At 44.8% G+C, this 115,343-nt stretch carries 105 protein-coding genes (1 of these 105 running past the window's edge); 51 read left to right on the plus strand and 54 right to left on the minus strand.

The window, feature by feature from the left end; genetic code table 11:
* The 4 genes from JKP82_RS13980 to hslR form a co-directional block, all read right to left on the minus strand.
* The coding region (locus tag JKP82_RS13980) for an FG-GAP-like repeat-containing protein (RefSeq protein WP_218397505.1) at positions 1-5,418 on the minus strand (5,418 nt) is incomplete at its 3' end.
* Positions 5,419-6,014: 596 nt separating this feature from the next.
* Positions 6,015-7,577 carry a phosphoenolpyruvate carboxykinase gene (locus JKP82_RS13985; RefSeq protein ID WP_218397507.1) on the minus strand — a complete coding sequence of 521 codons (1,563 nt, stop codon included), beginning with the start codon at positions 7,575-7,577 and terminating at the stop codon, positions 6,015-6,017.
* Between the two features lie 287 nt (positions 7,578-7,864).
* Positions 7,865-8,764, minus strand: a complete 900-nt coding sequence (gene hslO, locus JKP82_RS13990) for an Hsp33 family molecular chaperone HslO (RefSeq protein WP_159534064.1) — start codon at positions 8,762-8,764, stop codon at positions 7,865-7,867.
* Positions 8,765-8,791: 27 nt separating this feature from the next.
* A complete protein-coding gene (gene hslR, locus JKP82_RS13995) occupies positions 8,792-9,187 on the minus strand; it encodes a ribosome-associated heat shock protein Hsp15 (RefSeq protein ID WP_013786664.1) in 396 nt (131 codons plus the stop codon).
* Between the two features lie 136 nt (positions 9,188-9,323).
* Between hslR and gspC the strand changes: the two genes are divergently transcribed.
* The 12 genes from gspC to JKP82_RS14055 are packed head-to-tail and all read left to right on the plus strand — an operon-like array spanning position 9,324 to position 20,687.
* Complete coding sequence (gene gspC, locus JKP82_RS14000) at positions 9,324-10,262, plus strand: type II secretion system protein GspC (RefSeq protein ID WP_218397508.1); 939 nt, start codon at positions 9,324-9,326, stop codon at positions 10,260-10,262.
* An 18-nt stretch (positions 10,263-10,280) separates the two neighbouring features.
* A complete protein-coding gene (gene gspD / locus JKP82_RS14005) occupies positions 10,281-12,323 on the plus strand; it encodes a type II secretion system secretin GspD (protein WP_218397510.1) in 2,043 nt (680 codons plus the stop codon).
* A 1-nt stretch (position 12,324) separates the two neighbouring features.
* Positions 12,325-13,890 (plus strand): type II secretion system ATPase GspE, encoded by a 1,566-nt coding sequence (gspE, locus tag JKP82_RS14010; protein ID WP_013786667.1) that lies wholly within the window; start codon positions 12,325-12,327, stop codon positions 13,888-13,890.
* A gap of 1 nt (position 13,891) precedes the next feature.
* A complete protein-coding gene (gspF, locus tag JKP82_RS14015; protein ID WP_126872108.1) occupies positions 13,892-15,118 on the plus strand; it encodes a type II secretion system inner membrane protein GspF in 1,227 nt (408 codons plus the stop codon).
* Positions 15,118-15,555 carry a type II secretion system major pseudopilin GspG gene (gspG, locus tag JKP82_RS14020; RefSeq protein WP_013786669.1) on the plus strand — a complete coding sequence of 146 codons (438 nt, stop codon included), beginning with the start codon at positions 15,118-15,120 and terminating at the stop codon, positions 15,553-15,555. Before gspF ends, gspG begins: the two co-directional genes overlap by 1 nt.
* An 8-nt stretch (positions 15,556-15,563) precedes the next feature.
* On the plus strand, positions 15,564-16,193 hold the full coding sequence (gspH, locus tag JKP82_RS14025; protein WP_013786670.1) for a type II secretion system minor pseudopilin GspH: 630 nt from the start codon (positions 15,564-15,566) through the stop codon (positions 16,191-16,193).
* Complete coding sequence (gene gspI, locus JKP82_RS14030) at positions 16,190-16,594, plus strand: type II secretion system minor pseudopilin GspI (RefSeq protein WP_309475339.1); 405 nt, start codon at positions 16,190-16,192, stop codon at positions 16,592-16,594. Before gspH ends, gspI begins: the two co-directional genes overlap by 4 nt.
* Positions 16,594-17,214, plus strand: coding sequence for a type II secretion system minor pseudopilin GspJ (gene gspJ / locus JKP82_RS14035; RefSeq protein ID WP_013786672.1), 621 nt, complete (start codon positions 16,594-16,596; stop codon positions 17,212-17,214). The genes gspI and gspJ overlap by 1 nt, the downstream gene beginning before the upstream one ends.
* Positions 17,214-18,257 (plus strand): type II secretion system minor pseudopilin GspK, encoded by a 1,044-nt coding sequence (gene gspK, locus JKP82_RS14040; protein WP_218397512.1) that lies wholly within the window; start codon positions 17,214-17,216, stop codon positions 18,255-18,257. Before gspJ ends, gspK begins: the two co-directional genes overlap by 1 nt.
* A complete protein-coding gene (gene gspL / locus JKP82_RS14045) occupies positions 18,257-19,456 on the plus strand; it encodes a type II secretion system protein GspL (protein ID WP_013786674.1) in 1,200 nt (399 codons plus the stop codon). The genes gspK and gspL overlap by 1 nt, the downstream gene beginning before the upstream one ends.
* A complete protein-coding gene (locus tag JKP82_RS14050; RefSeq protein ID WP_159534070.1) occupies positions 19,453-19,932 on the plus strand; it encodes a type II secretion system protein M in 480 nt (159 codons plus the stop codon). Before gspL ends, JKP82_RS14050 begins: the two co-directional genes overlap by 4 nt.
* Positions 19,929-20,687 (plus strand): type II secretion system protein N, encoded by a 759-nt coding sequence (locus tag JKP82_RS14055; RefSeq protein ID WP_013786676.1) that lies wholly within the window; start codon positions 19,929-19,931, stop codon positions 20,685-20,687. Before JKP82_RS14050 ends, JKP82_RS14055 begins: the two co-directional genes overlap by 4 nt.
* Positions 20,688-20,704: 17 nt before the next feature.
* Here JKP82_RS14055 and JKP82_RS14060 read toward each other — a convergent pair whose 3' ends face one another.
* From JKP82_RS14060 to yrfG, 4 genes are all read right to left on the minus strand, one after another.
* Complete coding sequence (locus JKP82_RS14060) at positions 20,705-21,796, minus strand: MBL fold metallo-hydrolase (protein ID WP_218397514.1); 1,092 nt, start codon at positions 21,794-21,796, stop codon at positions 20,705-20,707.
* Positions 21,797-21,865: 69 nt separating this feature from the next.
* The gene (locus JKP82_RS14065) at positions 21,866-23,254 is read right to left on the minus strand and encodes an NAD-dependent succinate-semialdehyde dehydrogenase (RefSeq protein WP_211070247.1); all 1,389 of its coding nucleotides are present in this window, start codon (positions 23,252-23,254) and stop codon (positions 21,866-21,868) included.
* A 257-nt stretch (positions 23,255-23,511) separates the two neighbouring features.
* A complete protein-coding gene (yjjX, locus tag JKP82_RS14070; protein ID WP_218397516.1) occupies positions 23,512-24,054 on the minus strand; it encodes an inosine/xanthosine triphosphatase in 543 nt (180 codons plus the stop codon).
* Entirely contained in the window at positions 24,044-24,751 is a 708-nt protein-coding gene (gene yrfG / locus JKP82_RS14075) for a GMP/IMP nucleotidase (RefSeq protein ID WP_218397518.1), read from the minus strand. The genes yjjX and yrfG overlap by 11 nt, the downstream gene beginning before the upstream one ends.
* A gap of 66 nt (positions 24,752-24,817) precedes the next feature.
* On the opposite strand from yrfG, the gene nudE reads away from it, so the two are divergent.
* The 3 genes from nudE (at position 24,818) to JKP82_RS14090 (ending at position 26,894) form a co-directional block, all read left to right on the plus strand.
* Positions 24,818-25,381, plus strand: a complete 564-nt coding sequence (gene nudE, locus JKP82_RS14080; RefSeq protein ID WP_218397520.1) for an ADP compounds hydrolase NudE — start codon at positions 24,818-24,820, stop codon at positions 25,379-25,381.
* A gap of 3 nt (positions 25,382-25,384) precedes the next feature.
* Positions 25,385-26,233, plus strand: a complete 849-nt coding sequence (cysQ, locus tag JKP82_RS14085) for a 3'(2'),5'-bisphosphate nucleotidase CysQ (protein ID WP_159534080.1) — start codon at positions 25,385-25,387, stop codon at positions 26,231-26,233.
* A gap of 76 nt (positions 26,234-26,309) precedes the next feature.
* The gene (locus JKP82_RS14090) at positions 26,310-26,894 is read left to right on the plus strand and encodes a YceI family protein (RefSeq protein ID WP_159534082.1); all 585 of its coding nucleotides are present in this window, start codon (positions 26,310-26,312) and stop codon (positions 26,892-26,894) included.
* 188 nt (positions 26,895-27,082) lie between these two features.
* Here the strand turns inward: JKP82_RS14090 and mdoH are convergent, their stop codons facing one another.
* Entirely contained in the window at positions 27,083-29,035 is a 1,953-nt protein-coding gene (mdoH, locus tag JKP82_RS14095) for a glucans biosynthesis glucosyltransferase MdoH (RefSeq protein WP_218397521.1), read from the minus strand.
* Positions 29,016-30,695 (minus strand): OpgD/OpgG family glucan biosynthesis protein, encoded by a 1,680-nt coding sequence (locus tag JKP82_RS14100; protein WP_218397522.1) that lies wholly within the window; start codon positions 30,693-30,695, stop codon positions 29,016-29,018. The genes mdoH and JKP82_RS14100 overlap by 20 nt, the downstream gene beginning before the upstream one ends.
* 610 nt (positions 30,696-31,305) lie before the next feature.
* Between JKP82_RS14100 and JKP82_RS14105 the strand changes: the two genes are divergently transcribed.
* Complete coding sequence (locus JKP82_RS14105; protein ID WP_159534088.1) at positions 31,306-31,866, plus strand: outer membrane beta-barrel protein; 561 nt, start codon at positions 31,306-31,308, stop codon at positions 31,864-31,866.
* 109 nt (positions 31,867-31,975) lie between these two features.
* On the opposite strand, the gene JKP82_RS14110 is transcribed toward JKP82_RS14105, so the two are convergent.
* The 4 genes from JKP82_RS14110 to JKP82_RS14125 all read right to left on the minus strand — a co-directional run bounded on the left by JKP82_RS14110 (position 31,976) and on the right by JKP82_RS14125 (position 35,799).
* Positions 31,976-32,218, minus strand: a complete 243-nt coding sequence (locus JKP82_RS14110) for a YheU family protein (protein WP_218397524.1) — start codon at positions 32,216-32,218, stop codon at positions 31,976-31,978.
* A gap of 82 nt (positions 32,219-32,300) precedes the next feature.
* Positions 32,301-33,329 (minus strand): hydrolase, encoded by a 1,029-nt coding sequence (locus JKP82_RS14115; protein ID WP_218397525.1) that lies wholly within the window; start codon positions 33,327-33,329, stop codon positions 32,301-32,303.
* Between the two features lie 18 nt (positions 33,330-33,347).
* The gene (locus JKP82_RS14120) at positions 33,348-33,875 is read right to left on the minus strand and encodes a TIGR02444 family protein (RefSeq protein ID WP_218397527.1); all 528 of its coding nucleotides are present in this window, start codon (positions 33,873-33,875) and stop codon (positions 33,348-33,350) included.
* Positions 33,862-35,799 carry an ATP-binding cassette domain-containing protein gene (locus tag JKP82_RS14125; RefSeq protein WP_159534094.1) on the minus strand — a complete coding sequence of 646 codons (1,938 nt, stop codon included), beginning with the start codon at positions 35,797-35,799 and terminating at the stop codon, positions 33,862-33,864. Before JKP82_RS14125 ends, JKP82_RS14120 begins: the two co-directional genes overlap by 14 nt.
* 117 nt (positions 35,800-35,916) lie before the next feature.
* On the opposite strand from JKP82_RS14125, the gene JKP82_RS14130 reads away from it, so the two are divergent.
* On the plus strand, positions 35,917-36,123 hold the full coding sequence (locus JKP82_RS14130) for a YheV family putative zinc ribbon protein (RefSeq protein ID WP_159534096.1): 207 nt from the start codon (positions 35,917-35,919) through the stop codon (positions 36,121-36,123).
* 341 nt (positions 36,124-36,464) lie between these two features.
* Positions 36,465-37,601: a DUF748 domain-containing protein gene (locus JKP82_RS14135; RefSeq protein WP_218397529.1), complete on the plus strand. Its 1,137-nt coding sequence runs from the start codon at positions 36,465-36,467 to the stop codon at positions 37,599-37,601.
* Positions 37,602-37,672: 71 nt separating this feature from the next.
* Here JKP82_RS14135 and JKP82_RS14140 read toward each other — a convergent pair whose 3' ends face one another.
* Both JKP82_RS14140 and JKP82_RS14145 read right to left on the minus strand, forming a co-directional pair.
* Positions 37,673-37,933, minus strand: a complete 261-nt coding sequence (locus tag JKP82_RS14140) for a SlyX family protein (RefSeq protein ID WP_159534099.1) — start codon at positions 37,931-37,933, stop codon at positions 37,673-37,675.
* Positions 37,934-37,941: 8 nt separating this feature from the next.
* Complete coding sequence (locus JKP82_RS14145) at positions 37,942-38,919, minus strand: WD40 repeat domain-containing protein (protein WP_220099962.1); 978 nt, start codon at positions 38,917-38,919, stop codon at positions 37,942-37,944.
* A 151-nt stretch (positions 38,920-39,070) separates the two neighbouring features.
* Between JKP82_RS14145 and fkpA the strand changes: the two genes are divergently transcribed.
* Complete coding sequence (fkpA, locus tag JKP82_RS14150) at positions 39,071-39,850, plus strand: FKBP-type peptidyl-prolyl cis-trans isomerase (protein ID WP_159534101.1); 780 nt, start codon at positions 39,071-39,073, stop codon at positions 39,848-39,850.
* A 250-nt stretch (positions 39,851-40,100) separates the two neighbouring features.
* Here fkpA and JKP82_RS14155 read toward each other — a convergent pair whose 3' ends face one another.
* On the minus strand, positions 40,101-40,388 hold the full coding sequence (locus JKP82_RS14155; protein ID WP_258544401.1) for a hypothetical protein: 288 nt from the start codon (positions 40,386-40,388) through the stop codon (positions 40,101-40,103).
* Between the two features lie 175 nt (positions 40,389-40,563).
* Here JKP82_RS14155 and greB point away from each other — a divergent pair, with 175 nt between their 5' ends.
* Together greB and JKP82_RS14165 are read left to right on the plus strand one after the other, a co-directional pair.
* Positions 40,564-41,049: a transcription elongation factor GreB gene (gene greB, locus JKP82_RS14160; protein WP_159534103.1), complete on the plus strand. Its 486-nt coding sequence runs from the start codon at positions 40,564-40,566 to the stop codon at positions 41,047-41,049.
* A gap of 162 nt (positions 41,050-41,211) precedes the next feature.
* Positions 41,212-43,584 carry a Tex family protein gene (locus JKP82_RS14165; protein ID WP_218397531.1) on the plus strand — a complete coding sequence of 791 codons (2,373 nt, stop codon included), beginning with the start codon at positions 41,212-41,214 and terminating at the stop codon, positions 43,582-43,584.
* A gap of 188 nt (positions 43,585-43,772) precedes the next feature.
* Here the strand turns inward: JKP82_RS14165 and JKP82_RS14170 are convergent, their stop codons facing one another.
* The 3 genes from JKP82_RS14170 to bioH all read right to left on the minus strand — a co-directional run bounded on the left by JKP82_RS14170 (position 43,773) and on the right by bioH (position 46,198).
* Positions 43,773-44,840 (minus strand): putative metalloprotease CJM1_0395 family protein, encoded by a 1,068-nt coding sequence (locus tag JKP82_RS14170; RefSeq protein ID WP_159534107.1) that lies wholly within the window; start codon positions 44,838-44,840, stop codon positions 43,773-43,775.
* Positions 44,841-44,857: 17 nt separating this feature from the next.
* A complete protein-coding gene (locus tag JKP82_RS14175) occupies positions 44,858-45,190 on the minus strand; it encodes a hypothetical protein (RefSeq protein ID WP_218397532.1) in 333 nt (110 codons plus the stop codon).
* Positions 45,191-45,388: 198 nt separating this feature from the next.
* Complete coding sequence (gene bioH, locus JKP82_RS14180; protein WP_159534111.1) at positions 45,389-46,198, minus strand: pimeloyl-ACP methyl ester esterase BioH; 810 nt, start codon at positions 46,196-46,198, stop codon at positions 45,389-45,391.
* Between the two features lie 161 nt (positions 46,199-46,359).
* Between bioH and JKP82_RS14185 the strand changes: the two genes are divergently transcribed.
* Complete coding sequence (locus tag JKP82_RS14185; RefSeq protein WP_218397534.1) at positions 46,360-47,079, plus strand: ComF family protein; 720 nt, start codon at positions 46,360-46,362, stop codon at positions 47,077-47,079.
* Positions 47,080-47,137: 58 nt separating this feature from the next.
* Here the strand turns inward: JKP82_RS14185 and JKP82_RS14190 are convergent, their stop codons facing one another.
* A complete protein-coding gene (locus JKP82_RS14190; protein WP_218397535.1) occupies positions 47,138-49,762 on the minus strand; it encodes a M14 family zinc carboxypeptidase in 2,625 nt (874 codons plus the stop codon).
* A gap of 113 nt (positions 49,763-49,875) precedes the next feature.
* On the opposite strand from JKP82_RS14190, the gene nfuA reads away from it, so the two are divergent.
* The 6 genes from nfuA to JKP82_RS14220 all read left to right on the plus strand — a co-directional run bounded on the left by nfuA (position 49,876) and on the right by JKP82_RS14220 (position 53,843).
* Positions 49,876-50,454 (plus strand): Fe-S biogenesis protein NfuA, encoded by a 579-nt coding sequence (nfuA, locus tag JKP82_RS14195; protein WP_126872128.1) that lies wholly within the window; start codon positions 49,876-49,878, stop codon positions 50,452-50,454.
* A 17-nt stretch (positions 50,455-50,471) separates the two neighbouring features.
* A complete protein-coding gene (locus JKP82_RS14200; protein WP_159534117.1) occupies positions 50,472-50,705 on the plus strand; it encodes a hypothetical protein in 234 nt (77 codons plus the stop codon).
* Positions 50,706-50,895: 190 nt separating this feature from the next.
* Positions 50,896-51,588 carry an aspartate/glutamate racemase family protein gene (locus JKP82_RS14205; protein ID WP_159534119.1) on the plus strand — a complete coding sequence of 231 codons (693 nt, stop codon included), beginning with the start codon at positions 50,896-50,898 and terminating at the stop codon, positions 51,586-51,588.
* Between the two features lie 37 nt (positions 51,589-51,625).
* On the plus strand, positions 51,626-52,009 hold the full coding sequence (locus JKP82_RS14210; protein WP_218397537.1) for a VOC family protein: 384 nt from the start codon (positions 51,626-51,628) through the stop codon (positions 52,007-52,009).
* A 133-nt stretch (positions 52,010-52,142) separates the two neighbouring features.
* Positions 52,143-52,790 carry a class I SAM-dependent methyltransferase gene (locus JKP82_RS14215; protein WP_159534123.1) on the plus strand — a complete coding sequence of 216 codons (648 nt, stop codon included), beginning with the start codon at positions 52,143-52,145 and terminating at the stop codon, positions 52,788-52,790.
* Positions 52,791-52,850: 60 nt separating this feature from the next.
* Positions 52,851-53,843 carry an AraC family transcriptional regulator gene (locus tag JKP82_RS14220; RefSeq protein WP_218397538.1) on the plus strand — a complete coding sequence of 331 codons (993 nt, stop codon included), beginning with the start codon at positions 52,851-52,853 and terminating at the stop codon, positions 53,841-53,843.
* A gap of 34 nt (positions 53,844-53,877) precedes the next feature.
* Here the strand turns inward: JKP82_RS14220 and JKP82_RS14225 are convergent, their stop codons facing one another.
* The gene (locus tag JKP82_RS14225; protein ID WP_258544403.1) at positions 53,878-55,146 is read right to left on the minus strand and encodes an MATE family efflux transporter; all 1,269 of its coding nucleotides are present in this window, start codon (positions 55,144-55,146) and stop codon (positions 53,878-53,880) included.
* A 179-nt stretch (positions 55,147-55,325) separates the two neighbouring features.
* On the opposite strand from JKP82_RS14225, the gene JKP82_RS14230 reads away from it, so the two are divergent.
* On the plus strand, positions 55,326-56,537 hold the full coding sequence (locus JKP82_RS14230) for a polysaccharide deacetylase family protein (RefSeq protein WP_218397542.1): 1,212 nt from the start codon (positions 55,326-55,328) through the stop codon (positions 56,535-56,537).
* Here the strand turns inward: JKP82_RS14230 and JKP82_RS14235 are convergent, their stop codons facing one another.
* From JKP82_RS14235 to JKP82_RS14260, 6 genes are read right to left on the minus strand one after another with little or no spacing between them, the layout of a single operon-like run.
* On the minus strand, positions 56,538-57,131 hold the full coding sequence (locus JKP82_RS14235; RefSeq protein ID WP_159534131.1) for a GNAT family N-acetyltransferase: 594 nt from the start codon (positions 57,129-57,131) through the stop codon (positions 56,538-56,540).
* A 15-nt stretch (positions 57,132-57,146) separates the two neighbouring features.
* On the minus strand, positions 57,147-57,815 hold the full coding sequence (locus JKP82_RS14240) for an SCO family protein (protein WP_159534133.1): 669 nt from the start codon (positions 57,813-57,815) through the stop codon (positions 57,147-57,149).
* The gene (gene cyoE, locus JKP82_RS14245; protein ID WP_201299287.1) at positions 57,812-58,762 is read right to left on the minus strand and encodes a heme o synthase; all 951 of its coding nucleotides are present in this window, start codon (positions 58,760-58,762) and stop codon (positions 57,812-57,814) included. Before cyoE ends, JKP82_RS14240 begins: the two co-directional genes overlap by 4 nt.
* Entirely contained in the window at positions 58,755-59,822 is a 1,068-nt protein-coding gene (locus JKP82_RS14250) for a COX15/CtaA family protein (protein ID WP_218397543.1), read from the minus strand. The genes cyoE and JKP82_RS14250 overlap by 8 nt, the downstream gene beginning before the upstream one ends.
* Positions 59,823-59,830: 8 nt before the next feature.
* On the minus strand, positions 59,831-60,376 hold the full coding sequence (locus JKP82_RS14255; protein ID WP_159534137.1) for a redox-active disulfide-containing membrane protein: 546 nt from the start codon (positions 60,374-60,376) through the stop codon (positions 59,831-59,833).
* Positions 60,369-61,076, minus strand: a complete 708-nt coding sequence (locus JKP82_RS14260) for an SURF1 family protein (protein WP_218397545.1) — start codon at positions 61,074-61,076, stop codon at positions 60,369-60,371. The genes JKP82_RS14255 and JKP82_RS14260 overlap by 8 nt, the downstream gene beginning before the upstream one ends.
* 33 nt (positions 61,077-61,109) lie before the next feature.
* Between JKP82_RS14260 and JKP82_RS14265 the strand changes: the two genes are divergently transcribed.
* Positions 61,110-61,319: a DUF2909 domain-containing protein gene (locus JKP82_RS14265; protein ID WP_159534141.1), complete on the plus strand. Its 210-nt coding sequence runs from the start codon at positions 61,110-61,112 to the stop codon at positions 61,317-61,319.
* 15 nt (positions 61,320-61,334) lie between these two features.
* On the opposite strand, the gene JKP82_RS14270 is transcribed toward JKP82_RS14265, so the two are convergent.
* The 6 genes from JKP82_RS14270 to JKP82_RS14295 form a co-directional block, all read right to left on the minus strand.
* Entirely contained in the window at positions 61,335-62,213 is an 879-nt protein-coding gene (locus JKP82_RS14270) for a cytochrome c oxidase subunit 3 (RefSeq protein WP_159534143.1), read from the minus strand.
* A gap of 25 nt (positions 62,214-62,238) precedes the next feature.
* The gene (locus JKP82_RS14275) at positions 62,239-62,826 is read right to left on the minus strand and encodes a cytochrome c oxidase assembly protein (protein WP_218397547.1); all 588 of its coding nucleotides are present in this window, start codon (positions 62,824-62,826) and stop codon (positions 62,239-62,241) included.
* Between the two features lie 33 nt (positions 62,827-62,859).
* Positions 62,860-64,473, minus strand: coding sequence for a cytochrome c oxidase subunit I (gene ctaD, locus JKP82_RS14280; protein ID WP_159534147.1), 1,614 nt, complete (start codon positions 64,471-64,473; stop codon positions 62,860-62,862).
* 9 nt (positions 64,474-64,482) lie between these two features.
* On the minus strand, positions 64,483-65,658 hold the full coding sequence (gene coxB, locus JKP82_RS14285) for a cytochrome c oxidase subunit II (RefSeq protein ID WP_013786737.1): 1,176 nt from the start codon (positions 65,656-65,658) through the stop codon (positions 64,483-64,485).
* A gap of 583 nt (positions 65,659-66,241) precedes the next feature.
* The gene (gene lexA / locus JKP82_RS14290; protein WP_057795164.1) at positions 66,242-66,868 is read right to left on the minus strand and encodes a transcriptional repressor LexA; all 627 of its coding nucleotides are present in this window, start codon (positions 66,866-66,868) and stop codon (positions 66,242-66,244) included.
* Positions 66,869-67,025: 157 nt separating this feature from the next.
* Positions 67,026-69,140 carry a TonB-dependent receptor gene (locus JKP82_RS14295; protein WP_159534149.1) on the minus strand — a complete coding sequence of 705 codons (2,115 nt, stop codon included), beginning with the start codon at positions 69,138-69,140 and terminating at the stop codon, positions 67,026-67,028.
* A gap of 282 nt (positions 69,141-69,422) precedes the next feature.
* Between JKP82_RS14295 and JKP82_RS14300 the strand changes: the two genes are divergently transcribed.
* Positions 69,423-69,905 carry a GNAT family N-acetyltransferase gene (locus JKP82_RS14300; RefSeq protein WP_232370709.1) on the plus strand — a complete coding sequence of 161 codons (483 nt, stop codon included), beginning with the start codon at positions 69,423-69,425 and terminating at the stop codon, positions 69,903-69,905.
* A 145-nt stretch (positions 69,906-70,050) separates the two neighbouring features.
* A complete protein-coding gene (gene plsB, locus JKP82_RS14305) occupies positions 70,051-72,498 on the plus strand; it encodes a glycerol-3-phosphate 1-O-acyltransferase PlsB (RefSeq protein ID WP_159534151.1) in 2,448 nt (815 codons plus the stop codon).
* 196 nt (positions 72,499-72,694) lie between these two features.
* Here plsB and ilvA read toward each other — a convergent pair whose 3' ends face one another.
* Genes ilvA through JKP82_RS14320 form a run of 3 tightly spaced genes read right to left on the minus strand, consistent with a single transcriptional unit; the run spans position 72,695 to position 77,050 of the window.
* Positions 72,695-74,236, minus strand: a complete 1,542-nt coding sequence (ilvA, locus tag JKP82_RS14310) for a threonine ammonia-lyase, biosynthetic (RefSeq protein ID WP_218397548.1) — start codon at positions 74,234-74,236, stop codon at positions 72,695-72,697.
* On the minus strand, positions 74,233-76,083 hold the full coding sequence (gene ilvD / locus JKP82_RS14315; RefSeq protein ID WP_159534155.1) for a dihydroxy-acid dehydratase: 1,851 nt from the start codon (positions 76,081-76,083) through the stop codon (positions 74,233-74,235). The genes ilvA and ilvD overlap by 4 nt, the downstream gene beginning before the upstream one ends.
* A gap of 34 nt (positions 76,084-76,117) precedes the next feature.
* Positions 76,118-77,050 carry a branched-chain amino acid transaminase gene (locus JKP82_RS14320; protein ID WP_159534157.1) on the minus strand — a complete coding sequence of 311 codons (933 nt, stop codon included), beginning with the start codon at positions 77,048-77,050 and terminating at the stop codon, positions 76,118-76,120.
* Positions 77,051-77,495: 445 nt separating this feature from the next.
* On the opposite strand from JKP82_RS14320, the gene JKP82_RS14325 reads away from it, so the two are divergent.
* Both JKP82_RS14325 and JKP82_RS14330 read left to right on the plus strand, forming a co-directional pair.
* On the plus strand, positions 77,496-78,110 hold the full coding sequence (locus JKP82_RS14325) for a trimeric intracellular cation channel family protein (protein WP_013786745.1): 615 nt from the start codon (positions 77,496-77,498) through the stop codon (positions 78,108-78,110).
* Between the two features lie 89 nt (positions 78,111-78,199).
* Complete coding sequence (locus JKP82_RS14330; protein ID WP_218397549.1) at positions 78,200-79,714, plus strand: YifB family Mg chelatase-like AAA ATPase; 1,515 nt, start codon at positions 78,200-78,202, stop codon at positions 79,712-79,714.
* 108 nt (positions 79,715-79,822) lie between these two features.
* On the opposite strand, the gene ilvY is transcribed toward JKP82_RS14330, so the two are convergent.
* A complete protein-coding gene (gene ilvY / locus JKP82_RS14335; RefSeq protein WP_159534163.1) occupies positions 79,823-80,689 on the minus strand; it encodes an HTH-type transcriptional activator IlvY in 867 nt (288 codons plus the stop codon).
* A gap of 154 nt (positions 80,690-80,843) precedes the next feature.
* On the opposite strand from ilvY, the gene ilvC reads away from it, so the two are divergent.
* Positions 80,844-82,322 (plus strand): ketol-acid reductoisomerase, encoded by a 1,479-nt coding sequence (gene ilvC / locus JKP82_RS14340; protein ID WP_013786748.1) that lies wholly within the window; start codon positions 80,844-80,846, stop codon positions 82,320-82,322.
* An 84-nt stretch (positions 82,323-82,406) separates the two neighbouring features.
* Here the strand turns inward: ilvC and JKP82_RS14345 are convergent, their stop codons facing one another.
* Complete coding sequence (locus JKP82_RS14345) at positions 82,407-83,654, minus strand: multidrug effflux MFS transporter (protein WP_218397550.1); 1,248 nt, start codon at positions 83,652-83,654, stop codon at positions 82,407-82,409.
* 195 nt (positions 83,655-83,849) lie between these two features.
* Positions 83,850-85,835 (minus strand): alpha/beta hydrolase family protein, encoded by a 1,986-nt coding sequence (locus JKP82_RS14350; RefSeq protein WP_218397551.1) that lies wholly within the window; start codon positions 85,833-85,835, stop codon positions 83,850-83,852.
* A 333-nt stretch (positions 85,836-86,168) separates the two neighbouring features.
* Between JKP82_RS14350 and JKP82_RS14355 the strand changes: the two genes are divergently transcribed.
* Entirely contained in the window at positions 86,169-87,983 is a 1,815-nt protein-coding gene (locus JKP82_RS14355; RefSeq protein WP_218397552.1) for an autotransporter assembly complex protein TamA, read from the plus strand.
* Entirely contained in the window at positions 87,980-91,834 is a 3,855-nt protein-coding gene (locus tag JKP82_RS14360) for a translocation/assembly module TamB domain-containing protein (protein ID WP_218397553.1), read from the plus strand. Before JKP82_RS14355 ends, JKP82_RS14360 begins: the two co-directional genes overlap by 4 nt.
* Before the next feature lie 139 nt (positions 91,835-91,973).
* Here the strand turns inward: JKP82_RS14360 and JKP82_RS14365 are convergent, their stop codons facing one another.
* Positions 91,974-92,570 carry a hypothetical protein gene (locus JKP82_RS14365; protein ID WP_159534172.1) on the minus strand — a complete coding sequence of 199 codons (597 nt, stop codon included), beginning with the start codon at positions 92,568-92,570 and terminating at the stop codon, positions 91,974-91,976.
* A complete protein-coding gene (locus tag JKP82_RS14370; RefSeq protein ID WP_129740708.1) occupies positions 92,563-93,060 on the minus strand; it encodes an RNA polymerase sigma factor in 498 nt (165 codons plus the stop codon). The genes JKP82_RS14365 and JKP82_RS14370 overlap by 8 nt, the downstream gene beginning before the upstream one ends.
* Positions 93,061-93,309: 249 nt before the next feature.
* Here JKP82_RS14370 and JKP82_RS14375 point away from each other — a divergent pair, with 249 nt between their 5' ends.
* Positions 93,310-93,585 (plus strand): hypothetical protein, encoded by a 276-nt coding sequence (locus JKP82_RS14375; RefSeq protein ID WP_159534174.1) that lies wholly within the window; start codon positions 93,310-93,312, stop codon positions 93,583-93,585.
* 3 nt (positions 93,586-93,588) lie between these two features.
* Here JKP82_RS14375 and JKP82_RS14380 read toward each other — a convergent pair whose 3' ends face one another.
* From JKP82_RS14380 to proB, 4 genes are read right to left on the minus strand one after another with little or no spacing between them, the layout of a single operon-like run.
* Positions 93,589-94,491: a DMT family transporter gene (locus JKP82_RS14380; RefSeq protein ID WP_218397554.1), complete on the minus strand. Its 903-nt coding sequence runs from the start codon at positions 94,489-94,491 to the stop codon at positions 93,589-93,591.
* Positions 94,488-95,528 (minus strand): D-2-hydroxyacid dehydrogenase, encoded by a 1,041-nt coding sequence (locus tag JKP82_RS14385; protein ID WP_218397555.1) that lies wholly within the window; start codon positions 95,526-95,528, stop codon positions 94,488-94,490. Before JKP82_RS14385 ends, JKP82_RS14380 begins: the two co-directional genes overlap by 4 nt.
* Positions 95,518-95,991: an acyl-CoA thioesterase gene (locus JKP82_RS14390; RefSeq protein WP_159534180.1), complete on the minus strand. Its 474-nt coding sequence runs from the start codon at positions 95,989-95,991 to the stop codon at positions 95,518-95,520. Before JKP82_RS14390 ends, JKP82_RS14385 begins: the two co-directional genes overlap by 11 nt.
* Positions 95,992-96,026: 35 nt before the next feature.
* The gene (gene proB / locus JKP82_RS14395; RefSeq protein ID WP_218397556.1) at positions 96,027-97,124 is read right to left on the minus strand and encodes a glutamate 5-kinase; all 1,098 of its coding nucleotides are present in this window, start codon (positions 97,122-97,124) and stop codon (positions 96,027-96,029) included.
* Between the two features lie 226 nt (positions 97,125-97,350).
* On the opposite strand from proB, the gene JKP82_RS14400 reads away from it, so the two are divergent.
* The 4 genes from JKP82_RS14400 (at position 97,351) to JKP82_RS14415 (ending at position 102,496) form a co-directional block, all read left to right on the plus strand.
* A complete protein-coding gene (locus JKP82_RS14400; RefSeq protein WP_373996605.1) occupies positions 97,351-99,774 on the plus strand; it encodes a M1 family metallopeptidase in 2,424 nt (807 codons plus the stop codon).
* Positions 99,764-100,327 carry a DUF6702 family protein gene (locus JKP82_RS14405; protein WP_201299289.1) on the plus strand — a complete coding sequence of 188 codons (564 nt, stop codon included), beginning with the start codon at positions 99,764-99,766 and terminating at the stop codon, positions 100,325-100,327. The genes JKP82_RS14400 and JKP82_RS14405 overlap by 11 nt, the downstream gene beginning before the upstream one ends.
* A 250-nt stretch (positions 100,328-100,577) precedes the next feature.
* Positions 100,578-100,850: a hypothetical protein gene (locus tag JKP82_RS14410; RefSeq protein WP_013786762.1), complete on the plus strand. Its 273-nt coding sequence runs from the start codon at positions 100,578-100,580 to the stop codon at positions 100,848-100,850.
* 299 nt (positions 100,851-101,149) lie between these two features.
* Complete coding sequence (locus tag JKP82_RS14415; protein WP_218397558.1) at positions 101,150-102,496, plus strand: ABC1 kinase family protein; 1,347 nt, start codon at positions 101,150-101,152, stop codon at positions 102,494-102,496.
* Positions 102,497-102,558: 62 nt separating this feature from the next.
* Here the strand turns inward: JKP82_RS14415 and JKP82_RS14420 are convergent, their stop codons facing one another.
* Both JKP82_RS14420 and JKP82_RS14425 read right to left on the minus strand, forming a co-directional pair.
* Positions 102,559-102,867: a DUF6482 family protein gene (locus JKP82_RS14420; protein WP_159534186.1), complete on the minus strand. Its 309-nt coding sequence runs from the start codon at positions 102,865-102,867 to the stop codon at positions 102,559-102,561.
* 88 nt (positions 102,868-102,955) lie between these two features.
* A complete protein-coding gene (locus tag JKP82_RS14425; protein WP_218397559.1) occupies positions 102,956-104,218 on the minus strand; it encodes a sterol desaturase family protein in 1,263 nt (420 codons plus the stop codon).
* A 319-nt stretch (positions 104,219-104,537) separates the two neighbouring features.
* Between JKP82_RS14425 and JKP82_RS14430 the strand changes: the two genes are divergently transcribed.
* From JKP82_RS14430 to JKP82_RS21035, 7 genes are all read left to right on the plus strand, one after another.
* Positions 104,538-105,398, plus strand: coding sequence for a DUF3014 domain-containing protein (locus JKP82_RS14430; RefSeq protein ID WP_013786766.1), 861 nt, complete (start codon positions 104,538-104,540; stop codon positions 105,396-105,398).
* Positions 105,385-105,954 carry a DUF1285 domain-containing protein gene (locus tag JKP82_RS14435; RefSeq protein ID WP_218397561.1) on the plus strand — a complete coding sequence of 190 codons (570 nt, stop codon included), beginning with the start codon at positions 105,385-105,387 and terminating at the stop codon, positions 105,952-105,954. The genes JKP82_RS14430 and JKP82_RS14435 overlap by 14 nt, the downstream gene beginning before the upstream one ends.
* A 220-nt stretch (positions 105,955-106,174) precedes the next feature.
* A complete protein-coding gene (locus JKP82_RS14440) occupies positions 106,175-107,482 on the plus strand; it encodes a metal-dependent hydrolase family protein (protein WP_218397563.1) in 1,308 nt (435 codons plus the stop codon).
* A gap of 54 nt (positions 107,483-107,536) precedes the next feature.
* Positions 107,537-108,127, plus strand: a complete 591-nt coding sequence (locus tag JKP82_RS14445; protein ID WP_218397565.1) for a YqaA family protein — start codon at positions 107,537-107,539, stop codon at positions 108,125-108,127.
* A 134-nt stretch (positions 108,128-108,261) separates the two neighbouring features.
* Entirely contained in the window at positions 108,262-108,723 is a 462-nt protein-coding gene (locus JKP82_RS14450; protein WP_159534196.1) for a hypothetical protein, read from the plus strand.
* Positions 108,724-108,776: 53 nt separating this feature from the next.
* A complete protein-coding gene (locus JKP82_RS14455; RefSeq protein WP_159534198.1) occupies positions 108,777-108,959 on the plus strand; it encodes a hypothetical protein in 183 nt (60 codons plus the stop codon).
* A 141-nt stretch (positions 108,960-109,100) separates the two neighbouring features.
* Complete coding sequence (locus tag JKP82_RS21035) at positions 109,101-109,913, plus strand: DUF1206 domain-containing protein (protein WP_218397567.1); 813 nt, start codon at positions 109,101-109,103, stop codon at positions 109,911-109,913.
* A gap of 25 nt (positions 109,914-109,938) precedes the next feature.
* On the opposite strand, the gene tusA is transcribed toward JKP82_RS21035, so the two are convergent.
* From tusA to rph, 3 genes are read right to left on the minus strand one after another with little or no spacing between them, the layout of a single operon-like run.
* Entirely contained in the window at positions 109,939-110,196 is a 258-nt protein-coding gene (gene tusA, locus JKP82_RS14465) for a sulfurtransferase TusA (protein ID WP_159534202.1), read from the minus strand.
* A 2-nt stretch (positions 110,197-110,198) separates the two neighbouring features.
* Positions 110,199-110,840, minus strand: a complete 642-nt coding sequence (gene pyrE / locus JKP82_RS14470) for an orotate phosphoribosyltransferase (protein WP_218397569.1) — start codon at positions 110,838-110,840, stop codon at positions 110,199-110,201.
* A 9-nt stretch (positions 110,841-110,849) separates the two neighbouring features.
* Positions 110,850-111,563 (minus strand): ribonuclease PH, encoded by a 714-nt coding sequence (rph, locus tag JKP82_RS14475; protein ID WP_013786776.1) that lies wholly within the window; start codon positions 111,561-111,563, stop codon positions 110,850-110,852.
* Between the two features lie 287 nt (positions 111,564-111,850).
* On the opposite strand from rph, the gene JKP82_RS14480 reads away from it, so the two are divergent.
* Positions 111,851-112,714 (plus strand): YicC/YloC family endoribonuclease, encoded by an 864-nt coding sequence (locus JKP82_RS14480; RefSeq protein ID WP_159534206.1) that lies wholly within the window; start codon positions 111,851-111,853, stop codon positions 112,712-112,714.
* 177 nt (positions 112,715-112,891) lie between these two features.
* Complete coding sequence (locus JKP82_RS14485) at positions 112,892-114,124, plus strand: tyrosine-type recombinase/integrase (protein ID WP_218397571.1); 1,233 nt, start codon at positions 112,892-112,894, stop codon at positions 114,122-114,124.
* Between the two features lie 31 nt (positions 114,125-114,155).
* Here JKP82_RS14485 and JKP82_RS14490 read toward each other — a convergent pair whose 3' ends face one another.
* The 3 genes from JKP82_RS14490 to JKP82_RS21085 form a co-directional block, all read right to left on the minus strand.
* On the minus strand, positions 114,156-114,596 hold the full coding sequence (locus JKP82_RS14490; protein WP_218397650.1) for a hypothetical protein: 441 nt from the start codon (positions 114,594-114,596) through the stop codon (positions 114,156-114,158).
* Entirely contained in the window at positions 114,578-115,150 is a 573-nt protein-coding gene (locus JKP82_RS14495) for a Panacea domain-containing protein (protein WP_218397573.1), read from the minus strand. The genes JKP82_RS14490 and JKP82_RS14495 overlap by 19 nt, the downstream gene beginning before the upstream one ends.
* 121 nt (positions 115,151-115,271) lie before the next feature.
* Positions 115,272-115,343: the end of a helix-turn-helix transcriptional regulator gene (locus JKP82_RS21085; protein WP_218397575.1), read on the minus strand. 102 nt of this gene lie beyond the right edge of the window; only the last 72 of its 174 coding nucleotides appear in the window; its start codon lies beyond the right edge, outside the window; its stop codon occupies positions 115,272-115,274.

The following is a 115,343-nucleotide window of genomic DNA, read 5'->3' on the forward strand; positions in this document are numbered from 1 at the left end:
AGAGCCATTAACTTTCCGGTCTCTGTATTTTAGGCGGTTTTGCTCATCGTACCCAAAGCTTTCAGTAAAGTCTGTTGCACTTGAAGACGCAAAAGCATGGTCTCTTGTTTCTAAATTTCCAAGGTCATCATATGAATAAATTAGACTATGATAGGGGTTTGCGTAATTTGTCCCTTTTTGAACGTTAAGTGTACTTAACCACCCTGTATCCGACTCGTATGATTTGTTTTCGGTAACCCCATTACCATACTTCACTTGGTTTACTTGCCCACGATGATTAACTTGGGTCACTTCTTGATAGACTTTTCCGTATTCACGATGGCCGGGCGTTGCATTAATAGTCTTAGATGGGAAACCCAACGCGGTATATGTTTGCTTAATTGTGAAGTTATTTGCTGGGTATTGAGTGTAATAAAGACGATTTAACTTATCGTAGCCAAACTCAGTTCTGAAGCTCTCTCCATCTATTAATACATCGTTTGCAGCAACTAGCCCCATACTTCTGTAAGTTGGCCTTTCCCTATGTGTAGGCGTGCCCGAGGCCGATGACTTGCCCTTAAAGTAGGCAACTTCATGTAATTTACCTTTTGCGAAAGCGCCTGAGTCGTACAGCCAATGAGTAAAACCGTCGCTGTCTTTTCGACTCTTTTTTCTGCCAGCTTTATCATATACAAAACTAGTGACTTGGTTGCTGCTATTCTTTTGCTCTACCAACTCGCCAAATGCATTGTAAGCGTAAGACCAGCTCCCTTTATCCAAATCAGTCATGGATATTTTTTGGCCCAAATCATTAAAACTGTTGGTTACTTGTCGATGACTATAAGTATTATTTGAATAAACATTTACCCACAACAAGTCGCCATTTGCTGAATGCCTATAATATAACTTAGAGGTCTGTACATCGCTCCCATTGCTACTAACATAACCTGACGTTACCGTTTCGATATGCCCTAAATAGCTTCGAATCTCTTTATGAATTAAGTTCTTTTCGTTAACTGTCTTTACGGTGTTCCCGCTATAGGTTCGAGTTACCGTCCCTCTTGGCTTAACTTCTTTTGCAACGCGCTTAAGCCTGTCGTATTCGTATGACGTGAAATAGGATGATTTTGCATTTAGCTTGGGCTCGTAGGTTTTTGAAGGGTTACCGTTGCTGTCATACTCTGTAACAGTAACGGTCCAGTCACCAGCTTTGAAAGCCTGAGTTCTAGACCCTACCTGCCGACCCCATTTATCAAAAAACGCCTGACTTTCAGGTTTTCCTGGGGACACGCTTATTATGCGATAGTAAGCTGTTGGAAATAAGCTGCTGTTGTAGCACTCAACCCCAGAGGTTGCGCAATAGGCTGGATATTGACGGCTGATAATGGTTGGATCATTAGCGCCTCCTGCCGTAATTCTAGTTTCTTTTTTACCACCAAAATTATCAAAATACACTTTCGATGTTGTACCATTTGGACTGGTAGAAGTAATCGATGATATTCTTCCTTTGCTTCCGCCGCCATTCCCGGAAACGGATGTTATGGTTTTATAGCCCAATGAATCCGTTGAGCTTATTGTGTATTGCCCCCTACCATCATAGGCTGTAGCCGAGCTTCTTGTTTGAGACAACGTACCACTTTTACCAGAAGCACCTACGGTTGACACCTTAGTTTTGTTACCGAATTTATCATATTCATTCGTCGTCACTAATTTATGACTATTATTGGTAGGACTCACAATCTCTTTTTTAATCATCAATGAGTCAGAATAATACTCAAACTTCGACGATCGATTAACCGTTTTATCGTTTGGCGCATGCTCTACAGCGCTTCCGTTGTGATAGAGAGTTTTGACAACCGATGAATCACTTAGGCGCCCAAATGTTTTGTACTTAACCGATGTACCGTACGTGTTTGTTACTTTCGTTGACCGATAATATTTACTTGGATTAGTCGGATGACGCTCGTAAATTTGAGAAGTTAGCTGATTTCCGTAGCTGTCGTAACTAAACTCAGAATCTACAACTGATTGTTTTGAGGATGACGAAAACGCGCTGTTCAAACTGTATGACGTCTCTTTTGAGCTTTTAATATAAGCAAACACCCCGCCGTTAGCGGTTAATTTAACGTCTGCTGTATTATTGGCCTCAGAGATCAGAATTGAGTTATCACCAATACCTAATGTTTGTACCGTAGATTTTGGCATTCCTGTAAACGGGTAACGTTGATGATATTGTGTTTCTGTGGTCATACAAGTCGCACTATCCGCTACTTGAACAGTCCCACCGTAATCGTAGTACCCATCTTCGTATTTGGGTATAGAAGGTTCAATAGTCTCAGTACCACAAGTTTGTAGATCTCGTGTTCTCAGGCGCTCAAAGCCCAACATTCCACGACCATTTTTATGAACTAGTAATCCACCATATTCGTATAGGACAGAGTTAGTATCTGACGTATTCGTTTGAGTAGAGACAGTTGAAACCACAGAAAAGCCTGATTGGGGAGCAAAGTAGTCTTTGTCGGGGTTACCATCTTTAGCCCATTCAGAAGAAGCATCATTAAAATAAATAGAAGGTTGAGTTATATAACCATATTTGACCGTAGTTTTAACACCGAAAGGGGACGTAAACTCTGTAATAACATTTTCAGGTCGTCCCGACATTCCAGCATAATGTACATACCAGTTGCCGTTACTTTGGAACAAGTCTAATTTACCATCACCATTAGCATCGCCAAATTGAATGGTTCTATTTTCATCAAAATTAAATAGTCCGCGATAGTCCGCTGTAATTTTAGTAGGGTCACCTGGATAGACGCGGGTGAATAATATTTTCCACTGGGTACCTGTTGAGTTAGGTACAAGAATATCGGTTTTTCCATCTTGAGATACATCAAGAAACATCGCGAGATGCTTATCATCCCTATCTATTCCAAATTTAGCGCCTGCGGTCGTTTTTAATTCGCGTAGCCCTAAGAATATATTTCCGTTAGATAACCTATAGTTCCAACTGGAAGCGGTTCTTATTACAATATCACTTAGACCATCGCCGTTTAAATCAGCAACGTGGTAATCTAATTCCGCACTTTCACTTAACACTTGTTTCTCTGTAAACGTTCCATCGCCGTTCGCTACGAATAACTTCCAGTAGTGACTAGATTCGTGTTGCCATACCCCCCCCTCATATTCACAATCACCCATTTCTTGATAATTAGCACCTTCACAATAACCACTGTTATGTTGCTCATGAAATATCAAATCAGAGCGCCCATCTCCATTAATGTCCATTGCAGAAGCATTTTTCATTGTTGCAGTGTGACGGTAAGCAATACGATTGAAACCTAAATCGCCTGCCTGAGAACTAATTGAAATTGCGGTTTTAGCTTCGCTAAAGGTACCGTCGCCTTGGTTTCGATAGTATTTTATTGCGTTGTTTTGACCAAAAACGATGTCGCCTAACGTATCGCCATCGATATCAAGGATTTGAGCCGCGCCTGCAAGCCCTATCGCTTTTCTGTTTGTATTATTGTAATTAACGGTTGCGTTATAGTTACAGTTTGGGGTTCTACTTCCATAACGGCATTGATTTTGTACCGCTTTAAATTCTCGGTCGTAGGAAACTACTATCCAATTGCTAGTGGCAGATTGAGCAACCAAGAGATCTAAGACACCATCTCCGTTATAGTCTAGCACTTGTGCGTATTCAGCTTTACCAGTGGAGCCTGCGTATAGGTGCGTTTCTGTATTGTAGCTTGGCCCTAACTTAGCTTTCCAGGAAGACCCCCTTACATACACAATATCTGAGTACCCATCACCATTAATATCGAAAACTCTCGCTTTACTATAGTTAGATGTATTAGTCACCTTTGTGCCAGATGAGCTAAAAGGCTTAAAAGCGCTATTTACAGTAGAAGATGTAATTTCAGCTTTTTTCTGCCACTTAAACGTTAATGGTTTAAGGCATGAACTGCCGACGCACTCAGTAATCTTTTCAAGATTATTCGCTTCATCCAAATAGGGCGAAGTATGATAACTAAATTTATAAGTTCTAAACTCAGATGAATCGGCAAAGATAACCACTTTATCTAGCAACTTGTCATTTGATACAGGGTTTGCAGTAATCCAGCCGACCGATGGTTTAGGATTAGTTTTATACCTGTAATCTATGCGGTTGTAAGGGTTCACGCCATGCGAAGCGTTGCCTGTGTATTGAATTTCCTCTAAATAATGTTGGCCTTTAGTAAAATTTTCTCCGTATCTAAAAAGTATATAGTTGCCTTTTACATCTTTGATAGCCTTTATCGCCCACATTCGGGCTCTATTTGCATTTGTGGCTAGCTGAACAAAACTATCAGTACCATTCTCAACAACTCCATCTCTATTTTTAAAGCTGGTTCTTAACTGAGTATTATTTAATTTGGAATTACCTGTAACGTGGTTAAGCAAACCGTAGTAGTGAATTTCACCCGACTTAGTTTCCACAGTAAACGCTTTTAAATAGCTACCCGCAGAATCGTAATGAGGAGTAATATAACTAAAAGAATCTGATTCTGTATGAAAACGGGCGTTTTTTGACCAATAAGAACCGTCACTTACCCCTCTATCCGATGTTAATTGTTTAATTTCAGATAAATCGGATGTACTAGTGCTCAGTGACTTGTTTGTTATGAGCCTTTGTCCATCCAAACACAGCCTATCTCCTTTACTAAACCGAACACCTGCAATAGCCCCATCTTGAGCAAAATTCTTTGGGCATCTGGTGATTGCTGATGCTCCAGATATATTCCACCCCTTACCTGCAATACCATCACCACCACTACTTGAATAAGAAATGCCTAAACTAGGTTGGACACCAGCCGTACCTTGAGGAATCTGAAATGGGACTTGGTATGTTGCTGCACCTAATTCGTTCACTCTGAACTCAGCCCCCGTTGTAGCAACATACTGATATGTAGAATTCGTTGTGGATGGAGTGGTCACCACGCCGGTATCCATCACCTCAACAGAAGCAGATGCAACGGTTTCAGAACAAGCCAGCGCACCGGAAGTATATGCTTGCACATCGCATCCGTTTCCTGTCATACAGGCCGAAACCTCTACCTTAAAGTGGCCTTCCTGATTAGTGGTTGCTATAACGCTATTATTCTGAGCGGCAACCGCTTGTGCCGTAGAACATTGCCATGCACCGAGCGACCCTGTTTGAGTATCGATGGTTCTGAAATAATATGCTTGTGTACTGTCTGTTGAGCCTACATTCACCGAAATGGACGTACCTTGCTGAAACGTACCGTAATCAAATGATTCTAGCTTAGGCAATGGCGTAAATGTTGTTATATCTCCAACTCTAATTGGTACCCATGTTGAGCTATAGATATTAGGAGACATTAACATTGCGCCCAACGCTAATATTAAACACATTTTCAACAGGTAGTTGCTACTCATCCCGAATTCCTGATAGTAAGTTTGGTTTTATTTAATTTTGATTATTAATTTATGATTTTAACAGCCACGATCTGAGGACGATTGTAATAGCAGCCACCACCATAAATTGTCAGTTTCAAGGTTGAGTTTGCGTGTATAGATGCTAACAACATACTTTGAGTTATTTCTGGGGCATTTTTGGGGAGAACATAGACACTCGAATTAGAGCAAGAAGCGGGATTGGCGACCGAGCTTTCATTTGTTTTAACGTACAAATCACCTGAGGTAGTAGTCCAGCTCTCAAGAAATTTTATGGTCGTTTCATTTGTGAGCTGATTACCTTGCACAGATAAAGAAAATACAACGCACCAAATAAAGAGGAGCTTTTTTAAAAACATTTTGTTCTTCCCTGAATAAAATGTGAATATATCAGCACATTTTATCAACATCAAATTTTTGTTTTAGTCAATATCATTTACACTCATTTACGACCAAACGAAAAAAGCCCGCGGCTAAGCGCGGGCAAAACATCAATCACGTTGAGTGTGATGAAGGTTGGGAAGGGAAGGGTTGCCTCCCCTAACATCTAACTGCGCCCTAAAAAAACGCAGCAAGAATTAGTAGCCAGGGCCCGCCTTAACAATGGCGTCACTAACATCGTATTTCTCAAAATTCTGCTTAAAGCTATTGACTAGGTTCTGTGCGTATTCTTCGTATTTTCCTGCATCATTCCAGGTTTGCTTAGGCACTAATAAATTATCGTCAACGCCCGATACTGCAACAGGCACATCAAGGTTTAAGCCTTCAATATGTTGGGTTTCAACATTGGCTAAATCACCCGATACAATGGCATCGATAATGGCGCGGGTAGTAGGAATGTCGAAACGCTGACCTGTACCATAAGGCCCACCAGTCCAACCGGTATTCACCAAGTACACTTTGGCATTGAACGCTTTAACACGTTTAATTAATAACTCGGCATACACGCCTGCTGGGCGTGGGAAAAAGGGTGCCCCAAAACAGGTAGAGAAGGTCGATTCAATATCAGAGGTTGAACCAATCTCTGTTGAGCCCACTTTTGCCGTGTAGCCACTTAAGAAATGATAGGCCGCCGCTTCTTCACTTAGTACTGATACAGGCGGTAACACACCACTTACATCACAGGTTAAAAATACGACAGAGCGAGGCTCGCCGCCACGGTTTGCTTCAACCCGCTTTTCAATGTGGCTTAATGGATAAGCCGCCCGTGAATTTTGGGTTAGCGACGTATCTTTGTAATCTGGGGTGCGAGTATCGTCTAGCACAACGTTTTCTAAAATAGTGCCAAACTTAATGGCGTCCCAAATAACCGGTTCGTTCTTTTGCGAAAGGTCGATACATTTTGCGTAGCAGCCGCCCTCAATATTAAACACACTGCCTTCGCCCCAACCGTGTTCATCATCGCCAATTAAAAAGCGTTTAGGATCGGCAGATAACGTGGTTTTACCTGTACCCGATAAACCAAAGAACAAAGTGACATCGCCTTGCTCGCCTACGTTGGCAGAGCAGTGCATGGGTAATATGTCTTTCGCAGGAAGTAAGAAATTCTGAACCGAGAACATGGCTTTTTTCATTTCACCGGCGTATCTCATGCCGGCAATAAGCACACGTTTTTTAGCAAAATTAATCACTACCACGCCATCACTGTGGGTGCCGTCACGCTCTGGGTCACACACAAACCCAGGAACATTTAATACTTGCCACGGGCTTTCGTTATTGACGTTCCATTTGTCTGGCACGATAAAAAGATTACGCGCAAAAACGTGCTGCCACGCAGTTTGCGTTCTTACTTCTAAAGGGAGTGCATGCGCAGGATCTGAGCCCACTTGAAGGTGTGATAGAAAATGCTCTTGAGTAGTTAGGTAGGCCTCTACTTTGTTCCACAAGGCATCGAATTTAGTAGCATCAAATGGCTTATTAACCTTGCCCCAATCGATTTCATTCTCAGTGGAAGGCTCTTTTACGATGAACCTATCATTTGGTGAGCGACCAGTTCTTTCGCCGGTTTCAACGACCAAAGCCCCGTTAGTATCTAACACACCCTCGCCCCGCTTAATCGCGCGTTCGATTAATTCGGCGCTAGGCAAATCAACCAATGGAGAGATTTTTAAATCCGTTTTTAAAGACGCTGCCACACTCATAACCGTAACCCTTAATGTAATCTTTCAATAGCACTTTCAAAAAGTATCATTTAACTGAGTCTAAAGTAAATAAGGGCATAGCGTTATTTCTATAAAGAATACTGATTATTAATCTGGATCAACTTTCGAAAAAAGCGTAATAAAATTACATTTTTTATTTTGAGGAGGGATACAAAACGGGATACGTGTTTTTTTATCAACTTCCCCTTACAACATATGCTGTAAAGGGAAAGTGAATTAAGAGGTTTTCTTTTTTGTTTTCTTATTTTAGGGGCGGGAGTGTACCCTTATTGATTAGTATCAGGTGAGGGTGCATTACCATTGTGAATCGCCTCAATATCAATGCTATCGAAACGATATTCTGCATGGCAGTACTGACAATTCATTTTAATGTCGCCATCTTCTTTCACTATCGATAAAAGCTCAGCTTTATCGATATTACGAAGTGCTTCTGCGCTACGTTCTTTAGAACACGTACACGCAAAACTAACCGCTTTCGCAGGGTATACTTCCACTTCTTCTTGGTGATACAAACGATAAAGAATGTCTTCAACCGACAACGAGAACATTTCTTTTTCCGTTAACGTTTCGGTTAACGTAGCAATATGATCAAACCCTGTTGCTTGGGTGATGTCAGTGGCGCTGGCATCTGTTGGTAATACTTGAAGCAGCATACCCGCCGCTCTGGCATTGTTTTCATCTTGCAAGTCAGTCATTAAGTGCACGCGAGTGGCTAACTGTTCAGACTGAGCGAAGTATTCTTCTAAACACTCAGCTAATGTTGGCTTATCTAATGCCACAATACCTTGATAACGCTCGCCTTCATCAGGAGTGATGGTCATCACCAACACCGCTTCGGTAAGTAACTCATCAAATGCTTCTGGCAGCGTTTCTAGGCTTTCATCCCAGCGGGCAACGCCACGAAATGTTTGTTCATGGGTGGCATTAATAACCGCGTAACTTACCGGCCCTTTACTTTGAATTTGTAGGGCAATTTCGCCTTTAAATTTAAGCGTAGCCGTAAGTAAAGACGTTGCCGCTGCCAATTGCCCCAACAAACGCTGAATTTGTACGGGGTATTCGTAGCTGTGCACAATTTGCTTTAGGCTTTCATCTAAACGAACTAATTCGCCGCGAACGTTCGCTTGGGTAAATAAAAATCGATGTAATTTATCAAAATCACTCATAAACTTGTCCTGTTAGGCAGCGTACTTCTACTGCTGCTTAAATTTAATAATTTGTCTGCGCTGTTTTTTATCTGGCCGATGTTCTGGCTTAGGACTATGAAAAGCGTTCAATTTTCGTGCAACTTGGTTTTCTTCACGTTTTGTTACACTTGTTTCAGTTTCTTCATATAAGTCTTGAGCAAGTGCTGCGCTAAGTCGTTTATCACTGAGTCCTCGAACAATAACGTCACGGTTATCCCAACCTGAGGGAACTTTTATCACTGCACCAAGCTCTACATTCTTGCCGGGCTTAGTGCGCTGTCCGTTGTAGTGAACTTTTCCTGACTGAACCATGTCTCTGGCAATGGCGCGGGTTTTGAAAAACCTTGCAGCCCATAGCCACTTGTCTAGCCTCACATTTTGTGATGTATTGTTCGTTTCCATAAGACCTTTGTAATAATTTCGTAACGGTGCGGCTTTAGTGTTGTGAGCCCCACCTCGACTAGGCTATGATGGGTCGGACAAAGCGCGGTTAACCAAATTTTCACTTTTATAATAAGCAGTACCATCAAGTGGCGACATGACATTCGATAAACTCAATCCACAGTCTCTGGTTGTTTTTGTAAACCAGAACCAAAAACAACTTCACACGTTAATTGTGGTGCTGCTGAGCCTATATTTAATAGCCTTTGCCGCTAAGCTACTATGGCGAATTATACCTGAACCTCAATTATCTGCGACTCCCGCAGTGAGTTTTGCGCCTATACCTTCTACGGCTTCAGGGCAAAGTGGGGTCAACATACGCAAAATACAACAATTAAATTTATTTGGTAACGCGGCAGCCGCGCCTGCAAAGGTAGAAGAAGCGCCAGTTACCGATGCGCCTGAAACGCGTCTTAACCTTACGCTTACCGGTGTGGTGGCAAGTTCGGATGAAGACTCTAGCACCGCGATTATTGAAAATCGCAATAGCCAAGCCGTGTATGGCTTAGGTGAAAAAATTGAAGGTACTAACGCCACCCTAAAACAAGTATTCCGCGACAGGGTTATCATTAAAAATGGGGTTAGAAACGAAACCTTGATGTTAGATGGCATTGATTACGACGAAGCGAATAAGCGTCGCCAACAACAAGCTAAACGTCGTCCACAGCCAGTGCATGATGAACGAGACGAACCCAATACAAGGCAGTTAAGTGAAGAAGCCATTGAAGCAACTGCTTCATTGCGAGAGCGTCCAGCAAGCTTTACCGACTTCATTTCTATTTCGCCAAAAACCGAAGAAGGTCAGCTTGTCGGTTATCAAGTTAGCCCAGGTAAAGAACCCGCATTATTTAAATCGGCGGGGCTTCAAGCCGGCGATGTGATTGCACAAATTAACGGATTGGATCTGACAGACATGCAGCAATCCCAAGAAGCACTATCTGAACTTCGCAATGCTCAGAATATTGAACTTACAATCATTCGTGATGGCAGTTTTGTCACGCTGTATCTCGATTTGCCTGAGCCATCAGCAGAATAAGAATTAAAGGAAGACAGAATGAAAAGGCGCACTAGCCACAAATTGTTATCTCGCCTAAGCACAGCGCTGTGTACGGCCCTTCTTTGTTTCTCGGTAACAGCCGCTGAATATATGCCTAATTTTAAAGACACTGATATTAGTGAGTTCATTAATATTGTGGGTAAAAACTTAGAGCGCACCATTATTGTCGACCCAAATGTTCGCGGTAAAATTAGTGTTCGAAGCTACGATATGCTGACTGAAGATCAGTATTATCAGTTCTTTTTAAACGTGCTTCAGGTTTACGACTTTGCTGTAGTTGAAATGCCTAGCGGTATTTTAAAAGTAGTGCGCTCAAAAGATGCTAAAACATCAAATATTCCCGTAGTAGAAGGTTCAGCGAAAGACGGTGATGAAATGATCACCCGTGTAGTACCTGTTTATAACGTACCGGTAAGAGAATTAGCCCCTATTTTACGTCAGCTTAACGACCAAGCAGGCGGTGGTAACGTAGTAAGCCACGACCCTTCAAATGTAATGATGATTACTGGCCGTGCGGCCGTAGTAAACCGCTTGGTTGAAATTATTGAGCGTGTAGACCGTGCAGGTGACGAAGAAGTTGAAATTGTGAAGCTACGTTTCGCTTCAGCATCTGAAATGGTGCGTATTATCGACAGCATTAATAAATCTCAAGGTAAAACGAATACCGGTGCAAAATCTGACCCTCGCGTAGTTGCCGACGACCGCACTAACTCAGTGATTGTGAGCGGTGATATTAAAGCCCGCCAACGTTTAATTAACCTTATTGAGCGCATGGATCAGGAATTAGAAACCAGCGGTAACACTCGCGTCCTGTTTCTTAACTACGCCAAAGCCGACGACCTAGTTAAAGTGCTTCAAGGGGTTTCTGCCAGTATTCAAGCCGAAGAGAAAAGTGGCAGCACCAATAGCCGTGGCTCGTCAAATCGTGACGTGAGTATTGATGCTCATGAAGATTCAAACGCGTTAGTCATTACCGCTGAGCCTGACATGATGCGCTCGCTGGAAGAAGTGGTACGTCAGCTCGATATTCGCCGCGCACAGGTTCAAGTTGAAGCCATTATTGTTGAAGTATTTGAAAGCGACGGTACTACTTTGGGTGTTCAGTGGGTATCTGAAAGTGGCGGTGGTACACAGTTTAGCAACGGTGTAATTCCTGTAGGTTCATTGGCTGTAGCGGTTAAAGAAGCAGAAGATACTACCGATACCGAAGCCTATGTGACTGATGAAGGTGCTGTTGTTGAAGTCACCACTACCGATGAAGGTGATTACACTTCTCTTGCTAGCTTGTTAGGCAGCGCCAATGGCTTAATCGCCGGTATTATTGATAATGGCTGGGGCGCAGTTGTGCAAGCGGTTAGCACCGATACTAACTCAAACGTATTGGCCACGCCGCACCTTACGACCATGGACAACGAAGAAGCTTATTTCATTGTAGGTCAGGAAATTCCTATTATCACAGGTACTACAACAGGGTCTAATAACTCGAATCCATTCCAGACGGTTGAGCGCCAAGAAGTAGGTATTAAACTTAAAGTTACGCCTCAAATAAATGAAGGCGATGCAGTACAACTGCTGATTGAACAAGAAGTATCTAGCGTGAGCGGCGCTACGTCAGTAGATATCTCTATCAATAAACGCGAAATTAAAACTACGGTTATCGTGGATGATGGCGGCACGATTGTATTGGGCGGCTTGATAGATGAAGACGTTCAAGAAAGCGTATCTAAAGTGCCTTTATTAGGCGACATTCCTATTCTTGGTAACTTGTTTAAGTCGACGTCTACCAGTAAACGTAAACGTAACCTGATGGTGTTTTTAAAGCCAACTATCGTTCGTGATGGCGCAACCATGAACTCTATTAGTCATCGTAAGTACAATTATATTCGAGCCTTACAGCTAAAACGTCAGCAAGATGGTATTTCTTTAATGCCTAATGCCGAAACGCCAAGTATGCCTAATTGGGATGATGAACTTTCTTTGCCGCCTTCATTTGAAGAATACCTGACTGAGAAAGACAACCTTGATGAAGGTAACGAGTAATATGGCAGGTCAAGACGAGCAACTCACCCTTGCGGTAGAGGCACAGGAAGAAGCGCTCGAAGCAATGGTTGATGAAGAAGGCTTACCAGAAGCCGTGGCTGGCCCTCGCCAGCTTTCGTTCAGCTTTGCTAAGCGTAATCAGGTATTGCTTGAAACCAATGTCACTCCTGCTGTGCTGTATTTTACGGAAAACACCCCTTTTGAAGTGTTTGCCGAAGTACGCCGCTTTTACGGCGAGCCTTTTGTACCTAAAACTATTGCTGCTGATGAGTTCGAAAGCTTTCTAACCAGTGCATTCCAGCGTGATAGTTCTGCAGCAAAGCAGTTAATGGAAGACTTAGGTAACGAGAGCGATTTGTTTGCCCTTGCGGAAGATTTACCTGATACCGAAGATTTATTAGATAACGAAGACGACGCCCCTATCATCAAGCTGATTAATGCCATGTTAGGTGAAGCGATTAAAGAAGGCGCGTCGGATATTCACATTGAAACCTTTGAAAACCAGTTAGTGGTTCGGTTTCGTGTAGATGGTGTATTACGAGAGATTTTACGCCCCAATCGTAAGCTCTCTTCCATGCTGGTTTCTCGTATTAAGGTAATGGCGAAACTTGATATTGCTGAAAAACGGGTACCGCAAGATGGCCGTATTACCCTACGCATTGCAGGCCGCGCAGTAGATGTACGTGTGTCTACTATGCCGTCTAGCCATGGTGAGCGTGTGGTGCTGCGTTTATTAGATAAAAACAACGCACGGTTAAACCTAAAAGACTTAGGCATGACCCAGCAAAACCGCGACCATTTTTCTTCATTAATTAGAAAGCCTCACGGTATTATTTTGGTTACCGGCCCCACAGGCTCTGGTAAAAGTACCACCTTGTATGCAGGCCTTAGCGAAATTAACTCTCGCGACCGCAATATTTTAACCGTAGAAGATCCTATTGAATTTGACTTACCCGGTATTGGTCAAACACAGGTAAATCCCCGTGTAGATATGACCTTCGCCCGCGGCCTACGAGCAATTTTGCGACAAGATCCCGATGTGGTGATGGTAGGTGAAATTCGAGACGTTGAAACGGCACAAATTGCGGTTCAAGCCAGTTTAACCGGCCACTTAGTATTATCGACCCTTCACACCAATACCGCCGCTGGCGCTATTACCCGTTTAGAAGATATGGGTATTGAACCCTTTTTGCTTTCTTCAAGCTTACTGGCGGTATTATCGCAGCGCTTAGTGCGCACACTGTGTAAAGAGTGTAAAACCCCTCACACGCCCGATCCTCAAGAGTGTGAAGCCCTTAATATTGATGCCGATAGCAACTTTACCATTTACCAACCTCACGGCTGCGCTGCCTGTAACCAAACCGGTTACAGAGGTCGTACGGGTATTCACGAGTTATTGCTGGTGAATGAGAAAGTGCGCGAAATGATGCATGAAGGCGTGGGTGAACAGGCCATTGAAAAATATATCAGGCACTCTACCCCCAGTATTCGGGATGACGGGTGTCGTAAGGTACTTGCAGGTGTTACCTCTTTAGAAGAAGTCCTGCGTGTAACCAAGGAGGATTAGTATGGCCGCCTTCGCTTATAAAGCGGTAAATAACCGTGGCCGTAACGCAAATGGTGTACTGGAAGGCGATAATGCTCGCCAAGTACGCCAGCAATTGCGTGAAAAGGGCCTCATTCCTTTAGAAGTAGAACAAGTTACCGAGCGCGGAAAAAGTGACGGTAAAAGTGGTGGTTTCTCGTTTTTTAAACCGAGAATTTCAGCCTCAGATCTGGCCCTGTTAACCCGTCAAATGGCCACCTTGGTAGAATCTGCCTTACCGGTAGAAGAAGCCTTACTGGCGGTTGCCGAGCAGTGTGAAAAGCCCCGTCAAAAGAACATGATGATGGCTGTTCGAAGCAAAGTGGTTGAAGGTCATGGTTTAGCCGATGCCTTGTCTGAATTTCCTAGTGTATTTGACGACTTATACCGCGCCATGGTGGCGGCAGGTGAAAAATCCGGTCACTTAGATACGGTACTTAATCGCCTTGCCGACTACACCGAACGACGCCAGCAAACTCGCAGTCAAATTACCCAAGCACTTATTTACCCATCGCTCATGCTGTTTTTCGCTTTCGGCATTGTGATGTTATTGCTGACGGTGGTTGTGCCTAAAATCGTCGGTCAATTCGACCATATGGGGCAAGACCTTCCAGGTATTACCCAAGTACTTATTTCGGTGAGTACTTGGCTACAAAATTACGGCCTTATCTTGCTGGTAGTAGTGGCTATTCTGGCGGTAATTGTTCAGCGTGTGCTTCAGCAGAAAAAGATGAAGCTAAGGTTTCACAAAGTTATTTTGAAACTTCCGCTTATTGGTAAAGTGTCCCGCGGGCTTAATACCGCTCGCTTTGCACGTACCTTAAGTATATTAAGTGCCAGCGCCGTGCCTTTACTTGAATCTATGCGCATTTCTGGCGATGTACTTGAAAACCAGCATATAAAGAATCAGGTAGCCGATGCTGCCATTAATGTAAAAGAAGGGAGCAGCTTGCGCGCTGCGCTCGACAATACAAAAATTTTCCCGCCAATGATGATGCACATGATTGCATCGGGTGAAAAGTCTGGCGAATTACAGCAAATGCTTGGTCGCGCCGCCGATAACCAAGATAGGGAATTTGAAGCCCTTGTTGGTGTCTCACTAAAAGTATTTGAACCTCTACTTATCGTGTCGATGGCTGGCATAGTGCTGTTTATCGTAATGGCAATTTTGCAGCCTATTTTGGCCTTAAACAATATGGTGAATATCTGATGAAAACCTTAAAACGTAGTTCTGGATTTAGTTTGATTGAAGTAATGGTGGTGCTACTTATCATCGGCATTATGGCATCGATGGTAGCGCCGCAAATTTTGGGTAACCAAGAAGTGGCACAACTTAAAAAAGCCGCCGTTGATATTCAGCAAATGGAAAGCGCGCTTGAAATGTATAAGCTTCGAAACAATAAGTTCCCAACGACTGAGCAAGGGCTAGAAGCGTTAGTAACCGCTCCAACCCTTGATCCCATTCCAAGAAACTACCCAGAAGGCGGTTTCATCAAGCGTTTGCCAGAAGACCCTTGGGGCAATCCTTATGCGCTAATTAGCCCAGGAGAATTAGGCGTAGTAGACATTTTTTCAAATGGCCCAGACGGTGAACCAGGTACCGATGACGATATTGGTAACTGGAACATTAACGAATACTTAAACTAAGTTATTTTATGCTTGGCCGCTTTCATCCTCACAACAAGCACACTGGCTTCACGCTATTAGAAGTGATGCTGGTACTGTTGCTTATGGGGTTAGCGGCTGGGTACGTGATGTTCAATGCCTTTGGCGCCAGTAAAGCAGACTTGCTAAAAAGCCAAGCCCAACGACTACAAGTACTGGTCGATATGGCAAGCGATTATGCTGTGCTAAACCAGCAGCAACTTGGCATTCGTATAGAGCAAAAAGACAACGAATACTACTTCGTTTTTTTAGATGAAAATGATGAGTGGCAACGTATTGAGGGCGAGAAATATTATGAACCTCACACATTACCTGAAGACTTCTCATTTACGCTAAATTTAGACGACTTGCCTTGGACCAAAGAAGACCAACTTTTTGACCGAGGCATATTCGACGAAACCTTAAGCGTGTCTGAAGATGGTGTTGAAATAGGCAGCGAAGAAGAAAAGAAACTGCCACCGCCGCAAATATTAATCATGTCTAGCGGCGATATTACCCCCTTCAGCCTTAGTTTTGCCTATGAAGGCGACTTTAACGACGAACCCGTTTATTTTGCGCTAAACAATGAAGAGTTTCCGCCACTAGAATTGGCTGGCCCCTTTGAGAGCCCAGATCAGTGAAAAGCCCTTTTTCGCATTCGCCCAACAATCAAAAAGGCATGACACTGCTTGAAGTCATGGTGGCACTGCTTATTTTTGCCTTAACCGGTACGGCTATTTTAAAGGCCGCAGGGGATCACTTAAATAACGTAGGGCAAATTGAAGCGGTAACCTTTGCCAGCTATGTTGCCAGTAACCGGCTAAACCAGTTACAGCTTGATGATACTTGGCCACCTAAGAACAATTTAAAAGGCAGCATGGAAATGGCTGATCGTACTTGGTATTGGCAGCAAAAAGTAACCAAAACCAACGACGATGAACTTCGCTCGGTAAGTATCAGCGTAGGCTTAGATTCAGATTATTCTGGCAGTGTCACGTCAGTAACTACCTTTGTGGCCAAGCCCACCAGCGCAGGCACTTAATGAAGCAGCGCGGATTTACTCTCATTGAAATTCTGATTGCCATGGCTATTTTTACGCTCATTGGTTTGGCATCTACAGGCCTGCTAACCACGGTAATTGATAGCAACGACTTATCTAGCGAGCGCTTTGAGAAGTTACAACAACTGCAACGTGCCATGGTCATCATAGAGCGTGATATTCAACAAGCGGTGCCACGGCCAGTTCGCGCTGAAGGGGAAACCCAAACCGTAGTAATGGCTGGCGGCGAGGTAGATGATAGTGACGGCGATGGTATTGGCTTTGTGCGCGGCGGTTGGCACAACCCTCAACTCATGTTGCCCCGAAGCACCCTACAATACGTGGCATATCGCCTTGATGAAGACCGACTAGAACGCCTTTATAGCAACTACGTCGATAATGTTATTGGCTATGAACCTAAGACTCGTACCCTGCTTGAAAATATAGAAAGTTTTACCGTTGAATTCATTAGCGCTGAAAGTAGTACTGATGACAGCGACGATCTAAGTTGGAGTGAAAGTTACCAAGGTGAAGCGTTACCCACTGCGGTGGCGATTGAGTTTGTGAGTAAAGATTTTGGTTTAGTACGTCGTGAGTTTGCCTTAACAGGAGGTTCGGCGTAATGGGCATTCTTATTAAAACGGCTATCAAAGCGCCTACAAAAACACCCCGTTCGCTGCCTTCTCGCCAACAAGGCGTGGCGCTTATGATTGTGCTAATGATTGTGGCGCTGGTGTCTGTATTGGCCACTGAAATGGGTACCCGCTTGCAGTTGCAAGTTCAGCGCACCATGAATATTAAAGACAGTAATCAAGCGTACTGGTATGCCTTGGGAGCCGAGGCCTTTGCAAGAAAGTCACTTCAAACCTTGATGGAAGAGACCGGTGATAAAATTTCGCTAGACCAGCCTTGGGCACAGGAATTTATGTACCCATTAGACAATGGCGGTTTACAAGCGAACCTTACCGACCTTCAAGCATGCTTTAACTTAAACGCTATTCTACAAGGCAGCGCTAGCGCAAACGTGAATAGTGGTGATGGCGCTACCGAAGCGATGGATGCCTTTCACACTATGCTTTTGGCGCTTGAAATAGACGATCTAAACAGCTTTACCGCTGATACCGTGCGGGACAGTTTGGCCGACTGGGTAGATGAAGATGACAACATGCGCCCCTATGGCGCAGAAGATAGCGAATATGAGTCGAGAGAGTTTCCTTACTTAGCAGCAAACGGATTACTGGCATCGACAAGCGAATTGCGTATTATTAACGGTGTCTCTGCGGTTTGGTTGAATGAAATTCTCCCTCTGGTTTGCGTAATTCCCGACAACGACGCCTTAGCCATTAATGTGAATACCATTGATGAAGAACATGCTGCGCTATTAGCCGGCTTAACGGGGTTAGATTTACAACAAGCCACTAGCTTGCTGGGTAACCGCCCACAAGATGGCTGGGAAGACGTAAGCGAATTTCTGGCCGAGCCGAGTGTTGAAGCATTAAGTTTATCTGATAGCCGAAAAGAATGGTTTACGGTAACCACTGAGTATTTTATTTTGCACACTAAGACCCGTTACAATAAAGCAACGTTTCAACTTTCTACCGTATTTAACGCAAGTAGTGACGCGGGCGTAAAAATAATAAAGCGCGAGTTTGGAGGCGTAAAATAATGGAACAACTCCTGATTAGGTTAGGTGCCACCGAGGCCGACCCAATTAGCTGGCTAGTATGGTCTACAGCCGAAGAAGAAATTATCGCTTCTGGTGAACTTCCCAATGCCGACGCCCTTTCTACCTTAGCGGAACGTGCTGGGCAGCGTGCGGTAATCGCATTGGCACCTAGCAGCGAAATATTACTTAAATGGGTAGCGTTACCGCCAAGAGCGGGCAGAAAGGTACTTTCTGCTTTGCCCTTCATGCTTGAAGATGAATTAGCCACTGATATTAGCGAACAGTTTTTTGCTATTGGTCCTAAGGTAGGCGATAGCCAAGCCGTTGCCGTGGTAAGTCATGCAAAACTTCAAATGTGGCAGCAATGGTTAGCTGATGCAGGCTTGTTCTGTAACCATCTAATTCCTGATGTACTCGCCGTACCGGTAACTGAAAACGGTTGGTCTGTACTTACTCTAGGCGAGCAAATGTTGGTACGCCAAGATACCTTTCAAGGTATACAGGGCGAGCAAGCGTGGTTGTTACCCACCCTAGGCCATTTCACCAGCCAACAAGAAGCCCCGGTTGTCATTACCAACTATGCGGGTATTGATTTAAGTGGTGTGCCGAATATTACGGTAAATGACGCCCCTCTTGAGCTACCTATGCATGTGCTAGCCAAAGAGGCGTTGTCGAGCAGTTTCAACTTGCTTCAGGGCGAGTATAAAGTAAAGCGTACTCGCAACAATGCGTGGGCACAATGGCGTGTCGCGGCTGTATTAGCGGTACTGGTGTTATGTACCAGCCTGGTTGATAAAACCGTTACCCTGTACCAGCTGAAATCTGATAACGCGGCGCTCTCCAGTGAAATAGATCAAGCGGTAAAATCTGGGTTTCCCAATATTGGCGTTTATCGTAACGTGAAGCTTAAGCTGCAATATGAGCTTGATAAATTATCAAAAAGTGGCGGCGATGCCTCTATGTTAGTGATGCTAGATCAGCTTTCAGAAGCCTTTGCTAGCACACAAGTAAAACCACAAACTTTACGGTTTGATGCCACCCGCACCGAAATTCGTATTCAAGCGCAAGGTAAAAGCTTTGAGGCATTAGAGCAATTTCGCCGACAGGCGGAAGGTGCTGGATTTACCGTAGAGCAAGGGGCTATCAATAACCGTGATGACAATGTGATTGGCACGGTATCAATTAGGAGTGTGTTGTGAACGCACTAGTCAGCAAATTTAAAGCGCTTACCGAGCGCGAGCAAATACTGGTAATGATCTCTGCTGTGGTAGTGGTTATTGGTTTATTTTATTTTTTGGTATGGTCGCCCCTTAATGCAGCTTTGCATCAGCAAAAACAATTGCTAGATAACCAACAAAGCTTGCTGGTATGGGTAAAAGACAGTGCCGTTCGCGCCCAACAGCTAAGAAAAAGCAGCAACCGCGCTACGCCTTTTCGAGGTTCATTACCTCAAGCCGTTAACCGCACTACGTCAAGTCACAGCATCGCTATTTCGCGTATGCAACCGCAAGATGATGAGTTACAAGTTTGGATAGACCAAGCCCCTTTTAATAATGTGCTGGAATGGTTAAAAACCCTTGAAGGCATGGGCATTGTCATCATTCAGGCCGATATTGCTGAAGCTGATGATCCAGGTTACATCAAAGTTCGCCGTTTACAGTTAGGAAAAGCATGAAGTCTAAGTTTGGTTGGCTAGTGGGTGGCATTGTTGCCTTTCTAATTTTTGCAATTGCTTACATGCCTGCTATTCAGGTGATTGGCAGAGTAGACTTGCCAAAAAATGTATCGATTAGTGGTGTCAGTGGCACATTATGGACGGGTAAGGCGCAAACCATCGTGGTGAATGGACTCCCTATTAATAACGTTAATTGGGAGCTTAGCCCCCTTGCTTTGCTGATTGGAAAGGTCAGTGCGCATGTAAAAGCCGGGAACATTCGCGATGTAAACGACATTGCTTTTGAAGGGCCATTTAAAACCAGTTTGTTTAATACAAACAAAGTAGAAACCACAAACTTTTCGGTTTACCTACCCGTCGACCGCGTGTTGGCGCAAGTGAATTTGCCTCTGCCAGTGAATGCCAGCGGGCGATTTAAAGTGAAGCTCGACGAACTTACTTTTGGCCCTCAGTGTGTGGCGCTACAAGGCACCGGTGATTGGTTGAATGCCGCAGTTGCAGGTACACAAGGCCCTATCGACTTTGGCACTTATTCTGCCAAACTTCGCTGTGTGGGTGATGACATTGGTATTGTGGTCAGCGAGCCAAACCTACTTGGCCTTTCTATTGATGCTGTAGTTAGCCCAGACATGAAAAAAGTTAAAGTAGACGGGAAATTTAAGCCAGATGATAGCCTTCCTCAAGAGGTACATCAGGCGTCTAAATTCTTCGGACAACCCGACGCGAATGGTTATATCGCCATTAAATTACAATAGGCGCAATGCTATATAAGTTAGCGGCCTTCTTCACGAGTAAGGTCGCTAACCAATGGAATATTCATTAGGTCTTGCGCGGCAAACACCCGTCCGGGGGCAATAACCGCAATAGCCTCAGTAAGCCCATCTAGCCCTGCTTCGCTGCGCTTCATTATATGAGAAAGCACAATACGTTTTGCTTTTGACTCTTTTGCAATTTCAATAATTTGCTCAGGCGTCATATGCAAATTGGTTGCAGCGCTACCCGCCCCCTTTTCAATATCTTCAATAGCATTATGCAACACAAGCACATCAGCATGCTTAGCAAAGTTGGCTAATGTTCCATCCGCATTGTTGGTGTCGCCTGAAAATACAGCAACACATTTATCAATAGTAACTTTCCACGCCAACGCCGGGATTGGGCCATGGTGCACCGATATAGCCTCTATGCTGATATCATCACTAATGGATGTGGAAAAAGTGGTATCTGCAACCGTGTGTGCAGACACCTTATAATCATCTTCACCTTCTTGGGTATAAGAAGACAGGTATTTAAATGCCCCTTCTTTACCTATCAGCGCATCAAGATACGCTTGAGTACTTGGCATAAGGTCGTTACCGGCAGGGCCATACACGGTTAAATCTGTATCTCGACGTGTGAAATAGCTTCCCTTGATAAAACTAGGTAGGTCGGCGGCATGATCAGTATGCAAATGAGATAATAAGATGATGTCTACATCGGTAAAATCAGCACCCGACGCGCCAAATTGAACGCTACTGCCACTCCCTGCATCTACCAGCACTTTGGCCTTTTCGTCTTTCCAAAGAAGGTAGGATGCAGAAGCTCGACCATCGTCGAGTTCTGGGCCACCAGATCCAAGCACTTGTAATGACACCCCTCGGCATACGGTGGTGGCGCTTTTATCCGTTGATGCATGCTGCGGCAACGAATGCTGAGCGGAATCACCCGCTCTTGCTATTGGATTGGCTGTCGGTTTATCCGAAGGCGCTGCACAAACAAAAAAGGCTGAGGTAAGTAACCCCAGCCCAATACTTAGTTTTGTACCTACATTAGAACCGTGCGGCTTCGCAATACGGGCTGAACTAGATTTCATGGATGTGACTAACATACTACTTACTCCTATTCAGCGCCTTGTTGCAGATTAGCCCAACACCGTGGGCTAACCGCATTGGTACGCTTAGCTGTTTTGTTGCTCTGCAATCATGATGGTTTTGATATTTACGAATTCTCGCATACCGTAACCACCATGCTCACGACCGTAACCACTGTCTTTAACACCGCCAAATGGCAAGTTAGGCTGAGCTAACGAATAACCGTTAATGTTTACCATACCCGTATCGAACTCGTTTTTAGCAAGGGCGATAGCATTGTCTGTATCAGTACTAAAGATACCACCACCAAGGCCGTAACGTGAATCATTTGCTACTGTCATGGCTTCCTTATCGTCGCGAACACGAATTAGTGAAGCCACGGGACCAAACAATTCATCGTCGTACGCCGGCATGCCTGGTGAGACATTTTCTAATACAGTGATAGGGTAAAAATAACCACTACTATCTGGTACTTCGCCGCCTAACGATAGCGTTGCACCCGCTTCAAGTGACGCTTTAACTTGGTCATGTAATTCATCACGTAAATCTTCACGTGCCATAGGACCAAGATCGGTATTTTCGTCGGCAGGGTCGCCTACTTTAAGTTTTTTGCACTGGGCAACAAACTTATCTCTGAATTCGTCATAAATACTATCGACGATAACAAAGCGCTTAGCTGCTACACAGGTTTCACCGTTATTGATAACACGGCCCATAATGCAGGTTTCAACCGCTTGGTCGATATCGGCATCTGCAAGTACGATGAAAGCATCGTTACTACCTAGCTCCATCACCGTCTTTTTAGACAAACTTGCAGCTTCTTTAGCAACTTGCTTGCCCACTTCATCACTGCCTGTAAACGTTACGCCGCGAACGTGCTTATGCTTAATTAAGTCACTCGCCGTACCGCCATCAATCAATAACGACTGATAGACGTTTTTGGGGAAGCCTGCATCTTCATACATTTGCTGGATAGCCACGGCCATTCCAAATACATTTTTAGCATGCTTAAGTACGGTAGTATTACCCGCCATAATGTTTGAAACACTGTAGCGAATAACCTGATAAAGGGGGAAATTCCAAGGCTGAATACCTAAGATCACGCCAATAGGCTGGTAACTGATGATGGCACGACCGCCTTCAAAAATGCGGTGTTCATCTTCTAGAATTTCGGCACCATGTTCTGCCGTATAACGACAGATATTTGCACATAGCTGCACTTCTTGCTTACCTTGCTCGGTTACCTTACCCATTTCTCGGGTCATCAGGCTGGTTAAGTCGTCAATGCGCTCTTCCATTAAATCAGCAAGGTTATTAAATAATTGGGCACGGGCATCGAAAGAAGTTCTGCGCCAGTTTAAGTAGGCTTCTTGCGAGCGGGTTACCGCTTGCTCTGCATCATCCGCTGACATCAAATGATAATGATCTAACTTCTCACCCGTTGCAGGGTTATATGTGTTGATTGTCTCGCTCATTGTCACACTCCTTAATCCGTTTGTGATGGGAAGTAGTGCAACTACAGCGCCAGATTAGCCAGGCTAATATTTCCAACGAAAGATCAACAAGATAGACTAATGATTAGACGTTATGAGCGATATTCGAGAAAAGCCCGATAAGAAATTATTACGGAAATTTGTCCCCATTTCGGTAGGGCTTACAGAGTGATTTTAAGTAAAACACAGCTATTTACCTTGCCATTTTCAATGGCAGTTAGCAGCGTGTATTTTGTATATCAATCGGTATACAAATCGGGAAAATGAAACTTTGCCATGGCTAGCGTAAGCGCGACTTCATAAACACTTTGTCTAGAAGCGTGGTTAAGAGTAAGCAAGCCAATCGCGCCCCCTTTTTGCTTCACATTAGTAGTATTGAATAACTTATCCATTACTGGGCCTAGTTCTTCGCCCCGTTGTAATGCTTGATACACACTAACCGGTAACGGCAAGTTGGCACTTCGGCCTATCGACATACGCCCGCCGTTATAAATAGCCACGTAAGCAAAGGTAGCAGGGCCGTCTTCGAACACATCAACACCACCTTCAATAGCCACATACCATGAATCGTTGGTGTCGTCTTGGTGCATATCAATAAGTGCTTTTACACGGTTCACCGCGCCTAGCCGAGTTTCCTCTTCGCTCATTGGCTGCTCAGATACCCCACTAGGCACGCCAACTTCGTACACATCGAAATCTTGCTCTAAGGTAATGGATAACGTGATGTGCGCCGCATTTACCTTGACGGGGTTTTTAGACCCTACAAATAATTTACTCAGCATGTTTACCTCCTTCGTCGCTAGAGACAGGGTTTGCCAAGATTTCCTCAATCATTAGGCGATAGTCGGTAACAGCAGGAAATTCGGAAATATTACGATGAGGCAACGTGTGATCTGGATTATCAACCGCAAGAAGGTGCTGTATGCCAAACTCTTTTGCCGCATCTAAAATTCGTATGGTGTCGTCTACAAACAAGGTTCGCGCTGGATTAAAGTTTAAGCGTGCACGCAGCTTCTGCCACAGCAACTGCGACTCCTTCGTGACACCAAACTCGTGCGTGGAAATCAATTTATCGATATGCGCGTCTAACTGTGTACGCTCTATTTTTAACGATAAACTACCAGGGTGGGCGTTAGTGACTAACACCACCTCGCGACCAGATTGATGCAACGCCTTCAAGAAGGGAACGGTATCGGGGCGAATTTCGATAAGATGCGCCAGTTCACGCTTAATTGGCATAATATCGATATCCAGTGTTTCTGCCCAATAATCGAGACAATACCACTGAATTTGGCCGTGCACCTTTTCATAATGCGAGGCCATCATGTCTCGACATTCTTGTTCTGGAATGCCTTTGATTTCAGCCAAACGTATTGGCAAATGGTCTAGCCAAAACCGGTTGTCGTAGTGCAAATCCAGTAGGGTGCCGTCCATATCCAACAACACCGTATCAATTTCATTCCAGGGCAGAAAGGGCAAGCGATTTTCCTTATAATGAAGTAAGCTAGTTACAGTAGGTATGATAACAAAGTTGTAGCAAGAGACATGCGAAAAATTGACCCGAACAAGCCATTACCGCAAATTCACAATCGGGAAATTGTTGCCCAAAGTAAGCTTTTTCGCGTAGAGCGCCTAGACTTAGAGTTTTCTAATGGCGCAACGCGGGAGTTTGAACGGATGGCAGGAGGCAATCGTGGCGCCGTCATGATTGTTCCCATGATTGATAAAGATACCATGGTATTGATTCGCGAATATGCCGCAGGTACTCACACCTATCAACTTGGCTTTCCAAAAGGCCTTATCGACCCTGGCGAATCCGCCCTTGAAGCCGCCGATAGAGAATTAAAAGAAGAAGCAGGTTTTGGTGCGAACGACCTGATTGAATTACACAAAGTTAGCATGGCACCTACCTTTTTTAATGCCAACATGACCATTGTAATAGCAAGAGATTTATACCCTGAACAACTAGAGGGTGATGAACCTGAGCCATTGGAAGTCATTCACTGGCCCCTTGCTGAGGCAGACGCGTTACTGGCTCGTGAAGATTTTATTGAAGCTCGCTGTATCGCTGCGCTGTTGCTTGCTCAAAAATGGTTGAAGGACCAATAGATTATGCCCGATGAACACCCCCACAGCGAACTATTAGAGCTCGCAAAAACCGTTGCCGTTGAAGCCGGCGAAGCTGTGCTTAAAGTTTATGATAAAGGCGATTTTGACGCTTACCAAAAAGAAGACGATTCTCCGGTTACTAGCGCCGACTACCTTGCCAACGATATTATTGTTAAACGCTTAAGCGACGCCACCCCCAACATTCCTATTCTGTCTGAAGAAAATAAGCATGCCAGCTTGGAAGAGCGAAAAGATTGGCCGCGTTATTGGCTTATCGATCCTATCGACGGCACCCAAGAGTTTATCGCCAGAAGTGGTGACTTTGCGGTGAACATTGCGCTTATTGAAAATAATCAGCCTAAGATTGGTGTTATTTTCTGGCCCCCTGGCCAATCGCTCTATTTTGCAGAAAAGGGTAAAGGGGCATTTAAATCGTCACCCGACGGGGAAGAGAAGATTGCCGTCCGTAAGCTTGATGATCCTAAAAACAGCGTGGTTATGATTGCGATTAGTCGTAGGCAAAGCCGCGAGAAAGTATTAGGTCGTATGTGTGCAAAGCGGGTTTATCAAACCCTACCATTGGGAAGCTGCTCACTGAAAGCCTGCTTTATTGCAGAAGGTAAAGCCGATGTATTTATGCGAATTGGCGTAACGGGTGAGTGGGATACAGGTGCATCACAGTGCATTGTATCTGAAGCCGGGGGCAGTATTGCTGCCGCGAACTTCGAACCACTTACTTATAACCAGCGTCATTCGCTAGAGAACCCAGATTTTGTGGTAATGGGCGATCAAAGAGTGCCATGGAAAGATGTTGTCCAGTATAATGACTTTGTAAACCCTCATCGTAATTAGTGCGTTAGGTTATTTGGTCTATGCCATCTTCGAGTAATCTCGAGTGGACATTATTATTATTTAAAGGAGTAATATTATGGTGACGACACGTATTCGTAAGGTAACAACTGCCTTGCTTGCATTCGGTCTTGCGTTTCCTGCACTTGCTGACTGGAAGATAGATGGCGACACCAGTGCTTTGCATTTCCTTTCTACTAAGAATTCACAGATTACCGAAGTGCATAAATTCGATAGTTTTGAAGGCAGTTTATCGAATGCCGGAAAACTGCGTGTTACGGTTAATTTGGCGTCGGTAAATACGTCAATTGATATCCGTAATACACGTATGCAAGACATGCTATTCAATGTAACTGAATTTGCTGAAGCCACCTTTGACGCAACCCTACCTGAGTCAATGCTAAATTTAGCCGATGGCGAAGTGGTTAGCGGTAGAGTCGACGGTATTTTAACGCTGCATGGTATGGCAGTACCTACAAGCTTCTCAGTGATGGCGAGTAAAGTAGACACCGATACTTTAACGGTTTCAACAATAGCGCCTACGCTAATTAAAGCAGCGTCTTTCGGGTTAGCGGCAGGTGTTGAAGCACTTCAAAAAATTGCAGGGCTTAAAAGTATTACGACCACGGTTCCGGTTTCTTTCTCCGTAACTTTCACGCAGTAAATATACGCTCTATAAAAAAAGCCGGGGCTTTACCTGTGAAGTAAAGCGACCCGGCTTTTTTGTGTCTAGTAGTTTATTTTCAGCGTGTTAGCGCTATATAGCCGCGTAGTGCTGGGGAGCTAGCGGCGGGGTAAGAACACCTCGTCTTTAGCTGTTACTACTAGGTATGCGCTAACACAAACAAGGCTCTACGCGTTATTGACCAATGCTGGGCGCATAGGCAGCGGCTTTTCACTTAATACCTGTTCAGGCATGGTTACCCACAAGCTTTCAGGCAGTGCAGGCTCTTCTGCCTTGTACTGAGACAACGCGAAGTAATTCATAGCCACCCGCAAACGCTTAAGGGCGGTACATTCATTCACTTCTTGGTCAATAACAAACACGCCCCATTTACGCATTTTTATACCTAAATTATCACTGCTAGTAATACGAATAACCGGCGCGGCGAGCACCATTCCAATTAAAACCGGTAGCAACCACATAAATAAAGAGGGTGTGAAGTGGAAGGTCGTTACGCCCCATATTACCGCCAAGCAACTCATAAGCTGCGTATGTTTAAAGGCAACGCTCCATGGCACTTTTTTACCTTCACGCTCTTGTGCTTCCCATTTAACCGAGTGCCCAACAAACACACTTATTACGAAGAAACTATGATAAAACATCATGAGCGGCGCAATAAGAATCGCCATGGTAATTTCTGCCACTGCGCTTTTCAGTAACGACATGGCGCCACCAAACTCTTCCCTGCGCTTAATTAGCGCAAGCACGATACCCAGCATTTTTGGCAAGAAGAGTAGCGCAGCAGTTCCCCACATGGTAACCATCATCATATCTTGACGGGCTACCTGCCAGCTTGGGAATAACTGGTATTCAGATACAAAGAAGTCTGGCACTGATGTGGCGCGAATAAGGGCATCGGCTGTACCTAACGCTAGCATGCAAAATAAGACCAGCGATGAAATATACGCAAACGCGCCAAATAAAAAGTGAAGACGGTTAGCCGCTTTCAGGCCTTTCACGTTCAGCAAACCTAAATGCTGGATGTTACCTTGCACCCAACGACGGTCACGAATAGCGTAATCAACAACGTTGCTAGGGACTTCTTCATAGCTGCCCGTGGTATCTGTCAGTAAATAGGCCTGCCAGCCTGCACGGCGAAGCAGCGCGGCTTCAACAAAGTCATGACTTAGAATTTCACCACCAAACGGTGCGCTGCCTTCCAATTTAGGTAAACCGCAGTGCTGCATAAAGGGCGCAATGCGAATAATCGCGTTGTGGCCCCAATAGTTGGCGCTGTCTGTTTGCCAAAACGACAAACCAGTTGCCAGCATAGGGCTGTAAAGGTGCGCCGCAAATTGTACAAATCGGCCGAAGAAGGTATTTTGACGTACCGGCATAGGGATAGTTTGTACTAATGCGGTATCTGGGTTTTGTTCGAGACGGCGGGCTAAATCTAACATGCGCTCGCCCGTCATTATGCTGTCGGCATCTAGCACAATCATAGATTCGTAGTTCGCACCCCAGCGTTCACAAAATTCTTTTAAGTTACCCACTTTGCGATGAAGGTTCTTTTCCCGGCGACGATAAAACACTTGTGAGGCGAAGCTGCCTAAACGTTTCGTCATACGCTGCCATGCGCGAAGCTCGGCATCCGCCTTGGTTTGATCGCGGGTGTCACTTAACATGTAGAAGTCGAAATGATCAGCGTGTGGCGTATTCATTAACTCGCGGACACACGCTTCAAAGCCCACCATAATTCGGCGTGTATCTTCATTATATACTGGCATTACCACCGCATGACGCTCGGTTAATTGAGTGGCTTCATCAGGCTTACTTTGCTTTTTACGCAAGCTTAAAGGGTCAATATTAAAGAGTTGGAGTACAAACCCGATAATACCGGTCCAAAATGCCATACAGAGCCAAGCGAACAATATTAGACCTAAACCAAGCTGAGCTATTTCAAGCTTTGTTAACCCATTTGGAAGAAAAATTTCATAAAGGCTCCAACCGGCCAAAGCCGTACTCGGAAGCACTAACATTGCCATTATAAATACGCGCATGTGCTCTCCTGTCGTGATGAATCGGTCACGCTTTGTTGAGGATTTAGGGGAAATGGAAGCATTACTTGGGTTGATAGACATAATTCCAAACCTCACTGATACGTTTGCCATCTAGCTCGATATAAGCACGCATATCTACCGTGCTTTTGTCTTTGGGCATAAGAAGAAAAGTGGCGCGCCATTCTTTACCTTCATTAACGGGGTAAAGGCGCTGCTGAGAAATTGCACCATTGCTACCTTGCACAATAAGCTTGGTAGTGTCTGGGTTGAAGCTTGTAGCCGTATTTTCATTAGCTGACATTTCGGTCGAATCCATATCAGGTGAAGCGAAGTCAACAATAAAGCGGCGCTGAGTCTGCTTCGCTTCATCTTTTACTTTCTCACCAGGTAACGACGGTTTGCCTTGGCGTGTGCGAATAACAGTGGCCAACTCGCTAACAAATGCGTTTCGCTCTACCGTTTTTAAGGTGTACGCAAAATAGCGAGATTCACCACTAAGTAACGGTGCTTCAGGCACCCAGTAGGCTACAATATTGTCGTGCGTTTCTGAGTTAGTCGGTATTTCTACCACCTCTAACCGGCCTTTCTCGAACCCCTCAGTAGGGGTTACCCAAAGACCTGGGCGAATATGATAGTTTGCTTCAGCATCCAAGTAGCTTCCCCACTCACCATCGCGCTGCAACATGCCAAAGCCTTTCGGTGCACTGTCACTCAACGAGGTAATTTGTAGCCTTGCCGGGTTAGTCAGCGGACGCCAAATCTCTTCATCGGCATGCGTCACCATTAACACGCCATCGCTGTCATGTACTTCAGGACGGTAGTCATCTGGACGCTTTTCACTGTTTTCGCCATAAAGAAACATACTGGTAAAAGGGGCGACACCTAGTTTTTCTACATCTTCGCGGGCAAACAACCAGCTTTGCACATCAACCTTTGTATCAATGCCGGGCTCAATAACAAACTTGTACGCTCCAGCCACTGACGGACTTTCCAGTCGTGCGTAAATCGTAATAGGCTGGCCTTCTTTAGGCTCAATAAGCCAAAATTCAGTAAAGTGAGGAAATTCTTCCCCTTTCGTGAGGGCAGTATCAATGGCAAGCCCGCGAGCAGAAATACCATACACTTGATTCTTACCCACTAAACGAAAATAAGACGCCCCTAAAAATACGGCAAACTCATCTTTGTATACTTCATTTTTCAATGGGTAATGAACGCGAAAGCCTGCAAACCCCGTTTTATCGTTAGTCAGCCCTGCTAACGGCGCTGCTTTGTCGTCATAGCGAAACATGTCGCTAGTGAAGGGAATGCGCTGAGCGCTATTGGATTCATCAATCGTGTGAACTGTCACAGGCAATTGATAGAGAAAGCCGGGGTGAAAAAACTGTACTTCGTAGTCGTTTTTGCCGTCCCACAAGCTTTTCTCAGGATTAAAGCGAATAGCGCGATAAGTTTGATAATCAATTGATTTTAACCCTTCATCGAGACCATGATCGTTTTGCTCATAACCTTGCTCAGCAGACGCTTTTGCGGCATCGATAACAGATTGAAGAATAGGGGATGCATCACGAGGTTCGTTGCTATTACTCACCTCTTCAGCATTAATCACTGGTGCGACTAATAATGACAACACACAGGCCATCACAACCGCAACGCGAGAGTAAAGTGACATGAGGCCTCGCTTGGTTACTTTACTGACACTCGTCACGCCATCAAAGCGGTCTTGTTTATACTCTTGCTGCATGTCGTTATCTCCATGAATTAGGGCTATGCCAGAACGCGTTCAAAAAAGTCACCTGCTAACTCCATAGATGAATGCCCAAAGGTGCTTATTTTGATAGGAACCTCGCTGCCCCATAAAAGGAAGAAGAACTGGGTAGCGAATTAACCGCGCTTGAACTCATAAGAGCAATTGCAAAGAATGATCCAACTTATTGAAAAGGGGTTGAAAAACCATCAATCGCCTTATTTTCAAACATTTACAAAAGTTATTTTTGAATTGGAGGGCCATCTTCCACTGTGTAAAAACGTACCAGCCATTAGACGAAAGGATATAGTGTTGTTTTTTAGATACACATTTAGCGGATTTTGTTGTTCAGATAATCAACGCTGTTTGATAAACCTGTTTCGGTAAGAGAATGCACTCGCAGCTAAAAACCACTATCTTTCTGTTAGTTATAGAAAAATCGTCTGTTAAACCATCAACCCATAACGTAATTGGCAAACCCTTTGCAAAACAAACTTCAGATTTAACAATGGAATTCGCGATATTTGTTTGCATATTACGATGCACAGGTTCGCAAAATTTGAAACGCAGGTATTTTTTCTTTCTGCGATAAATAGGAGTTTTTTCAATGCGTAAAGCAATCACTTTACTGACAGCACTTACCACTACCGCAGCCTCTGTTGCTTCTTTTGCAACGTTAGCTGAGTCTCCAGACTGGCGTTATGTAGAAGGTGGCTATAGCAAGATGGATTTTGACGATAACGAATCGTTCGAACCCGATGGTTTCGTACTAAGCAGCAAATATCTATTAAACAGCAACATTTACTTAAACGGTGAATACAGCAACTTTGAAGAAGGCAGCTTCGATTTCGATATGCTAACCCTAGGTGCTGGTTACAGAATGCCACTTAACGCCACTACCGATGCATATTTCGGCGCCAACTTTGAGCGCATCGATGGCGATTTCGATGATGAGACGGGCTACAGTGTGAATGCTGGTGTTCGTTCTATGGTGACTGAGCAAGTTGAGCTTCTAGGTGAAGTAGGCTACTACGACGTTGAAGATGGCGATGCCACGTTCAAAGTAGGCGCGAACTATTATATCACCCCTCAATGGGCCGTGGGTGCCAACTACAAGCTTATGGATGACTTAGACATCATGCAGGTAACTGCACGCTACAGTTTCTAAACCTTTCTCGTTTTGGGATGCTCTCCTGATGAAAGGTAGCCGGGTCACTCGCCCGGCTTTTTTTATTCTTCAATTTACGTATAAGCTCTGTTTTAAGCTGCACGTATACCTACTCTTCTTCAGCAGACTCACTTTGGGATGTCACATCGCCTTTTGGTCTGATATCCACGCTCTCGTGAAGCTCTGAATACACTAGCACGGCCTCACCACTTTTAAGCGCATCTAATACTTGTGTCACTTTGGTTTCCATAGTGACGTCTTCAGCGCCGTATTCTGTGCCTTCTCGCAGCACAAATGCTTCCACTAAACTGTGTAGGATTTCGGTATCAACCGCGTCGATTGGAATTATCATCTCTGCCTCCAGAAAAAAGTGAGCTCACGCTAACGATTAAGCATGAGATAAAGCCAGCTAACGTGCAAACAAGATAGGAAATTTACACGTAGGGCGTGGTGGGGTTAATGGGCAGTACATCGCTAACGTACCTTTTTACCCTTTCATGCAGCCACACTTTAGGGCTAAACACCGAACCTTGCATAAAGCCAACATGGCCACCACGCTCACTGAGTTCAAGGGTAACATTGCGTGCTAACTCTTCTTCTTTAGGCACCACTAAATGGTTCATAAAGGGGTCGTCAATACTGTGCAATACAAGCGTAGGGCAATGAATAGCGCTCAAGAAGTGGTACGCACTGCATTTCTCGTAATAGTCGTTCGCGTCTTCGAAACCATGCAAGGGTGCAGTGACTTTCTCGTCAAATTGCGCAAAGCTGGTAATGCCATCAACATCATCGCCTGTTAACTGAATAAGTTTACGATAATCGATAAACGACATCTTCTTTCGTAGCGTGGTTTTTATGCTCGATAAAAGGTATTTCTGATACACCCGCGAGAAACCGTGGTTAATTGATTTGGCACACTCCGACAACTTCAATGGTGACGATATAGCAATAGCCGCATTCAGCCATTTTTGCGCGGGGTTCTCACCAAGCAGCTTTAACAGCATGTTACCACCAAGCGAAAAGCCCACAGCAACTTTAGGGAGTTGGGGGAATTTTTGGTTTAGCCAATCAAGAAAAAAGCTCGGATCGCCAGTCTCGCCAGAATGGTAGCCTCTTGGCTTTAGGTTCGGAACACCGCTACAGCCACGATAGTGCATCATCACCACTTGCCAGCCATTCACGGATAAATTGGCCATCATATCGTTGGCGTAATGTGAGCGAATGCTGCCTTCAAGCCCATGGAACATCACGATAATACCCGAGGGCTCTGCCGGCTTTGGCCCCCACGCAACGTCGACAAAATCGTCATCAGGCAGCGTTAAGCGTTCCATTCTGTATTTTAGCGGTAAGCGTTTTTGGATGAAGCGCGGCCATATGGTTTGAACATGACGGTTCTTTGCCCAGCTTGGCACCCGAAAACTGCTTTTTATAATCTTTCCATGCGATAACGCAATTTTGCTCATGATGTTTTCTTATTTTTTCTACGACAAATGCTTTAGTAACTGGCTGATTAACTCGCGGGCTTCTTGTTTTTCTCTTAGCCCATACGCATTAATAAGTGCAGCGATAGAAGCATTGAACACACCCGACTGACCAGAGGCGCCTGAAGGTAAAGACGCTAAGCCAAGGCTGTTTACCGTTTCTACAATAATAGCTTGTTGCGTTTTTTCTAATGCTAACTCGTCATCTTTTAGCTGATTGTATCTCGCTAAAGCTTTCTGGTAGTTTGCATCTTGCTTGTCTTTTGGCTTCGCTTGCTTTCGCTCAAGCCGATGTTGCTTAAGGACGTGTTCTGATGCTTCAACGGCGCTGATAACCGCGTTTAACTGAGGCAAATTAATAATGAAGCCGTGCTCAATACACCAACATATCAGCAAAAGTATGTTTACGTTCACACCATGGCGGTCTTGCAACAAAATGGCAAGTGGCGCTACATCGCCTGTACCATAGCGACTGCCTGCGTACTGCCAAAAATCCTCTGCATTTACAATAGCATTATTGTGCTTCATAACTTGCGCGCTGCGCCTCCATTTGCTCCTGAGCATCAAGCCACTGCATCTCTTCTTCTTCAAGCTGCTGAGTGAGCTTTGCCTGTTTATCTAACAATTGCATAAGTTCGGCTTTTTTATCATCGTTATATAAACTTGTGTCTGATAATGATGCTTCAAGGGTTTTCAGCTCGCCTGAACATTTGTCCATGGCCTTTTCGTGCTTCTCTAAGGCTTTTTTCAGTGGAGCAACTTGCTTTCTAAACTCTGCTTCTCGGCGCTTTTCTTCTTTACGATCGATTTTACGCTCGCTAACAGCGCTTGCGTCTTCATTTAACGCTTTCGCATCGCTGTTCGCTTTTGCTTTTTCGGCGGCTTGTTGCTTTAAAATCCAGTCGCGGTAGTCGTCTAAGTCGCCAGTGAACGCCGCCACTTCGCCGCTATCTACTAGGTAAAAGTCTTCGCATACCGATGAGAGTAAAAATCTATCGTGCGATACCAACACCATGGCACCTTCAAAGCCTTGCAGCGCAATATTCAACGCATGACGCATTTCTAAATCAAGGTGGTTGGTGGGCTCATCGAGTAATAACAAGTTTGGTTTTTGGTACACAATAAGTGCGAGCACTAACCGGGCTTTTTCGCCACCAGACATAGGCGCAACAGCTGAAAGCGCTTCATCGCCGTTAAAGCCAAAGCCACCTAAATAATCTCTCAATTGTTGTTCGGTAGCTTTTTCGTCTAGGCGCTGTAAGTGCAAAATAGGCGTGGCGTTAGGATCGAGGGTTTCTAATTGATGCTGAGCAAAGTAACCAATTTTAAGGCCTTTGGCGGTATCGAAAATACCTTGCTTCGGGGCATGTACACCAGCTAACAACTTGATAAGAGTAGATTTACCTTGTCCGTTTCGCCCCAGTAAACCAATACGACTTCCTGGCACCAAGTTAAGCTTCACTTGCTGTAATACAATATGGTCATCATAACCTAACTGTACGTGTTCCATTTGCACAAGGGGATTAGGCAGTGCAGCAGGCGGTACGAACTCAAAACTAAATGGGCTAGCCGCATGAGCAGGTAACAGAGTTTCCATTTTTTCAAGTTGCTTAATACGGCTTTGTGCTTGCTTAGCTTTACTCGCTTTAGCTTTAAAGCGGGTAATAAAAGAGGTTAAATGCGCCACTTTTTGCTGCTGCTTTTCAAACTCTATATTTTGCAAACGAAGTCGCTCGGCACGCTGCCTTTCAAAGGCAGAATAGTTACCGGTATAGGTAATCAGCTGTTGCTGCTCAACACTGATAATTTGCGCTACGGTATTATCGATAAACGCCTTATCGTGAGAAATCAATAACAGCGTACCTTCGTAGCGCTGCAACCACTTTTCTAACCAAATGACGGCATCTAGATCTAAGTGGTTCGTGGGCTCATCAAGCAACAATAAGTCAGAGGGGCATAGTAGTGCTTGCGCCAAATTTAGGCGCATACGCCAACCACCAGAGAAATCGGTAACCGGTGCGGTAAGCTGAACGTTGGTAAAGCCCAGCCCTGATAGAATAGTCGCGGCTCTTGCTTCTACATCGTACGCGCCGGCTTGCTCTAGTTGGCCATGAATTTTACCAATCAATACGCCGTCTTCATCTTGTTCTGCTTGCTGAAGCTGTGCTTGTAAACGGCGAAGATTTTTATCACCATCAATAACGTACTCTATTGCACGTCTGTCGGTGGCAGGAGTTTCTTGTGCAACACTCACTATACGCCAATCAGCAGGCACCACACAGTCGCCTGCATCTACAGACATTTCGTTACGCAGTAAGGAAAACAAGGTCGATTTGCCACAGCCATTGCTCCCTATAAGGGCGACTTTATGGCCTGGAAATACCTGCGCTGATGCATTTTCTAGCAGCACTTTTCTGCCACGCATTAGCGATACGTTGGTAAGCTTTATCATTCATAACCTTCGCGGGAACAATTTAGGTCGCGTATAATAGCAAATTCCTATCAAAATCTGATCAGGAAATGGCTTTTCGCGGTATAATACTGAGTAAATTACGTTAAGAGAGCTGCAATGCAAAAATCGATTAAACGCCGCTTTGTTGCAGGCGCTACCTGCCCAAAATGCCAAGAGTTAGACACTATTTCGCTATATTACGAAAATAACGTAGAAAAGCTAGAGTGCGTGGCCTGTGGCTATAATGAAGCGCAAACCGAAGAACAAGTGAATGCGGCCACCCGTGAAAATGAAAACGTGATTGGCATTTTCAAACCTCACTAGTTCGCGGTTACCCCCCTCACCTTTGTGTAACTCACATCTTCGCAATTAGCGCTAGTACACATAATACTCAACCTTGCATTCCTCGTAGGGTGCTACTCATGAGTTAATTCACATAAGATTTTAGTCATGTGCATTGCCTCTTTCTAATAAGAAGTAACTATTACGCATTCTGTGAAGATACCGCCCACATTCGACGTATCTTTACATAATGTAACGTCAGAAAGCTTTTGATAGCATACTCTTATCCAACTGATAGTACTGAATTATTTAACCTCGCCCCATTTACAGACAGCTAACTTCCGGCGGCATAATTCTTGAAGTACTCTTTTAAAGGAGTATTTATGAAGACCGCAAATCGTTACCTATTTATTTCACTCGCCATCGTACTTGGGTTGCTAACTATCATTCGCATGAGCATGCCTTATACGGCCCAATGGTATATCAATAAAACTCTCAGTCAGCCGGGTGAATACAGCGGCCGAGTAGGTGACGTAGATTTAATGCTTTGGCGCGGTGCTTATAGTTTAGAGCACGTGTTGTTGTACAAGTCTAACGGACAAGTAGACAAGCCTCTGTTTCGCGCCGATAAGGTTGAGTTCACATTAAACTGGAGCCAACTTATAAAAGGGGCCGCAAGCGGTACGGTGAATCTTACTCATCCTGAAATTAACTTTGTCGACGGTGCCACCAGCGATAACAGTCAAGCCGGTAAAAACGAAGATTGGCTTAACATTGCTAATCAACTGTTTCCATTACGTATTGATAAGCTTAGTGTGACCGATGGCAAAATTGGTTTTTATAACCCAGAGACCTCGCCTGTTATTGATATTTCGCTACACGACATTCAAGGTGAAGTAACAAATTTGGTGAATAGCGATGCGTTATCTGACAATCGGGTGGCTAATGCCACCCTGAGCGCACAAACTGCCCAACAAGGTACACTGAACCTAGAAGCCAAGCTTAACCCTGCCACACATAAACCTACTTTCGATCTCAATATTCAAGCCGACAATGTGGCTTTAGTTAACTTTAAAAATCTGCTGGATACCTATGCACCATTCGACCTAGAGGCAGGTTCACTTACCCTTGCTGCCGAAGTTGCTGCCGATGATGGCAAAGTAAAAGGCTACATAAAACCAATACTGCACCATGTGGAAGTATTTTCATGGAAGGGTGATATTGAGCAAGATGGTGATGGATTACTTGAAGGCACCGTAGAGCTATTATCCGCTTTTATTACTGAGCTATTTGAGAACCAAAGTGAAGATCAAGTCGCTACTCGCATTCCTATTGAGGGGGATTTAAGTAGCCCAGATACCGATGTACTTCGTGCGCTGGGCGCCATTATTAAAAACGCTTTTATTAAAGCCATTAGCGGCGACATTGAAGAGTCGGTAGAGTTAGAAACTTTAGCTGAACCCGCACTGCCTGATTCAACCAAAACCATTGACACAGACAGCCAAAGCACTAAACCTTGATACGATAAGCTGGTCGTTGTATCTGTATCGGCCAGGGCTTCGTAAGCTCAGTCTGCAATGCGGGGGTATCATTAATAATGGGGAGGCGGTGTTTCTTCCGAGTCTTTGGCCATATTAGAAGGCTCAATTGATTTAACCTTGTCGATAACGTGGCGTAACTTGTAGGTAAGCTCATCAAGTTGTTGCTGCTGTGAAGACAGCGCTTCATTTAAGGCTTCAATGGTATGCTCTTGAAACGCTATTTTCGTTTGGAGCTCTTCAATACTGTGGTTCGTACTATCGAGTTCTACCCGAAATGCGACACTGTCAGTACTGCTATTTTTATCTGTCATAATCTACTCTATTTACTGCGTTGCCATACTTCGGCAAGACCACTGCTGCTTTCTGTCACAATATTACCATCGGACATAAACCCAACGCCATAAACAACTGCAGTTGGCGGTGAAACAGTATCTCGTGATGCTACTTGCCAAGCATCCACTTCCTTACCACTTTTCAAATCCCACAAATACACTTGGCGTGACGGCGAGCCTGTCAGTAAATACTTACCATCATCAGAAAACACAGCATCAGTGAAGATTTTTTGCCTAGCAATAAAGCTCAGACCGCTAATGGCCTCGCCAGTTTGCACGTTCCACACTTGTGATTTACTTTGGCTATCGGCAGTAAAAGCAAAACGACCTTTGTCATCTAATGCCACTTTGGTCACCCGGGAAGGATGCGTGAAGGTATGGATTATTTGCCCTGTGTCGGTGCTCCATAAATAAGCGATATAGTCGTTGCCACCGGTTAAGGCAAACTTGCCATTCGGGGAGATATCAATCGAGTTCACTTTTTCTTGATGCCCTAAAAACTCTAACCTGCGCTGAGTTTTAGGCTCAAAAAACATGACCTTACCATTAGAACGAGCCACCAAGATGCCATTGCCATTATTCGAAATGGCCACATCACGAATAGACGCTTCGTCAATACGCCAAAAGCCAATCGGGTCGCCGGTTTCAATGCTCCACAGTGCAAACGCTTCTCTGTCAGCGGTGACTACATGAGTATTGTCGGCTGATATATGTAACGAAACGACTAAATTATTACCTTCCCCTTGATGACTCCATTGATACAAAGGAGTGTCTTCGCCTATTCGCCATACATTGATGCCATTATTGATGCCTGATACAACGGAAATAGTACCATCGGGCGACACATCGGCTGCGTAAGCCCCTTCCTCAACATGTCGCCATTGTTTAATTGGCGTGGTCTCAGGGAAGCTACATCCTATAGATCCACTTATTAATAAGGTGAGTAACAATAATCTGGGGAACATTTGAGCCCTAAACATAATCAAATAGGTTTCGCTTTGTGAATGCTAGGTTTAACATAGCATGGATCACGCATCTTTCACTATCGTGCAGACTGCCCTGGATGCAGCAGTTTAAACATAGACGCATGATGATAAAAATTTATGGAGACGTTTTATGCAGAAGTCGCTTGTTGCCTTATCTACTATTGCTGCCCTAGGCCTTTTTGCCTGTCAGCCAAACACCTCTGATGAGGCCGCTACTACCGGCACTGACATCGCTGAAACCGCCGATGTTTCGACAGAATCAATGACAGACGTACAAAAGCAAGCGTACGCTATGGGTGCAAGTATGGGCTTGTTCGTGAGCAACCGTGCACAACAGCAAGAGCAACTAGGCTTTCCGCTAGATGAAGCGGCGTTGAAAGAAGGCTTTGAAGATGGCCTTAACGACACATTGAAATTTACCCCACAAGAAATTCAGCAAATTGCTCAGCAAGGCGAAGAAGTACTTCGTGCTAAGCAACAAGAAATGGCGCAAAAAGCCGCACAAGACAATGTTGAAGCAGGCGCGGCATATTTAGAAGAAAACGCGAAGAAAGATAGCGTAACCACAACCGAATCTGGTCTTCAATATGAAGTGTTAGAAGAAGGTGATGGCGCAAGCCCCGCGGCTGAAGACATCGTTAAAGTTCACTACCGTGGCACTTTGCTAGACGGTACTGAGTTCGATTCTTCATACAAGCGTGGTGAGCCAGCTCAATTCCCACTTAACCAAGTTATTCCTGGCTGGACCGAAGGCGTTCAACTTATGCAAGAAGGTGCGAAGTACCGCTTCCACATCCCTTCTGAATTAGCTTATGGCGAGCGTGCTACTGGTTCAATTACACCAAATTCAACGCTAATCTTCGATGTTGAATTGCTTGAAATCGTTAAAGAAGAAGCTGCTGCTGAGTAATATCACGCCGCGCTTCAAAGTGTAGTGGCTACGCTTTAGCATTGGCCACTACTTGTATAAGCCGATACTTATTTAAGTGTCGGCTTTTTTAATGCGTTAAGTGATGGTTGTACCAAAAAGAGCGGATAAGAGTGAAGGCTGCACGATAGTCACCGCTATTAATACAGCAAATGCCCACCTTACGCAGAAGGTGTATTAGACGGCTAGTCATTCGATTACTCGCTTTTTGTGCACCTTATCGACAACCTATTTAAGTATGACGAGGTGGCGCACGACGACGTTCACGCTGCACTTTAAATACCGCAAAGTGATTTAACAGATATTGACCAAACTTATACATTAATAAACCAATCACGAGATATCCTGCTGTTATCAGGCTATCCATACGTACTACAATATCCAGTAAGCCATACAGCACCATTAACGCGCCAGTTAAAAAAAGCATAAAACCAGCAATAGTGCCGCCCATTGAACCGTTAGTTGCAGCACGGCGCCTGTCTGCAGGCTTATTTCCCGCCTTCGGTGCGTTATCTTCCATTCGATTTTCCCGCTCATTAGCTGGTTGCTATTTATACTGCGACAACAACTTTAAGGTTTATGTTCAATATTTGCACAAAGTGGTTTAAATGGTAGATTTCAACGCATTTGTTTATTGCGTTCTATTAATTCACCCACATACACTAGCCATAAGATTTCAATTTAACTAAATAATTGTGAAAACACCACTGATAACACGAAAAGGATATTTGAAGCTAAAACAGGAGCTTGACCATTTGTGGCGGGAAGAAAGGCCCGAAATCACACGAAAGGTGACGTGGGCTGCTAGCTTGGGCGATCGTAGTGAAAATGCAGATTACCAATATAATAAGAAAAAATTACGTGAAATCGACAGGCGAGTACGTTACTTACGTAAGTGTTTGGAAAACCTTAAAGTCGTGGATTATAGTTCCCAGCAGGAAAATAAAGTTTATTTTGGTGCTTGGGTAGAAATCGAAAACGAACAAGGGCAGGTGCTAGAACTTCGCCTTGTGGGTTACGATGAAATATTTGGCCGTCGAGATTACATTTCTATCGACTCTCCTATGGCGCGAGCCCTAGTGGGGAAAGAAGAAGATGATGACGTTACGGTAAAAACAGAAACCGACATAAAAGAATGGTGGATAAACCGCATTTGGTACGATCCAACCGATAAACTGTAATAAGGTTAAAACAGTTTCCATGAATACTGACCTTACAATCAGGCTTCTTCTGACCCGTCGCGGTGGTATAATTGCTGCCAGTTATTCCAACTAAAATGAAAGCGGTGTAAAAAGGCTAATGCTAGCCACTACATCCTTATTTGCTATTGCCTAGAGCGTATTATGATTATTAACAAAATTGCCGAAGAACTTGCCGTACAAACTTCTCAAGTCAGTGCTGCGGTTAAGCTTCTTGATGAAGGTTCAACGGTGCCGTTTATTGCACGTTACCGTAAAGAAGTGACTCAAGGGCTAGACGACACTCAGTTACGTACGCTTCAGCAACGTCTTACCTACCTTCGAGAACTAGAAGACAGACGCCAAGTCATCTTGAAATCTATTGATGAGCAGGGAAAACTGTCTGATGAGTTAAAGCGCAACATTACCGGCGCTGACAGTAAGACCACATTGGAAGACTTATACTTACCCTTTAAGCCCCGTCGACGCACCAAAGGTCAGATAGCCATTGAGGCAGGCCTTGAAGGCTTAGCAGATACTTTATTTGCCAACCCTGACCAGTCTATCGATGAGTTAGCCGCTAAATACTTTAATGCCGAAAAAGGGGTTTCAGATACTAAAGCCGCGCTTGAAGGCGCTCGCTTTATTTTAATGGAACGGTTTGCTGAAGATGCGGCACTGCTTGGTAAAATTCGTAACTACCTTGTTGAAAACGCACATATTAAAAGCACAGTAGCAAACGGTAAAGCGCAAGAAGCGGTTAAGTACAAAGACTATTTTGAACACAGCGAAAAGTACAAAAATGCCCCCTCACATCGCGCCCTTGCTATGTTTCGTGGTCGTAACGAAGGCATGTTGAATATTCAACTTGATGCCGACCCACAGCAAGATGATGCCAGTGCGCCTTCTCACTGTGAACACCTTATTGCTAGCCACTACAATATTATGCACCGCCAACGTCCTGCCGATGATTTCTTAGCGCAAGTAGTGCAGTGGACGTGGAAAATTAAAATCGCGTTACACATGGAAACCGAGCTATTCAGTGGTCTTCGCGAGCGCGCTGAAGAAGAAGCGATTGAGGTCTTTGCTAAGAACCTCAACGATTTGCTAATGGCTGCGCCTGCTGGCGCTAAGACCACGATGGGCCTTGATCCTGGTCTTCGTACTGGCGTGAAAGTCGCTATCGTAGATAAAACAGGCAAAGTCGTCGCTAAGAATACCATCTTCCCCCATGCACCGCAGAACCAGTGGGATAAGTCACTGCGTACCCTCACTACCGTGTGTAAGCAGTATAAAGTTGAGCTTATCAGTATAGGTAATGGTACAGGTTCCCGTGAAACCGATAAGCTTGTAGGGGAAATGCTTAAAAATAACCCAGAGCTAGGTGCACAAAAAATCATGGTAAGCGAAGCCGGCGCATCGGTTTACTCTGCATCAGAATTAGCTTCAAACGAACTACCTGATTTGGACGTGTCTATACGTGGTGCAGTTTCCATTGCTCGTCGTTTACAAGACCCCCTTGCCGAGCTTGTAAAAATTGAACCTAAAGCCATTGGTGTAGGCCAATATCAACATGATGTTAGCCAAAGCCAGTTAGGTAAATCTCTCGACCGCGTAATTGAAGACTGTGTAAATGCGGTGGGTGTAGATTTAAATACAGCATCACCCGCGCTGCTAAGCTATGTGTCTGGATTGAATAAAACCCTTGCAAACAACATTGTGCAATTTAGAGATACCAATGGCGCCTTCGGCGACAGAAAAGCGCTAATGAAAGTTGAGCGCCTAGGGCCGAAAGCCTTCGAACAAGCGGCGGGATTCCTACGCATCGTAAATGGTAGCAACCCACTAGATGCGTCTGCGGTTCACCCCGAAGCTTATCCTGTGGTTGATAAAATTGTGGATACGGCCGCGGTTGCCGTTAACGATCTTATCGGTAACACAGAGCTATTGAAAACCTTATCGCCAGATACATTTACCAGTGACGCTTTCGGCTTACCCACGGTAAAAGATATTTTAAGCGAGCTTGATAAACCGGGCCGCGATCCTCGACCTGAATTTAAAACTGCCACCTTCAAAGAAGGGGTGGAGACCATTAAAGATCTTACCCCAGGTATGATTTTAGAAGGCGTTGTGAGTAATGTTGCGAACTTTGGTGCCTTTGTTGATGTAGGTGTCCACCAAGATGGCTTGGTGCATATTTCAGCGCTAACCAACAAGTTCATCTCAGATCCACGGGATGTAGTGAAAGCCGGGGACATTGTTAAAGTTAAGGTGCTTGAGGTAGACGTAGCACGTAAGCGTATATCGTTTACTATGCGGTTAGAGGATACCCCGACCTCGTCGAATCAAGCAGGCAAAAGCAATAACAGCAATGGCGCTGCTAACGCAAAGTCTACTGCTAATTCCCGCGCTAACAATGGGTCACGTGGACACTCTCACGCAGATAAGCCAAACAAGCGTGGCGGCGGACAAAACCAGCAGCAAAACAGTGCGATGGGTAATGCCTTTGCCGATGCCTTCGCCAAAGCCAAGAAATAACGCCTAACGCCATTGTTTACACGCGCGATTATAATTTTAAAGCCAGCATACATGCTGGCTTTTTGTATTTGCCCAGTAGAGTTTTGTATTTATGAGAGTAGTACGGTTAAGAACACGTGTTATTGGCAATGAGCGGTAAACGAGGCTAGATAAGCGCTATTACTATTAAGCGCTAGGCACTACAAACCCTAGGCGCTAGCGGAAAAACCTTCACGTACTGGTGTATAGGCTTGTGTGTAGAAATTCTGAATGCGACCAATGCGGGCTGAGTTAGCTTGGCTTTGTTGAACATTGTCGCCATTTGGCAGAGCTTCGTTGCCAAATGCTAGTGAGCGCGTATCAAACCCACCACCAATCTCATTTGAAGCTTCACTAGTACCTTGCGCTCCTTGGCTTACAGCATCTTGCTCAACCGTTTGCGCTTGTAAAACAGCTTCGTCTAGTGCCCTTGTAGGGCGTTCAACACCCGCATTATCGGTAATTTCATCAATATCAGGGGGCGTGATATCTGATGCGCTAGGCGATACCGATGATGTTGTAGCGTTGTCTTCAGCGATTTCGCTGCGAGCTTCAAACGATTTTTGAGTAGCTTCTGCTGCCACTTTTAAATCTTGCGCAGAAGGCTCCGCAGGGGCGAGTGCAGCAGCACGTACTTGCTGCATTTTACGAAGGGTTTCTTCAGGGCTATTTAGCTCAGAGATATCAATAGAGACTTCGCCATCGGTTACATAACGTTTGTTATCCGGCCCAGTGGTATATTCATATTGGGGAGATCCAGCGTATTGTCCACCCGCCGCGGCGTGTGCCTGCTCGTGAGTACGGACTTCTTGATCACGCGCCTCTAAGTTACTTATCTCTTGCTGTTCTTCTTCCGTCTGCTGCTCAGGCTGTGCGGATTGCTGTCCTGAAGCTTGCTGGTTTGATTCCTGTTGGCTTGATTCCTGTTGGTCTTGGGCATTTTGTTTACCCGCGCTTTCATCAGAGCCATTGTCTTTTTGTTCGCCAAACACGCTTTCAAACGCGCTTTGCAGCTCAGTTTGGACTTGGGGGCGATCGTAGGTAACAGGCGCAGGCGTTTGTCCCGGATTTCGAGCTTTGTCACTGTCCGAACCTAGGCCCTTTTGCGACGCCCCTTTCTCTGCATCCCCCGATTGAGGAATGGTTTCACGTAATGCGTTGTCTCGTCTCGCTGACTCGGTATTAACGTTTGCAGTAGGGTACGCTATGGCCGTAAGGATAGGGGTAACAATGTTCACATTACACTCCTACATTACTACGCTAACGTATCGATTATTGTGCCTATCGTGTCATTCGCCACATCAAGCACCTTGGCGGAAGCCTGGGCGTTGATACTGTTGATTTTCAATGACAACAGATTTGTGGTGACATCATCCTGCGTAGAGGGAAGTATGTTGCGTACATTCTGTAAGCTTTGGGTGGCAGCATTGGCTAAAACGGCTTGCGGATCGCGCTCTGCGTTCGTGGTTTGCTGGGCAATATTAGACGCAGCCTGCGTAATACCATTACTGGCATTCTGCAAACCGAATTGTCCGGACAAAATCGCCGAATTTATATTATTACTATTTATACCTGATATACCAGACATACACTACCTCTACACTCTCATGAGCAATTATTAACCAAATTGCACTAAATGAAAAGGTCTGTACCGCTCATACGCCTTAACTGGCTGTGAAAACGAGCAATATTTCTTCTTTGCGCCTAGCATTTCGCTGGCTAAAAGCTGCGGCGTATACACTCGCGGCCGTTTACATCACCTTAACGCGACTTAAAAGCATCGGATTTACGATGCTTTTTGTTGATACACGCTCGATGCAAAGCTAAACAAAATATCGGCACTTTGTTGAGGGTGAGAAATAAACGGCGCATGAGCTGCATGGGGCAACACCACCGTATCGGCTTGAGGATGCAACTCGCAAATACGATCTATACCACTGGTAGGCACTAGGCTGTCTAAGCGGCCATAAAGTCTAAGGGTTGGCACCGTTATCCGGCCAATGTCTTGGCGTAAATCTTCTGTGGAAAGAATTCTCAAGCCTTGTTTCAGCGCTTGCTGATCTGGTTCGGGGAATTCACTGATATGCCCACGAATAGCTTTTATATCTTGTCGTGCCGTATCACTTCCCATTGCTTGAATCGCTAAAAAGCGCTCTAGTGTCCTGTTGTAGTTACTCTCTAACTGATTTTCGAACATGGCAAGTAAATCACCTGCAATGCCTGGCCAGCAGGGGCCAGCGATGAAACGTGGTGTAGAGGCTATCGTCACTAAGCCTTTCAGATCTAAGCCACCAATTAAAGCTAATCGTTGCGCCACCAAACCACCTAAAGACCAACCCACAACAATACTTTCTGGCGGAATATAAGGCGCTATCATTCGTGCTAAAGACTCAGCGTTATAAGGGGAAGGCACATGCTGAGCGTTTTCGCCGAAACCGGGAAGATCAATAGTGGTAACCCGAAAACTATTGGTTAAATAGGGAATAAACGAAGTAAAAGCCCCACTATTCATACCCCAACCATGAAGGAAAACCAGATCGTTTCCTGTACCTTGAGTTCGGGTGACAAGCTGTGTGTTTGTATGCAAATCTTTCACTGTATACATCCTTTGGCTGTTGCATGAAGAAGCAAACCTAATAGGCTGCCATATATGCATGATTACCCATTATCTCAAAAAATGCTTAAAGACACGTTATCTTACTGTAGCTACAAGCGAGAAAAAGCGACTCAACTTAAGAATTCAAAAATTCACGTACTATGAATCTTTCATGCTTACTATGTTATCAGGCAAGTCCTGCGCCAGTATGTCATTGGTGTGAACATGACATATTTTTTTTCTCGGCCAACGTTCACGGTAATAACTTACTGTCATTTGGACCAGTCGGTCAGCACGTTAAGCATAGTGCCTATCAGCAGCTGTCGGTATTGGCTTTACATACTTATCCAATAACCACCTTAATTCATAGCTTTAAGTTTCAACACTCACTCACTTCAGGGAAGGTTTTAGCCAAGTGGTTTGTCGGTAAACAGCAACACTTGGCGCACCACACACCGCACTTAACCCACACTGCTCCCCAACTTCTCTTACCAGTGCCATTAAGCCCTTGGCGGCTAGCAACGCGACATTATAACCAAGCCGCAGTGTTAGCTAAATCCATTGGAAGTGCACTGAATATTCCCATTTGCACCAATTGGGCGATTCGACAAGGTATGTCTGCGCAACATCAACTAGGAAAAGCACAAAGGCTACAACATGCTAAGCAGGTGTTTTCATTAACTCATCAGTGTATTGATAGGTTAGTCGATTCTACCCCTACTCTTAAGCGTATCGCTATAGTAGATGATGTTATTACTACTGGTGTTACGGTAAACGCGCTAGCAAGCTTATTGAGAGCTCGCTACCCACAACTGAATATTCTGGTATGGGCAATGACCTTTACACCGCCCCCGAAAAGTTCACTGCTAGTTGCGGGGTAATCGAAACGACTACCGCCACGTATTCTTGCTACATAAGAATTGGCTAAATAAAAATTAGTTACTTAAGAAAACCAGACTGATAAATGGCATTACTTAACATTTTGTTTGTGCCATACCAGTACCCTCGAAATTGCGTATTGTCGGTAAACCCAATCACAACACCTTTACCTTGCTGTGTGGTGATCACAGCAGGGGTTTCGGCAATTAGTTTCACTAGTTTTTCATCACTGAATCCAGCCAATAATGGCGCTGAGGTATATCGAGCTGGCGTAGTAAATGGCGTGTAATAATTGTTCACCACCATATTGCTGGTTTTGAACATAGACAGTGTAGTGTCGGTATAACCGTAAAATAGTGGATGGGTGATATCTATTTCAGCTTCATAAACCGCGCCAGCCACCAACTTTCTTGCATATAACGCCGATTTATCGCCAAACGTCAGTTTATCTTCATCAAATTGACTGTCTATTTCTTCTCTATCTACTATATCGACGTTTAACCATTCATTGGCTGCAAAATAACGAAGGGCTGATTTTTGTCCAATCAACACACCGCCATTTTTAACCCAATTGAACAGGGCATCTTTAGTGTCATTCGACAGCGTATACTGCCCGCTAGCAAACACAATGTGGGTATAACCTGACTGTAGCGCATTGCCCAGTTTTTGTTGCTCCACAATACTGGCAGGTAGGCCTACCCGCGTATCAAAATAGTGCCACATTTCGCCCACTTCATATTCGCTTACCCCCTCGCCCCCAACTAATAGCACTTTTGGCCCTAAAATAGGTTTGATTGAGCGACTTCCAATATCACTGCCCGTTGGCGTTAGTCCACTCGCGAGGGCGTAAACAGGAATACGTAACGCGCGAGCTTGCTCGGTTAGCAGACTGAGTAAATTTTCAGGCTGAACTAATCCTGTAGGAATGACAATGCTACCCGAGGTAAAGGTATGGCGCTGATTATTGACAAGCTTAGCTTCAAACGCATTTTCGCTACTTCTTACGCTTACCCCAGCCTCTAATAACGACTGAAGCAAGGCTGGCGCGTAGTAATCGTTCCATGAAAACGCGTACGCATAGGCACTGGCAGGTAACGACTCGCTAAGCACTGGCATCGCTAACTTTGCATTGGCAGCCGTTTTTACGTTTCGGGTATCCCGTTTTTCAACCACCGAGAAGGGCAAGTTAAATGCCATCGCCATGTTCCACGATGACACATCGTAGAAGGTGTTATTTTCAAACGAGGTTTGGGTTGAAAATATGGACGTGATAAGTCGGTACTGGGCCTGCGCGACAGGAATATAAATGGCGCGATTAGCATTAAAGGTTTGCTTGCCAACGTCTGAGTCTTTGCTGACAACCTCGAACTTAATATTGTGTTGTTTAAGTAGCGACAACATCGCATTAAACCTGCCGCTATCACTCGACTCACCCACAATGTAGCCGCTAATATCACCGTCTTTTGCTAATGCTTGCGTGTCTTTAACAAAAGCCGATTGATAATCTAAAATAGCCGGCTTGTTGGCAAGCGCACCTTCAAAGGTACTTAATGAGGTCGTAATTTGATTTGCGATAGTGGTAGAAAATGCCAATGGTCCATTGATAGATTCTTGTAAATGTCCGCGAGAACTCGCTTGTTCAAACAAAATACCGATGCTGCCATGTAAATCAGGGTAGGTACTGCCCTTACCGGCGTAAAAGTCGTCAAATGCCTCTTCCGAGAAATACAGCTTTCCTTTCTTATCAAAGGCTTTGGCATGATACGCCGCCAACGCTTCGGTTAAGGTTACGTTTTCATCCGGCGTAATAGGGTTTTTACGCGAGCGTACACCTGGCTGAAAAAAGTAGGTGCTATCGGTACCCATTTCATGAAAGTCAGTAAGAATATGCGGGCGCCAGCGATGAAATTGCTTTATACGTGCTTGAGACTCTGGGTGAGCCAACAATAACCAGTCTCTATTTAAGTCAAACCAATAGTGGTTCGTGCGTCCTGATGGCCAGCCTTCATCATGCTCACGGGTGTTACTATCCGCGACAAGTTGCTTTCCTTTGTGCATATTGGCCCATTGCGCGAAACGAGATAACCCATCGGGGTTGAAAGATGGGTCTAACAGCACAATATTGTTGTTCAGTAACGCATCGATTCGCGCACCTTGCCCAGCGGCTAAGTAATAAGCTAGGGCTAATGCAGCGTTTGAGCCTGAAGGCTCATTACCGTGAATGCCGTAACCCATATAGAAAATGAGTGGCGCACCGGCTTTTACTTTTTCACCTGAATTCATGGCATCGATATGCGCGGTTCGCATACTTTCTATATTAGGGCGGTTCGATGGCGCAGTAATGGTAAGTAGCAATAGCTCACGATTTTCATGGGTTCTGCCGGTGACTTCTAATGAAATGCGGTCGGAATGGTCAGCGAGTACACGCATGTAGTGGGTTAGTTGATCGTGACGTACGTGCCACTGGCCAATGTTCGCACCCAGTACTGATTCTGGCGTAGGGATATCTGGGTTATATGTTACATCAGTTGGTAAGTAGGCCTGAACCGGCTTTCCCCCCTTATCGAGGGCAACTATATTGGCATTTACCGAAGCAGATACGCACACGGCGGTTAACACGATAAATGGCGTAAACCATTTTGGGAAAATCGAGATTGTGGCGGTGCGAACCAAAGCTGCGAGCATAGTGATATCCGTCTTGTCGTTATGCGGTTACATCGAAACTAGTCAATACTTGACTGTTTTAGTCAGGTAAATTTGTTATCATAAACCAAATTTTAAATTAATAGGACTTACTGATGATTACTATATCAGAAGAAGCCCAGGCTCACTTCGTAAAACTGTTGGATAAACAAGAGACTGGCACAAATATTCGTGTATTCGTCGTAAATCCGGGCACATCGAGCGCCGAGTGTGGCGTGTCCTATTGCCCGCCAGATGCCGTTGAAGAAACGGATACTCGCCTAGAGTTCAATGGCTTCAATGCAGTGGTAGATGAAGAAAGTGTTCCATTTTTACATGAAGCAGAAATTGATTATGTCACTGATCAAATGGGTTCGCAGCTTACGCTTAAAGCCCCTAATGCTAAAGCACGCAAAGTAGCTGATGATGCGCCTTTGGCTGAACGCATAAAGTACATGATTGAAGCTGAAATCAACCCTCAACTTGCTAGCCATGGCGGCCAAGTAATGTTGGCTGAACTTACCGAAGATGGCTTCGCTATTCTTCAGTTCGGCGGCGGCTGTAATGGCTGCTCTATGGTTGATGTAACTTTGAAAGACGGCATTGAAAAGCAAATGCTTGAGCAATTTGCAGGGGAACTAAACGGTGTTCGTGATGCTACTGAACATGAAGCCGGTGAGCATTCTTACTACTAAGATGTTGTATCTCAACTATGTTTGATGTGCACAAAAGCTGGCGACGATTTAAATTAGGCCTTGCCTTGTTCGTTGCTGGCGTTGTGCAGCTTTTCACGTTAAGTCATCTAAGCACCTTCCTTTACTATTATTCTCTTACCACCTTGCTTGTGGGCTTTGTCATTGCCATGTCTGGCTATGTAGGCATCTTCATGCAGCGTTTCGCGTTTCTAAAAGATAAGAAAATACCGCCTAGTTTCAAAGACGATTAGTCGCTTACCTCCTGCTTTTGTCCCATACGTTTCCTAACATACTTTTGTTAATTCTCACGTTCAATGACCTTGTCCTAGGCTGCGGATTGCACGTAGTCTAGTATTTATAATCTTACATTGGTTGTTCTTAACGTCATGTTTGTGACGGTTTTTAATACGTTTTTTGTCGTGCTTATTAGAGGAGGCTGAGATGAAAACCATTGGGCTTATTGGTGGTATGAGTTGGGAATCGACGGTTAGCTATTACCAAGCGATTAACCGGTTGGTGAATAGCCAACTCGGGGGGCTCCACAGTGCAAAAATATGCCTATACTCGGTTGATTTTGCCGAGATAGAAGCTTTCCAGCGCAGCGGTGAGTGGGATAAAGCCGCCGATGCGTTGAAGCACGCCGCACAGTCATTAGAAGATGCCGGCGCAGACTTTCTCCTTATATGTACCAACACCATGCATAAGGTCGCTGCCCAGGTGGCCAGCGCTGTAGCCATTCCTTTATTGCATATTGCCGATGCCACCGGCGTGGCTCTGTGTGAAAACACGGTCAAAAAAGTGGGCTTGTTAGGCACCCTATTCACCATGGAACAGGCATTTTACAGCGAACGTTTAGCGCAACAGTTTGATTTAGATGTAGTCGTACCAGACAGTGAAGACAGATTAGTCGTGCATAAAATTATTTATGAGGAATTATGCAAAGGGGTTATTTGTGAAAAATCCCGTGACGCGTATATTGATATTATCAACAAATTAAAGGCGCAAGGTGCACAGGCCGTTATTTTAGGGTGCACGGAAATTGCCTTGTTGGTAAAGCAGTCAGACACTGATATGCCTCTTTACGACACAACAGCACTTCACGCTGCTGAGGCTGTAAAAATGGCGCTAGAATAGTCAGATAACTATATTTTGCCTACAAAAAGGAAATGCTATGTTTAGTCATGTAATGATTGGCGCGAACGACATCGAAGCATCGAAGAAGTTTTACGATGCCTCTCTTGCTGTATTTGGATACGATGAAGGCGTATACGATGAACACGGTCGTGTTTTCTACTTCACCCCAAAAGGTGTGTTAGCCCTTACCAAACCAATTAACGGCGAAGCCGCTACCCACGGGAACGGTTCAACGATTGGCCTTGCTGCGGCAAACCCAGCGCTTGTTGATGAATGGCATAAAGTAGGCGCAGCCAATGGCGGCGTGCCGGTTGAAGATCCTCCCGGCATTCGTGGTACAGAAGAGCGCCAGTTGTACCTTGCGTATTTGCGCGACCCTTCTGGCAACAAACTGTGTGCGACTCACTTCGTTAAGAAATAACCTTGAGCGGATACACAGCCTTGAGCGGATACACAGCCTTGAGCTTTTAAACAGCCTTGAGCTTGTATAAACATCTACGTTTAGCTCGTCAGTGCTACACTGGCGAGCGATAAGTCAGAATAGGTAAGCGACCATGACACCAGCAGAAACCGGCCTTGCTTACGATCAAATTACCCAGCGTTGGACACGGCCAGAGTTTAATCGTAGCAATGGTATTGCTCAGCATAAGGTCGCGTTATCATTTCTAGACGTATTTACGTCAGAACAAGGCTCATCCAGAACAGATCAACCTCGCATCGGCCTTGATGTAGGATGTGGCTGTACGGGTAGGTTTATTGAACTGCTGCATGACAACGAGTTTGTAGTAGAGGGGATTGATATCTCAAATGAGATGCTGGCGTTAGCCAGAGGAAGACACCCTAACAACACGTTTTATTTTGGTGATATTTGCACCTTCGACCTGCCCCATCAGTACCGCTTCATTAGTGCTTGGGACTGCCTGTGGCACGTACCACTACACAGCCAAGCGGCTCTAGTTACCAAACTTTGCAATGCACTACAGCCAGGTGGCATATTTATATTTAGCTGTGGCGGTGTGGATGAACCGGGTGAACATACCAACACCACCATGGGGCCTGAAGTCTATTACGCTTCACTAGGTATCAACGGTTATATACGTCATATTGTCGAAGCCGACTGCATTATTCGGCATATTGAATACGAGCAGCTACCCGAATTTCATACCTACTTTGTCGTGCAAAAGGCAATACCGCAAAAATAGTCGGGTATGTTTTGATTCAACTTTGTATTGTTTGCTTAACCTCAATAACGCTAGTAACGAATGAACCCTTTATATCGCCGTCTTGATAAGGTCGCCGACGCCATTTTAAAGTCGCCCGACCGTGCCAATAATCTTACTCAACTCGCCTCTCTCGCGTGTACCTCTGAGTACCATCTTCATCGCGCATTTAACGCAAAGTTTGGTATTAATATTGGCGCCTACGCTAGGCAGCTTCGACTGCACGAAAGTGCCTATAAATTAGCATTTCGGCCTCAAAAACGCATATTGGAAATTGCGATAGAAGCAGGGTTTGGGTCACATGAAAGCTATGCCAAAGCCTTTAAAAAGCATTACAACCAGTCGCCTTCAGGCTTTAGAAAGACACCCAATGTTGAAGCGCTACATAAAGGTGCACAAATTAGCTCGCTAGTAATATCTAACGAAAAAGGATCTTCGGTACTTATGAACACCTCACATGACAACTCAAATAGCGCGTCTGAAAATGTCACCTCTGAAAATCATCAACTTGATGTGTCAGTTATTCAGTTTCCAGCCTTAGACATTGCGATGATGATGCACATTGGCCCGCCTAGCCACATTATGAGCACGGTAAGTGCGTTTATTGCGTGGCGCAGAGAAAAAAAACTACCGCCCTCCACCAGCCGCACTTTCAACTTACTGTATGATGACCCTGACAACACGCCACATGAGTCTTACCGGTTTGGTGTGGCGTGCCAAATTACTGCGCCTATTAACCAGCCCGCAAAAACAAGCAAGGCTATAGAAGCATGCCAGTCTAAGGATACGATCACTCCCAACGTCACCACCACTGCCATACCGGAAGGATACTGCGCTAAGGTCCGCCATATTGGCACCGATGCCGAATTAGGGGCGGTGGTGCACGCTTTATATCACCAATGGTTGCCTGATACACAATTTGAACTGAGAGACTCCCCGATTTTTTTAGAGCGTATTCGCTTTTTCCCCGATGTAGCCGCCCATGAAGCCGTGACCGATGTATTTCTGCCAATCGAAGTGACTAAAGTGACGTAGCTGCTTAGCGTGGTTGGGTTTTGCATGGCTTAGATTAGCTGTCACACAATGCATTGCGCTTGCTTAGCCGTTCGAAGCTCCATCCAAGCGTAATGCCACGGGCGAGTAAGAACGCCAGCAATGCATACCACAAGCTGACATTACCGAGAGACTGAGTAAAAAACCATACTGGGAAATATACCGCGAAGGCGCTAATAATCATTGTGTCGCGCATAGAAGATGACTTAGTAAGGCCAACAAATACACCGTCGTACAAAAAGCACCAATGTGCCAGTAGTGGCAGAATAACCATAAGTGGAAGGTAGGTTACCGCTGCATTCACAATATTTTGATGCTCAGTGAGCAAGCTTATTATGCCGTGCCCGCCAAAGAAGAAGATAGCACTATAGCCTATTGCAAAAAGCGATGACCAAAACAACCCTTGGTATGTTCTGCGCTTTATTTCCGCGGAATTCTTTGCCCCCTTAGCTTCACCCACCAACGCTTCTACTGCATAGGCGACACCGTCTAATCCTAGCGCTATTAATACGAAAAACTGCAGTAGAATAGCATTCACTGCCGCCGGCATTTCACCGAATCGCACGCCTTGTATCGTCAAAAAGGCTAAGCAAGCTTGCAAGGCTAAGTTGCGTAGCAGCATGTCAGTATTGAGTTTCATTAACACTTTACGCGCTGCACGGTTAAACCAACTTGCTTCTGGTGCAATACCTCTCACTTGTTTCAACGCTACGTACATCGCCATAAATGCCATGGCGTATTCAGCAATAATACTGGCTAAGGCAACCCCAGCCACCGACATAGACAGCCCATAAACGAAGGTAATATCCAATCCTGCATTTACAAGGTTACCCACTATTTGAATAATCATCACCGTGCGGGTTTTTTGTTGCCCAACTAAATAGCCGATAAGGGCTAAGTTCAGCATAGCCGCTGGTGCGCCCCATACCCTAACCTGATAATACTCAGTTAAGTGTACTGCTACTGCATCTGAAGGGCTTGCCAATGCTAACCCTGCTGTGAGTACAGGCTCTTGAAGTATTAGTAAGCACAGCCCCAAAATTGAAGCGACAGCAAGGGTTTGCCAAAGTACTTTGGCAGAGGCAAGCGTGGCATCTTCATGCCCTTTTGCCTGTGCGCTTAAGCCCGTTGATGACATGCGCAGAAATCCACACACCCAGTAAATTTGGGTAAGAATTAGTGCGCCAACTGCCGCACCGGCTAACATGGCGGGCGCCGACATATGCCCCAAAACCGCCGTATCCACCAAACCCAGTAAAGGAGTGGTAATATTGGCCAGAATCATGGGCAGCGCTAAAGTGAGTAAGCGTGTATGATCGTGCCATAACGACTCAGGTTGGCGTAGAGATTGCTTATCTTCTTGCACTCGCTTTTTCATTAATTATCGTCTCTGCATTAGTAGAACAGCATGCTGACACGCAGTAAAAAGCACTGCTATTAAATCAACTTCAACTCGGAGAAAACATGAAGTTTATCATGCCTTTCAATGTCATTTCGTGGATTAAATGTGACGCTATATTGGCGCAAATGAAAGGCAACCGACCACACGGGTTAGCACTTTTCTTTTTTGTCTGTTTTTCTGGCTATAGTCTGGCTGCTACTGATAACACTACGCAGCCAACCCGTGAAATTCTTACTCAAAATGGTGTTATTTTGCTTTACCATCATGTGTCTAACCACACGCCGAAAAGCACCAGTATATCGCCTGATATGTTCAAGCAACATATGGCATATTTAAAGCAACATCACACAGTTTTACCTTTAGCAAAAGTGGTCAACGCTATTTTAGATAACACACCGCTGCCTTCCAATACCGTGGTAGTGACCTTCGACGATGGCTATGAAAACATCCTCACAAATGCCCACCCCATTATGGTTGATATGGGCTTCCCGTACACAATATTTATTAATCCAGGGGAAATTGGTACCAATAGAAGCCAACTCACTTGGGAACAAGTTAAGGCGATGCACAACGATGGCGTTACCTTCGCTAACCATACGCTTGATCATTTGCATATGCTGGATGGCAGAGTTTCAAGCAGTGAGGCTGATAGCGACACTAACGACGAAGCTTGGCTTGAAAAGGTATGGCAGAATGTAGCTGAAGCCGAGGCTATTATTGATAGCAAAATTGGCGAATCACTTAAATATTTGGCCTACCCTTTTGGTGAGTTCAACCAAAAGCTAGCAGATAAACTCGCGCAAGAGGGCTACATTGCGTTCGGACAACACTCAGGCGCTATAGGTCCACACAGTCATTTTCAAGCATTACCTCGCTTTCCTGCAGCTGGCCCTTATGCCAACTTAAGTACACTAAAAACCAAACTAAACAGTATTGCTATGCCGGTATTATCGACCAGCTTTGAAGGTGAGTATATCCCTGAGGTAAATCGAAATACGGTGCAAGGCGCTAGTGACGAATCGAGACTCCCCCCTATTACGCTAACGATTAAGGGCGATGATGTACGTTTAAGCCAAGTAAATTGCTTCTTTTCAGGCTCACCAGTTGAAACTAGGGTTGAAGGCAATGCGATTACCTTCAGTATTACTCAAGCACTTCCTGTAGGCCGTTCGCGAGTAAATTGTACCGCTCCGAGCAACTCTCAATCGGGAAGATATTATTGGTATTCTCAGCCATTTTTTGTGGCAGATAAAAACGGAAATTACCCAGATTAGTTAAGCTGAAAGTGCATGAACAAAACGCACAAAGGTGCCGTTCACTGATTGCTCTTTAAAATTAACGCTTTGATAAAACCGGATGGCAGCAATATTACTAATTTGTACGTCTAGTACCAATGCCTGCTTTTTAAGTGCTATCGCGTAACTACGCATATGGGCAATCATGGCGCTGCCAATGCCGCCTCGCCGAGCAATGCTATCTACCGCTACATGGCCCAACATAAGCTCTGTCGCACTTGGGGGAGTTAAACCGACAGCAACAGCTTGGTTGCGCATTAGCACTGCCATTGCTTCATCAAGATTGTAGAAGCTAGTCACGCTGTCTAACGACGCTCGGTCAAACACTGGCCCCAACTTGGTGTGCCACGCCGTAATGACGCCTACAACAACATTATCGACTACCGCAACCCAGTGATTATTGCAGCCATATTGCCCGTCCTTACCTTTCCATGCATGGGTCAAAAATTCGAGAGTATGCCTTGTATCCCCATTACCAAATACACAAACCAATAGGTCTTCTGCAGCACTTAATAATAAGGGAACCGCTTGGCGAGCATCAGACACGAGACCTTGTCGGATTTTTATATCCATGCCTCCCATACCTACCTATAGTGCCGAGTTTGAACTGAATGATGAAGTAATCGCTGGCATGTCATTACGTATTTGCTGTGCGTCACTAATCGACAACTTGCCAGGCTCACGTTTTGGCTTAAAACGCCCTATCACCTGTACTTCAGGATTAATAAGCACTACCGATGCACTATGATCGACAAGATAATTAGGATTATCTGTACTTTCAGCAATTGCATACATCATGCCCAAGTTGCGAGCGAAGGGAAATAAGGCTTTATGCGCACCGGTCGCAGCAATAAAGTTTGGGTTAAAGTAGCTGATGTATTCGTCGAGCCGTGCTAATGAGTCACGGTTAGGATCGATAGAAATAAACACCACTTTAATAGGAAATTCAGACTCAATAGCCTGCAGTTGCGGGTAAATGCTGTTCAGTTCGGCCATTGTAGTAGGGCATATGTCTGGGCAAAACGTATAACCAAGAAACAACAAGCTCCACTGATTTTCTAGCGAAGCTTGGTTAAATTCATTGCCTTTGCTGTCGGTCAGCGAAAAAGGCGCAATGGCGCGAGGCTCAGGATAAGCCTGAAAATACTTGGGTTTACCGCCATTAGACTGACCCGTTGGTGACAAATAAATTGCCCCTAACACACCCGCCAATAACGCTACTAATGCAACAACGCCTACAAAAATCCGTCGGTTCATAAACTCAGTGGTACGTAGTGATCGAACAACAATACTACAAACAATACCATGAGATGAACAATTGAGAACTTAAAAGTTTTCATCGCGGTTTGGCTAGTGGCCGCAAATTTCAGTTTTATCGCGTAATACATAAACCCAATATTTAGAAGCGAAGAGCCAATAAGGTAAATTAAATCACTCATGCCCACCAAATAAGGCAACAGGCAAACCAAGCTCAGTAACACGGTATAAAGTAACACCGAGGTTTTAGTGAATTCTACCCCATGGGTCACCGGCAGCATGGGCACTTTCGCTTTCGCATAATCTTTTTCGCGATGAATAGCCAACGCCCAAAAATGCGGGGGAGTCCACGTAAATACAATGAGTACTAACAACAACGCATGAGCATGAATTTCCCCAGTGACAGCGGTCCAGCCAAGAAGCGGTGGAGCAGCACCTGCAATACCACCAATTACAATATTTTGCGGCGTGGCTCGTTTTAAAAACATGGTATACACCACGGCATAGCCCACCAAGCTAGCAAGGGTAAGCCAAGCGGTAAGCATGTTCACCCATAAGCTCAATACAACAAAACCCATTACGCCAAGCCCTGCTGCAAACCAAGATGCTTTTGCGATACTTACTTTTCCTTTAGCCACAGGCCGATTGAAAGTACGTGCCATTTGGCTGTCAATTTTGTGGTCGACCACATGATTAATCACCGCGGCTGATGCCGATAACATGCCAATACCCAGCAATCCGCACACCAACGCTGTAGCGTTTACCCAGCTAGGCGAGGCTAAACACATCCCCACTAACGCCGTGAGCAAAAGTAGCATCACCACGTTTGGTTTTGTCATTTCGTAATAGTCACGCCAGCTGATCTTGGCTTGCGAGTTGTTCTTCACTTGCGAGCTTAGCGAGTGCTTACCTGCAACTGCAGTATTTAACGGGATAGTTTTAGCCATGATGACCTCCAGTAGAGTAGGAGAAAGAAGAGGTTGAAGGAGCAACTGACCATGTCAGCCATATCACTGTGAGTAATAGCATGGCGGCAATTGCATTATGTGATACCGCGATAAACAAAGGTAAACTAAACAAAACGTTACTTAGACCCAGCGCCACTTGCACGCATAGTACTCCAAGCATTAAGACACACCCTTTTTTCACCGCCGGTGATAATTTACTGTTTCGTAACCACATAACAGCCAATACGGTAAGGTAAAGAAAGGTGATTGCAGCGCCGAACCGATGCACAATATGCATAGTGGCTCGCTCACCGTAATCGTGTGCCCCAAATTCATAGTTTTGTGCCTCGGGCACACTGTATGCGCCTTGAAAATCTAACCGCTGCTGCCACCCGGGCTCGCAAATTGGCATATCGGTACAGGCGAGGGCGGCGTAGTTGGCCGATGTCCAGCCGCCTAACGCTATTTGCCCCACTAAAATGGCCATACCTAACAATGCCATCATCGTCAGCTTGTTGGTTTTACCAAGATTAAGGCTGTCGTCTGTTAACGGTTGTGCCGAATTGGATTCCCGTTGTAGCAAGTTAACTGAGCTGTGTTTTCTAAGGCGTAAATAAAGCAAAAATAAGCAACTTAGTACGGTGAACCCCCCTAGCAAATGCCCCATAACCACCACAGGCAATAAATTAAGAGTGACTGTCCACATGCCAAGCGCCGCTTGAAAAATCACAAGGCCAAGCAGCAACAAAGGCAGCTTAACTGGCGTGCCTTTATGGCGCTGCCTTACCGCGATAATGGCAATCGCCAAAATGCATAGCCCTAGCGCCCCTGCAAAATAGCGATGAATCATTTCGTTCCATGCTTTATGCGCCTCCACGGGGCGGTCTGGAAACGCCGTATTCGCCGTGGCTACCTTTTCGTCACTTAGCGGCACGGTAAGGTTGCCATAGCAACCCGGCCAGTCAGGGCAACCAAGGCCAGCATCAGTAAGGCGTGTGTAAGCCCCTAAAATGATGACTACTGCGGCAAGAAACAGGCTAAACAGCACCAGTTTTTTCATAGCATCTCCTACCCAATACGAGACAATTTCAGAAGCTTTTTAATATCAGCCAGCATACTTCGGCTTTCCATCACCGCGGTACTTCTGTCACTGTCTATTTGGTAATACAACATGGCATTATTTAAGGTATCAACGATATATACGCTTTGCTGTTTAAGGTTGGTGATAGGCACACCGCTGACGCTCAGGGTATGCACATTGGCGTACTCAGATAACTGTTCTAGCGCTGTTACATCACTTTTTTCAGTGAACAAAACTAATGCTTGCGCCCTGTCAGACTCTTTGCCTAGCGCCAGCCACACTTGGTTAATGCTAAACAATGCATTTTCACAAGTGACATCACAGCTTTCGGGCAAGACATACAACAAGCGCCATTTCGGCTCCGTACCTTCTAAAAGCGATGAAACATCAATGGTAGGCTGCAACAATGCACCTTTATTGGTAGCACCTTGGTTGAACCAATCATTCTCTAACGCAAGCTTGGCTAAAATCACTGGTAGCACGAACACGGCAACCATGATAATTAAGGTTTTTTTCGAGGCCGGATTACTCATATTGACGTCCTTTTTTCATAATTGCGAAACCGCCAATCAAGGCGGCTGCGATTGCAAGACCAAACCATTGAATGGCATAACCCAAATGCTTTTCAGGCGGCATGGAAACTCGATTATAACGCCTGACAAAAAGGTCATTTTTTGCGGTAAGTACTACTACATAAGGTAATAAGTTAAGCGATAACAATTCACTGGCGGTACTGGTAGAAACTTGCTGAATACGAGCCGGAAAGCTTAATGCTGATGAAAGCGTTTCTTTTACTAACGGATTATGAGTGGGCTGACTCACCACCCCTTCAAATTGTTGTGCGTGGTGGCTAATTTTTACTGCCGGTAGCGAACGCATTAAGTCTGGTGCAGGCAACCAGCCATAATTAACTAATATCCACCCTGCATTGGTTTGTACTGGCACTAGAACGTCATAGCCTACCCGTTGTTCGTGTATTTGATTATCGAGCAATAACACCTTGTCGCCGTTTGGCGTACCTTCAAAGTAAACGGCGCGATCTTCGGGCGCTTTCATTGAAAGGGCATCAATAAGCGACAAGCTTTCTTTCCCCTGTTTTTCGGTTATGCTAGCTATGCGTTGTTGCTTTTGTGCCATTCGGTCTAGTTGCCAGAACCCCAAGCCACACATCGCCATTACACATAGACTAGTAATGACGATTGCGATTAATTTGGATGCTGTAACCTGATTCATTTGGCCAACCTGCACACTACTATTGAGGTTTATATGTTGATAAAAATAATCTTGGTTGCATTGGTAATTTTCATGATCGTTAACCTATTTATGGCCATGCGTGTCATGATGAAAAACGATCCCAAAGACGGTCCAATGAGTAAATATATCGGTCGCAGGGTGCTCACATCTGCCATCATAGTGATTTTAATTTTAGTGGCGATTGGCACCGGTTTAATTACGCCAAACCCTCGACCTTACTAGGGTTTGGCAACGTTTTTATAAAACGTAAACAAAGATATAAAGCATTACCCACACCACATCAACGAAGTGCCAGTACCAACTTCCGGCTTGAAAAGCAAAGTGGTTATGCGGTGTAAAATGCCCTTTTAGTACCCTAAAAAACATGACAATAAGAATGATGGTGCCAAGGGTAACGTGCATACCGTGAAAGCCCGTCAGCATGAAAAAGGTATTGCCGTAAATGCCTGACTGTAGCGTTAGCCCTAGGTCACGATAGGCGTGAACATACTCTTCCACCTGTAAGAATAAAAACCCAATTCCCAGCAAGATAGTGACGCCTAACATTAGGGTCAGTTGTTTGCGTTTGTTCTGCTCTAAACCAACATGAGCAAAATGCAATGTGACCGACGATATAAGCAAAATAACCGTATTAATGGTGGGTAAACCAACCGCACTCATTTCTTGTGTAGTGATGCCCCCTGGGGTAGATACTAACGGCCACATGGCTTCAAATGTGGGCCATAACACTTCGTTAGTCATTGCATTATTTGATGCACCGCCTAACCAAGGCACTGAAATGAATCGGGCATAATAGAGTGCCCCAAAGAAAGCGGCAAAGAACATGACTTCAGAGAAGATAAACCAACTCATTCCCTGTCGGTAAGAGCGTCCTAATTGGTCGCTATATAGCCCTGACATAGACTCATCAATTTGGTTTTTAAACCATCCGACCAGCATCACCATCAATACGACAAACCCAGCGAGAAGTGTATAGCCTCCATAGCCTGATTCACCTTTAGTGGCTTCAATCACAAAGTTGCCCGCGCCAACGGCAATTAAAAATAGCGCCACCGCGCCTACAATAGGCCATGGGCTTTGTGCCGGTACATAATATTTCTGATATTCTTGCTGCATTACTCTCTCCTTATCCCAACACCTGTTATTTACCACTTTCAGGTTGAGGGACCATGTAGGGATTCGGTTTTGTTTTCATGTCACTCGCTCGTGCGGTCACATCAAAAAGGGTGTATTGCACAGTAAAATAACTAATATCTTCGGGAAGCTGTGGGTCGACATAAAACTGCATGGGCATATAAGCCTCGGCCCCAGCATTTAAAGGTTGTTGATTAAAACAAAAGCATTCCGTTTTATTCAAATATAGCGCTGCCATACCCGGCGACACCGATGGAATAGCTTGCGCCATCATATTGCTCGACGCTGGATTTCTTACGTAAAACGACACCGTATTAAGCTCCCCAGGGTGCACTTTCATACGACTAGTTTGCGCGCGAAATTCCCACGGCATACCAGTGTTAGTGCGGGTAATAAACTCCACTGTTATCTCACGGCTTTCGTCTATTTCGATGGACTCATACACCGCTGCGGTATTCTCAGTTTTACCGTTAATACCAGTAACGTCACAAAATACGTCGTAAAGTGGCACCAGGGCGAACCCAAAACCAAACATGCCAAACACAATAACGACGAGTTTTATCACCATTTTGTTGTTTGCATTTGCTTGTGTCATGGGTAGCTCCTTTTCTTACTTGCCCTATTTTCTCTATTTAACAACGGGCGGCGTTTCAAAGGTGTGATAGGGCGCAGGAGAAGGAATTTCCCATTCTAGTCCCTCGGCACCTTCCCACACTTGGGCAGATACTGGCTCACCCTGCTTCTTACAGGCCTTAATTAACAATGCTAAGAAGATTAGTTGCGACAGCCCAAAGGCAAAGCCGCCAAGGCTTATCCACTTATTAAAGTCGGCAAACTGTAAGGCGTAGTCAGGAATACGACGTGGCATACCAGCCAGCCCCACAAAGTGCATCGGGAAGAACAACACATTTACCGACACTAGTGAGCACCAGAAATGCCATTTTGCTAGCGCCGTGTCGTACATTTTCCCTGTCCACTTGGGTAACCAATAATACACCGCAGCCATAATCGAGAAGATGGCACCGGTGACCAGAACGTAATGGAAATGTGCGACCACGAAATAGGTATCGTGGTATTGGAAGTCCACCGGCACGATGGCCAGCATTAATCCTGACAGGCCGCCAATGGTAAACAATACGATAAACGCAATGGCAAACATCATGGGCATTTCAAAGGTTAGAGAGCCCCGCCACATAGTCGCCACCCAGTTAAAGACCTTCACGCCTGTAGGCACCGATATAAGCATAGTGGCAAACATGAAGAACATTTCCATATACACCGGCATGCCGGTGGTAAACATATGGTGAGCCCATACCACAAAGGACAACAGCGCAATAGAGCCGGTGGCATACACCATTGATGCGTAGCCAAACAGCTTCTTACGGGAAAACGTAGGGACAATTTGAGAGATAATACCGAAGGCCGGCAATATCATGATGTACACCTCAGGGTGCCCAAAGAACCAAAAGATATGCTGGAACATAACGGGGTCACCACCACCTGCTGCATCAAAGAAGCTGGTGCCAAAGAACTTATCCGTCAGTACCATGGTGACCGCCCCCGCTAACACAGGCATAACAGCAATAAGCAAGAAAGCAGTAATAAGCCAAGTCCACACGAATAAAGGCATTTTCATCCACGTCATACCGGGGGCACGCATGTTGAATATGGTCACAATGACGTTAATAGCCCCCATAATGGATGAGATACCCATGATATGTACCGAGAACACAAACAATGCGGTTGAGTCACCACTGTAGGTGGTAGAAAGCGGTGCATAGAAGGTCCAACCAAATGCCGGGCCGCCGCCCTCTAAAAATAGCGAGCTAAGCAAAATAAGAAAGGCGCCAGGTAATATCCAAAAACTCCAGTTATTCATTCGCGGCAGCGCCATGTCTGGTGCACCTATCATCATAGGAATTAGCCAGTTTGCAAGCCCCGTAAAGGCTGGCATTACCGCACCAAATACCATGATAAGGCCGTGCACAGTCGTCATTTGATTAAAGAAGTTTGGCTCAACAATTTGTAATCCAGGCTGAAATAGCTCAGCACGGATCACCATTGCCATGGCGCCACCAATCAAAAACATGATAAAGGCGAACCATAAATACAACGTGCCTATATCTTTGTGGTTAGTGGTAAACAACCATCGGGTTATTCCTTTTGGAATATGGCTATGATGGTCATGATCTTCGTGATGCGCCGAGGTATCCGGCGCAATGACATCAGTTGCTTTACTCATTACGCACTCCTAGTTCCCATTAACGACGGCGTTAACATCTTTAGCCTGCACCATATCACCCGTGTTATTGCCCCACGCATTTCGTTCGTAGGTCACCACAGCCGCAATGTCTTTCAGGCTTAACATTTTTCCGAACGCCTGCATGGCCGTACCGGTTTTACCGTTCAACACAATATCAATATGTGCAGTTTGGTCTTCAAGTACCATCTCACTGCCTTTAAGCGCAGGGAAAACTCCGGGTAACCCTTCGCCGTTAGGCATATGGCAAGCCGCACAAGTGGCGTTGTAAACCCGCTTACCTTCATCCATAAGTTCGTCCATCGACATATTCATCGACAGTAGACGTTGCTCTTCTTCTTTCGCTTGGCGAGCTGCTTCTTCTTGTTCATTCATCCAAGCATCAAATTCGGCAGGCTCTTTAGCAATGACCACAACCGGCATAAAGCCATGATCTTTTCCGCAAAGCTCGGCACACTGTCCACGATAAATACCTGGCTCGTTCACCTTTGCCCACGACTCATTAATAAACCCAGGATTAGCATCTTTTTTCACTGCAAAGTCCGGTACCCACCACGAGTGAATAACGTCATCAGAGGTGATAAGAAAGCGCACTTTTTGCCCTGTGGGGATCACCAACGGACGGTCGACTTCCAACAGATAGTTCGCGCCTTTTTCGAATTTGTTTTCAATTTGCTCTCGTTGCGTCGCCATTAACGAATAAAACTCAACGTCTCTGTCCATATACCGGTAATGCCACTTCCACTGAGATCCAGTAACGACAACGGTAAGATCAGGTTCACTGGTATCTTCCATCGCAATAAGGGTTTTAGCAGCAGGAATAGCCATAAGAATAAGAATGATGAATGGCACTACTGTCCATGCAATTTCCACTTTTACATTTTCATGGAAGTGAGCGGGCTTAGCGCCTCTGGATTTACGGTGCAAGTACATTGAGGCAAACATAACCCCAAAAACCGCAACAGCGATTGCGATACAGATAAAGAACATCAACATATGGAGGTCGTATACTTGACCACTTATGTCTGTTGCGCCTCGGCGCAAATTTATGGAAGAGCCTTCGCCCGTTGCTGCATCAGCAAACAGTAGTGGCGAGGTAAGCAAAAGTGGAAGCCCGTAAAGCCACTTTGTCGCTTGTGTCGCCGCTTGTGTCGTTACTCGTTTCACTCAACACCTCCGTTATAACAGAAGCATTAACGCATTAGATGCGCTGCGCTTCTGGCAACTGATACTCGAAATCCAACTTTTAACTTAACTGCCTAGCTTTAGTTGTAAAACAAAGTTACAGCTATTGTTATTATTTTGTTAAATACAGTATAAGAATTGCTCAATAAAACGCACAAGTCTAGTCTTTTCTAAGAAAAAACAATTGCAGCGTTTAATTTTTAATCAACGCGGTATGACAGAGAAGTGAATGACGTCACAGCGCATGGACGTTACACGGGTATTTAGCGAGCCCGTTTGAAACGCTCATTTTGAACGAGATGGGCGAATAGAAGTTGGCAATAAGTTTCTTATAATCAAAAGGTAGTTACGCACTTATGATTGTTTTTCAAACAAAACAGATGACTAAAATAGCGCTAGTTAGCACTAAAAAAGGTGACATAAATAGGAGAAAATATGCGGGAGCGGTATCTGGTGGCTTTTGAGGGATTTCTTAGACTTAAATACGATTATTGTGTAAGCAAGGTATGGTAAACATACAAAAAAGCGGCCTATAAGCCGCTTTCTTTACTAAATAGCTAAAAGGTTACATCCAATCAGCATTTCGAATAACACCAACGGCAATCCCTTCAATGGAAAAAGGCTCTGACGCTAAGTCGACTTTAATCGGTGAAAACTCGTCATTTTCGGCATGAAGCAATACTTCGCGGCCACGCTTTTCAAGGCGTTTAACAGTAACGTCCTCATCGACACGTGCTACTACCACCTGCCCATTATGGACATCCGTCGTGCGGTGCACGGCTAACAAGTCACCATCAAGTATACCAATGTCTTTCATACTCATACCGCTTACACGAAGTAAGAAGTCGGCGTGAGGCTGAAACAGGGCAGGGTCGACCTTATAATGAGACTCTATATGCTCTTGCGCTAGAATAGGCTCGCCCGCAGCCACTCGGCCAATAAGAGGAAGGCCTTCTTCTTCAGGGGCTTCATCTTCAAGAGGAATATTAAGTTTAATACCACGAGAAGTGCCTGGAAGGATTTCGATGACGCCTTTACGGGCCAACGCTTTTAAATGTTCTTCAGCGGCATTCGCAGAACGAAAACCTAAATGACGGGCAATTTCTGCACGGGTAGGCGGCATGCCAGTTTCGAGCATCGTTGTTTTTATAAGCTCGAGAACTTCTGTTTGTCTTGCTGTGAGTGGGCGCATAAAAGACCTGTCTGTCTATACAGTTCCTGTAAGTATATACACCTAAAAGGAAATGACAAGCACTAAGCGTTGCAAAGCATGTTTTTTACTCAGGCCAAATTACAACAAAAAAGCGACCATTAAAGGCCGCTTTATCTATCACTACTATTCAGCGTGACTAAAATTTATATTGCAAACTCACGCGCGCATTAAGCGGCTCGCCGGTGGCAATATTGTTGTCGTTATGTGCTGATGGGAAATAGTCTTCGTCGAATACGTTTTCCACATTTAGCTGAATTTTAATGTCTTCGCTGTAATCGTAATACACTGCAGCGTCTACGCGAACAAAATCAGGTAGTTCGACGGTATTGTTTAAAGACGCGTACTGCTCAGATTGATAAATCACGCCTAATGCAACACGCCATTTATCGTTTACTTCATATTGGTTCCATAACGTCAGCATGTGTTCTGGTAGCTGTGCTAAATCACGGTTCGCCAATGCGCCATCTACAATGCGGCCCATTTCTTCGCCATCAAGGTTGCTATACCCAGCATTTATTACCCAACGCTCTGAAAGCTTGCCCACCACCTGCACTTCAAAACCTTTGGTTTCGGTGCCGGTTAAAATAGACGCTTCTGGATTGTTAGGATCTTGCGCTGTGCCATTTTCACGTTCAACTTCAAATGCCGCTGCTGTTACGCTAAGTGAGTCAGAGAAATTCCACTTTACGCCAATTTCTTTATTTTCAAATTCTTCAGCTTCCAGCGCTTGGCTTGTAAGCGACAGAGAAAGGAATTGGTCACCTGAACGAGGTAAAAACGATTTGCTGTAACTGGCATAAATCGAAACAGATTCCGCTGGCTTGTAAATTAGGCCTGCACGGGGTGACACTTGTGAATCAGAACTAGATAGGAAACCGCTGTTACCATCGTCAGCACCGTTAGCCACTTCAATAGTGTCTACCACATCGATATCAAAATTATCGTAGCGAAGACCGGCCACCACAATCCAATGCTCGTTAAGCTTAATTTCATCTTGCACGAAGGCTGAGGTAAAGGTGACGTCTGATGCACGATTTCTTACCGGATCTGTCAGCGTCATTGACGGAATAACCAGGGGGTCGCTAAACACGAAGGATACTTGGTCGTCTTGACTGTCTGCAAAAAACGCATCACGACGAGCATTTTCTGTATCTTGGCTGCCGTACTCCATTCCTGTTAGTAAGGTATGGTTAATATCACCTGTTGCAAACTGCCCAATAAGGTTTAATTGAACCAGCGCATTTTCACGAGTGGTGGTATCACGATACCCATCTAACGTAACCGTGCCTGCATCAGCGTCAAAGTTAACGGGGTACAAGTTTTGGTAAGCTTTATCATAATCAGCAAACTGAACGGTACCGTTCAAGTTCCAATTTTGCGATAGTGCATGATCAACACGAACACGGGCAATATGCGCTTCAAGGGTAGTATTGTTGAAGTCTGGATCACCAAAGTAGGTGTCGTCAAAGCCTTCAAGCGGTGCACCATCTAATGAGGGTATACCTCTATCGACTAAACGATCATCATTTACGTATTCGTAAGATGCAACCACCGTGGTGTCGTCGTTAGCCATCCATGTATAAGTTGGGTTAATGGCGTAACGTTCACCATCTTTAAAATCACGATGATTATCAATACTGTCAAACACACCGTTAAAACGAAAAGCATTATTAGCATCTATGGCTTTATTGGTATCAACACTAATAGAACCAGCGCCAAAGGTATCAATACCTGCTGACAGTGTGGTGAAATCTTCTGCGCTACTGGCCACTTTAGTCACACGGTTAACTACGCCACCGCCTCCACCACGGCCGAATAGTAAGGCGTTCGCGCCTCGTAATATTTCTACACGCTCTAGGTTATACAATGGGCGAAAGTACTGAACGTCGTCACGAAGACCATCAACAAAAAAGTCGGCGGTGGTGTTCTGACCACGAATAGTCACCTGATCGCGATGGTCTTCACCTAGGCCAATGCTCACACCTGGGGTGTATTGCATAACATCGGCAATACTAAACAATGCTTGCTCTGAAATTTGTTCTGCGCTTACAACAGATACTGACTGGGGCACGTTAACCAATAATGTAGGGGTTTTAACCGCTGTGGCGACTTGTTGACCAAAGAATGCGCCGCGTACGGTAATACGTTCAACGCTTTCATCTGACTCAGCCATATCGTCTTGTGCGAATGCAGATGTGCCATAAAGAGCTAAAAGAACAGCAGTAGAAATAGTTGCTTTACCAAGTTTCAAGCAAGTCTCCTCAAGTGATAATTCAAACAGTATTGAAAATGATAGATATTCTTATTTAGAGCGGATTCTAGTCAGATTTATTGGCAATTAAAAGGTGTATTAATAAAAATTAAACTTTTGTTATAAATGAATGCGTCAGCTTGACGAGACAGTCTATTGAAACAATCCTCACGAATGGAATCAGTACCCTTAATGGTATTTACGTCAAGATGACAAGTTTGCCATTAAAGCATAAAGTAAACCTTCTTCTAACTATGCTTAACCAGAGTATTGAATTCCATCATGTTGCATTACCTCGACTATACCCCCGAGTTAGCCCCCCATTTCGACCGCATAAATAGAGAGTGGATAACCAAAATGTTTCATTTAGAGAGCATTGATGAGGCTGTTATTGGCTACCCACAGCGCAATATTATCGATAAGGGTGGATACATTTGGTTTGCTGAACACCCGGACTTTGGCATTGTAGGTACATGCGCATTAATGAAAAAAGGAGAAGGGGTATTCGAACTTACTAAGATGGGTGTGGTCAGTGAAGCAAGAGGATTAAAAGTAGGGGAAGGCTTGTTACAACATGTGTTGAATAACGCCCCTACCATTGCTTTTAATACATTATTTCTTTTGACGAATAAGAAGTGCGAGGCCGCCATTCATCTTTATGAGAAAAATGGCTTTGTTCATTGTGAAGAAATCATGCAAAAGTTCGGCTGTGCCTATGAACGCTGCGACGTAGCGATGCATTACAAAGGTGCAGTTACCAACTGATGTATGAGTAAAAACACGCTCAATCGATTTGCTATGGCAACAATTTATACTAATGACTCTTTCAAACAGCCCCATGGCCTCTGCAAGACATTGCACGAGATGTGGTACACTTCCCCCGTTTTAATTTCATAGGATTACAGAATTCATGTCGTGGATGCGAAAAGCCCTTTTGTCGCTATTTCATTATCCTGTTAAGTTGCTGGTTAAAGCCCACAGCATTCCCGTAAACGTAGAAACTGAGCTTGGCATTGATAAATCGAAGCCCATCGTTTACTTGCTTCCAGCAAACTCGGTAACCGATCAATTAGCGCTTAGAATGTCAACAGAAGCACTAGGCCTACCGAGCCCAACAGATACGCTTACGTTAGCGGGCAGAGAATACCCTTCTACGTTATTTTTGCGTAAAACCCAGCCGATCTTTCGTTCACAAGCAGACGATACGGGAATTGAAGATGTATTTACTGACTTATTTCATCTGCATAGAGATCATCACCAGTTAGATCTCCAAGTGGTTCCTGTGTTTGTCACCTGGGGCCGAGCGCCTGGCAGAGGCACACCAGGATTAGCCGACCTTATTGCCGACAATGCAGCGCCAAGTTGGCTAAGAAAACTCTTTATCGTGATATTTTTAGGCCGCGACAATTTTATCAATTACTCAAAAGCCGTATCAGCTCGCGCCATGTCAAATCAACATGGCAGTGATAAAAGCATTGCACACAAGCTAGTACGTGTAGCAAGCACTCACTTTCAGCGTAAACGCCAAAGTATGACCGGCCCTACATTGTTAGAGCGCCAAGAGTTGAACAACAGTGTACTAGGCTCTGATGCCGTGCGCCGTGCTATGGCTGAAGAATCACGCAGTAAAAAAATCACTCATGAAGCGTCTAAAGATAGAGCGCAATCTTACGTTACCGAAATAGCCGCCGATTACCGCGAAGGACTTATACGTTTTGGCGACCGACTGCTTACTCGCATTTGGAACAAAATTTACAATGGTATTAGTGTTGGACACTCTGAACGTATTCGAGAATTAGCCGCAAACGGCCATGAGATTGTTTACGTGCCTTGTCACCGCAGCCACATGGATTACCTTTTGCTGACCTACGTGATTTATCATGAAGGCATGGTAACCCCTCACATTGCTGCTGGTATTAACCTAAACTTCTGGCCGGTTGGGAAAATTTTCCGCCGTGGTGGTGCCTTTTTCTTACGCCGTAGCTTCGCCGGTAATAAGTTGTACACCGCTGTATTCCGTGAATACTTAGAGTTACTTTTCAATAAGGGCTATTCAGTTAAGTATTACCCTGAAGGTGGCAGAAGTCGCACTGGCCGTCTTATTCCGCCCAAAACAGGCATGCTAGCCATGACCATTCAGGCCATGCTGAAAGGCGTAAACAGGCCAGTTAGCTTGGTGCCAGTCTATATTGGCTACGAAAACGTGATGGAAGTGAAAAGCTACCTGAACGAGCTTAAAGGTACTAAGAAGCAAAAAGAATCGAACTGGCAAGTATTCTCGGCTATTCGCAAGCTTAAAAACTACGGTCATGGTTATGTAAACTTTGGTGAGCCTATTCAGCTGAATCAATTTTTGGAAACCCATGTGCCAAACTGGCGTGACTGCCGCGATGCCGAGCCAGAGAAAAAGCCTGCATGGCTAACGCCAGCGGTAAACGAGTTGGCCAACAATGTAATGACCCGGATTAATCGCGCAGCAGCGGTTAATGGCATGGCGCTAACGTCGCTGTGTTTGCTGTCATCGAAAACACAAACCATGAGTGAGTCTGAGCTTAAACAAGCGATGGGCGACTTTATCAGTTTGTTCAAAAATGTGCCTTTCAGTGCCGATGCCACTATACCCGATGCTAGCGGGAAGGAATTGTTTGACGATACCTTGAAGCTTGGTAAGTTTGTGATTGAGGAAGATGACTACGGTCGATTAATCAGCCCAAAACCTAAGTCGGCAGTTTATCTCACCTATTATCGCAACAATATTTTGCACTTATTTGCGTTGCCTGGCTTAATTATGGCCTGTGTATTTGCGCACAAAGGCACAAGTAAAGCGACAGTATTCCAGTTAATTGCTGCGTTATACCCGCTGCTACAGCGCGAGTTATTTTTGCACTTGTCTCAAGACGAAGCCCTTGCTCACACCGATGCGCTTATTGATGAATTGGTCGACCAAGGCCTTCTGCGTATAAAGGGCGGTGACTTACTTCCACCTGATGCTCAGCAAAAGCAGTTTCATTCAGCATGGCTATTGAGCCGCTGTATGCAAGAAACCTTGCAGCGTTATGCGGTAGTACTGACTATTTTAGACAAGGAAAAAGTTATTAGTCGTGGTGCGCTCGAACGTACCAGTCGCCAAGTGGCCGAACGCTTGTCTACCCTTTATGGGCTAAGCTCACCTGAGTTTTACGATAAGAACGTACTGTCTAGCTTTATTAGTGCGTTAAAAGATAACCATTGGTTAGACTCTACAGAAGATGGAAGCCTGAAATACTCTGAAGAGTGTGAAGCGCTTCGCGAAGACGTGATGGCGTTAGTTTGGCCAGAAATGACCCAGCATCTTGAGAATGTGGTATTGCATAACTAGTTTACTTCGTCGATTGGGATGCAGCTAGCTGCTACTCGATAATAGGCTGCACACTGAAGAGACTGTTATCGATAACGTGAAAAAGCCGAAACGTTAAATCGTTTCGGCTTTTTTATTGATTTGGAATACGCTTTACCTCGCCCCAAGGTAAACCATGCTTAACGTGAAGCGAAGTAAAGCGAAAACGGTTTGCTCTTTACTTAGATGATTGTGACAAGAAGAACTTATAAGCAGGGTCTTGTGTGACTTCATCTACTTTGTAGCCAAGTTCAATAACATGCTCATTGAAGGCCTCTCGGCTTACAGGGGCAATATCGAACCCAACCAACACTAACCCTTCTGCTGCACCGTGGTTACGATAATGGAACAAGGTAATGTTCCACGATTCACCTAAGGTGTTTAAGAAGGTTAGCAGTGCGCCAGGGCGCTCTGGAAATTCAAAGCTGAACACTTGCTCGTTTAGAATGGCCGGTGGTCTTCCACCCACCATATGACGAACGTGTAGTTTGGCTAATTCGTTATTGGATAAGTTAAAGCACTGGTAGCCTTTATCTTCTAAGTCGCTTTGCAGGCTTAAGAACTCTTGCTGGCCGCCTTTTAATTTAACCCCAACAAAAATATGGGCTTCGTCATCATTCGCGTAACGATAGTTAAATTCGGTAATGGCCTTTGCGCCAACACATTCACAAAACTGCTTAAATGCCCCTTTGCGCTCGGGTATTTTCACCGCGAATACAGCTTCTTTTTGCTCGCCAAGTTCACAGCGCTCAGACACATAACGCAAGGTATGAAAATTAATATTCGCGCCGCATAAAATGCCGCCTAGCTTCTTACCAGTAAGGTCGTGCTGCTTGGCATACTTTCGAATAGCCGCCACAGACAACGCCCCTGCAGGCTCAGCAATAACACGGGTATCATCAAAAATATCTTTAATGGCACCGCATATTTCATCGTTGCTTACCGTCATGGTTTCATCAATTAAGCGATTGCACAGCCTAAAGGTTTCTTGCCCCATCACTTTAACGGCAACGCCATCGGCAAAAATACCTACGTTTTCAAGCGCGGTGGGCGAGCCTTCTTTTTGCGCTAGGGCAAAACAAGCAGACTCTTCCGATTCAACGGCAACAATTTTAATCTCAGGCTTTAATTGCTTTAAGTAAACCGCAATACCGGCCGCTAAACCGCCACCGCCTACCGCAACAAATAAAATATCTAGGTTAGGGTTTTGCTCTAGCAATTCCCGTGCAACCGTTCCTTGACCCGCAATAACATCAGGGTCATCGAACGGCGGCACAAAGGTGTAACCATGTTCTGCACAAAGCGCTTTCGCGTGACCACTGGCTTGATCGAAACTAGTGCCATGAAGTACAACGTTTACATGGTCGCCGCCAAAACGACGCACCGCATCCACTTTGATGTCTGGGGTAGTTTCAGGCATCACAATGGTTGCCTGAATGCCCTTGCGCCTAGCGCTGTACGCCAAACCTTGTGCATGATTACCCGCTGAAGCACCGATAACACCTGCATTAAGTTGTGCTTCGCTTAACGAGCAAATACGGTTGTAAGCGCCACGCAACTTAAATGACTTTACCGGTTGCTGATCTTCACGCTTTAAAAATATTTCATTGCCTAACTCGGCAGACAACAACGACATGTAAGAAAGCTCACTGCTTACGGCTACGTCGTAAACAGGGGCTAATAGAATTTTCTTTAAATAGTCGTGATCGCTAACGGTCATAGATTTTCCAGTTTCGATACATCACGTACTGCGCCTTTATCCGCACTGGTGGCCAATGCAGCAAAGGTTTTCAATGATGTTGATACTTCACGAACGCGATCTTTCGGGCGCCAAGGCTTATCGCTGGCTTCCATTTTCGCGCGGCGCTCTGCGAGTTCTTCATCGCTAATAGCGATGTTGATACTGCGATTTGGAATATCAATTTCAATCTTATCGCCGTGCTCAACTAAACCAATACCACCGCCACTGGCAGCTTCTGGCGAGCAGTGACCAATCGATAGGCCACTTGTACCACCCGAGAAACGGCCATCAGTAACGAGCGCACACGATTTACCTAAGCCTTTCGACTTCAAGTATGAAGTGGGGTATAGCATTTCTTGCATACCCGGTCCGCCGCGTGGGCCTTCGTAACGAATAAAGACCACATCGCCAGCTTTCACATCGTCAGCCAGAATACCGGCAACGGCATCATCTTGGCTTTCGTAAATGCGTGCAGTACCAGTGAACTTCAAGATAGAATCATCAACACCAGCGGTTTTAACAATACAGCCATCTTCCGCCACATTACCATATAACACGGCTAGGCCACCTTCTTGGCTAAAGGCATTTTCAACTGAGCGAATACAGCCGTTTTCACGGTCGCTATCTGCTTCATCCCATCGACAGCTTTGGCTGAATGCTTGGGTAGTACGAATACCGGCAGGGCCTGCACGGAAAAATTTAATCGCATCGGTGTTTTCTGGATTGGTGATATCCCAGTCTGCAATCACTTCTGTCAGTGACTTACCTAACACATGGTTTGCATCACCATGCAGTAAGCCACCTTTGTTTAATTCATTCAAAATACCTAATACGCCACCTGCACGGTGCACGTCTTCCATATGGTATTTCGGGGTAGACGGTGCCACTTTACAAAGGTGCGGAACCTTACGTGACAGTCTATCGATGTCGTTCATAGTGAAAGGTATTTCACCTTCCATTGCTGCCGCTAACAAGTGCAAAATAGTGTTAGTAGAGCCGCCCATGGCAATGTCTAAGCTCATGGCGTTTTCAAAGGCATTAAAGTTAGCAATGTTACGTGGCAACACACTTTCATCATCGTCGCCATAATAACGTTTACACAGCTCTACTATTTGCGAACCAGCTTTCTTAAACAAACCTTCACGGTCAGCGTGGGTCGCTAGCATTGAACCATTACCCGGAAGCGATAAACCGAGTGCTTCGGTTAAGCAGTTCATAGAATTTGCGGTAAACATGCCTGAACATGATCCACAAGTTGGGCATGCAGAGCGTTCAATTTCGTCAGTATCAGAGTCACTCACTTTATCGTCGGCAGCGGCTACCATGGCATCCACTAAGTCGAGTTTGATGATTTGATCAGAAAGCTTGGTTTTACCCGCTTCCATCGGACCGCCTGATACAAACACAACAGGTACGTTCAAGCGCAATGACGCCATTAACATTCCTGGGGTAATTTTGTCGCAGTTTGAAATACATACAATGGCGTCGGCGCAGTGCGCGTTCACCATGTATTCTACTGCATCAGCAATAATTTCACGGGAAGGTAAGCTATAAAGCATGCCGCTGTGACCCATAGCAATACCATCATCTACCGCGATAGTATTAAATTCCTTTGCTACACCACCGGCGGCTTCAACACTTCGTGCCACTAATTGACCCATGTCTTTTAGATGCACATGCCCCGGCACAAACTGCGTGAATGAGTTAGCAATAGCAATAATAGGTTTACCGAAATCAGAATCCTTCATTCCCGTTGCACGCCATAAAGCGCGTGCGCCGGCCATATTTCTACCTTGCGTAGTCGTTGCAGAACGTAACTTGGGCATAAAATCCTTCCCGTTTAATAAATAGCTAAATTAATTACTTGTAAACCGGTGTTAACCAGTTCCATTTGTCTTCAGTAGTACCGTTGAAAAGACCGAAGAACATATCTTGCACTTCTTTGGTGATTGGGCCACGGCCGCCCGCACCTACTTCAATACCATCTACACTGCGTACTGGCGTCACTTCTGCCGCTGTACCACACATGAATACTTCATCAGCTAGATACATAGCTTCACGAGGAATGTTTTCTTCGCGAACTTCGTAGCCTTTGTCTCTAAGTAGCGTGATACATGTATCACGAGTGATACCTGGAAGAATGGCTGCAGTTTTAGGCGTGGTAATTACAATGCCGTCGCGAATAACAAAAATGTTTTCGCCCGCACCTTCACTGATGTAACCGTTAGTATCAAGGGCAATACCTTCACCATAGCCATGACGACGGGCTTCCATCGAAATCAGCTGTGAAGATAAGTAGTTACCACCGGCTTTTGCACCAGTAGGCATAGTGTTAGCTGCTAAGCGGTTCCAAGAAGAAATACCCGCATCTACACCATTTTTAAGGGCTTCTTCACCTAGGTAAGCGCCCCACTCAAATGCAGCAATGGCAACCTCAGCTTCCGTACCGAACGGCACTTGAAGTCCCATACCAATATCACCGTAAAACGCGATAGGGCGAATGTACGCTGATTTCAATTTGTTCTCACGAATGATATCAAGGGTAGCTTGATTAATTTGATCTAGCGTGTATGGAATGGTCATACGATAGATTTTCGCTGAATCGAACAAGCGACGGTTGTGATCGTTTAAACGAAAAACACAAGTGCCTTGATCCGGCGTGTTATATGCACGTACACCTTCAAATACAGACGAACCATAATGAATAGCATGCGTCATTACGTGAACAGTAGCGTCTTTCCAATGTTTCAGTTCGCCATTAAACCAAATATGTTCGGCAGGTTGCTTAGCCATGAGTAATCCTTCAAAAATTGAGCGTAAAGCCCGAACCGCGTTTTGCGGAAATATTAATACCGAGACGAATGATACATGACAGTGCGCGAGCGCCCAATACGCTTGATGCAATACGCGACGCGCGGACACATAAATTTACGCATCTGTGCTTTATCACTGACATTGAAACACTGTCGTTTGTCGTGTAAACAAAGGACATCAGATAAAAACAATGGACTTATGCCATTGAATTTACAGATTTAATTGACGAGCAACACCCAGTTCCTTGGATGAATACTAAAATGAATGGTTGTACGATAGGGCTATGGCTTTTACCCCAATTAAACGTGAATTGGCCGTTACACGTTTATTGTGCGCAAAGAAATAGCATGAAACCGCAGCCAAAATCAAGTATTTTGCGGTTCAAACGCGGTTTTCGTCAGATAAAAAAGGGTATCGCAATACAATGGTAGACTGGTTTCACTGGTTAAATTTAGCAGGGGTAGCCGTGTGTGCTATTTCTGGCACCCTAATGGCTTACCAAAAACGGATGGACGGGTTTGGGGTTATTGTATTGGCAAGCGCTACTGCTATAGGGGGTGGAACGCTGCGCGACATGATGCTAGATGTCCCCGTATTCTGGATTGCCGATAACGATTATCTTTACACCACCTTAATTGCTGCCTTCATCCCTATTATTTGGTTACGATTAAGCCCACGCTTTCCTTATCATTATTTACTTATTGCTGATGCCTTTGGATTAGCGTTGTTTAATGTAGTGGGGATTGAAAAAGCCTTAGCCAACGATACTGGCATTGCCGTCGCCATTGCCATGGGCACTATTACAGGGGTATTTGGTGGTCTATTACGTGATGTTATATGTAGAGAAGTACCATTAGTTTTAGGCGGGGAACTCTACGCAACGACGTGTATTGTTGGAGGAATGGCCTACGGTCTCGCCATGTACTTGGGCTTTGAGGCACAGTGGTGTGGTGCAGTAGCATTGGCAACAACGGTATTAATGCGGTTAGGCGCCCTACGTTGGCACTGGGAAATGCCGGTCTTTTATAACGAAAATTAGTTCTTCTTCTTGCCCTAAGTACAGTTTCAGCTTTTATCATGCTCGCTTAAAGTATTTCCCTTAAGGTACTTTTTCTAGAGCAACAATGTATGAGTATGGCAGTTGTTAAAACCTTTGCGGGGCAGGGCGTTGCTGCGCCAGAGGTGTCGGTAGAGATTCATTTGGCCAATGGTTTACCCGCGTTTCAATTGGTGGGTATGGCCGAAACCAGTGTAAAAGAAGCCCGAGAACGGGTGCGCAGTGCGCTCATTAACAGCGGCTTCGATTTTCCCGCAAAACGTATCACGGTAAACTTGGCGCCCGCTGATATTCCTAAGTATGGTGGCCGTTTTGACTTACCCATTGCAGTAGGTATTTTGGTGGCATCAGGGTATCTCCCTGACACTAGCGTGCTCAATATTGCGTTTGTGGGCGAACTGGGATTAAACGGTGAAATTAAGCCAGTAAATGGACTTATTCCTATTTTAATTGCTGCTGCTGACGATGACACTCCCCTTGTTTTTCCGGGAATTAACGATGTTGAAGCCTCGTTAGTATCCTACGCGACTCGCTACCCAGCGTTTGATCTTTTGTCGGTTTACGAGCACCTCGCAAATAATAAAAAACTTAATAAAGGTCAGCCCTTTAGCTCTTGTTCCTCCTCTTCTAGCAGTATGGGTTGGGATGATATTATTGGCCAAACACAAGCCAAGCGTGCATTAACCATTGCCGCAGCGGGTAGCCATAACCTGTTGATGGTAGGCCCTCAAGGCACGGGTAAAAGTTTACTAGCCAGTAGGTTACTTGCCCTATTACCCCCCATGACTGAACAGGAAGCTCTGGAAGTAGCCTCCATTCATTCGGTAAAAGGGGAAAATTTAAATGTAGAGCGGTTTTTAAAGCGCCACATGCGCAGCCCACATCATACTAGCTCTGCTGTAGCGCTTACCGGCGGCGGGTCGCAGCCTGTACCTGGCGAAATATCGTTAGCCCATAACGGGGTATTATTTTTAGATGAATTACCCGAATTTGGCCGCCGCGCATTAGATGTACTTAGAGAGCCATTAGAAACCGGTGATGTGCATATATCGCGGGCGATGGCGAGCGCTACCTATCCTGCCAATTTTCAATTAATAGCGGCCATGAACCCTAGTCCTACTGGCGATATTGACGACAACCGCTTAACACCACAACAGCAGTTGAGTTATTTAAATAGGCTGTCTGGCCCCTTATTAGACAGAATAGACATACAAGTAGAGGTACCCAGGCTTGCCAGTTACGATTTATCGCCACCGGTAAATTCTGAGTCTGACTCCATGTTAGATGCCAGAGACAGGGTATTACGTGCAAGAGAAGTGCAACTTCTTCGCCAAGGAAAGCCCAATGCACAGCTTGCCGCCGGGGAGCTTGCTGATTTATGTCAGCTAACCGATAGCGACTTACGCTTTTTACAAGCAGCCGCTAAGCAATTAAATTTGTCGATGCGGGTATTCCACCGCACCCTTAAGGTAGCGAGGACACTGGCAGACTTGTCAGGACAGCCTACGGTGACTCGCGCCCATTTAGCCGAAGCGCTAGGTTACCGCGCATTGGACACCTTAATTAAGCAGCTCAGTAGTCAGTAGCCTATTAGGTGATATTTAACAGCAAGTAGCATGAAAGCTTAATGCATAGCCTTTAACGTCCAAGCTTATTTGTAGTTCAAATATCTAAACACCTCACCATTGAATAGATCAGGGCGTCATTTCCAATTGTAAAAACGCGTTAATAAGCGGCTCGTTTTGCTTATCTTGCAAGCAGCATAGCCCTAGCCCATAGGGCTCAATGTCATCTACCGGAATTTGGGTTACCAAGCTAGCCATACTGGAATGATCAAGCACCACTTTAGGCACAAAACCCACACCGCATTCTAGAGCCACCATGCTGACAATGGCTTCATTCCCCCCTACCGAAGCATACACATTTGGCCTAATACCATGCTCTGCAAACCAGTGGTAAGCAATGCGTCTTGTTGGCCCATGCTCTGGCATGATCACGTGATGTTTAGTCCAATCAACCTGAGTCAACTGGGTTAACCGCCAGTCTCGCGGCGCAATTAGCACCAAAGGCACGTTATCTAAAGGGGAGAAATGTAAGTCAGTAGGTAAGTCAGGCGTATAAATAGCTATCGATAAGTCACATTCTTTCTGCTTTACCTTATCTATCGCTAGTGCAGGGTCGCCGGTAATTAAGCGAATATCGACTCCAGGATGCTGTGCCCTAAACTGACGCAATATAGCAGGCAAATGACTTTGACTGGCCGTTACAGAACAAAACAAACTTATCTCACCTTGCAACGAATTACTGTCTTCTCGCAAGTCTACCTTCAACTGTTGCCAGTCTTTTAAAGACTGGGTAGAGAATGAAAGCAGTTTATGACCACTATGAGTAAGCGCCACTTTACGGTTGTCGCGTTTAAACAAGGTACAACCCAATTCATCCTCTAGCCTTTGTATAACGCGGCTTAGCGTAGAAGGCGACACATACATGGCTTGCGCGGTATCGCCAAAATGTAGGCTGGTGGCAAGATGCGTAAACAATTGAAGGCTACGAAAATCCATAGTGTTTCACTTATTGCAATATTATCTTGCAAATATATCATTTTCCAAAACAAAAGAAATCCCTTAATCTCCGTAACAAGTCGTCATAGACGAGGTCGTCAACGCCACGGTTGGTTGTTGATAATGACGAAAATGAATGTTGTTCGGAATTTTTATGGCTAATTATTTCAATACCCTATCGCTACGCCAGCAGCTAGATCAGCTTGGCCGCTGCCGCTTCATGGCACGCGAAGAATTCGCTGACGGTTGTCAGTTCTTAAAAGGCAAGAAGATTGTCATTGTAGGCTGCGGTGCTCAAGGTCTTAACCAAGGCTTGAACATGCGTGACTCTGGGTTAGATGTTTCTTATGCGCTGCGTCAAGCAGCTATTGAAGAGCAACGTGACTCTTACAAACGTGCTACTAGCAATGGTTTCACTGTTGGCACTTATCAGGAACTAATTCCTAGTGCTGACTTGGTGTACAACCTAACACCTGATAAGCAGCATGCAAGCGTTGTAGAAGCGGTAATGCCGTTAATGCAAAAAGGCGCAACACTTGGATACTCACACGGCTTCAACATTGTTGAAGAAGGCCAACAAATCCGTAGCGATATTACGGTGGTTATGTGTGCACCTAAGTGCCCAGGTACAGAAGTACGTGAAGAATATAAACGTGGTTTCGGTGTACCAACTCTGATTGCCGTTCACCCTGAGAACGACCCTGAAAACAAGGGTTGGGATACTGCTAAAGCGTTAGCAAGTGCAACAGGTGGCGATCGTGCAGGTGTGCTTGAGTCTTCGTTTGTGGCAGAAGTTAAATCTGACCTTATGGGCGAGCAAACCATTCTATGTGGTATGCAACAAGTTGCTGCAGTACTTGCCTTTGAGAAAATGACCGCTGACGGTATTGACGCAGCGTATGCTGGTGCACTTATTCAGTTCGGCCTAGAAGCTGTCACTGAAGCACTTAAAATTGGTGGCGTAACCAACATGATGGACCGCCTATCAAACCCAGCAAAAGTGAAAGCGTACGATTTGTCAGAGCAACTTACTGACTTGCTTCGCCCACTATTTGAAAAGCATCAAGACGACATCATTAGCGGTGAGTTCTCTCGCACTATGATGGAAGATTGGGCAAACGGCGATGCTAACCTACTTAGATGGCGCGAAGAAACCGGTGAAACTGGTTTTGAAAACGCACCTGTCTACGAAGGTGAAATCAGCGAGCAAGAATTCTTTGACCACGGCATTCTTTTAGTTGCCATGATCAAGTGCGGTGTAGAAGTAGCCTTCGACGTAATGGTTGAAGCGGGTATCTTACCTGAGTCTGCGTACTACGAATCACTGCATGAAACACCACTTATCTCTAATACCATTGCGCGTAAGCGTTTGTATGAAATGAACGTGGTAATTTCAGACACAGCAGAATATGGAAACTACTTGTTTGCGAATGCAGCAATTCCAATTTTGCGTGAGAAATTTATGCCTACTATCGATACTTCAGTTATTGGTAAGGGATTGTCAGAAACCTCTAATCAGGTTGAAAACAAGCGCCTTGTTGATATTAACGAAGCTATTCGCACTCACGGTGTTGAGCAAGTAGGTAAGACCCTGCGTGGCTACATGACTGACATGAAAGCCATCATCGGTTAGGACAGTTTCTGTCGTTAGGTGCTTTATATAAGCCCTCTTGCCCGACCAATTTGGTCGGGCTTTTTTATGCCTGCTTGTTTTTACTTATTCCCCGCACTCACGAACCCGCTCTGCATATCTCACCGCAAAGTAAGCCAACACAAAGAAGACAAAAAAGCCGACGCCTATAGGGTACAAATTGCCGTCTAAAAAGCTATCGACGAACAGCGCAATAGGCACAGAAAATAGGCTTGAAAGAGAGCCGATAATAGCGGCACCAAGCCCTGCCATATCGCCTAATGGCTGCATAGCAAGTGCGTTTAAGTTACCGAATAAAATACCCACAAAAAAGAAACCAACGAACATGGTAACAACGGTAAGCACAAGTGGCGGTAACCCGTCATAAGCGAGCAATAATCCAAGATAGACAACAGCAAACCCGTTAACCCCTTTAAGGGCAAAGCGACACAAGCGTCGCATGCCGAATTTCATTACCATGGTGCCGTTGAAATAAGACGCTAAACCAATCGAAAATGCCAGTACTGCGAATATGTAAGGAAACATATCGCCTACACCGTAATACACCTGAAAAATGGTTTGTGAGGCACTTAAATATGCCAAAAACGAACCAAAAATACCCGCCATCGCGAAGGTGTAACCCATTACCGTTGCGTGGGTAAGAATAAATTTTGATGACAAATAAAACTGCTTAAATGAAAACGGCCTGCGTTTATACCGTGGCAAAGTCTCGCCTTGCCGGCTGAAAAACCATGTACCCGCTAATGTTGCCACAATCAAAAATAGGGTGAATATATGAAACCACCCCAAAAAGGCCATTACTGCTTGGCCCACCATGGGCGCTATCATAGGCACGAGGATAAACACCATCATAATAAATGACATCACCCGCGCCATAGCGTCGCCCACGTACAAATCGCGAATAATCGCCATAGCGGCAATACGCGGCCCTGAAACACCAAAGGCTTGTATCACACGGCCCACCAGCATGGTCTCTAAATTAGTGGCCGACATGCACACAAAAGTGCCAATCGCAAAAATAAACAGCCCGATCAAAATGGTAAGCCTTCTACCACGACTATCTGCAAATGGACCGAAGAACATCTGCCCAAAGGCCATTCCTATAAAGAAAACAGTCACAATAAGATGAGTATGGTGCGGCTCGTCTACGTTTAACGTTTCGCCTATTTGCAGTAGTGCAGGCAGCATAGCGTCAATGCTTAACGCCACCAGCGATGTCATGGTAGCCATCAGTGCTACAAATTCAATTAACCCTAAAGGGGGCTTTCCTTGAGGCTGGCCAGCATTAGGCACGGTCTCGCTTGAATGGGACATAATTTCTCTATTTAACGAAGAAGGGGGTATAAGTTGTGTTGCTCAGTGTGTTGATTGCCACGTTAGTGCATCATAATTGCACGCTAATCGGCAGAATTGTAACGTAAAGATGAACAAAAAGCCGCCAGTTTCACACGATTTGGTCGTGGAACTTGGCGGCTCTGGCTTTTTTAAGCGTACAGTGTGAAAAAAGGTTTATTCTGTTTTCAAATACTTATCTAAGAATGCATCCATTTCAGCAAAGAAGCGATGACGATTACCCTGTATAGACAAGTAATGGTCGCCCGATTCTAGCTCGACATATTTAAATGTTTTATCTAAATCTTCTAGTTCGTCAGCCATGTAACGGCTTTGCAATGGTCTAACGATGCGATCTTCTTCGCCATGTACCAGTAAAATAGGCGTTTTTATCCCTTCTGCGTTGTAATAAGGTGACCGCGATTCCAAGTCGTCAAAGTCGTCACCAATTTGTTCTTTCACCAAATCTGAATTTACAAAGCGTCTGGCGTGAATAACGATATGCTTTAGCGAACTAACACCAGCAAAGCTGACTGCACATTGAAACAATTCAGGCGTTTTCACCGCCGCCATTAGCGCTGCATAGCCACCATAGCTCGCGCCAACAATACACATATTGTCTTTAGTGGCATAGCCTTGCTCAACCATCCAGTTTGCTGCATCTGTAATGTCATCTTGCATCGACAACCCCCAGCTTTTCATCTGGCTTTGTGCAAAGTCAAACCCATAACCTTCCGACCCTCTAAAGTTAGGGCGAAGCACCGCGTACCCCTTGTTAGTAAAGTACGATGTCCAGTAATCGAAACCGCTAAAGTCTCGCGCACCTGGGCCACCGTGAGGGTGAATAATCGTTGGAAACGGCCCTTTACCTTTAGGCAAGGTTAAGTAAGCTTCAATTTCCATATCGTCACGGGCAGTGTAAGTAATCAGGTTATGCTCGGTCAGCATGCCTTCTTCAATTTTAGAGTACTGCTGAAACAAGAAATCTAGTGACCCTTTATCTCGATCACCTATGAAATAGGCGCCTGGCATAGTGTCTGACTCAGAATAAACAATATATTTTTTCTCATCACGGCTAAAGCTAACGAGTGTATTGGAATAGTCGACCAGCGCTTCGTCTAAGCCGTTTTGCAGGGCAACATAGCGCTCGTCCCAGTAATGTCTACCATAGTGACGAATACCAATAGCATCGTTGGTAACAGGGGAGTAGATTAAACTGCCATCAACGTCATAACCTTCATCAGAAAAAATTTCTGTATGCTCATTGGTCTCAAGGTTTAGCGTAAATAAGGCTTTGTAGTCACCCTTGTAGCCGCGATAGTAAAGAATGTTGGGGTCGAGACCGAACCCGAGAGGCATTTCACCTTTTTCACTCATGGCATTGTAACTGAACAGGGTGCGCCAACTATCATCTTCTTTAAGCAAAACGTGGCGCTCACCGCTGTCATAATCTAACGTGGTACCCACACGAACATTATGCTGTCTATCAACTATCCAGTCTCTGATACTGCGCTTCCCACGCTCCAACCTAGAGGTGCTGCCAGTATAAACATTAACTTTATATACAGAGGGAAGAGCGAATACTTCTACATCGATGGCCATTAAGATGTGTTCCGGATCATCAGGTAGCCAATCAATCACATTGTCTTGAAATTGGGGAATACGATTAGGGTCTGCCGCTCTTCGTTTCAGTCTTCGCCAATCTAAAAGGTGTTTAGGTTTTTCGCCTTGCGCATCGAAGTTCATAGCGAGTAGACGAGTATCATAAACCCGCGTATTACCGCGACGACTTTCATAACGAGCACTAATAACTATTCGCTCATCGTTAACCCACCGGTACCAATTGATCTTAACTTTTTCATTATCAGAATGAATAAGGTAATGAAACTTGCCGGTAGACAGGTCGACAGTGGCTAAAACCGATAATTCATCAGGTTCGTTAACGTTCTTCACAAACGCAATTTTATCACCTTTAGGCGACAATGCAGGCCTTCGATAAGCCGGTAAAGCACTAAATACGGTGTAAGGCAGGGGAGCTGAAACACTTTCTATTGGCTTGGCCGTATTTTCGTCACTAAGCGAGGAAAAGCTTATTAAGCTGAATGAAAATAGAACCACTAAAGAGGTAACTGAGTGAATACACGAGAACAAACGACAGCGCATATATTTTCCTTTGCTTATTAATAACCCGTATTGAACTATTCATCCTGTGATTAGCTCGAAGTTTCTACCACTATACAACATTTTATAATTTAAAAAGAAAGTTCAATTGTAATAATTGGTTACATTCAGACAAAACACTACACTAAAAAGTGCTTAACATTAACCTGTACTTTAGTTGTGCTTTTTTACTAAATACACAGTATACAAAGGGGTATGGTATTATCAGCATCGTCGATGCTGTGTTGCTTATCTCGTATCATATTAGCGCCCCCTTTTTCGTAAAGGCTGAAACCGCGCCGTCTCTTTTTTTGCTACAAGGAATCGCATTTTTCAATGCCACTGTGCTTTATATCTTCTTTAAAAACGCTGCTAACGGGTATTAAAGCCTGGCGCTACCAAGGGTATGCTCTTCGGTTTTTATCGCTGTGCCTATTGGTAATTTTTATCGCCTCAGCTCAAGCGGTTACCTATAAAATCAATGGGGTAAAGCAAGACAAGCTTAAAGATAATATTCGCTTGCACTTGAATAATTTAGATGTAGAAACTGAACTACTGAACGATCCATTCTGGCAGGACGAGGTTATCGCTACAGTAGCCACCGCTGTGCAGCCCTTTGGCTATTACAATAGCAATGCAACGGTAGAAGTCACCAAGAACGATGAGGTCGTTGTAACCGTTTCACTTAGCGACCCTCTTCTTGTATCAAAAGTCACTCGAGAAATTATTGGTGTAGGCCGAGAAGATAGCGACTTTAGAAGCCGTTTTAATGCGTTTTCACTTAAAGAAGGAGATGTACTTAATCAGCCCGCTTACGAGTCGTTTAAGTCATCGATGTTCAATTATGCCTTATCTCATGGTTACTTCGATTTTTATTGGCAGGCCACGCGGTTAGATTTAGTCAGAGAAGAAAAAGAAGCTAACATTCTCCTCATTGCCCAAAGCGGCTCTCGTTATAACTTTGGTAAATTAAAATTCATTGGGGAAGACAAAGCGAAAGCGATTATCAAACGACTAACTCCGTTTGAAGAAGGCGAGCCTTATTCCTCAGCAAAATTGTCTGACTTCAACCGTTCATTAAATCAATCAGGGTATTTCAACCGTGTTATTGCACGGCCTGTAGTGAGTGACGCTGAGGGACTGAATGTCCCTATTGAAGTTTCGTTAGCACATCGTCCTCGTGATGCTTTTGATGTCTCTATCGGTGCTGCTACCGACACAGGTCCACGTGTTACATTAGGCTGGGAGCGCCCTTGGTTAAATGATCGCGGTCATTCTATTTCCTCCGATATTTTTATCTCTCAACCCGAGCAATCGGTTACGGCTGACTATCGCATTCCTATGCAGAATATCACCAAAGATTACGTTAGCTTTGAAGCGGGTTATCAGTTCATTGAATATAGTAACACTTCGTTTGAAAGTGAAACCTTATCGCTTGCTGCCCACCGTTACTTTCAAGAAAATCATTCGCCATGGCAACACGATGGATCTATCACCTATTTACGAGAAACCTATGATCAAGGTGACACTGACAACAACACAACGTCACTCATACTGCCAGGCTACTCTATTACCTACGTTACCAAAGATAACGACCTTAATATTAACAACGGCAATTATTTTCAGTTTTTAACCCAAGTAGGGCGAGATAATCTTGGCTCTGACATCAATATTGTGAAATCTGTAATGGAAGGCATGGTCATTCGTACATTTTTTGATGTGCATCGGGTGTCTATTCGGGGCGAGCTCGGCGCAATAAAAACCAATGATTTTTCGCAAATACCTACATCACTGCGGTTTTATGCTGGTGGCGACCAAAGTGTTCGAGGCTTCGATTATCGAGAAATATCTCCTACCGATGAGGTTATCGACCCTGAAACCGGTGACATCGTAACCGATGCTATTGGCGGAAAATACTTGGCCACGGCTAGCGTGGAATATGCCTATCGCATTGCACAAAATTGGCGTATTGCGGCCTTTACTGATGCGGGCACAGCAACCAATGATTTAGATACTACATTAACTTACAGCGTGGGGACGGGGTTTCACTGGCTGTCTCCCATAGGTCCAGTTCGGGTATACGTAGCCCGAGGCTTTGCGCCAGATGAAAAGACATGGCAACTGCACCTGATGTTGGGGCCTGAGTTATGAGAAAGCGAACGATTTCAACCATTCTATTAACGCCTGTAATTATCGTAGTGTTTGTTTATGGTTTATTAATTAGTCCATTAGGTGGGCCGACCATTCGCGTTATTGCCAATAACCTAGTGAATGGGCTAAGTATTAAGAGCATTGAGGGCGGCCTTGCTGACAACATCACCATTTCACATGTAAAGTGGGAAAATGCACAGTGGCGGGTGCACGCTGACTATGTGTACCTTGATGTCACGTGGCGCTGTATTTTTGAACCTAGAGTCTGCGTGAACGAAATGAATGCCAACGATATTATTGTTGAGCAATTAAGCACTTCACCGAAAGCAGAATCAACCGAAGAAACAGGAAGTTTTACGCTGCCTTTACCTATTGAGGTAAGCCTAGCCAAGGTTGAGCGCTTTGCGCTAAAAATGCCGGGGGAGACGGTTGAATTAGGAAAATTAAGCTTAGATGATTTCTTGGGTAACGATACGCTGGCGATTTCATCGTTATCGCTTGAAAATTTAGCCGTTACCCTTCATCAAGATGAAGTTTCCTCTCAAGCGACAGCCAGTTCAAGTAACGCTAACAATAGTGATGCTGCCTCTGAGACTTATGCTAGTAACTCTAACAATGCACCTGAAAGTCGTACTGACAATAGTGCCACTAACAAATCACTGCCAAAGTCCTATTCGCTATCGTACACCGCTCCAGAACTGCCGACGGTTTCATCGCCTATTCCAATAAAAATCGGTGAGTTTTCATTGACCAATGGCACATTAAACCAAGGCGATTCAGCCCAAACCTTATCGGTATTCGCTTTTGAGGATTTTGAATTCGCGAATGCCAGTGTGTCCCTCGCCAATTTGAATGTGGAACACCCTCAAGGAACACTTAGTGGTGACATAGCCATTACCCTAGATGGTGCCTATCCGTTGTCAGTTTCACTGAACGGTAGCGGCCTTATAAGCGACAACCAGCAGCAAGTAGACTTTCAAGCATCAGGGTCGTTAGCAGCACTTGAAGCTGACCTTAAAACTGAAGGGGCGATGAATGCAAAAGTGAATTTGTCAGCCGATGTACTTAGCGACAACCTGCCCATTTCATTTAGCGCAACGTGGAAAAAACAACCCTTACCAACCATGAAATCCGGCACCTTACACGATGGCGCGCTAACCCTTAATGGCACCATGGGCGACTACCTCTTAGATGGCGGCGCTGCAGCTACCTTGCCTGATATCGGCAAGGTGCCTGTGGCGCTAAATGTGGTGCTAAAAGAACATAATATTTTTGTGAACGAGGCCAAAATTGAAGCATTGGAAGGCAGTATTAGTAATACCGGCACCTTGTATTTAGATGAGGCTATCTCTTGGGAAGGAAACACCACTTTTACCAATGTCTCTGGTGTTCAGTTTTCCAAGTACGCGCCAGCGCAATTAGAGGGCGGTTTTACCAGTGTGATGCAGTACACAGAAAAAGGCCCCCACGTCAGTATTCGGGAATTAGATCTTAAAGGCATTTTGCAAAACAAGCCCTTTTCAGTAGCGGGCGCTTTCGTTTATTCCGGCCCCAGCGACTTGCTTGTTGCCTCACTTACCGTAGAGCAAGCCGACAATAAAATTGATGTTATAGGTCAACTGCTAAACAAACGCTATATCAACGCCGATATTGGCCTTAATGTAGCGGCCATTGCCGACCTTTACCCTGAAATAGCTGGAGCGATTTCTGGCAACATAAAAGCCACCGGTCCGTGGACTAACCCTATTGCGACCGGCGCACTTAATTTTTCAAATATTACGGTGTCGCCAGCGCTTTCAAACGCAGTAGCCCAACAAGGCGAAATCAACGGCAAGCTTGTCATCGACGGCTCATACACAGACCATAAGGCCGACCTTGATGTAACCATACCGGAACATAGTGTTGCCCTAAGCGTTGCAGGAAAATGGCAAGACAACACATGGGCAGGACAGTTAGAACAGAGCAAACTAAAGCTCGCAAACATGCAATGGGCGTTATCTTCTCCTTTTGCGCTAAATATAGGCAGCGCCCCCTTTAGCGCAAGCGTGGGCGAACACTGCTGGCACTCTAGGGAAGATGGTGAGCTTTGTATCACCAGCTTGAACTACCAAGAGAATAAAGCGAAGTGGAATGTATGGGCCAAGGCATTACCTGTGGGGTTATGGGCATACGAGCTTGCGCCAGATATGATAGCGGCAGCCGCACCGGCAACCTTATCGATGAAAACCCAAGGGCAATATTCTCAAGCCGATCCTATCGATGCGACTTTTACGGCGTCTTTATCACCTGCCACCTGGCAGTTAGGAAAAGAAAGGCCACTAGCAATAACGGTTAACTCTGTGGAAACAACAGGAACGTTCAGGCAAGGAGAGCTTAAGTCCCAGTCGCTTATTAACAGTGAAGATTTAGGTAATGCCACCCTTAATGTAAATACGTCTCCCTTTGAAACGCGCAAACCCATTAGCGGTAACCTAGAACTGGTTAACATTGATGTAGCGCCACTGAAGCCTTTATCTCCAGCTATTCGCACCCTCACAGGTGTGATGAATGGCACTATCACATTGGCTGGGTTTATCGACTCACCAGACCTCACGGGTGAATTACAAATAGAAAACGGCGCCATTGATATTCAGGACACGCCAGTGTCATTAGAAAACTGGACTCAATCAATTACGTTAAACGGACAACAAGCCAACTTCGACGGCACGTTTTTGCTGGGCGGTGGAAAAGGGGCGCTAAACGGCGATCTCAATTGGTCTGATGTACCAAGCGCGAATATTAATTTGAAAGGTGACAAATTTGAGGTGCGCCAGCCCAATATGCGTTTACGGGTATCGCCAGATTTGAAAGTAGCGGCTACCGCTGACAAGGTTGATGTAACAGGCAGTGTAAATATACCGTGGGCGCGAATAGAAGTTGAGTCGCTACCTGAAAGCGCGGTGTCACCGTCTAAAGATGTTCACCTTCGCGGCGAACCCCCCAAAGAAGAGCCCCTTGATATTGTGCATGCGTCTGTGATGGTCAATATTGATAAAGCTAAAACCGGTGAAGTGAAGCTGGAAGCATTTGGTTTAACGGCAAGCTTACACGGTGGTGTAAAAGTGAATAACCAACCCGCCTTGGTGGGATTTGGTGATTTACAAATACTCAACGGCCGTTATAACGCCTATGGTCAGCAACTTGTTATTCAAACGGGTGAAGTACAGTTTAATGGTCCTATCGATCAGCCTATGCTGCTGATTGAAGCCATTCGCGACCCAGATAAAACTGACGATGATGTGATTGCCGGCATTAGGATAGACGGGGCAGCCGATTCTCCTAGTATTAATTTGTTCTCTGAACCTGCCATGGATCAGCAAAACGTACTCTCGTACCTGCTTACAGGGTCGGGGCCAGACGCTGAAAGCGAAGATCCTAACTACGCTGCATTGCTAGTGGGTTTTGGGCTTTCAAATACCAAAACCTTAACTGGCCAAGTTGGCAAAGCATTAGGTATTGATGATTTCAGCTTAAGCACTAACGAGAACAAACTATCTGTAACTGGCCAGATTAACGACAGGTTAACGGCTGAATACAACGTGGATGTGGGGTTAAGCAACAATGACTCAAGCAGCACCCTCCGCCGTCGGCAAGAACCACCCGATTTAGCATTGCGATACCGCTTGCTGCCTCGTTTGTTTTTAGAAGCGGTACAAACCACCATTGAAGATCAGTCTGAATTCGCTTTAGATTTATATTATGAATTCTTCTTAGGTGAAGAGAAAGACGATGATGTTGTTAGCAAGGATGAAAGCAGCGATACCAGTAACGGTGAAGCTGCTACCCCAAAAGCCGCGAACAGCAAAAATTAGATAACTAATATTGACGAGGTCGGCAGGCTCCGTATTACTCGTCAATAGAATTCGCCACTCTTCAACTGAATAAGAATATGGCTATCGTTTTTAATGGTCTTTGTTGGTTGACATCCATTCGATAGGCTTTCACGAATAGCTAGCCACCGTCACTCATATCCTCTAATGCCTTTAGCTTTTTTTCAAATTGCTTCTGTCTTCGATGGGCCCAAACATACCACACCGCCATGATGCCAGCGGTGATTGCCGTTACCAGCAGTACTACCCCATACTCCCTTTCTTCAGCTGCCTTAGCCAAAGTAAAAATGGTATTAAACGCAATAACAATAAATACGGCTACCCAGGCAGAGTGTTTATTAATAAAGGCAATACGTGCATTGTTTTTAAACTGCTTTTTCAATTGTTGTACATGATTGCTAGTTTGCGCATTACTGCCAAACGCAGCCACTCTTCTAAGCCAAAGCTGATAGCCAAGCAAAGGGATAACGAGAGACATAAGACCAAAATACAAGACGCGAGCTGCAACCGGAAGCTCTTCCCAGTAATGTATAAAAATCCAAATGCCTGGCACCAATGACAAACAATCCATTAAAAAATAAAGTCGCTGCTTTCTTATTTGGCTTTTAAACGTTTTTTTCACCTCTTCCACATCTACATTCGACACGGGTTGGGCTTGCCATAGCGCGCTAAGGTCATTGTCACGGCTATTATCAGCGCTTTTGTTGTTATCATTCATCAGAGTTTCCTTCCAATACACTTGCTTTAGCACGCTTTAAAATAACCCCTACATGCGATTTAGTGAGGCCGCATATATCTGCAATCTCATCGTAAGATAAGCCTTCTAAAGAAAGGGTAAGTACTTGGCGTGGCTGTACCGCGAGAGCGCGTACTTTAACGAGTAATCGCGATAGCGATTGTTGCTGGCTGGTGGCGGTTTCAGGGGAAATTTGCGACGCTTGCTCAATAACAACGTCATCATTGTACTCGTCGGTGTCGATGCGCTTCACCTGATTGGCCACGTGAGTAACGGCGCGGTTATGGGCTATTTTTAGAATATAGGTTTTTACACTGCTATCGCCTTTGAAACGAGTAAGCCCCTGCCACACAGCTATGGCTATTTCTTGTAGCAACTCTTGCTGTAGCGCATGGTTAGCCTCGTAACTGTTTGCGACACGGCTTAATAAACTGCCGTACTGCGCAAACACATCTTCAAATCCTTGCCCCAATCTCTCGTCCTCAGTATTTCTTATTATTAACTGCGCTGCATTGCCAACTATTACGGTAAAAGCCACTCATTTACTTTTCTAACATGCATGTTTTGACAGAAATCATTCGTGCTTATTTTGTATAGTCTGGGGCTAGCGAAAAAAATTACATCTATCTGTAATTTTTTTTGAAAGCCAAAGACTAGTAATGATGAAGAGGGTGGTGAAAGCACCTTCATCGGTTACAACACTTTTACCTTGGAGCACACTATGTCTACGCTAAGCATTTTTTTACTTATTGGTTTTATTGCCACTATCGCCCTTGGCGCAAGTTACTTAGATGCCAAGTTTCAATGGCGCCTCAACGACTGGATGAACGGCACCTGTAGCAATCCTTTCATTGCTAGTAAAGCGACACAGCAACAACAGCTTATTGAGAAAAAAGATAAGCAAATTGAGGCCTTGATTGAACGGGTAGAAACACTCGAAGCTATAGTGACCGAGCCCGCATTCGAGCTTAATCAAAAAATAAATGCACTTAAGTAAGGCTTAACTACTTAGGGGTGGTCGACGCATAAACATGGGTACTTTACCCATCGCTATGGCGTTGCCCACCAGCACCACTACTACGCCAAGTACAGACAGCCAGCTCCACCTATAACCTTCAAAAAAAGTGGAGATAACAAGTGCCACAATGGGATAAACCAGTACCACATAAGCCGCTTTGTCTGCGCCTATTTGCTTTAGTAGCTTCATGTACGAGCCAAACGCCAACACCGAACCGAAAATAGCCAAATAAAGCAACGAAATATAGAACTCAGGGGCAGTAGGAATGACCAAGGTGTCGTTTGTGAACCACGCGGTAACATAGAGCATCATCATGGCATAGCTCATGGCGTAAAAATTCATTTGAATAACCGGTGTGCCCGAGGTGAGGATCCGCTCTGAAATAACGTTACCAATTGATGCACTGAAAAAAGAAACAAACGCAATAGAAAGGCCAGCCGCTAACGCAGCGTCCATCGATACTTTTGAAAACTCAGGCACGAACAAGCAAATAATACCCGCAAGCCCAAACGTAGCGCCCACCACCACTTCTAAACGAATAGGCTGCTTTAACCACCACCGCCGAAGTACCACATTAAAGTAAATAATGCTGGAACTCATAAGAGCGAGTAACGCGCTGATAATATGCGCCTGCGCCATATATAGCAGGGTATAGTTGAGGCAATATAGAAAGAAGCCTACTCCAGCCATTTTAATGTGTATGTGCAGCGGTAGCTTAAACGGCAAGCCGCGCACTATACAAAACAGCCCTAAACACAATGCAGCTAACGTATAGCGCCATGCTACGGCCAGGGTTTCAGCGGTGTGCCCTATCTGATACGTAATGGCTATCCAGGTTGAACCCCAAATGAGTGTACAAATGGCAAATAGCACACCATTGCTCATGGTTGAGCATCTATAAACTGAATTAGATGGTTTATAGCCATGTTAAACAGCCGCTGACGAGACTCATTCGCCATCCACGCCGTATGAGGGGTAACAATAAGATTGGGAATAGTACCCGTTAACAATGGATGATCGGCTGGGGGAGGTTCTTGAGATATAACATCAACCGCCGCGCCGCCTATTTTTCCGCATTTAAGCGCATCCACCAGCGCGGCTTCGTCAATTAGCCCGCCTCTGGCGGTATTAATAAGAAAACTGGTAGGTTTCATCAACGACAATCGACTTTCGTTAAAAAGGTGGTAGTTATCATCCGTTAGTGGGCAATGCAGGCTAACCACATCGGCGATAGGTAATAATGATTCTAATGAAGGTCGAGTGTCTCGCTTGTTATCGATGCGCCCCTCTGAAGAAACGCCGCCTGGCCGCGCTGCAATACTCACCTTCATACCCATTGCGATAAATAGCGCTTCAACTCGCTTTCCCAACTCTCCATGACCTACTATAACCGCGTGCTTTCCAGCAAGCTCCACAATGGGATGCTCGGTTAAGCAAAAGTGCGGCGATGTTGCCCATTTACCTTGGTTTACATCGTTATGATACTGAGGAAACGCAGTGGCTAAATTGAGGAGCAACATTAAAGTATGCTGGGCAACACTGTCGGTGCCATAACCTTCCACATTCTGCACGGGAATATTGTGCGTTTGGCAGTAACTAGTATCTACGTTGTTAGTACCTGTGGCCAATACACCCACATACTTTAGCACCTTGGCTTGTTGCAGCGCCTCGCTATCTAATACTACCTTGTTGGTAAGTACGATATCGGCATTCGCTATTCTGGCAACGACCTCTTCCGGAAGGGTGTTGTCATAGCAAGTTAGCTCAACATTTACGTTGTTGAGCAATGACGTATCTAATGTGTCTGAATTCAGTAAATCTGCACTAAACGTTTCAGCATCAAGAAAAACCCCTGTTAGCTTTTTATGAGTATGTTTTTTCGTGCTTTTAGTGCCTGCTTGGGCGGCTTGACTATTGGCCACCGGCATTTCCTTGATTGACTACCTCGCCGATAGACTCGCAAATAGACTCAAGGGCGGTTTTTATATTAACGGGTATAGGCACTGCTTTGTCAGAGAGTCTGTCGACAAATACATGTACAAACTGACCGTGCGCCACGCGGCGTTTGGCGTCACCGGCATATACCGACAAACCGTAAGTAACCGAACTTCGTCCTAACTTTATTACCCTTAACCCAACGTAAATTGTTTCGGGGTAGGCGGCGGGAGCAATGTATTGGCATTGACTGCTAACGACATAAGCAACAGCGCTACTTTCTTGAATATTAAGGCCACCTTCATCAATTAAAAAGCGATTTACAGCAGTATCAAAAAAGCTGTAATACATCACGTTATTAATGTGACCGTAGGCGTCGTTGTCTTGCCAGCGAGTGGCAATTTCAAGGTGATAAGGGTAATCGTTGAGCGATGGAGTAATGTCTGTCATGCGTGGCGTTATCCCAAAAGTTAAAAATGTGGAAACTAAAGCAATACCAAATCGTCGCGATGTACAACCACGTCGGTCGTTTCATAACCTAACACATCCGCGATGTGCTGCGACTTCTTCCCTTTTATCAGTATTAAATCTCGAGCGTTATAAAGGGCCAAGCCTTTGGCAATAACTTGGGCTTCAAAGCAAATTTCTACTGCTTCCCCTTGGTTAAAGTTACCTTCTATGTTCGTTATACCTGAAGGTAACAATGATGCTCCGCGGTCAACCAAAGCGGCTTTCGCACCTTCATCTACATGAATACGGCCACACGTTTTAAGCGTATGCGTTAACCATAAACGTCGTGCTTTTTTAGGTGAATTGCTGGCATGAAATAAGGTGCCAGGAATAGAACCGTTTAGCATGGCATCGAAAGACGCCCCTTTTCTACCATTCACGATAATAGTTTGTATACCACTACTGGTGCATTTATCTGCCGCTTCAATTTTTGTTTGCATACCACCTGTACCCACTGAAGTACCCGCACCACCAGCGAGTTTATAAATCGATTCATCGATGTTGTGCACTTCACTGATTAATGTAGCGTTTGGATCTTTACGGGGATCAGCCGTGTACAACCCATCAATATCGGAACAAATAATCAGTGTATCGGCTTGAGCGACGAGCGCGGTATATGCACCAAGGTTATCGTTATCACCCACTTTTAGCTCGTTCACGGCGACGGTATCGTTCTCATTAACAATGGGAAGCGCATTATGATTTAGTAGTTCTCTTAGGGTGTTTTTAATATTCACATAGCGAGTGCGGTCTCGAAGATCGTCGGCTGTAAGTAAAACCTGCGCACAAGGAAAGTCGAAAAAGCGTTGCCAGTTTGCCATCATTTGGGTTTGACCAATGGCGGCCATCGCCTGCTTTTCGGCAATAGATGCATTGTGGCGAATTTTCACTTTGCTTCGCCCTGCTGCCACGCTGCCCGAGGAAACCAAAATAATTTCTTTGCCAGATTCACGGCTTATCGTGATGAAGCGTGCTAATGCCAATAAAAATCGGGCGCTACACTCATCGCCATTTGGCGCAATAAGGGCGCTACCTACTTTAATTACGGCACGCTGCCAATTGAGACGGTTCATAAGAAGATGATGCAAGAAAACAGGGGTTAAGAATACGACACTTCGCTTTTTAAACAAACGTTATGTTACAGTTTTTTGCGTTAAAATAGGGCGAGTTTACGGCCAAAAACTGGGATAAAAGTAAAAGGGCTTATATAATAGTTCGCTTATTTTATTATAAAAATAACCGGGAATCTCCATGAATAAGCACCAACGACATCTTTTCTGGCTTGCGCCAGTGTTGTCTATGCTGATTTATCTTCCATTCGCCAACGCAGCAATAAATCAAACAAAAGGCGATTTTGAAGATAAGTTCCGTCAGCTAGATGAATCACTTCCTACCCCCAATGTATATCGAAATGCAGCGGGTGAGCCGGGTCATCAATACTGGCAACAACAAGTAGACTACAAAATTGACGTTAAACTGATTGAAGATACACGCCGTATTGAAGCCAGTGAAACCATTACTTATCACAACAATGCACCCGATACGTTGAAGTATTTATGGATCCAATTGGATCAGAATAAATTCCGCGACGATTCTATGTCAGCTCTTACCACTACGTTTGGTGGCATAGGCAACCGAGGCCCTGCAACGAAAACAGCCAGTGGCAGTAAGCCTGCTCAACTGAGCATGGCAGCACTTCGCCGCCAGCAGTTTGTTGACGATAACGAGTTGGGTTACACCATTTCACGAGTGCAAGACAGCGCAGGTAACGATTTACACCACGTTATCGTTGGTACGCTAATGCGTGTAGATTTAGCGCAACCTCTTCAACCTAAAAACAACGTCACTTTCGATATCGATTTTGCGTTCAATATTGTTGAAGAAGATGCCGTTTCTGCTCGTGCGGGTTACGAACACTTCCCAGATGACGAACGTGAAGGCGGTAACGATATTTTCTTACTAGCCCAATGGTTCCCTCGTTTAGCGGCTTATACCGATTACGAAGCATGGACAAACAAAGAGTTTATTGGCCGTGGTGAGTTCACCTTAGAATTCGGTAACTACGAAGTTGATATTACGGTTCCAGCCGATCATATCGTTTCTTCTACCGGTGTATTGCAAAACGCTGACGACGTGTTAACTAGCACGCAACGTAAACGTTTGAAAGAAGCGGAAGATGCTGAGCGAATTGTATTCGTGGTTACGGCTGAAGAAGCGCTAGAGAACGAAAAAGCGGGTACCAACAAGCAAAAAACATGGCGTTTTAAAGCCGACAACGTACGTGATTTCGCATGGGCTTCATCACGTAAATTTATGTGGGATGCCCGTGGTTACCAGCAAGGTGGGGATACGCAACCACTAGTGATGGCGATGTCTTTCTACCCGAAAGAAGGTGGTGAACTTTGGGAAAAGTACTCTACTGAATCTATTATCCACACTATGGATGTATACAGCCGCTTTAGTTTTGATTATCCGTATCCTGTAGCCCAGTCTGTAAATGGACCTGTAGGCGGCATGGAATACCCAATGATTACCTTCAACGGCCCACGCACCGAGCTTCGCGATGATGGCTCTCGTACTTATTCTTTGGCTGAAAAGCGCTTTTTAATTGGTGTAGTTATTCATGAAGTCGGTCATATCTACTTCCCAATGACAGTAAACTCTGATGAGCGTCAGTGGACATGGATGGACGAAGGTTTAAACAGTTTCCTAGACGGGGTTGCTGGACGTGAATGGGATCCAACCATTCCATGGGGCGTTGAGCCTCGCGACATTGTCAGCTACATGAAATCTGAAACACAAGTGCCTATCATGACCCAGTCTGATTCGGTACTTAAACTAGGTCCTAACGCTTACACCAAGCCAGCCGTCGCACTAAACATTCTTCGTGAAACCATTCTTGGCCGTGATTTGTTCGATTTCGCCTTTAAAGAATATGCACAGCGTTGGATGTTTAAACGCCCTACACCTTCTGATTTTTTCCGTACTATGGAAGAAGCTTCTGGTGTTGATTTAGATTGGTTCTGGCGCGGTTGGTTTTATACTACCGATCACGTTGATATCAGCCTAGATAGCGTTTACAAGCTTCGTTTGAACACTGAAGATCCTGATATTGATTTCGCCCGTGAGCGTGAAGCCGAACTTGATAAACCAAAGTCACTTACCGATATTCGCAATAAAGAAGAAGGGAAAGAGCTTTGGGTAGACCGTTTCGAAGATATCAAAGATTTCTATGACGAAAACGATCGTTACACAGTAACTAACAAAGAGCGCAACAAGTACCGTAGTTTCTTGAAGAAACTTGAGCCTTGGGAACGTAAAGCGTTTGAACGTGCGGTACGTGAGGACAAAAACTACTACGTGCTCGACTTTAGCAACAAGGGCGGCTTGGTTATGCCGATTATTCTTGAGCTAGCATTCGAGGATGGCACTACACAAGAGATGCGTATTCCTGCTGAAATTTGGCGTCGTACACCGAAAGCGGTAAGCAAGCTGATTGTCACTGAAAAAGGCAAAGAGCTAGTAAGCGTAACGGTTGACCCACATTGGGAAACCGCAGACGTAGATGTTGAAAACAACCATTATCCGCGTCAAATCATTCCTTCACGTATTGAAGCGTACAAGTCTAAGCCTCGTAACACTTACGAGTATCGCGATCTTATGAACGACGTAAAAACCGAGCTAAAGACCGACGATGATGACGAAGACGAAGATGACAACTAAGGTTATGCCTTTTCAGTTATCTGCTAAAAACCACAAGCAGAGCCTAACGGCGCTGCTTGTGGCTGTTTTTTTATGTACCGGTTTATTCAGTACTTGGGCTAACGCGCACCAAGTTAAAGCCGCTATCACAACAGTGTTGTTCAACCCTAGAACGCAAAACATTGAAGTAATGCACCGCTTTAACCTGCACGATGCCGAGCATGCTGTAAAAGTGCTGTTTGATAAGCACGCCGATATTATGGAAGAAGAGAAAACCCAACAAGCCTTCGCTGATTACGTGAGCAACCATTTTGCGTTGTTAAACGGTGAGGAAAAGTCATTAGACTTAGGTTTGGTCGGTTTTGAGTTGGATGGTAATCACTTTTGGGTGTACCAAGAAACCGCTCAACCGCCAGAGTTAGATGGTTTGATGATTCGTCACGATGCCTTACGTGATTTGTGGCCAACGCAAGTTAATACGTTAAACGTAGAAGGGAATGGGCCTTTAAAAACCCTGACCTTCACCGACAACGTCACCTTGCTTGAAGTGGAATTTGCTAGCGACCATCATTAATGCACTAAGCGCATTATGTACGTGTTACTTAATCTTTATTCAACTTCCTATTACTGATTTAAAGCACTGCCACTTCGCAGTGCTTTTTTATATCCCCCTGAAGTCTTATTCCCATTTGCGTTAATCTCGCCTAAGTTAACCTAATACCCAGTTTTTAGAACAATCGGTTTATATTAATAAATGAATGTCGATTTTTATAAAAAAGGGACAAGTAAGGGCATGCTTTTAACTCACACCATGGGGACTTTCCATGAGCGATAATACAACCACCAATGCGTTTTCCAATAACAAGAATATTATGTGGGTGCTACTTAGCGGCGCCATGGCACTTACCTTCATTGTGATGATGTTTTTACCTAACAGCGGTACGGGTGAGGGCATGATAGCGGTATATTCAGCCATGCTATGGTGTGGAATATTTGGCGCGGCATTATTTCGCTATATGACAAGAAATGGCTGGGTAGGGTTCGCAATAGGCAGCGTAGTTGGCCTTATACTACAAATGGTAGCTCAGATAGTCTAAACGCCTATATTGAGCACCGGTAATTTGAGAGCTAATTGTGTGATCATCGGTAGTTTAATCCCCAGTAGCGTAGCTAGAGCTTCGTAACACCTCAATGCAGCACTATTTAACTAAGCAATATACAAAAAATTAAGAAGTAATCGACCAACGACACTTTAGCGTATAAGTACTAAGATAATTTGGTACTCGTAGGCTGGATGCCATAGGTTGGACCTCACAGATTGGGTCTCACAGGGTGGTCTTCATTAAATGGGGCTGCCCGCGTTTCATAAAAGATTAAAGGCTTCCAAGGTTACTTCATGGCAAAAAATACCGATGAACGAAAAGCGCGAGCAGTACCGTCTTCTCGAATTGGGAGAGTAGGGCGCCTAGGTGCTTTGGCAGGCAAAATTGCGGGTAATGTTGTTACTAATGGTGCCAGCCAATGGATTAAGGGCGAACGCCCTGCACTTAGCGCATTGTTACTGACACCAAAAAATATTACCAACATTGCCGATCAGCTCGCCACCATGCGCGGTGCCGCCATGAAGCTAGGTCAGCTTATCTCTATGGATACGGGCGACTTTTTACCGCCAGAACTCGCTACTATATTAGCTAGGCTAAGGGAAGATGCCGATCCTATGCCAAAAGCCCAATTAGATACCACGCTAAAGGCTCAATGGGGAGAAAGTTGGCATGATGACTTGCTGTATTTTTCCTATGCGCCCGTTGCCGCCGCTTCCATCGGTCAGGTACACAAAGTGATTACTATGGACGGGAAAATGCTGGCCGCAAAGGTACAGTATCCTGGTGTACGTAAAAGTATCAGTAGCGATGTTGATAACGTAGCAACACTGATTAAACTCACAGGTTTGGTGCCGAGTTCGTTAGATATTGGCCCGCTGTTAGAAGAAGCAAAAATTCAACTTCATCAAGAAGCCGACTATCACCGCGAAGCCAGCATGCTATCGCGCTATAAAGACGCGGTTACGCAGCATAACGATGCTGAATTCGCTACCCAATTTGTAATACCCAGTGTTCATCCACAATTAACAACAGACTCTGTGCTGACAATGGAATTTATTGAAGCTAGCCCCCTTGATGCTGCAATGAACGCTCCCCAAGAAACTCGCAACAAGTTAATGACGTCACTATTCCAATTATTTTTTAACGAGATATTTGGCTTTAAGCTACTTCAAAGCGACCCGAACTTAGCCAACTATCGATACAAAGAAGATACTCAGCAATGGGTATTACTAGACTTCGGGGCAACGCGTGAAGTACCAGACGATATTGCGATGGGCTACCAAGCTCTGCTTCAAAGTGCTGCCAGCGGTAATAAACAAGACATGCAACACGCTGCCCTACAAATTGGCTTAATAAACCAAGAACACAGTGTTGCACAGCAAGATCTTGTTGTGGCATTGGGAATGGAAGCGTGTGAAGCAATTAGAGAAGACGGCCCCTACGATTTCGGCAATAGCGACCTGTTGCCAAGACTGCACGACAAAGGCGTGGCGTTAACCATGCAGCATGATTTTTGGCACACACCGCCAGTTGATGCATTGTTTATTCATCGCAAGTTAGGGGGGCTGTACATGTTGGCTAAGCGATTAGGCACACAAGTTAATATGCGCGCCGCCGCAGAGCCTTGGCTAAAGCCCTGAGATTACAGCCCTGACCTAACGCCTTGGCGGCCGTCCAAATATCACCTTAGCACCGTAAGTAACTAATAAGGCAACTGCATGCTAAATGGTAACGCCATTTGTTCTGCACTTTTGGGTGGGTTACCAATCATTTCGTCATAGGGGGAGTCGTGTTTCATAACGGCTTGCTGGACAGTGCAGTGAGAAAATACTTCTCGTATTTGGCCTGTACTGAAAAAACGCATGGGTCGGTCTTGCTTGTCGTACACCATGCCGCTTTTGTCCCCCACGGTTAGGTAGACCAAATAAACGTTCATCTCATACGACTGAACTTCAAGATAATCGATGTTTAAAGACTTACCTTCAATATGGGTAAATAGAAACTTGTGCATAACCGCCCCTCAGCGCACGTAAATCAACCGATGACTTTTTTGATAATTTTTACGCTGCTTCTTACGGTGCTGGGGATAAACAGGTTCATTACGATGGTATTGATGCTTGAGTATCGGTATCCTCTGAAGACACGCTTTCAGCCATATTGCTGAGTGTCACACTAGAGCGCACAGCCCTAACGAGCATGATCATACTGACCAAACACGCGCCACCAAATATGGCCGAAGGAATAACAAGCCCACTTCCTAGCCACATCAGTGGAAATATCAGTAGTCGAGGCCCTTCTAGCGCTAACGCCAATTTTGAACCGGCCAAAACAAACCCATTTTGGATACTCATCGCCACTATTGTCGCCACCAATATTAACTGGTGAGCACCACTTAATGCTTCAATAAAAAGCAATAAGTATACGGTGATAGACAACACGATAACGTGCTGCACCACACTGTAAAAAGTAACAGGGGCAGCCAATGCAGGATTAAATTTTTTGAACGAGGACAGCGGCGCCTTTTCGAAGGGAAAGCGTTCGGCCACGTCTTTGGGGCGCCACCCCGTGCGACCAAACCACACACGCAGTTTATCTTGCCAACGTGTGGTGTAAAAGCTGTCTTTGGCTAATTGACTATAAAGCTGTGCATTCGCCCACAAAGGGTTAAAACTTTTCAATGCACCGCGAATGCCGAATACCGGTTTGTCACTTTCTAATTCTGGAATAAAGGTATTGAATAAACGATCCCATATGATGAACACACCACCATAATTCTTATCGATATAAACACGGTTTTGGGCGTGATGTACACGATGGTTCGAGGGGGTAACAAACCATTTTTCCATCCAGCCTAGTTTATCAATATGCTGAGTATGTACCCAGAATTGATATATCAAGTTAAGTGCACCAACGGTAATTATCATCTCGGGCGGAAAGCCTACCAACGCCAATGGCAGATAGAAAATCCAACTGAAAATAGCGCCACTCGTTTGCCGCAATGCAGTAGTTAGGTTGTAGTCTTCACTGGAATGATGCACCACATGGGCAGCCCATAAAATACTCATTTCATGGCCCATACGATGATTCCAATAATAAAAGAAGTCGTACAATATGAATGCAGCTATCCATACCCAAGGTGAATAACTCAGTTCGATAAACGCAAAAGTATTAAACACCAATACATAGAAAGTGAGCGGTATAAGTTGATGCCCAAGGGCCATGATTCTCGATAACACGCCCATGCTTAGACTGGTAATCGCATCGTTTGCACGATAGTGACCTGTTTTTTTCCGCTTATCGACAAATATTTCAATGGCGATAAGAAGAACAAATAAAGGAATAGCAAAAAGAATGACAGTCATAATATCTACGCATTTTAAACCCATTTGAATTGTTAATAATATGTAGCAAATAATCAAGTTATTTTATATTTCACTGCAAAATTAAGGAATTTATAGAATGATGACACCAAAGTTTCTCCTTGTAACATTTCTTAAAACTAGCTGCTATCGCTAAGAAATTGCTACAAATTACGATCGAATTGCGAACCAATTACGTTAAAAAGTGTTCTAAATAAGGAAATTACCTTCATCAGAGAACAATTCTCTTGCGTGATATCCAAATATTGGGTGTTATCTCTGATAGTATTAATATTAGATCAGTTATTGCAGCGGAGATATTATGAGCGAATCGTCAGAAAAGCGTACGTTAGGTCCCCATTTTCTTATTATCGGGGTAATAATTGTAGTCATCTTGGCTCTCGTGTTTTGGCCTTCGAAAGAAGAAGAGCCCGTCGCCCCCGAGCCTGAAGTTATTCAGCCAGATGCGGAAGCGCCTGTTGAAGAAGTGCCCGACGTTTTTGAAACTAAGCCTGCTCCGCCACCTTTAGAGCTTGAAGAGCCAGACGAAGTCCCTCCAATGCCGGAACCTGTAGAGCCAGATCCTGAGCCGTTAGATGTGAGCGACCCAGCCATAAAATCATCACTGCTGGATATTTCTACCGCCACTGACGACAGCGTAAACCGCATGATTGTGAATGAAGGTTTATTACAACGATTTGTGGTCTCGGTTACCAACTTAGCGAATGATGAAATGGCGCCCAATCACCAGTTGCTTACGCCTCCTGAACAAACATTTCGTGTTTATTCGCAGGCTGGAAAGCAATGGATTGATGCCGCAAGCTATAAGCGCTATACACCTTATGTAAACATGCTTGAGTCTTTTGAAAGTGAAGCGTTATTGGGCATGTACGATATTTATAAAGGCGACATTCAAGACAAATACGCAGAAATTGGCGATTCGAATAAAAACTTCAATGAAGTGGTATTAGATGCTATCGATCAGTTGCTCGATACACCTGAAGTGCCGGTACCTGTTGAAGTGTATACCGATTCAGTTACCTATAAGTACACCGATCCTCGTTTAGAGAATCTAAACGAGCCGCAGAAGCAGTTGCTTCGTACAGGCCCAGACAATATGCGCCGTATTAAAGCAAAGCTGCGTGAAATTAAAGTGTTACTTGAAGAAAATGGATCTAACTAGATTTCAACAGCAATTAAAGGGCACGTCTGACAAGGCGCGCCCCCTTCCGCCGGTGGAAAAGTGGAACCCGCCTTTTTGCGGTGATATCAATTTAACCATCGCGCTAGATGGCCGTTGGTTTTACGAAGGTAGCCCCATAGGTCGAGCAAGCCTAGTTAAGTTGTTCGCTTCTGTGCTTAAAAAAGAAAACGACAATTATTTTCTGGTTACCCCTGTTGAAAAAGTGGGCATTACCGTAGAAGACGTTCCTTTTTTGATTACCGAGTGGCGTTTTGATAACGATTGCTTAGAGCTCACCACGCAAACTGGCGATATCGTTACACTGAGCTCGGCAGAACAACTCAGCTTACGCAAGCCCCCCCCCGACTTACAAGATACCGAAGCAACGCCCATTCCCTATGTTTTAGTTAGACGCAATTTGTGGGCGCGCTTGCACCAAAACGTTTATTACCAACTGCTTGAGCACGCTACCGAGCAGCAAGAAGGTGATGAAACGCAATTTGTGGTTACCTCGAATTCTATCCCCTTCATTATTGGCGCCGTGCCCACGAAATAGTGGTGCAAGGCTTTAGCATTAAGCTTCGATGAAAGCCTTTGGTTAAAAGTCTCTGTTTAAAAGCTTGGGCAGAAGCTGAAGATGGCGAAGGCGATTGCGAGCAGTTTTAAATATCACAGCAAGTAAAATAGCACCGGTAAATAGCGCAAAGTTTTGCGTTAGCTTTACTGGTGTTTTACATTGGTTCTTCGTCTATTCAAACATCATAAGAAGAACCATCATGAAAAAGACACTGACTTCCTTAGCTATTTCCTTAGGACTGGCAACACTTGGCACAATTGCTCTTTCAGCGCCTGCCTTTTCCGCAACCTTAGTGCACGCGGGTAAAGCCTTCACCGGTACGTCGGACAAGCTTAAAAGCGAAGTGACCATTATTATCGAGGGCAACAAAATTGCGTCGGTAGAGTCTGGCTATAAAACACCCTCAGAATCAGACACGGTTATCGATTTAAAGCATGCCACAGTAATGCCTGGCTTGATGGATATGCATGTTCATCTATCTTCCCAGCATGGTGGCCCTCAAACCTATTTAGAACGCTTTTCATTGAATGAGGCTGACTATGCACTTAAGGCCGCTAACTATGCTGAAATTACGCTAGATGCTGGATTTACCACAGTACGTAATTTAGGTGACGGCTATCATGAAACTGTCTCTCTTCGAAATGCGATCAGTAAAGGTTATGCCACCGGCCCGCGTATATTCACGGTTGGAAAATCAATAGCCACCACTGGCGGACATGCCGACCCAAGCAACGGATTATCTCACTTACTGCGCCCCGACGTTGGCCCTAAACAAGGCGTGGTTAACGGCGAAGTAGAAGTCCGTGAAGCCGTTCGCTCCCGTTATCAAGACGGTGCAGATTTAATTAAAATCACTGCCACTGGCGGTGTATTGAGCGTAGCGAAAAGCGGTCAAAACCCACAATTTATGACCGATGAATTAGACGCTATTGTACAGACCGCAAAAGATTACGGCATGACGGTAGCGGTTCACGCGCACGGTAAAGAAGGCATGAAACGCGCTATTGTCGCTGGCGTTGACTCTATTGAACACGGCACCTATATGGACGACGAAGTGCGCGAACTAATGAAACAAAAAGGGACTTACTATGTGCCAACGATTTTGGCGGGTAAATTTGTTGCCGATAAAGCGAAAATAGACGGTTACTTTCCTGAACTAGTGCGCCCAAAAGCCGCGGCAATTGGCCCGCTAATTCAAAATACCTTTGAAAAGGCTCACAAAGCAGGCGTAAAAATTGCTTTTGGAACAGACAGCGGAGTTTCTGCACATGGCGATAACGCGCAAGAATTCTCCCTAATGGTTGAAGCAGGCATGTCTGAAGCAGACGCGCTATTGAGCGCCACCGCTAATAGCGCGGCATTGCTGGGCGTTAGTGATACATTAGGTACATTAGAGGCTGGAAAATTTGCCGACTTGGTGGCCGTGGTAGGTAACCCGCTAGAAGACATATCGCTTTTAGAAAGTGTGTCTTTTGTAATGAAGGACGGCAAAATTTACAAACAATAAAGGAAGGCTTTGGGTATCAGGGCCGCATTAACGTCAAGGCAGTAAAAATAAAAGATGGCACTGGGTAAAAAGGTAAAGAAAAAGACAAAGCAACTGGTAGACTCCAAACACATGCTTACCAGTATTACGTTTGCGTCTTTTTTAGAGTCGACTATTGTGCCGGTGCCTCTTGAAGCGGTTATGGTGCCCTTGATGCAAGCCCGTCGCGATAAGCTTTGGCTGATAGCGCTAATGGCAACCTTGGGCTGTGTAGTGGGTGCAATATTTGGCTACGCGCTAGGGTATTATTTATTCGACCTACTCGGCCAGTGGGTAATTGATACTTTTTCCAGCCAACAACAATTCGACAGTGTTAAACAACAAATGCAGAACCAAGGTTTTTGGTTTGTGATGACATTAGGTATTGCCCCCATCCCCTTTCAAGTGGCCATGTTAGCAGCAGGTGCTACCAAATTCTCACTCGGCCTTTTTCTGTTAGCCACGGTGATCGCGCGGGCCATCCGCTATTTTGGCTTAGCCGCCGTAGTGTATTTCGCGGGAAACAAGGCCGAGCAGCTTATTAAGAAATATAAAATTGCCGCCATCGCCGTGCTCACTGCATTGGTTATTGGCTTATGGTTTACGGTTAATGTGTTGAAAGGTTAGTGGTTTTTCTAGCACTATTTAATGCGCACTTAACGCACTAATCTGCTTTGTAAATTACTTCGATAAAATTTTTCAATTTTACATTTGATAATAATTCTCATTTGCACTAATGTAGTTTTTAGGAGGTGCAAATTATGAATTTACAACGGTTATGCCCAGTCTACAGGAAGTGGTTACAGCTAAACCCTTCACACGCCCGCGAGCACAGAATCGCTATGCAGGTACAAACGCAGCAAGCTCACCAAGCGGGCAAATATAACGAGGCGAGGAGCCTTGGCTATCAAACCTTCGAAGCCGCTAAAGTTGTTCTTACCGCCTTACAGCCGGTTTCCGATACGATTGATAAATCTATTCACGAAGATGTATTGGCCTTTGGCACAATGGCCATGTATTTATCTTCGTTGTTACACAAAGAAGATAAAAAACACGAAGCGCACCAAATTCTACAAGAGTGTCACCAGCAACTTATCGCCATACTGCCTTTGCATGCCAGCAAGCCCTCGGTATGTAAGCTTATTTGCGCCATACAAGTTGCGCTTGAGCAGGGTAGCGGTTGTATGCCAGTTGAGCATCAGCAGGCGCTATCGTTGCACTAGTGATACAACCAATCAACCGTAAAACATACCCCATGAAGGCGAGGGACATCAGCATGACAGTAGAAAACTTTCACGACAAAAATGATTTTATCTCACTCAACGTTAAAGCATCAGTGCTTCGAAAAATGTTAAGCGGGCAAAACTTGCACGTGTCAGACATACATTGCAACTGCTCTCGTAGCAAACAACAATTGCAGCAACTTCTGTTACAAGCCGTAAGTGGTAACAACAAATAGGTAATAGCAAGTAAAACGCACTACCGAGGCACTGCGCAGGTTTTTTTTTTACGCTTCTATTATTCACGCCTTTATAACTAGTGGTTCGATTCTTGATAATCGTAATAAACGAAATTCAATTATACGAACGAGGAGCGCACCGTGCGCGATACATCAAACTGGCTTTCCGCCGTTGCTAGCGCAGGTTATAGCGCGAAAACCATCATGTACTCCATGCTTGGTCTCTTTATTCTTTCCTCGGTAATTACTGCTGCAGACCGTGAAAAAGCGACACAAGAACACGTGTTTGTCACACTCAAATCACAGCCGTTTGGTCAAGTGTTACTAGCTATTTTAATAGCGGGATTAGTGAGCTACGCCCTGTGGCGATGGCTTCAAAGTATTTTAAACACCGAATCACTAGATATGACAAAAACCAAAGACATTATTATGCGCGTGTTTTTGTTTGTATCGGGACTATTCTATTTTGGTGCCGCGTTCTTAGGTGCAAAGGTACTTATTGGCAGCAACTCAGGCAATAGTTCGACTGGTAGCGGTGGCTCAAAAGGGGAGCAGGTAAGCCATCAACTTCTGCAGTATCAATGGGGAACCTATTTGGTTGCCGCTATTGGTGCAGGTGTGCTTATATTTGCTTTTATGCAGTTTAAACACGCTTACAAAGCAGACTTCCTCAAAAAATTTGAACAAGCAAAGCTAACGGGTCACAAACGGAAAACGACCAAAGTGGTTGGTAGAATAGGCTATTTTGCCAGAGGTGTGGTGTATTTGCTGGTGGGCAGTTTCTTTGTCATATCTGCGGTAAAAAACGACCCATCTGAAGCGGGAGGGCTGCAACAAGCACTACAAACCCTTACCCAGCAAACGTTCGGGCTCTACATGCTAGCTGCCATGGGAGTCGGGTTTATTATGTTTGGTATTTATTGCGGGTTTGAAGCCAGATATCGTCGAACCTGAGTTGACTAAAAGCGCTAAGCGCGCCCTACCCCCCTTTTTTGATCACATACTGATACGGCATTACATCGGTTTGTGATGCCACAAGGGTATGTTCCATAAATCGACAAAAACTGGGTATATCCCGTGCCGTTGAAGGGTCATCTGCCGTTACCGACAAAGTCTGACCGTCTTCCAGCTTACGTATTTGCAAACGCACCATCATCACGGGCTCTGGGCAACGAAGCCCCAACGCATCTAAATGCGTTGTGGCTTCATCAAAGGCTTGTTGAAATTCAGTCGCCATACTTAGATACCATAGGTTTCACGGTATGTATTTATCGCGTTGATTTCATTGGTCATATTGTCTTGCTCAGTTAAGTAAGTCACCACATCAGCTAACGTGACAATAGCAATCACGGTAGTACCAAAATCGCGCTCGACTTCTTGAATAGCAGATAATTTACCCTTACCGCGTTCTTGCCTGTCTAGCGCAATAAGCACGCCGGATAAACTCGCCTTGTGCTGCTCTATTAAGGTCATAGACTCACGAATAGCCGTACCTGCGGTAATTACATCATCCACTAACATGATGCGACCTTCCAGCGGGCTACCTACTAAGTTGCCCCCTTCACCATGAGTTTTCGCCTCTTTGCGATTAAAGCAGTAAGGCACATCACGATGATGGCTATCGGCTAAGGCTACCGCAGTCGTTGTAGCAATAGGAATGCCTTTATAGGCAGGGCCGAACAATACGTCGAATTCCACCCCAGCATCCACTAATGCATCGGCATAAAAGCGCCCCAACTTTGCTAAGTCGCCGCCAGAATTAAATAATCCAGCGTTAAAAAAGTACGGGCTTACACGGCCAGACTTTAAGGTGAACTCACCAAATTTAAGTACACCACGCTCAATGGCAAATTCAATAAAACTGCGCTGAAACGCTTTCATGGTAACTCCTTACGCCAGTGCTGCTTTTTGAATGTCGAACAATTCGCGCAAGCCGTGCTTAGCAATCGTCAGCATTTCATCAAGCTCTTCAAACGCAAACGGTTCACCTTCTGCAGTACCTTGTACTTCAATAAGCTTACCGGTTTCGGTCATGACGATATTCATGTCTGTTTCGGCTACTGAATCTTCGGTGTACTCAAGGTCAGCAATCGGCGTACCTTTATAAATACCTACCGACAACGCCGCAATCATGTGCTTAAGAGGGTTGGCTTTCAAAATGCCTTTGCTACGCATATACGTTAACGCATCAACTAAAGCCACACATGCACCCGTGATAGACGCAGTACGTGTACCGCCGTCAGCCTGAATAACATCACAATCAAGCGTGATCGTGTTTTCGCCTAGTAGTTTCAAATCTACTGCAGCGCGAAGCGAGCGCGCAATAAGGCGTTGAATTTCTAGCGTACGGCCACCTTGCTTACCACGAGCAGCTTCACGACCACTTCGAGTATGAGTAGCACGAGGAAGCATGCTGTATTCCGCCGTGATCCAACCTTTGCCCTGGCCTTTCATGAAACGAGGCACGCCTTCTTCAACCGTGGCGTTACACAACACTTTAGTGTTGCCGAACTCCACCAGCACTGAGCCTTCAGCGTGACATGTGTACTGACGAGTAATAGTAACGGGGCGAATTTGATTGGCGGTTCTGCCGCTTGGACGCATAGAGTTCTCCACGAGATGAATGCTTATAAAAGAAATAGTTCTGGCAAGTAACACACGGAATATTGGATATGTGTGCAGACAAGCCTGAGTTTGGGGCGTAAGTATAACGCACTAATACCAGCTGTTAAAAACGAACTTTCGCCCTTTTAACATATCGAACTCTTATCAATGTAGGCTACTATAGTGAATACAAGAAAACCTGCCTGATGATAATGATGACACAATGCGCGACAGCGGGTTGTTTTTGCAGGCTTTCATTTGCAAAAAGTGCAATAAAAGGACTATTTATGATTTACAGCATGACCGCATTCGCGCGGGTAGAAACGAAAAAAGACTGGGGCTCCGCGGTATGGGAAATACGCTCTGTTAACCAACGTTTCCTAGAAACCTACTTCCGCTTACCCGAGCAATTTCGCTCTTTAGAGCCTGTGCTTCGCGAACGTTTTAGAAAGAAACTGGCGCGCGGAAAAGTAGAGTGCGCGTTACGTTTCACCGCTAACGATGCTGCTGTAACCACACTTAACCTTAACGAAGCGTTAGCTAAGCAAGTACTTCACGCCGCCGACTGGGTGCAAGCTCACGGGCAATCTACCGGTGTAAACCCGCTAGACGTATTGCGCTGGCCTGGTGTTATTGCTGCCGAAGAAGCCGACATGGACACCATTCATGGCGATGTTATGGCTGCGTTCGACCAAGCACTTAACGATTTTATAAGCGCACGCGCCACCGAAGGCGAAGCGTTGAAAGGTATGATCACTCAGCGTTTAGACGCCATTGAAGTAGAAGCCGAGAAAGTAACCGCCCGTATGCCTGAAATTATGGTGTGGCAGCGCGAGAAAGTACAAGCCCGCTTCGAAGAAGCCAAAATTGAGCTAGATGCAGGCCGCTTCGAACAAGAAATGATTATGCTTGCGCAAAAAGTAGATGTTGCCGAAGAGTTAGACCGCTTAAACGCTCATGTAATAGAAACCCGCAACATTCTTAAAAAGGGCGGGGCAGTTGGCCGTCGTTTAGATTTTATGATGCAGGAATTTAACCGCGAGTCGAACACGCTTGGTTCAAAATCAATTAATACTGATATCACCCAATCGGCGGTTGAACTTAAGGTGTTGATTGAGCAGATGCGCGAGCAGATCCAGAATATTGAGTAGTGTTTCACAAAGAGTCAATAAATATCAAAGCCCTTGAAAATAGGGCTCTTAACCCCCTACCTTATAAAGTTTGTTTCATTAAACATCATAAATCGTCAAAATATCGGTGACTTATTGATGACCTAGAATTACCTACCTGCTATCATTTTTCATAAAGTCACCACTACTGAAATTTGTATGAAAGATTCAGAGCTAAGCGTTATTGCCAAATCAAAAGATGAAATGAAGCACCCTATCGATGATAATCTATATTTAAAACCTTTAAAGTCTGGCAAGGCATCTTGGATATTCAGATACACCTTTGCTACAAAGAGAAAAGAAATCACGTTAGGTACTTATGGGAAAGCACCTAGAGGTATAACCTTAAAGAAAGCTAGGGAATTAGCCTCTGATAACAAGGCCAATATAAGAAACGGAATAGATCCTAAAACAGTGCGGAAGCAATCTGAAAAAATGACTGTCGATGCTATTGCACAAGAGTGGTTGAAAGAAAGAAGGAGTAATATAGAGAACCCACAAATTCCTGAAAGAGTATACCGAAGAGATATTCAGCCGCACATAGGGCACCTTCTAATAGATCAAGTGACCTCTAAGGATATTTATAACGTTGTTCAAAAAATCAAGGATTCTGGAAGGCCATCTGTTGCAAACGACGCACTTGATCATTGTAAGCATATATTCACGCAAGCGATAATTCTTAATACTTTAGATAATAATCCTGCTTCAATTTTGAAGCCAAAACATGCTGGTGGAACAGAAAAGTCAAGAACGCGTAATTTGGAGTTTTCAGAAATAGAAATAGTCTTATCGGTGATGAGGTCGAACAAAGGGCAGTTCACTAGGGACAATTATATAGCTGTCTGTTTATTGCTGACATTAGGTGTTAGAAAAGGCGAGTTGATTGCTGCCAAATGGAGTGAACTTGATTTAAATGAACAGATTTGGAAACTCCCAGAAGCACGCACGAAGAAAAAGGCACCTGGTTTGGCAATAGGTCTACCAGACAAGATTATGCCTTTTTTAAATGAGTTAAAGGTCAGGGCATGTGGTTCAAAATACTTGTTTCCATCTCGACGAGCTTCGAAAAGAAGGGAGTACATTTCTGACGATACAATAAATCATGCTTTGAATACCTTATTTGGTATACCATCCAGCGTGCAAAAGAAAAAAGGAATCAAGTTACCAAACCTCATGCAAGAAGCTGGAATCGAAGAGCATTTTACCATCCACGATCTTCGGAGAACTTGTCGCTCTAGGCTTTCACAGTTAAAAACTGTATCTAATGTCGCTGAAAAATGCCTGAATCATAAAATAAAAGGCGTTGAGGGTGTTTATGATCAATGGGGATATTTTGATGAAAGGACTGAAGCTTTAAATACATTGGCTAATCGGCTAGCGCATTATTGGTAGCCGATTTGAAAATAGACTTTCTATGAAAACGTTAAGCTGCTTTGACTCTACTTTTATCCCAAGGAACTTTAAAAGGACTTGGGTGCTCAAGGCAGACATCAAAAATTAAGTGTTCCACAACGGTATCAAGCTCATTTTGCTTCAAATGAATAATTCCATCAGATACTTTCCCGAAGTATTTTTTATCAAAGCCATCTTTATAGAATTTATAGCCAAAATGATAGTGATGAAGCTGCTCTTTTTTAGCTAGCTCAAGAAAGGCGTCTTTTATAGGAGAGTTAAACTTCATTTCCCAGCTGGGCTTATATTTACCCTCTAGCTCATCAGGTGTGTACCCACTTTTAATAGGATTAATAAAGTTTTTATACAGTTTTTTGATTACGTCATCATCTAACTGCTTCAACTGCTTTATACAGTCGATTCCAAAATCAACTACGTGATTCATTTTTATCCCTAAAAATTCTTTATCCAATTCAAGAAGTCATCTTCTGTTTCAACTTCATTAGGCAAACGTACTCTTTTTGAAAGCTCTCTAACTTCCAGATAGTTATCCATCACGGATGCAAGTTGTGCATCCTGTCTTGACGTCAAGACAGTATCAAAATATTCCTTCATAGAATCCTTAGTAATAGAAGCGCCACCATAAGACATTGGAACATATACATCCTTCCAAGGTGCTTCAGTATGTGTACGATGGACTAGTTCCCAACAACCGAGATTCCCTAATGAGTCAAGAACAAAGTCCACCATTTCTTGGTTTTCAGGTGTCAGGTCAAAGAAAGCTTCACTGGGTTGGTGCGGAATGAGCGTATCACCATAGCGTTTATACTCATGATAAATAGTATCAACCACAGGGCCATGTCGCCAAGCTTCGAAATCTTCTGTGAATATAGGAGTGTTGTGCACAGCCAAATGCAAGCCCTGACAATAATAGGCAAGCTTTTGTAACTTAAGATGCGACATTGTAACTGATTTTTCTATTGCTCTATCCATTAGAGCATGAGCAAATTCCATTACAGAAATCATTTTACATTCTCACTATGACATTTGTGGAGTTGCTAAAACGGTTGCAAATTATACAGAAAACAACTGTGTATATCCACACATACTTCTAACAGACTTGTCGCTAACTGTACGTAAATATCGGTCAGATAACAAGCTTCAAGCCAGCTTCCCAAGTATCTAGTTGCTCCTCAGTCCAAAATATAACTCGTTTGTT

This window comes from Alteromonas lipotrueae (assembly GCF_019249215.1).
Taxonomy (GTDB): Bacteria; Pseudomonadota; Gammaproteobacteria; order Enterobacterales; family Alteromonadaceae; genus Alteromonas; species Alteromonas lipotrueae.

Excerpts from the sequence above, each read along its gene's own strand:
- JKP82_RS14330 (WP_218397549.1), top strand. The coding sequence starts at position 78,200 with ATGAGTATGGCAGTTGTTAAAACCTTTGCGGGGCAGGGCGTTGCTGCG.
- JKP82_RS14425 (WP_218397559.1), bottom strand. The coding sequence starts at position 104,218 with ATGACTGTCATTCTTTTTGCTATTCCTTTATTTGTTCTTCTTATCGCC.
- JKP82_RS13985 (WP_218397507.1), bottom strand. The coding sequence starts at position 7,577 with ATGAGTGTGGCAGCGTCTTTAAAAACGGATTTAAAAATCTCTCCATTG.
- proB (WP_218397556.1), bottom strand. The coding sequence starts at position 97,124 with ATGAACCGTCTCAATTGGCAGCGTGCCGTAATTAAAGTAGGTAGCGCC.
- JKP82_RS14060 (WP_218397514.1), bottom strand. The coding sequence starts at position 21,796 with ATGTTAGTCACATCCATGAAATCTAGTTCAGCCCGTATTGCGAAGCCG.
- hslR (WP_013786664.1), bottom strand. The coding sequence starts at position 9,187 with ATGGAAACGAACAATACATCACAAAATGTGAGGCTAGACAAGTGGCTA.
- JKP82_RS14445 (WP_218397565.1), top strand. The coding sequence starts at position 107,537 with ATGGCACTGGGTAAAAAGGTAAAGAAAAAGACAAAGCAACTGGTAGAC.
- JKP82_RS14415 (WP_218397558.1), top strand. The coding sequence starts at position 101,150 with ATGGCAAAAAATACCGATGAACGAAAAGCGCGAGCAGTACCGTCTTCT.
- JKP82_RS14410 (WP_013786762.1), top strand. The coding sequence starts at position 100,578 with ATGAGCGATAATACAACCACCAATGCGTTTTCCAATAACAAGAATATT.
- JKP82_RS14255 (WP_159534137.1), bottom strand. The coding sequence starts at position 60,376 with ATGAGTAATCCGGCCTCGAAAAAAACCTTAATTATCATGGTTGCCGTG.
- mdoH (WP_218397521.1), bottom strand. The coding sequence starts at position 29,035 with ATGTCTATCAACCCAAGTAATGCTTCCATTTCCCCTAAATCCTCAACA.
- JKP82_RS14210 (WP_218397537.1), top strand. The coding sequence starts at position 51,626 with ATGTTTAGTCATGTAATGATTGGCGCGAACGACATCGAAGCATCGAAG.
- JKP82_RS14055 (WP_013786676.1), top strand. The coding sequence starts at position 19,929 with ATGAAGTCTAAGTTTGGTTGGCTAGTGGGTGGCATTGTTGCCTTTCTA.
- JKP82_RS14235 (WP_159534131.1), bottom strand. The coding sequence starts at position 57,131 with ATGGATATAAAAATCCGACAAGGTCTCGTGTCTGATGCTCGCCAAGCG.
- gspL (WP_013786674.1), top strand. The coding sequence starts at position 18,257 with ATGGAACAACTCCTGATTAGGTTAGGTGCCACCGAGGCCGACCCAATT.
- JKP82_RS14110 (WP_218397524.1), bottom strand. The coding sequence starts at position 32,218 with ATGATAATTCCAATCGACGCGGTTGATACCGAAATCCTACACAGTTTA.
- JKP82_RS14135 (WP_218397529.1), top strand. The coding sequence starts at position 36,465 with ATGAAGACCGCAAATCGTTACCTATTTATTTCACTCGCCATCGTACTT.
- JKP82_RS14440 (WP_218397563.1), top strand. The coding sequence starts at position 106,175 with ATGAAAAAGACACTGACTTCCTTAGCTATTTCCTTAGGACTGGCAACA.
- JKP82_RS14325 (WP_013786745.1), top strand. The coding sequence starts at position 77,496 with ATGGTAGACTGGTTTCACTGGTTAAATTTAGCAGGGGTAGCCGTGTGT.
- JKP82_RS14430 (WP_013786766.1), top strand. The coding sequence starts at position 104,538 with ATGAGCGAATCGTCAGAAAAGCGTACGTTAGGTCCCCATTTTCTTATT.
- JKP82_RS14485 (WP_218397571.1), top strand. The coding sequence starts at position 112,892 with ATGAAAGATTCAGAGCTAAGCGTTATTGCCAAATCAAAAGATGAAATG.
- JKP82_RS14065 (WP_211070247.1), bottom strand. The coding sequence starts at position 23,254 with ATGAGCGAGACAATCAACACATATAACCCTGCAACGGGTGAGAAGTTA.
- JKP82_RS14360 (WP_218397553.1), top strand. The coding sequence starts at position 87,980 with ATGAGAAAGCGAACGATTTCAACCATTCTATTAACGCCTGTAATTATC.
- gspF (WP_126872108.1), top strand. The coding sequence starts at position 13,892 with ATGGCCGCCTTCGCTTATAAAGCGGTAAATAACCGTGGCCGTAACGCA.
- gspC (WP_218397508.1), top strand. The coding sequence starts at position 9,324 with ATGACATTCGATAAACTCAATCCACAGTCTCTGGTTGTTTTTGTAAAC.
- JKP82_RS14275 (WP_218397547.1), bottom strand. The coding sequence starts at position 62,826 with ATGACACAAGCAAATGCAAACAACAAAATGGTGATAAAACTCGTCGTT.
- JKP82_RS14130 (WP_159534096.1), top strand. The coding sequence starts at position 35,917 with ATGCAAAAATCGATTAAACGCCGCTTTGTTGCAGGCGCTACCTGCCCA.
- JKP82_RS14200 (WP_159534117.1), top strand. The coding sequence starts at position 50,472 with ATGTTTGATGTGCACAAAAGCTGGCGACGATTTAAATTAGGCCTTGCC.
- cyoE (WP_201299287.1), bottom strand. The coding sequence starts at position 58,762 with ATGGCTAAAACTATCCCGTTAAATACTGCAGTTGCAGGTAAGCACTCG.
- JKP82_RS14300 (WP_232370709.1), top strand. The coding sequence starts at position 69,423 with ATGTTGCATTACCTCGACTATACCCCCGAGTTAGCCCCCCATTTCGAC.
- JKP82_RS14365 (WP_159534172.1), bottom strand. The coding sequence starts at position 92,570 with ATGAATGATAACAACAAAAGCGCTGATAATAGCCGTGACAATGACCTT.
- JKP82_RS14270 (WP_159534143.1), bottom strand. The coding sequence starts at position 62,213 with ATGCAGCAAGAATATCAGAAATATTATGTACCGGCACAAAGCCCATGG.
- yjjX (WP_218397516.1), bottom strand. The coding sequence starts at position 24,054 with ATGCTGAGTAAATTATTTGTAGGGTCTAAAAACCCCGTCAAGGTAAAT.
- tusA (WP_159534202.1), bottom strand. The coding sequence starts at position 110,196 with ATGGCGACTGAATTTCAACAAGCCTTTGATGAAGCCACAACGCATTTA.
- nfuA (WP_126872128.1), top strand. The coding sequence starts at position 49,876 with ATGATTACTATATCAGAAGAAGCCCAGGCTCACTTCGTAAAACTGTTG.
- rph (WP_013786776.1), bottom strand. The coding sequence starts at position 111,563 with ATGCGTCCAAGCGGCAGAACCGCCAATCAAATTCGCCCCGTTACTATT.
- ilvC (WP_013786748.1), top strand. The coding sequence starts at position 80,844 with ATGGCTAATTATTTCAATACCCTATCGCTACGCCAGCAGCTAGATCAG.
- gspH (WP_013786670.1), top strand. The coding sequence starts at position 15,564 with ATGCTTGGCCGCTTTCATCCTCACAACAAGCACACTGGCTTCACGCTA.
- plsB (WP_159534151.1), top strand. The coding sequence starts at position 70,051 with ATGTCGTGGATGCGAAAAGCCCTTTTGTCGCTATTTCATTATCCTGTT.
- JKP82_RS14400 (WP_373996605.1), top strand. The coding sequence starts at position 97,351 with ATGCTGATTTATCTTCCATTCGCCAACGCAGCAATAAATCAAACAAAA.
- JKP82_RS14230 (WP_218397542.1), top strand. The coding sequence starts at position 55,326 with ATGAAGTTTATCATGCCTTTCAATGTCATTTCGTGGATTAAATGTGAC.
- JKP82_RS14320 (WP_159534157.1), bottom strand. The coding sequence starts at position 77,050 with ATGGCTAAGCAACCTGCCGAACATATTTGGTTTAATGGCGAACTGAAA.
- JKP82_RS14450 (WP_159534196.1), top strand. The coding sequence starts at position 108,262 with ATGAATTTACAACGGTTATGCCCAGTCTACAGGAAGTGGTTACAGCTA.
- JKP82_RS14175 (WP_218397532.1), bottom strand. The coding sequence starts at position 45,190 with ATGTCTGGTATATCAGGTATAAATAGTAATAATATAAATTCGGCGATT.
- JKP82_RS14165 (WP_218397531.1), top strand. The coding sequence starts at position 41,212 with ATGATTATTAACAAAATTGCCGAAGAACTTGCCGTACAAACTTCTCAA.
- JKP82_RS14140 (WP_159534099.1), bottom strand. The coding sequence starts at position 37,933 with ATGACAGATAAAAATAGCAGTACTGACAGTGTCGCATTTCGGGTAGAA.
- JKP82_RS14220 (WP_218397538.1), top strand. The coding sequence starts at position 52,851 with ATGAACCCTTTATATCGCCGTCTTGATAAGGTCGCCGACGCCATTTTA.
- ilvY (WP_159534163.1), bottom strand. The coding sequence starts at position 80,689 with ATGGATTTTCGTAGCCTTCAATTGTTTACGCATCTTGCCACCAGCCTA.
- cysQ (WP_159534080.1), top strand. The coding sequence starts at position 25,385 with ATGCCCGATGAACACCCCCACAGCGAACTATTAGAGCTCGCAAAAACC.
- JKP82_RS14120 (WP_218397527.1), bottom strand. The coding sequence starts at position 33,875 with ATGAAGCACAATAATGCTATTGTAAATGCAGAGGATTTTTGGCAGTAC.
- gspK (WP_218397512.1), top strand. The coding sequence starts at position 17,214 with ATGGGCATTCTTATTAAAACGGCTATCAAAGCGCCTACAAAAACACCC.
- JKP82_RS14495 (WP_218397573.1), bottom strand. The coding sequence starts at position 115,150 with ATGATTTCTGTAATGGAATTTGCTCATGCTCTAATGGATAGAGCAATA.
- hslO (WP_159534064.1), bottom strand. The coding sequence starts at position 8,764 with ATGAGTGATTTTGATAAATTACATCGATTTTTATTTACCCAAGCGAAC.
- JKP82_RS14405 (WP_201299289.1), top strand. The coding sequence starts at position 99,764 with ATGACAACTAAGGTTATGCCTTTTCAGTTATCTGCTAAAAACCACAAG.
- JKP82_RS14155 (WP_258544401.1), bottom strand. The coding sequence starts at position 40,388 with ATGGAAGATAACGCACCGAAGGCGGGAAATAAGCCTGCAGACAGGCGC.
- JKP82_RS14435 (WP_218397561.1), top strand. The coding sequence starts at position 105,385 with ATGGATCTAACTAGATTTCAACAGCAATTAAAGGGCACGTCTGACAAG.
- JKP82_RS14145 (WP_220099962.1), bottom strand. The coding sequence starts at position 38,919 with ATGTTCCCCAGATTATTGTTACTCACCTTATTAATAAGTGGATCTATA.
- JKP82_RS14350 (WP_218397551.1), bottom strand. The coding sequence starts at position 85,835 with ATGCGCTGTCGTTTGTTCTCGTGTATTCACTCAGTTACCTCTTTAGTG.
- lexA (WP_057795164.1), bottom strand. The coding sequence starts at position 66,868 with ATGCGCCCACTCACAGCAAGACAAACAGAAGTTCTCGAGCTTATAAAA.
- JKP82_RS14265 (WP_159534141.1), top strand. The coding sequence starts at position 61,110 with ATGTTGATAAAAATAATCTTGGTTGCATTGGTAATTTTCATGATCGTT.
- nudE (WP_218397520.1), top strand. The coding sequence starts at position 24,818 with ATGCGAAAAATTGACCCGAACAAGCCATTACCGCAAATTCACAATCGG.
- JKP82_RS14240 (WP_159534133.1), bottom strand. The coding sequence starts at position 57,815 with ATGAACCGACGGATTTTTGTAGGCGTTGTTGCATTAGTAGCGTTATTG.
- JKP82_RS14190 (WP_218397535.1), bottom strand. The coding sequence starts at position 49,762 with ATGCTCGCAGCTTTGGTTCGCACCGCCACAATCTCGATTTTCCCAAAA.
- JKP82_RS14380 (WP_218397554.1), bottom strand. The coding sequence starts at position 94,491 with ATGAGCAATGGTGTGCTATTTGCCATTTGTACACTCATTTGGGGTTCA.
- JKP82_RS14250 (WP_218397543.1), bottom strand. The coding sequence starts at position 59,822 with ATGAAAAAACTGGTGCTGTTTAGCCTGTTTCTTGCCGCAGTAGTCATC.
- JKP82_RS14455 (WP_159534198.1), top strand. The coding sequence starts at position 108,777 with ATGACAGTAGAAAACTTTCACGACAAAAATGATTTTATCTCACTCAAC.
- pyrE (WP_218397569.1), bottom strand. The coding sequence starts at position 110,840 with ATGAAAGCGTTTCAGCGCAGTTTTATTGAATTTGCCATTGAGCGTGGT.
- JKP82_RS14260 (WP_218397545.1), bottom strand. The coding sequence starts at position 61,076 with ATGAATCAGGTTACAGCATCCAAATTAATCGCAATCGTCATTACTAGT.
- gspJ (WP_013786672.1), top strand. The coding sequence starts at position 16,594 with ATGAAGCAGCGCGGATTTACTCTCATTGAAATTCTGATTGCCATGGCT.
- JKP82_RS14390 (WP_159534180.1), bottom strand. The coding sequence starts at position 95,991 with ATGACAGACATTACTCCATCGCTCAACGATTACCCTTATCACCTTGAA.
- JKP82_RS14125 (WP_159534094.1), bottom strand. The coding sequence starts at position 35,799 with ATGATAAAGCTTACCAACGTATCGCTAATGCGTGGCAGAAAAGTGCTG.
- JKP82_RS14225 (WP_258544403.1), bottom strand. The coding sequence starts at position 55,146 with ATGATTCTGGCCAATATTACCACTCCTTTACTGGGTTTGGTGGATACG.
- gspD (WP_218397510.1), top strand. The coding sequence starts at position 10,281 with ATGAAAAGGCGCACTAGCCACAAATTGTTATCTCGCCTAAGCACAGCG.
- fkpA (WP_159534101.1), top strand. The coding sequence starts at position 39,071 with ATGCAGAAGTCGCTTGTTGCCTTATCTACTATTGCTGCCCTAGGCCTT.
- gspE (WP_013786667.1), top strand. The coding sequence starts at position 12,325 with ATGGCAGGTCAAGACGAGCAACTCACCCTTGCGGTAGAGGCACAGGAA.
- JKP82_RS14185 (WP_218397534.1), top strand. The coding sequence starts at position 46,360 with ATGAATCTTTCATGCTTACTATGTTATCAGGCAAGTCCTGCGCCAGTA.
- JKP82_RS14420 (WP_159534186.1), bottom strand. The coding sequence starts at position 102,867 with ATGCACAAGTTTCTATTTACCCATATTGAAGGTAAGTCTTTAAACATC.
- JKP82_RS14090 (WP_159534082.1), top strand. The coding sequence starts at position 26,310 with ATGGTGACGACACGTATTCGTAAGGTAACAACTGCCTTGCTTGCATTC.
- JKP82_RS14115 (WP_218397525.1), bottom strand. The coding sequence starts at position 33,329 with ATGAGCAAAATTGCGTTATCGCATGGAAAGATTATAAAAAGCAGTTTT.
- JKP82_RS14480 (WP_159534206.1), top strand. The coding sequence starts at position 111,851 with ATGATTTACAGCATGACCGCATTCGCGCGGGTAGAAACGAAAAAAGAC.
- ctaD (WP_159534147.1), bottom strand. The coding sequence starts at position 64,473 with ATGAGTAAAGCAACTGATGTCATTGCGCCGGATACCTCGGCGCATCAC.
- JKP82_RS14355 (WP_218397552.1), top strand. The coding sequence starts at position 86,169 with ATGCCACTGTGCTTTATATCTTCTTTAAAAACGCTGCTAACGGGTATT.
- JKP82_RS14375 (WP_159534174.1), top strand. The coding sequence starts at position 93,310 with ATGTCTACGCTAAGCATTTTTTTACTTATTGGTTTTATTGCCACTATC.
- JKP82_RS14215 (WP_159534123.1), top strand. The coding sequence starts at position 52,143 with ATGACACCAGCAGAAACCGGCCTTGCTTACGATCAAATTACCCAGCGT.
- gspG (WP_013786669.1), top strand. The coding sequence starts at position 15,118 with ATGAAAACCTTAAAACGTAGTTCTGGATTTAGTTTGATTGAAGTAATG.
- JKP82_RS14345 (WP_218397550.1), bottom strand. The coding sequence starts at position 83,654 with ATGTCCCATTCAAGCGAGACCGTGCCTAATGCTGGCCAGCCTCAAGGA.
- JKP82_RS14100 (WP_218397522.1), bottom strand. The coding sequence starts at position 30,695 with ATGCAGCAAGAGTATAAACAAGACCGCTTTGATGGCGTGACGAGTGTC.
- JKP82_RS14205 (WP_159534119.1), top strand. The coding sequence starts at position 50,896 with ATGAAAACCATTGGGCTTATTGGTGGTATGAGTTGGGAATCGACGGTT.
- ilvD (WP_159534155.1), bottom strand. The coding sequence starts at position 76,083 with ATGCCCAAGTTACGTTCTGCAACGACTACGCAAGGTAGAAATATGGCC.
- ilvA (WP_218397548.1), bottom strand. The coding sequence starts at position 74,236 with ATGACCGTTAGCGATCACGACTATTTAAAGAAAATTCTATTAGCCCCT.
- JKP82_RS14105 (WP_159534088.1), top strand. The coding sequence starts at position 31,306 with ATGCGTAAAGCAATCACTTTACTGACAGCACTTACCACTACCGCAGCC.